This is a genomic window from Gracilibacillus sp. Marseille-QA3620, assembly GCF_054950035.1.
On the sequence record NZ_CM143102.1, the window covers coordinates 4,071,856 to 4,187,198 of the forward strand.

General features: G+C 44.9%; 103 protein-coding genes (2 of these 103 only partly in view). 34 read left to right on the forward strand and 69 right to left on the reverse strand.

Going from position 1 to position 115,343, the window contains the following annotated elements; translation table 11 throughout:
* From ACY8DX_RS20390 to ACY8DX_RS20405, 4 genes are all read right to left on the reverse strand, one after another.
* Positions 1–417, reverse strand: the 5' portion of a protein-coding gene (locus tag ACY8DX_RS20390; protein ID WP_439802944.1) for an acyl-CoA dehydrogenase. It extends 720 nt beyond the left edge of the window; 417 of the gene's 1,137 nt are visible here — the first part of the coding sequence; its start codon is at positions 415–417; its stop codon lies off the left edge, out of view.
* 31 nt (positions 418–448) lie between these two features.
* Positions 449–1,300, reverse strand: a complete 852-nt coding sequence (locus ACY8DX_RS20395) for a 3-hydroxybutyryl-CoA dehydrogenase (RefSeq protein ID WP_049669286.1) — start codon at positions 1,298–1,300, stop codon at positions 449–451.
* A gap of 15 nt (positions 1,301–1,315) precedes the next feature.
* Entirely contained in the window at positions 1,316–2,503 is a 1,188-nt protein-coding gene (locus ACY8DX_RS20400; RefSeq protein ID WP_462405963.1) for an acetyl-CoA C-acetyltransferase, read from the reverse strand.
* 197 nt (positions 2,504–2,700) lie between these two features.
* Positions 2,701–4,818: a (Fe-S)-binding protein gene (locus ACY8DX_RS20405; protein WP_049669284.1), complete on the reverse strand. Its 2,118-nt coding sequence runs from the start codon at positions 4,816–4,818 to the stop codon at positions 2,701–2,703.
* Positions 4,819–5,124: 306 nt separating this feature from the next.
* On the opposite strand from ACY8DX_RS20405, the gene uvsE reads away from it, so the two are divergent.
* Positions 5,125–6,084: a UV DNA damage repair endonuclease UvsE gene (gene uvsE, locus ACY8DX_RS20410; protein WP_462405964.1), complete on the forward strand. Its 960-nt coding sequence runs from the start codon at positions 5,125–5,127 to the stop codon at positions 6,082–6,084.
* A gap of 45 nt (positions 6,085–6,129) precedes the next feature.
* Here the strand turns inward: uvsE and argS are convergent, their stop codons facing one another.
* Positions 6,130–7,800, reverse strand: a complete 1,671-nt coding sequence (gene argS, locus ACY8DX_RS20415; protein ID WP_049669282.1) for an arginine--tRNA ligase — start codon at positions 7,798–7,800, stop codon at positions 6,130–6,132.
* Entirely contained in the window at positions 7,800–8,249 is a 450-nt protein-coding gene (locus ACY8DX_RS20420) for a YwiB family protein (RefSeq protein WP_049669281.1), read from the reverse strand. Before ACY8DX_RS20420 ends, argS begins: the two co-directional genes overlap by 1 nt.
* Positions 8,250–8,556: 307 nt before the next feature.
* Between ACY8DX_RS20420 and ACY8DX_RS20425 the strand changes: the two genes are divergently transcribed.
* The gene (locus ACY8DX_RS20425; protein WP_462405965.1) at positions 8,557–10,632 is read left to right on the forward strand and encodes a transglycosylase domain-containing protein; all 2,076 of its coding nucleotides are present in this window, start codon (positions 8,557–8,559) and stop codon (positions 10,630–10,632) included.
* 353 nt (positions 10,633–10,985) lie between these two features.
* Here the strand turns inward: ACY8DX_RS20425 and ACY8DX_RS20430 are convergent, their stop codons facing one another.
* From ACY8DX_RS20430 to ACY8DX_RS20440, 3 genes are all read right to left on the reverse strand, one after another.
* Positions 10,986–11,408, reverse strand: a complete 423-nt coding sequence (locus ACY8DX_RS20430; RefSeq protein ID WP_462405966.1) for a GNAT family N-acetyltransferase — start codon at positions 11,406–11,408, stop codon at positions 10,986–10,988.
* A gap of 172 nt (positions 11,409–11,580) precedes the next feature.
* Positions 11,581–12,096, reverse strand: coding sequence for a YwhD family protein (locus ACY8DX_RS20435; protein ID WP_049669278.1), 516 nt, complete (start codon positions 12,094–12,096; stop codon positions 11,581–11,583).
* Positions 12,097–12,117: 21 nt separating this feature from the next.
* Positions 12,118–12,762, reverse strand: coding sequence for a site-2 protease family protein (locus tag ACY8DX_RS20440; RefSeq protein ID WP_462405967.1), 645 nt, complete (start codon positions 12,760–12,762; stop codon positions 12,118–12,120).
* Between the two features lie 104 nt (positions 12,763–12,866).
* Between ACY8DX_RS20440 and ACY8DX_RS20445 the strand changes: the two genes are divergently transcribed.
* On the forward strand, positions 12,867–13,052 hold the full coding sequence (locus tag ACY8DX_RS20445; RefSeq protein WP_049669276.1) for a 2-hydroxymuconate tautomerase: 186 nt from the start codon (positions 12,867–12,869) through the stop codon (positions 13,050–13,052).
* A gap of 47 nt (positions 13,053–13,099) precedes the next feature.
* Here the strand turns inward: ACY8DX_RS20445 and ACY8DX_RS20450 are convergent, their stop codons facing one another.
* The 4 genes from ACY8DX_RS20450 to ACY8DX_RS20465 all read right to left on the reverse strand — a co-directional run bounded on the left by ACY8DX_RS20450 (position 13,100) and on the right by ACY8DX_RS20465 (position 18,838).
* Positions 13,100–13,624, reverse strand: a complete 525-nt coding sequence (locus tag ACY8DX_RS20450; RefSeq protein WP_049672702.1) for a YwgA family protein — start codon at positions 13,622–13,624, stop codon at positions 13,100–13,102.
* Positions 13,625–13,648: 24 nt separating this feature from the next.
* Entirely contained in the window at positions 13,649–14,953 is a 1,305-nt protein-coding gene (locus ACY8DX_RS20455) for an HD domain-containing protein (RefSeq protein ID WP_049669275.1), read from the reverse strand.
* Positions 14,954–15,089: 136 nt separating this feature from the next.
* On the reverse strand, positions 15,090–18,518 hold the full coding sequence (locus tag ACY8DX_RS20460; protein WP_462405968.1) for a lamin tail domain-containing protein: 3,429 nt from the start codon (positions 18,516–18,518) through the stop codon (positions 15,090–15,092).
* Between the two features lie 98 nt (positions 18,519–18,616).
* Positions 18,617–18,838: a YuzB family protein gene (locus tag ACY8DX_RS20465; protein WP_049669273.1), complete on the reverse strand. Its 222-nt coding sequence runs from the start codon at positions 18,836–18,838 to the stop codon at positions 18,617–18,619.
* A gap of 214 nt (positions 18,839–19,052) precedes the next feature.
* Here ACY8DX_RS20465 and ACY8DX_RS20470 point away from each other — a divergent pair, with 214 nt between their 5' ends.
* Positions 19,053–19,796 carry an RsfA family transcriptional regulator gene (locus ACY8DX_RS20470; RefSeq protein ID WP_462405969.1) on the forward strand — a complete coding sequence of 248 codons (744 nt, stop codon included), beginning with the start codon at positions 19,053–19,055 and terminating at the stop codon, positions 19,794–19,796.
* Between the two features lie 84 nt (positions 19,797–19,880).
* Here ACY8DX_RS20470 and ACY8DX_RS20475 read toward each other — a convergent pair whose 3' ends face one another.
* A complete protein-coding gene (locus ACY8DX_RS20475) occupies positions 19,881–20,705 on the reverse strand; it encodes an octanoyl-[GcvH]:protein N-octanoyltransferase (RefSeq protein ID WP_439802940.1) in 825 nt (274 codons plus the stop codon).
* Positions 20,706–20,784: 79 nt separating this feature from the next.
* Positions 20,785–21,762, reverse strand: a complete 978-nt coding sequence (gene pta, locus ACY8DX_RS20480) for a phosphate acetyltransferase (RefSeq protein WP_049669270.1) — start codon at positions 21,760–21,762, stop codon at positions 20,785–20,787.
* A 209-nt stretch (positions 21,763–21,971) separates the two neighbouring features.
* On the opposite strand from pta, the gene hemQ reads away from it, so the two are divergent.
* From hemQ to gerQ, 3 genes are all read left to right on the forward strand, one after another.
* A complete protein-coding gene (gene hemQ / locus ACY8DX_RS20485) occupies positions 21,972–22,721 on the forward strand; it encodes a hydrogen peroxide-dependent heme synthase (RefSeq protein ID WP_049669269.1) in 750 nt (249 codons plus the stop codon).
* 1,596 nt (positions 22,722–24,317) lie between these two features.
* Positions 24,318–24,743, forward strand: a complete 426-nt coding sequence (locus ACY8DX_RS20490) for a cell wall hydrolase (protein ID WP_049669265.1) — start codon at positions 24,318–24,320, stop codon at positions 24,741–24,743.
* 27 nt (positions 24,744–24,770) lie between these two features.
* Complete coding sequence (gene gerQ, locus ACY8DX_RS20495; protein ID WP_439802232.1) at positions 24,771–25,265, forward strand: spore coat protein GerQ; 495 nt, start codon at positions 24,771–24,773, stop codon at positions 25,263–25,265.
* A gap of 66 nt (positions 25,266–25,331) precedes the next feature.
* Here gerQ and ACY8DX_RS20500 read toward each other — a convergent pair whose 3' ends face one another.
* Genes ACY8DX_RS20500 through ACY8DX_RS20510 form a run of 3 tightly spaced genes read right to left on the reverse strand, consistent with a single transcriptional unit; the run spans position 25,332 to position 26,731 of the window.
* Positions 25,332–25,703, reverse strand: a complete 372-nt coding sequence (locus tag ACY8DX_RS20500; protein ID WP_049669264.1) for a DUF423 domain-containing protein — start codon at positions 25,701–25,703, stop codon at positions 25,332–25,334.
* Positions 25,704–25,729: 26 nt separating this feature from the next.
* Entirely contained in the window at positions 25,730–26,005 is a 276-nt protein-coding gene (locus ACY8DX_RS20505) for a DUF5327 family protein (RefSeq protein ID WP_439802230.1), read from the reverse strand.
* Positions 26,006–26,029: 24 nt separating this feature from the next.
* Entirely contained in the window at positions 26,030–26,731 is a 702-nt protein-coding gene (locus ACY8DX_RS20510) for a uracil-DNA glycosylase (protein WP_439802229.1), read from the reverse strand.
* 138 nt (positions 26,732–26,869) lie between these two features.
* On the opposite strand from ACY8DX_RS20510, the gene ACY8DX_RS20515 reads away from it, so the two are divergent.
* A complete protein-coding gene (locus ACY8DX_RS20515; protein WP_049669261.1) occupies positions 26,870–27,223 on the forward strand; it encodes a YflT domain-containing protein in 354 nt (117 codons plus the stop codon).
* A gap of 68 nt (positions 27,224–27,291) precedes the next feature.
* Here ACY8DX_RS20515 and ACY8DX_RS20520 read toward each other — a convergent pair whose 3' ends face one another.
* The 4 genes from ACY8DX_RS20520 to mobA are packed head-to-tail and all read right to left on the reverse strand — an operon-like array spanning position 27,292 to position 29,573.
* A complete protein-coding gene (locus tag ACY8DX_RS20520; protein ID WP_462405970.1) occupies positions 27,292–28,308 on the reverse strand; it encodes a ThiF family adenylyltransferase in 1,017 nt (338 codons plus the stop codon).
* A 5-nt stretch (positions 28,309–28,313) separates the two neighbouring features.
* Positions 28,314–28,544 carry a molybdopterin converting factor subunit 1 gene (moaD, locus tag ACY8DX_RS20525; protein WP_049669259.1) on the reverse strand — a complete coding sequence of 77 codons (231 nt, stop codon included), beginning with the start codon at positions 28,542–28,544 and terminating at the stop codon, positions 28,314–28,316.
* Positions 28,541–29,002: a molybdenum cofactor biosynthesis protein MoaE gene (locus ACY8DX_RS20530; RefSeq protein WP_049669258.1), complete on the reverse strand. Its 462-nt coding sequence runs from the start codon at positions 29,000–29,002 to the stop codon at positions 28,541–28,543. Before ACY8DX_RS20530 ends, moaD begins: the two co-directional genes overlap by 4 nt.
* A complete protein-coding gene (gene mobA / locus ACY8DX_RS20535; protein ID WP_439802227.1) occupies positions 28,983–29,573 on the reverse strand; it encodes a molybdenum cofactor guanylyltransferase in 591 nt (196 codons plus the stop codon). The genes ACY8DX_RS20530 and mobA overlap by 20 nt, the downstream gene beginning before the upstream one ends.
* Before the next feature lie 258 nt (positions 29,574–29,831).
* On the opposite strand from mobA, the gene pdxK reads away from it, so the two are divergent.
* The 3 genes from pdxK to bshB2 all read left to right on the forward strand — a co-directional run bounded on the left by pdxK (position 29,832) and on the right by bshB2 (position 31,830).
* Positions 29,832–30,641 carry a pyridoxine/pyridoxal/pyridoxamine kinase gene (gene pdxK / locus ACY8DX_RS20540; RefSeq protein ID WP_049669257.1) on the forward strand — a complete coding sequence of 270 codons (810 nt, stop codon included), beginning with the start codon at positions 29,832–29,834 and terminating at the stop codon, positions 30,639–30,641.
* Between the two features lie 144 nt (positions 30,642–30,785).
* A complete protein-coding gene (locus ACY8DX_RS20545; RefSeq protein WP_049669256.1) occupies positions 30,786–31,136 on the forward strand; it encodes a YojF family protein in 351 nt (116 codons plus the stop codon).
* Positions 31,137–31,149: 13 nt separating this feature from the next.
* Positions 31,150–31,830: a bacillithiol biosynthesis deacetylase BshB2 gene (gene bshB2 / locus ACY8DX_RS20550; protein ID WP_439802226.1), complete on the forward strand. Its 681-nt coding sequence runs from the start codon at positions 31,150–31,152 to the stop codon at positions 31,828–31,830.
* Positions 31,831–31,903: 73 nt separating this feature from the next.
* On the opposite strand, the gene ACY8DX_RS20555 is transcribed toward bshB2, so the two are convergent.
* From ACY8DX_RS20555 to ACY8DX_RS20570, 4 genes are all read right to left on the reverse strand, one after another.
* Positions 31,904–32,407 (reverse strand): PadR family transcriptional regulator, encoded by a 504-nt coding sequence (locus tag ACY8DX_RS20555; RefSeq protein WP_049669254.1) that lies wholly within the window; start codon positions 32,405–32,407, stop codon positions 31,904–31,906.
* 6 nt (positions 32,408–32,413) lie between these two features.
* Positions 32,414–34,876, reverse strand: coding sequence for an ABC transporter permease (locus ACY8DX_RS20560; protein ID WP_462405971.1), 2,463 nt, complete (start codon positions 34,874–34,876; stop codon positions 32,414–32,416).
* Complete coding sequence (locus ACY8DX_RS20565; RefSeq protein WP_462405972.1) at positions 34,845–35,564, reverse strand: ABC transporter ATP-binding protein; 720 nt, start codon at positions 35,562–35,564, stop codon at positions 34,845–34,847. Before ACY8DX_RS20565 ends, ACY8DX_RS20560 begins: the two co-directional genes overlap by 32 nt.
* A gap of 325 nt (positions 35,565–35,889) precedes the next feature.
* Entirely contained in the window at positions 35,890–36,753 is an 864-nt protein-coding gene (locus tag ACY8DX_RS20570; RefSeq protein ID WP_049669251.1) for a Cof-type HAD-IIB family hydrolase, read from the reverse strand.
* A gap of 240 nt (positions 36,754–36,993) precedes the next feature.
* Between ACY8DX_RS20570 and ACY8DX_RS20575 the strand changes: the two genes are divergently transcribed.
* Together ACY8DX_RS20575 and ACY8DX_RS20580 are read left to right on the forward strand one after the other, a co-directional pair.
* Positions 36,994–37,989 carry a YeiH family protein gene (locus tag ACY8DX_RS20575; protein WP_049669250.1) on the forward strand — a complete coding sequence of 332 codons (996 nt, stop codon included), beginning with the start codon at positions 36,994–36,996 and terminating at the stop codon, positions 37,987–37,989.
* A 309-nt stretch (positions 37,990–38,298) separates the two neighbouring features.
* Positions 38,299–38,922, forward strand: a complete 624-nt coding sequence (locus ACY8DX_RS20580; protein ID WP_439802223.1) for a LysE family transporter — start codon at positions 38,299–38,301, stop codon at positions 38,920–38,922.
* On the opposite strand, the gene ACY8DX_RS20585 is transcribed toward ACY8DX_RS20580, so the two are convergent.
* Positions 38,919–40,256, reverse strand: a complete 1,338-nt coding sequence (locus ACY8DX_RS20585) for an amino acid permease (protein ID WP_462405973.1) — start codon at positions 40,254–40,256, stop codon at positions 38,919–38,921. The genes ACY8DX_RS20580 and ACY8DX_RS20585 overlap by 4 nt on opposite strands.
* A 149-nt stretch (positions 40,257–40,405) precedes the next feature.
* The gene (cspD, locus tag ACY8DX_RS20590) at positions 40,406–40,603 is read right to left on the reverse strand and encodes a cold-shock protein CspD (RefSeq protein WP_049669247.1); all 198 of its coding nucleotides are present in this window, start codon (positions 40,601–40,603) and stop codon (positions 40,406–40,408) included.
* A 473-nt stretch (positions 40,604–41,076) separates the two neighbouring features.
* Here cspD and ACY8DX_RS20595 point away from each other — a divergent pair, with 473 nt between their 5' ends.
* A complete protein-coding gene (locus ACY8DX_RS20595) occupies positions 41,077–43,272 on the forward strand; it encodes a DNA topoisomerase III (protein WP_462405974.1) in 2,196 nt (731 codons plus the stop codon).
* 311 nt (positions 43,273–43,583) lie between these two features.
* Here the strand turns inward: ACY8DX_RS20595 and nspC are convergent, their stop codons facing one another.
* From nspC to ACY8DX_RS20640, 9 genes are all read right to left on the reverse strand, one after another.
* Positions 43,584–44,711, reverse strand: a complete 1,128-nt coding sequence (gene nspC, locus ACY8DX_RS20600) for a carboxynorspermidine decarboxylase (RefSeq protein ID WP_462406997.1) — start codon at positions 44,709–44,711, stop codon at positions 43,584–43,586.
* A 1-nt stretch (position 44,712) separates the two neighbouring features.
* On the reverse strand, positions 44,713–45,912 hold the full coding sequence (locus ACY8DX_RS20605) for a saccharopine dehydrogenase family protein (protein WP_462405975.1): 1,200 nt from the start codon (positions 45,910–45,912) through the stop codon (positions 44,713–44,715).
* A gap of 24 nt (positions 45,913–45,936) precedes the next feature.
* Positions 45,937–46,794 carry an agmatinase gene (gene speB, locus ACY8DX_RS20610; RefSeq protein ID WP_049669243.1) on the reverse strand — a complete coding sequence of 286 codons (858 nt, stop codon included), beginning with the start codon at positions 46,792–46,794 and terminating at the stop codon, positions 45,937–45,939.
* Positions 46,784–47,635 (reverse strand): polyamine aminopropyltransferase, encoded by an 852-nt coding sequence (speE, locus tag ACY8DX_RS20615; RefSeq protein ID WP_439802415.1) that lies wholly within the window; start codon positions 47,633–47,635, stop codon positions 46,784–46,786. Before speE ends, speB begins: the two co-directional genes overlap by 11 nt.
* Positions 47,636–47,640: 5 nt before the next feature.
* Positions 47,641–49,116 (reverse strand): aminotransferase class I/II-fold pyridoxal phosphate-dependent enzyme, encoded by a 1,476-nt coding sequence (locus tag ACY8DX_RS20620; protein WP_439802414.1) that lies wholly within the window; start codon positions 49,114–49,116, stop codon positions 47,641–47,643.
* A gap of 714 nt (positions 49,117–49,830) precedes the next feature.
* Positions 49,831–50,496: a beta-phosphoglucomutase gene (gene pgmB, locus ACY8DX_RS20625; protein WP_462405976.1), complete on the reverse strand. Its 666-nt coding sequence runs from the start codon at positions 50,494–50,496 to the stop codon at positions 49,831–49,833.
* A complete protein-coding gene (locus ACY8DX_RS20630; protein WP_462405977.1) occupies positions 50,493–52,802 on the reverse strand; it encodes a glycoside hydrolase family 65 protein in 2,310 nt (769 codons plus the stop codon). The genes pgmB and ACY8DX_RS20630 overlap by 4 nt, the downstream gene beginning before the upstream one ends.
* A 187-nt stretch (positions 52,803–52,989) precedes the next feature.
* A complete protein-coding gene (locus ACY8DX_RS20635) occupies positions 52,990–53,349 on the reverse strand; it encodes a YckD family protein (protein ID WP_049669238.1) in 360 nt (119 codons plus the stop codon).
* 86 nt (positions 53,350–53,435) lie between these two features.
* Complete coding sequence (locus ACY8DX_RS20640) at positions 53,436–54,620, reverse strand: DEAD/DEAH box helicase (protein ID WP_049669237.1); 1,185 nt, start codon at positions 54,618–54,620, stop codon at positions 53,436–53,438.
* A 268-nt stretch (positions 54,621–54,888) separates the two neighbouring features.
* On the opposite strand from ACY8DX_RS20640, the gene ACY8DX_RS20645 reads away from it, so the two are divergent.
* Complete coding sequence (locus ACY8DX_RS20645; RefSeq protein ID WP_049669236.1) at positions 54,889–56,538, forward strand: glutamine--tRNA ligase/YqeY domain fusion protein; 1,650 nt, start codon at positions 54,889–54,891, stop codon at positions 56,536–56,538.
* 49 nt (positions 56,539–56,587) lie between these two features.
* On the opposite strand, the gene ACY8DX_RS20650 is transcribed toward ACY8DX_RS20645, so the two are convergent.
* Both ACY8DX_RS20650 and ACY8DX_RS20655 read right to left on the reverse strand, forming a co-directional pair.
* Complete coding sequence (locus tag ACY8DX_RS20650) at positions 56,588–56,839, reverse strand: YkuS family protein (protein ID WP_049669235.1); 252 nt, start codon at positions 56,837–56,839, stop codon at positions 56,588–56,590.
* 82 nt (positions 56,840–56,921) lie between these two features.
* Entirely contained in the window at positions 56,922–57,791 is an 870-nt protein-coding gene (locus tag ACY8DX_RS20655; RefSeq protein WP_049669234.1) for an AraC family transcriptional regulator, read from the reverse strand.
* Positions 57,792–57,934: 143 nt separating this feature from the next.
* On the opposite strand from ACY8DX_RS20655, the gene ACY8DX_RS20660 reads away from it, so the two are divergent.
* Positions 57,935–59,197, forward strand: coding sequence for a dicarboxylate/amino acid:cation symporter (locus ACY8DX_RS20660; protein WP_462405978.1), 1,263 nt, complete (start codon positions 57,935–57,937; stop codon positions 59,195–59,197).
* A gap of 357 nt (positions 59,198–59,554) precedes the next feature.
* Here ACY8DX_RS20660 and ACY8DX_RS20665 read toward each other — a convergent pair whose 3' ends face one another.
* Positions 59,555–60,259, reverse strand: coding sequence for a class I SAM-dependent methyltransferase (locus ACY8DX_RS20665; RefSeq protein ID WP_049669232.1), 705 nt, complete (start codon positions 60,257–60,259; stop codon positions 59,555–59,557).
* Between the two features lie 155 nt (positions 60,260–60,414).
* Between ACY8DX_RS20665 and ACY8DX_RS20670 the strand changes: the two genes are divergently transcribed.
* Positions 60,415–60,660: a hypothetical protein gene (locus ACY8DX_RS20670; RefSeq protein ID WP_049669231.1), complete on the forward strand. Its 246-nt coding sequence runs from the start codon at positions 60,415–60,417 to the stop codon at positions 60,658–60,660.
* A 45-nt stretch (positions 60,661–60,705) separates the two neighbouring features.
* Here the strand turns inward: ACY8DX_RS20670 and ACY8DX_RS20675 are convergent, their stop codons facing one another.
* From ACY8DX_RS20675 to purU, 6 genes are all read right to left on the reverse strand, one after another.
* Positions 60,706–61,902, reverse strand: coding sequence for a class I SAM-dependent rRNA methyltransferase (locus tag ACY8DX_RS20675; protein WP_462405979.1), 1,197 nt, complete (start codon positions 61,900–61,902; stop codon positions 60,706–60,708).
* 110 nt (positions 61,903–62,012) lie between these two features.
* Positions 62,013–63,197 (reverse strand): NupC/NupG family nucleoside CNT transporter, encoded by a 1,185-nt coding sequence (locus ACY8DX_RS20680; RefSeq protein WP_462405980.1) that lies wholly within the window; start codon positions 63,195–63,197, stop codon positions 62,013–62,015.
* Positions 63,198–63,338: 141 nt separating this feature from the next.
* Positions 63,339–64,013, reverse strand: a complete 675-nt coding sequence (gene deoC, locus ACY8DX_RS20685) for a deoxyribose-phosphate aldolase (RefSeq protein WP_049669228.1) — start codon at positions 64,011–64,013, stop codon at positions 63,339–63,341.
* A gap of 31 nt (positions 64,014–64,044) precedes the next feature.
* Positions 64,045–65,346, reverse strand: coding sequence for a pyrimidine-nucleoside phosphorylase (locus ACY8DX_RS20690; RefSeq protein WP_462405981.1), 1,302 nt, complete (start codon positions 65,344–65,346; stop codon positions 64,045–64,047).
* A gap of 2,145 nt (positions 65,347–67,491) precedes the next feature.
* A complete protein-coding gene (locus ACY8DX_RS20695; protein WP_462405982.1) occupies positions 67,492–68,424 on the reverse strand; it encodes a DNA-binding transcriptional repressor DeoR in 933 nt (310 codons plus the stop codon).
* 39 nt (positions 68,425–68,463) lie between these two features.
* A complete protein-coding gene (gene purU, locus ACY8DX_RS20700) occupies positions 68,464–69,363 on the reverse strand; it encodes a formyltetrahydrofolate deformylase (RefSeq protein WP_439802372.1) in 900 nt (299 codons plus the stop codon).
* Positions 69,364–69,713: 350 nt separating this feature from the next.
* Between purU and ACY8DX_RS20705 the strand changes: the two genes are divergently transcribed.
* Entirely contained in the window at positions 69,714–71,168 is a 1,455-nt protein-coding gene (locus tag ACY8DX_RS20705) for an alpha-amylase (RefSeq protein WP_439802371.1), read from the forward strand.
* A gap of 18 nt (positions 71,169–71,186) precedes the next feature.
* On the opposite strand, the gene ACY8DX_RS20710 is transcribed toward ACY8DX_RS20705, so the two are convergent.
* Genes ACY8DX_RS20710 through ACY8DX_RS20720 form a run of 3 tightly spaced genes read right to left on the reverse strand, consistent with a single transcriptional unit; the run spans position 71,187 to position 74,024 of the window.
* A complete protein-coding gene (locus tag ACY8DX_RS20710; protein ID WP_049669223.1) occupies positions 71,187–71,969 on the reverse strand; it encodes an ABC transporter ATP-binding protein in 783 nt (260 codons plus the stop codon).
* A gap of 25 nt (positions 71,970–71,994) precedes the next feature.
* A complete protein-coding gene (locus tag ACY8DX_RS20715) occupies positions 71,995–72,999 on the reverse strand; it encodes a FecCD family ABC transporter permease (RefSeq protein ID WP_462405983.1) in 1,005 nt (334 codons plus the stop codon).
* The gene (locus ACY8DX_RS20720; RefSeq protein WP_462405984.1) at positions 72,996–74,024 is read right to left on the reverse strand and encodes a FecCD family ABC transporter permease; all 1,029 of its coding nucleotides are present in this window, start codon (positions 74,022–74,024) and stop codon (positions 72,996–72,998) included. Before ACY8DX_RS20720 ends, ACY8DX_RS20715 begins: the two co-directional genes overlap by 4 nt.
* A 132-nt stretch (positions 74,025–74,156) precedes the next feature.
* On the opposite strand from ACY8DX_RS20720, the gene ACY8DX_RS20725 reads away from it, so the two are divergent.
* Positions 74,157–75,092 carry an ABC transporter substrate-binding protein gene (locus ACY8DX_RS20725; RefSeq protein ID WP_462405985.1) on the forward strand — a complete coding sequence of 312 codons (936 nt, stop codon included), beginning with the start codon at positions 74,157–74,159 and terminating at the stop codon, positions 75,090–75,092.
* Positions 75,093–75,163: 71 nt separating this feature from the next.
* On the opposite strand, the gene ACY8DX_RS20730 is transcribed toward ACY8DX_RS20725, so the two are convergent.
* Both ACY8DX_RS20730 and galE read right to left on the reverse strand, forming a co-directional pair.
* Positions 75,164–75,943 (reverse strand): carbon-nitrogen family hydrolase, encoded by a 780-nt coding sequence (locus ACY8DX_RS20730; RefSeq protein ID WP_439802367.1) that lies wholly within the window; start codon positions 75,941–75,943, stop codon positions 75,164–75,166.
* 111 nt (positions 75,944–76,054) lie between these two features.
* Positions 76,055–77,086, reverse strand: a complete 1,032-nt coding sequence (gene galE, locus ACY8DX_RS20735) for a UDP-glucose 4-epimerase GalE (RefSeq protein WP_049669218.1) — start codon at positions 77,084–77,086, stop codon at positions 76,055–76,057.
* A 210-nt stretch (positions 77,087–77,296) separates the two neighbouring features.
* Here galE and ACY8DX_RS20740 point away from each other — a divergent pair, with 210 nt between their 5' ends.
* The 8 genes from ACY8DX_RS20740 to ACY8DX_RS20775 all read left to right on the forward strand — a co-directional run bounded on the left by ACY8DX_RS20740 (position 77,297) and on the right by ACY8DX_RS20775 (position 89,090).
* The gene (locus ACY8DX_RS20740) at positions 77,297–78,979 is read left to right on the forward strand and encodes a hypothetical protein (RefSeq protein WP_439802366.1); all 1,683 of its coding nucleotides are present in this window, start codon (positions 77,297–77,299) and stop codon (positions 78,977–78,979) included.
* A gap of 397 nt (positions 78,980–79,376) precedes the next feature.
* Positions 79,377–80,819, forward strand: a complete 1,443-nt coding sequence (locus ACY8DX_RS20745) for an amino acid ABC transporter substrate-binding protein/permease (protein WP_197089881.1) — start codon at positions 79,377–79,379, stop codon at positions 80,817–80,819.
* The gene (locus ACY8DX_RS20750) at positions 80,806–81,534 is read left to right on the forward strand and encodes an amino acid ABC transporter ATP-binding protein (RefSeq protein WP_049669216.1); all 729 of its coding nucleotides are present in this window, start codon (positions 80,806–80,808) and stop codon (positions 81,532–81,534) included. Before ACY8DX_RS20745 ends, ACY8DX_RS20750 begins: the two co-directional genes overlap by 14 nt.
* A 115-nt stretch (positions 81,535–81,649) precedes the next feature.
* Positions 81,650–82,498, forward strand: coding sequence for an undecaprenyl-diphosphate phosphatase (locus ACY8DX_RS20755; RefSeq protein WP_462405986.1), 849 nt, complete (start codon positions 81,650–81,652; stop codon positions 82,496–82,498).
* Between the two features lie 179 nt (positions 82,499–82,677).
* Positions 82,678–83,103 (forward strand): MarR family winged helix-turn-helix transcriptional regulator, encoded by a 426-nt coding sequence (locus ACY8DX_RS20760; protein ID WP_049669214.1) that lies wholly within the window; start codon positions 82,678–82,680, stop codon positions 83,101–83,103.
* Positions 83,104–83,105: 2 nt separating this feature from the next.
* Positions 83,106–84,314, forward strand: a complete 1,209-nt coding sequence (locus ACY8DX_RS20765; protein ID WP_462405987.1) for an MFS transporter — start codon at positions 83,106–83,108, stop codon at positions 84,312–84,314.
* Positions 84,315–84,404: 90 nt separating this feature from the next.
* Complete coding sequence (gene rpiB, locus ACY8DX_RS20770; protein ID WP_439802363.1) at positions 84,405–84,881, forward strand: ribose 5-phosphate isomerase B; 477 nt, start codon at positions 84,405–84,407, stop codon at positions 84,879–84,881.
* Between the two features lie 696 nt (positions 84,882–85,577).
* Positions 85,578–89,090: a bifunctional 2',3'-cyclic-nucleotide 2'-phosphodiesterase/3'-nucleotidase gene (locus ACY8DX_RS20775; protein ID WP_462405988.1), complete on the forward strand. Its 3,513-nt coding sequence runs from the start codon at positions 85,578–85,580 to the stop codon at positions 89,088–89,090.
* A gap of 520 nt (positions 89,091–89,610) precedes the next feature.
* On the opposite strand, the gene msrA is transcribed toward ACY8DX_RS20775, so the two are convergent.
* The 3 genes from msrA to ACY8DX_RS20790 all read right to left on the reverse strand — a co-directional run bounded on the left by msrA (position 89,611) and on the right by ACY8DX_RS20790 (position 93,100).
* Positions 89,611–90,567: a peptide-methionine (S)-S-oxide reductase MsrA gene (gene msrA / locus ACY8DX_RS20780; protein ID WP_049669211.1), complete on the reverse strand. Its 957-nt coding sequence runs from the start codon at positions 90,565–90,567 to the stop codon at positions 89,611–89,613.
* A 102-nt stretch (positions 90,568–90,669) separates the two neighbouring features.
* The gene (locus tag ACY8DX_RS20785; protein WP_049669210.1) at positions 90,670–91,410 is read right to left on the reverse strand and encodes a DUF2238 domain-containing protein; all 741 of its coding nucleotides are present in this window, start codon (positions 91,408–91,410) and stop codon (positions 90,670–90,672) included.
* Positions 91,411–91,597: 187 nt separating this feature from the next.
* The gene (locus tag ACY8DX_RS20790; RefSeq protein WP_049669209.1) at positions 91,598–93,100 is read right to left on the reverse strand and encodes a malate:quinone oxidoreductase; all 1,503 of its coding nucleotides are present in this window, start codon (positions 93,098–93,100) and stop codon (positions 91,598–91,600) included.
* A gap of 309 nt (positions 93,101–93,409) precedes the next feature.
* Here ACY8DX_RS20790 and ACY8DX_RS20795 point away from each other — a divergent pair, with 309 nt between their 5' ends.
* The 3 genes from ACY8DX_RS20795 (at position 93,410) to ACY8DX_RS20805 (ending at position 95,253) form a co-directional block, all read left to right on the forward strand.
* Positions 93,410–93,871 carry a DUF2243 domain-containing protein gene (locus tag ACY8DX_RS20795; RefSeq protein ID WP_231589462.1) on the forward strand — a complete coding sequence of 154 codons (462 nt, stop codon included), beginning with the start codon at positions 93,410–93,412 and terminating at the stop codon, positions 93,869–93,871.
* A gap of 1 nt (position 93,872) precedes the next feature.
* Positions 93,873–94,646: a cytochrome c oxidase assembly protein gene (locus ACY8DX_RS20800; protein ID WP_049669208.1), complete on the forward strand. Its 774-nt coding sequence runs from the start codon at positions 93,873–93,875 to the stop codon at positions 94,644–94,646.
* Positions 94,647–94,875: 229 nt separating this feature from the next.
* Entirely contained in the window at positions 94,876–95,253 is a 378-nt protein-coding gene (locus tag ACY8DX_RS20805) for a VOC family protein (RefSeq protein ID WP_049669207.1), read from the forward strand.
* A 54-nt stretch (positions 95,254–95,307) separates the two neighbouring features.
* Here the strand turns inward: ACY8DX_RS20805 and ACY8DX_RS20810 are convergent, their stop codons facing one another.
* From ACY8DX_RS20810 to ACY8DX_RS20820, 3 genes are all read right to left on the reverse strand, one after another.
* Positions 95,308–96,759: a sucrose-6-phosphate hydrolase gene (locus ACY8DX_RS20810; RefSeq protein WP_462405989.1), complete on the reverse strand. Its 1,452-nt coding sequence runs from the start codon at positions 96,757–96,759 to the stop codon at positions 95,308–95,310.
* Between the two features lie 67 nt (positions 96,760–96,826).
* Entirely contained in the window at positions 96,827–98,230 is a 1,404-nt protein-coding gene (locus tag ACY8DX_RS20815; RefSeq protein ID WP_049669205.1) for a sucrose-specific PTS transporter subunit IIBC, read from the reverse strand.
* Between the two features lie 132 nt (positions 98,231–98,362).
* Entirely contained in the window at positions 98,363–99,352 is a 990-nt protein-coding gene (locus ACY8DX_RS20820) for a LacI family DNA-binding transcriptional regulator (protein WP_049669204.1), read from the reverse strand.
* Positions 99,353–99,532: 180 nt separating this feature from the next.
* On the opposite strand from ACY8DX_RS20820, the gene ACY8DX_RS20825 reads away from it, so the two are divergent.
* Positions 99,533–100,003 carry a PTS sugar transporter subunit IIA gene (locus ACY8DX_RS20825; RefSeq protein ID WP_439802489.1) on the forward strand — a complete coding sequence of 157 codons (471 nt, stop codon included), beginning with the start codon at positions 99,533–99,535 and terminating at the stop codon, positions 100,001–100,003.
* A 217-nt stretch (positions 100,004–100,220) separates the two neighbouring features.
* The gene (locus ACY8DX_RS20830; RefSeq protein WP_462405990.1) at positions 100,221–102,662 is read left to right on the forward strand and encodes a fibronectin type III domain-containing protein; all 2,442 of its coding nucleotides are present in this window, start codon (positions 100,221–100,223) and stop codon (positions 102,660–102,662) included.
* A 61-nt stretch (positions 102,663–102,723) separates the two neighbouring features.
* Here the strand turns inward: ACY8DX_RS20830 and ACY8DX_RS20835 are convergent, their stop codons facing one another.
* The 3 genes from ACY8DX_RS20835 to istA all read right to left on the reverse strand — a co-directional run bounded on the left by ACY8DX_RS20835 (position 102,724) and on the right by istA (position 106,043).
* Positions 102,724–103,710: a Gfo/Idh/MocA family protein gene (locus tag ACY8DX_RS20835; protein ID WP_462405991.1), complete on the reverse strand. Its 987-nt coding sequence runs from the start codon at positions 103,708–103,710 to the stop codon at positions 102,724–102,726.
* Between the two features lie 162 nt (positions 103,711–103,872).
* Positions 103,873–104,595 carry an IS21-like element helper ATPase IstB gene (istB, locus tag ACY8DX_RS20840; RefSeq protein WP_462405992.1) on the reverse strand — a complete coding sequence of 241 codons (723 nt, stop codon included), beginning with the start codon at positions 104,593–104,595 and terminating at the stop codon, positions 103,873–103,875.
* 17 nt (positions 104,596–104,612) lie between these two features.
* Positions 104,613–106,043 carry an IS21 family transposase gene (istA, locus tag ACY8DX_RS20845; protein WP_462405993.1) on the reverse strand — a complete coding sequence of 477 codons (1,431 nt, stop codon included), beginning with the start codon at positions 106,041–106,043 and terminating at the stop codon, positions 104,613–104,615.
* Between the two features lie 32 nt (positions 106,044–106,075).
* Here istA and ACY8DX_RS20850 point away from each other — a divergent pair, with 32 nt between their 5' ends.
* Both ACY8DX_RS20850 and ACY8DX_RS20855 read left to right on the forward strand, forming a co-directional pair.
* Positions 106,076–106,552: a transposase family protein gene (locus ACY8DX_RS20850; protein WP_462405994.1), complete on the forward strand. Its 477-nt coding sequence runs from the start codon at positions 106,076–106,078 to the stop codon at positions 106,550–106,552.
* Entirely contained in the window at positions 106,521–107,633 is a 1,113-nt protein-coding gene (locus ACY8DX_RS20855; RefSeq protein ID WP_462405995.1) for an ISL3 family transposase, read from the forward strand. Before ACY8DX_RS20850 ends, ACY8DX_RS20855 begins: the two co-directional genes overlap by 32 nt.
* A gap of 87 nt (positions 107,634–107,720) precedes the next feature.
* Here ACY8DX_RS20855 and ACY8DX_RS20860 read toward each other — a convergent pair whose 3' ends face one another.
* The 9 genes from ACY8DX_RS20860 to ltrA form a co-directional block, all read right to left on the reverse strand.
* On the reverse strand, positions 107,721–107,882 hold the full coding sequence (locus tag ACY8DX_RS20860; protein WP_462405996.1) for a hypothetical protein: 162 nt from the start codon (positions 107,880–107,882) through the stop codon (positions 107,721–107,723).
* Positions 107,883–108,312: 430 nt separating this feature from the next.
* On the reverse strand, positions 108,313–109,038 hold the full coding sequence (locus ACY8DX_RS20865) for a 3-ketoacyl-ACP reductase (protein WP_049669200.1): 726 nt from the start codon (positions 109,036–109,038) through the stop codon (positions 108,313–108,315).
* A gap of 287 nt (positions 109,039–109,325) precedes the next feature.
* Positions 109,326–110,768 (reverse strand): M1 family metallopeptidase, encoded by a 1,443-nt coding sequence (locus tag ACY8DX_RS20870; protein ID WP_462405997.1) that lies wholly within the window; start codon positions 110,766–110,768, stop codon positions 109,326–109,328.
* Between the two features lie 185 nt (positions 110,769–110,953).
* Positions 110,954–111,328: a DUF4181 domain-containing protein gene (locus ACY8DX_RS20875; RefSeq protein ID WP_462405998.1), complete on the reverse strand. Its 375-nt coding sequence runs from the start codon at positions 111,326–111,328 to the stop codon at positions 110,954–110,956.
* A gap of 96 nt (positions 111,329–111,424) precedes the next feature.
* Complete coding sequence (locus ACY8DX_RS20880) at positions 111,425–111,859, reverse strand: hypothetical protein (protein ID WP_462405999.1); 435 nt, start codon at positions 111,857–111,859, stop codon at positions 111,425–111,427.
* 503 nt (positions 111,860–112,362) lie between these two features.
* Positions 112,363–112,617: a hypothetical protein gene (locus ACY8DX_RS20885; protein ID WP_462406000.1), complete on the reverse strand. Its 255-nt coding sequence runs from the start codon at positions 112,615–112,617 to the stop codon at positions 112,363–112,365.
* Between the two features lie 165 nt (positions 112,618–112,782).
* On the reverse strand, positions 112,783–113,034 hold the full coding sequence (locus tag ACY8DX_RS20890) for a hypothetical protein (RefSeq protein WP_462406001.1): 252 nt from the start codon (positions 113,032–113,034) through the stop codon (positions 112,783–112,785).
* A gap of 134 nt (positions 113,035–113,168) precedes the next feature.
* Positions 113,169–113,705, reverse strand: coding sequence for a restriction endonuclease (locus ACY8DX_RS20895; RefSeq protein WP_462406002.1), 537 nt, complete (start codon positions 113,703–113,705; stop codon positions 113,169–113,171).
* A gap of 999 nt (positions 113,706–114,704) precedes the next feature.
* Positions 114,705–115,343, reverse strand: the 3' portion of a protein-coding gene (gene ltrA / locus ACY8DX_RS20900; RefSeq protein ID WP_462406003.1) for a group II intron reverse transcriptase/maturase. It continues 690 nt past the right edge of the window; only the last 639 of its 1,329 coding nucleotides appear in the window; the start codon falls outside the window, past its right edge — the gene reads right to left on this strand; it ends in the stop codon at positions 114,705–114,707.

Consider the following 115,343-nt stretch of genomic DNA (forward strand, 5'->3'; position numbering starts at 1 on the left):
CTTCGATTTAAGCGACCCGGCATCTGAGCCTGCGCTCGGCTCCGTCAGGCAGAAGGCTCCCAGATATTCACCGCTGGCAAGCTTCGGAATATAGGCCTTCTTCTGCTCCTCTGTCCCATAAAAGAGGATGGGATTCGTACCGACAGAGGTATGAACACTCAGAATAACGCCGACTGTCGGACTTACCTTTGAGATCTCATGGATGGCGATAATATAGGATGTGAAGTCCATACCGGCACCGCCGTATTCTGCTGGAATGGGAATTCCCATTAGACCAAGCCCGCCCATTTTCTCAAGCACAGCGCTTGGAAATGCCCCTTTTTCCATCTCCGGTATAAATGGCGCAATCACTTCTTCTGCGAATTCCCGCACCATCTTTCTCATCATCTGCTGTTCTTCTGTAAATCTTAAGTCCATTCAAGCTGCCTCCCCATAGGCGTGATGCTTATTAGCTGTATTCATAAAACCCTCGGCCCGTCTTCTTCCCAAGCCAGCCGGCCTTCACATATTTGCGCAGAAGCGGACATGGACGGTATTTATCCTCACCAAGCCCTTCCTGAAGTGTTTCCATAATATAAAGACATGTATCAAGCCCGATGAAATCAGCGAGCTGAAGAGGTCCCATCGGATGATTCATCCCAAGCTTCATGACCTCATCAATCGCTTCCTTGGAGGCAACACCTTCATAAAGTGTGAAGATCGCCTCATTAATCATTGGCATGAGCACACGATTAGAGATGAATCCTGGAAAGTCATTCACCTCAACAGGTACCTTTCCAAGGTCCTTTGCCATTGTTTCAATGGCGGTATATACCTCATCCTTCGTCGCTAGACCGCGGATGATTTCAACGAGCTTCATGACCGGAACCGGGTTCATGAAATGCATCCCGATGACCTGCTCCGGTCTGTTTGTTGCCGCTGCAATCTCTGTGATTGGCAAGGAAGAGGTATTCGTCGCCAAAATGGCCTCAGGCGGTGCTAGTTGATCAAGCTCAGCAAACAATTGCTTCTTGATCTCCATATTTTCCACAGCAGCTTCAATAACGACATTCACTTCCTTGGCATTTTGCAAATCAGTGGAAGGCTTGATTCGCTCAAGGATTGCAGCCTTCTCTTCATCTGAGAGACGTCCCTTATCAACAAGGCGCTGCACATTTTTCTCAATGCCTGAGCGGCCTCTGTTCACGAATTCCTCCTTCAAATCATGCAGAAATACATCATATCCAGCCGCCGCACATACCTGTGCGATTCCAGAGCCCATTTGGCCAGCCCCTATGACCATGACTTGTTTGATCTCCATTCTGAAAGCTCCCCCTTATTCCCCTTTTGGTACCTCAATCATGATTGCATCGCCTTGGCCGCCGCCGCTGCAGATGGAGGCAATGCCGATTCCGCCTCCGCGTCGCTTCAACTCATACATCAGCGTAAGGATAATTCTTGTACCGCTTGCCCCAATTGGGTGACCTAACGCAACGGCTCCTCCATTGACATTGACCTTCTCTGCGTCTAAACCAGCAATCTTGCCGCTTGCAAGGGCAACCGCCGCAAACGCCTCATTCACTTCGAATAAATTAACCTCATCCAATGACCTGCCCGTTTTCTCCAGCAGGGTATTAATAACAAGTCCTGGTGTTTTCGGGAAATCCTTTGCCTCAACGGCTACCTCCGCATGACCGAGAATGACAGCCCCAATCTGGCGTCCTTCCTCACGGGCACGTTCTTCACTCATTAGGACGAGTGCCCCTGCCCCGTCATTAATGCCAGGTGCGTTACCGGCAGTGATGGTCCCGTCTGCACCAAAGGCAGGCTTCAGGCTGGCCAATCTTTCCGGAGTTGTATCCTTCCTTGGTGCCTCGTCAACAGCAATGACCCGTTCCCCCTTGCGTTCCTTAACCGTTACAGGCACAATCTCCTCTTCCAAGCGTCCAGCCTCCATCGCAGCAATGGCACGCTGATGACTTTGGTAAGCCCATTTATCCTGCTCTTCTCTCGTAAGCTCTAAATCTGTCGCTGTGCTATTGCCGTATGTGCCCATATGCACACCCGTGAAGCTGCAGGTCAGACCATCATGAACCATCATATCTACCACACGGCCATCTCCCATCCTCGCTCCCCAGCGTTCCTTCGGGAGAATGTATGGCGCATTGCTCATTGACTCCATTCCGCCGGCAACGATGACTTCCTCATCACCAAGGCGAATAATCTGGTCAGCCAGCGTTACACTTCTTAGTCCTGATGCACATACCTTATTAATCGTTTCCGTTTTCACTTCCCATGGCAGACCAGCTTCACGTGCTGCCTGGCGAGAAACAATTTGTCCTTGGCCCCCTTGAAGTACACACCCCATGATTACTTCATCAATTTCCTCTGCCTTGATGCCAGATCGTCCGATTGCTTCCATAATGGCCATACCGCCTAGCTGCGAGGCCGTCAAACTGCTTAGTGACCCTCCGAATTTGCCAAAAGGTGTTCTTGCGCCGTCTAAAATAACCGTTTTTCTCATCTTTTCCCCTCCGATTATTGAATTTCTCCCATCCATGACTGAACGCTCGTTCGCTATGTAAGCGCTTTATTCTATCATACTATTATTTTACATAAAAAGGAAAGAAACGGAAATCCATACACACTATTTTCCCCTAAATATAGGTGCAAGATCTCCGTCTCTCCACAGTTCTTATATAGACCCCTTTGATGAACCGATTATGATGCTAATTCCTTTTCCTCACCGAACACAGACTTCTCTAGAAGCTCTGCTACATCATATGTCTTCACTTCTTCTTCAACTTCCTTCGCCTTCGTACCATCACTGAGCATCGTTAAGCAGTACGGACATCCAGAGCTGATGACAGTTGGATTCACCGTTAATGCCTGCTCCGTTCTTGCTACGTTGATGCGGTGGCCTGTTTCTTCCTCCATCCACATCAACCCGCCTCCTGCTCCACAGCACATTCCGTTCTCACGGTTCCGCCCTTCAATTTCGACGAAAGAGGCACCTGGAATAGCCTTTAAGATATCACGCGGTGCATCATAAACATCATTGTAACGGCCAAGATAGCATGAATCATGGAAGGTAATCTTCTCATTGACGGCATGTGTCGGTTTCAATCTTCCATCCCGTACGAGTTCAGCCAGCACTTGTGTATGATGGTACACTTCAGCCTCGAGACCAAAGTCCGGATATTCGTTTTTGAAAATATTAAAGGCATGCGGGTCAATCGTAACGATTCTTTTAATGTCATTCTTCGCAAATTCCTCAATATTCTTCGTCGCAAGCTCCTGGAACAAGAATTCGTTGCCAAGGCGGCGTGGTGTATCCCCTGAGTTCTTCTCCTTATTGCCAAGGATGGCAAATTTGACGCCGGCTTCATTCAGCAAGCGCGCAAAGGAAAGGGCAATCTTTTGGGAACGGTTATCGTATGAGCCCATGGCACCGACCCAGAATAAGTATTCAAATTCTTCTCCTGCTTTGGACATTTCCTTCACGGTTGGAACATGTACATCCTCGCGTGCTTCACGCCAAGCCTCACGTTCCTTCCGGTTCAATCCCCAAGGGTTCCCTTGACGCTCGATGTTCTGCATCGCACGCTGGGCATCTGCCGGTACCTTTCCTTCTGTGAGTACCAAGTAACGGCGCATATCAAGGATCTTGCCGACATGCTGGTTCATGACGGGACATTGGTCTTCACAGTTACGGCAAGTGGTACAAGCCCAAAGTTCTTCCTCTGTAATCACTTCACCGACAAGCGCTGGGTTGTACATGTCAATCGCTGCCGCCGATTCGACAGCTCCCTGACCCTTTGCCGCCATCGCGATTTGATTGCCCTTTGTGTTAGCAAAGACAAAGGATGGCACCCAAGGCTCTTTGCGTGTTACAGCAGCACCTGTGAAGGTTAGATGATCGCGCATCTTAAGCAGCAGGTCCATCGGGGAAAGCATCTTCCCTGTGACGGATGCCGGACACATATTTGTACAGCGGCCGCACTCTACACAAGCATAGAGGTCAAGCAGCTGAAGGTCCGTGAAATCTTCAATCTTTCCAGCGCCGAACGTTTCCTGTGACTCATCTTCAAAGTCAATCGGCTTTAATTTCGGCGGTGTCAGCCTGTGGAAATACACATTGGCTGGTCCCGCGATCAAGTGAGCATGCTTGGATTGCGGGATATAAACTAAGAATGTCAGAATAAACAGCAGGTGAATCCACCAAGCTACATAGAACACTACAGCAGCCGCTGTCTCGCTCATCCAGCCAAGCAGGAAAGCAATGGATGAGGCAACAGGCTCAGACCAGTGCAGCTCCCCGCCATGGAGCCAAATTAAAGAGGCACCATTAGCTACCAAAGTCGCAAGCATTAGTCCGCCAATGAAGATCAGTACAAGTCCTGATTTAAACCCCCGTTTCAATCGGACAAGCTTCTCAATATAACGGCGGTAAAACGCCCATATAACAGCGACCATAACCATTAAAACAACAATTTCCTGGAAGAATGTGAAAAACGGGTAGAGAGGTCCAAGCAGCAGGTGTGAGCCTGGCTTGATCCCTTTCCAGATTAGATCGATGGCTCCAAATTGGACCAATATAAATCCATAAAAGAAGAGCACATGCATCGTACCGCTTTTCTTATCCTTCATCAGCTTCTTCTGTCCAAACACATACACCCATATCTTCTCGAGCCGCTTCTTAACATCATTATCAAACTCTTCCTTCTTGCCGAGCTTGATAAATTCGATCCGAGACTTAACCAAGTACGCAAACAGATAGATTGCGTAAGCGGTTACAAGTATGGCTGCAATTAAATTGATCCAAAGCAGACCATTCATCTCCATCCCTCTTTCGCCCCTTATTTGCTGCTACTCTCGCTTGCATGCTTCAAATAGCGGCATTCCTAAATATACCATTCAGTTTCTATGTCCATTTTATATAATGAATGAGCGTTCAGTCAATCCATATCTTCCTATAATTTCAAATTATTCTAAACTCAGGAGGAAATACATGCATCTTTGGCTGTGTGAAGGGGGTATTTCACGCAAAACTTGCCATACTAACTTCATGGCTGGATATGTATCATTTACCCCTACCCTATTTCCATATTTTTGAAACTATTTCCATTAGAAAGGATGCCCATAATGGATATTCAATTTGGATATGTCTCAACCGCCTTAGACCTCTGGGAATCCTCTCCCTCAAGGACGATTACATATACACGCTGGAGCAGGCTTTCTCCGAGGGAGCAGAAAGAAAAGCTCCTCGAAATAACGAAGCAGAATATTGAATCGACTAAACGAATTCTTCATTACAATATTGCAAAAGAAATCAAGATTTACCGTTTCTCAAGCTCGATTGTACCGCTAGCCACCCATCCTGACGTCAAATGGGATTATCTCACCCCCTTCAAAAAGGAGTGGGCTGAGCTTGGCAGGCTCGTCAAGGACCATCATCTCCGCGTAAGCTTCCATCCGAATGCCTTCACCCTCTTCACCTCTCCCAATCAGGATGTGACGGAGAAGGCTGTCTGGGATATGCACTATCATTATCGCTTGCTCGAAGAAATGGGTATGCCGGAGGGTGCCTTAATCAATATTCACGTTGGCGGCTCCTATGGTGATAAAAAAGCTGCTGTCAGCCGCTTTTATCAAAACATCAAGAAGCTTCCTGCCGAGATCAAGGAACGGATGACGCTTGAGAATGATGACAAAACCTATACGGCCGAGGAAACCCTGCAGGTATGCGAGCATGAGGAAATCCCTCTTCTATTTGACTACCATCATCATATCGCTAACCCTTCCTCTAAAGAGCTAAAATCGCTCCTTCCTCGTATTTTAAGAACATGGGAAGGACGTGGCTGGAAGCCGAAGATTCATATCTCCTCTCCCCGTTCCGATAAAGAGATACGGGCTCATGCAGCGGATGTGGATAAGGATTTCATTCTCCCGTTCATCCAGCTGGTGAAGGAGACCGGGATTCAAGAAATTGATTTTATCATTGAGGCAAAGAACAAGAATATTGCGATGCAGAAATTAATTGAGGACCTTGCAGCCATCAGGGGAGTAAAGCGCATCAATGGCGGCAAAATTCGATTCAAATAAAAAGACCATCCCATGGCATTCGCTAAGAGGATGGTCTTTTGTCTATTACATTCTTTCCGGAGCGGATACACCGATCAGCTTCATGGCATTTGCCAAAGTAATCTTCGCTGCCTGCACAAGGGCAAGACGCGCTTTGCTTCGCTCTGGATGCTCTGGGTCAAGCACCTTGTCCGCATTGTAGAAGCTATGGAACGTAGATGCCAGGTCAAAGATATAGTTTGTCACACGGTGAGGCATGCGTTTTTCAGCCGCTTCCGCAACTGCCTGCGGGAACTCACCAAGTTTTTTCAATAAGTCGATTTCTTTCTCAGAACCGATTTGGCTGTAGTCAACATCCCCATCAAGAGTGATGCCCATCTCTTCCCCTTGGCGTAAAATACTGCAAATACGTGCATGTGCGTATTGAGCATAATAAACCGGGTTATCATTGGACTGGGACACAGCCAAGTCAAGGTCAAAGTCCATATGAGAATCTGCACTTCTCATGGCGAAGAAGTAACGAACCGCATCAAGGCCGACCTCTTCCATCAAGTCTCTCATCGTAACAGCTTTACCTGTACGTTTGGACATCTTCATTTTCTCGCCATTTTTGAACAAATGAACAAGCTGGATGATTTCCACTTCAAGCGTATCTTTCGAATAGCCCATCGCTTGGATAGCTGCTTTCATACGCGGGATATAACCATGGTGGTCTGCACCCCAGATGTTGATTAATTTATCAAAGCCGCGCTCAAGCTTGTTCTTATGGTATGCGATATCCGGCAATAGGTATGTGTAAGAGCCATCATTCTTGATTAATACACGATCCTTGTCATCGCCGTATTCAGTAGAGCGGAACCAAGTTGCTCCGTCCTTCTCATAAATATGGCCCTTCTCACGGAGAAGCTCCAATGCAGGCATGATTTTGCCATCCTCATAAAGGGATGTTTCAGAGAACCATACATCAAATGGTACGCGGAAGCTTTCAAGGTCCTTCTTCAGTTTCTCCATTTCATATTTCAAGCCGTACTCACGGAAAAACTTGAAGCGCTCTTCATCACCCTTGCTAAGGATTTGATCGCCAAATTCCTCTGCCAGGCGTTTTCCGATATTGATGATATCTTCACCATGGTAGCCGTCCTCAGGCATCTCTGCATCAAGACCAAGCGCTTGCTTGTAGCGTGCTTCAACAGAGTAGGCGAGATTATTGATTTGGTTTCCAGCATCATTGATATAGTATTCGCGGGATACGTCCCAGCCTGCTTTATCAAGGATATTGGAGAGTGAATCCCCTACAGCCGCTCCGCGGGCATGTCCTAAGTGAAGGTCTCCTGTTGGGTTCGCAGATACGAACTCAACTTGAATTTTTTCGCCCTTACCGACATTTGATTCCCCGTAAGCTTCTTTTGCTTCAAGGATGGTAGGTATCAAATCAGTTAGATAGCTATTATCTAAGTAAAAGTTAATAAAGCCCGGTCCTGCAATCTCAATCTTTGAGATAGAAGCCTTGCTTGTGTCGAAATTCTCAATAATCGCTTCCGCAATCGCTCTTGGCGCTTTCTTGGCAACACGCGCAAGCTGCATCGCCATATTCGTTGAATAATCACCATGTGCTTTATCCTTAGGCAATTCAAGGATGACGCTTGGAATTTCTTCTTCTTTCGCCAAGCCGGCTTTAAGGACAGCCTGTTTGATTTCTTCTTTAATTTGATCCTGAATTTCCGTTACGATATTCATTACTTCTTTTCCTCCTTGACCGTTAATGTAAGGTGATAGTGCCCCACATTTTCATCCTGCAAAAATAGATGATAGGAGACCTTGAATTCTTCCTCATTCGTCTCTTTATTGACGGTATGACTTAGGGCATTTGTATGTGTCGATAAATCAAGTGTACCATGAATGCTGTCATATGACCCTTCTGTTACGGAGCCAATTTTGAACAGTTGCTTCATCTTCACTGCACCGCTGCGGATGATGATCATTTCGTTTCCATCATATTTCACCGTCGTATTGATCTTCCCGTTATTCTCTACATGTTCGATGTAACGGACATATGTGGCATTGGGCATATGGTGCAATGTCCCAAAAGTGACCAGTTCGATATTCTCGACATCGTCCTCATGTTCGATTTTCGTCTTCAATCTCACCATGACCTCTTTAGCTGCGTTACTTTTTTCCTCGGTCATTTAATGAATTCCCCCTGGGATTTGTATTAGTACTCAATTCTACAAGTATAAGATATTGAAAAACAGTCTGGCAACTTGTCGGACCATATTTCCTAAAAAACCATGGTCTGTCATGCCTCTTTAGTAGTATGGACGTGCCGCAGGCATTCTTAGCCGTCTTTTTCTTCCAAACTTAAAAGAGTATAGTCCAATCCTATATAAAAGTAAAGATTTTCCCCGAAAGCCAAATTTCTGTTTAAAACAGCCCCGTTTTTTTCATACTACTGGTAATGAATGAATTGACACCAGAGACTAAGGGGGAAGGAATATGTCCAGAACCGAACGCAAAAGAAGAAAACGATTCATCTACCGTGCCGTTACATTTGGCACCATACTTGTCACGACCGTCTCCCTCGTCTGCTTGGCCGCCATTTGGACCGGCATCAAAATAGCAGGCGCACCTGAGGTGACCGTTCCGCAAACAACCGTATATTTGGCAGATGACCTCCAGCCTTTTGGCGAAAGCCATGGCGCACAGAAGCGTTACTGGGTATCTCTTGATCAGATATCCCCTTATTTAATTGATGCGACGATTGCCGTGGAGGACCGTCAATTTTTCTCCCATCACGGGTTTGATTTAAAGCGAATTGCCGGAGCGGTCATTAAAGATGTGGCTGCGCGCGCGAAGGTTCAAGGTGCGAGCACGATTACACAGCAATACGCCCGGAACCTCTTCCTTGGGTCGGAGAAGACATGGACACGAAAGGCAAAGGAAGCATTCTATACACTAAGGCTGGAGGAACATTATTCGAAAAATGAGATTCTAGAAGGATATTTGAATACGATTTATTATGGGCACGGCATGTATGGCATTGAAGCCGCGAGCCATTATTATTTTCACAAAAACGCAAGTGACCTGACCTTAACAGAGGCCAGCATCCTTGCTGGCATCCCAAAGGGGCCGAGCCTCTACTCGCCAATTCATTCACCTGAGAATGCAAAAAGGCGCCAGGAAATTGTACTCCGCTCCATGGAGGCAACCGGTGCTATTACGAAGGCCCAAGGTGAAAAAGCACAGCAGGCATTCCAGCATACCGCCTTATATGGCTCTCTTGATACGGAGGATTTAGCGAAGGCCCCCTACTTCCTTGATGCAGTGAACCAGGAGCTTCGTACAGTCCTGCAGGGGCGGGAGGATCTCATCCGCGCCGGCGGCTTGACCGTTTATACAACGTTGAACATTGCCCAGCAGGCAAAGGCAGAGGACATCGTGACCGCTCATATCCCAGATAAGAGCGAGCTGCAGGTAGCCCTCGTTGCCATGAATCCTAAAAGCGGCGGAGTAAAGGCCTTGATTGGCGGAACTAATTATGAAAAGAGCGCCTATAACCGTGCAACCCAATCGCTGCGCCAGCCGGGGTCAACCATTAAGCCGCTCCTCTATTACACAGCCCTTGAAAAAGGCTTCACCCCTTCCACAACGATGAGGAGCGAGGAAACAACCTTCTCCTATGATGAAGGGAAAAGCAGCTATACGCCGCATAACTTCCGCAATCACTATGCCAATGAAGCCATCACGATGGCCCAGGCGATTGCTGTATCGGACAATATTTATGCGGTCAAAACCCATCTCTTCCTCGGTCAGGAGGAGCTCGTCAAGGCCGGAAAGCGATTCGGCCTCACCTCCAAAATGACGAAGGTGCCATCGCTCGCCCTTGGTACATCTGGTGTTAAGCCGATTGAGATGGCCAATGCCTATAATTACTTTGCGAACGGCGGCAAGAAGGTCAAGCCCTTCTTCATCACAAAGGTCCTTGATCGTGATGGCAGCACTCTATATGAACGCAAGCCGAAGAAGAAAAAAGCACTGGATCAAGCCAATGCCTATGTCATGACGCAAATGCTCACCGGCGTCTTTGATGAAAAATTAAATGGATACGCCTCTGTCACCGGCTCCTCCATCATCCCGAAGCTATCCCGGCCCTATGCCGGCAAATCCGGTTCAACGGAATACGACAGCTGGATGATTGGATTCACGCCGCAGCTGACAACCGGCATCTGGGCCGGCTATGACCAATCACGCAAGCTTGAAACCAAATACGATAAAACAACCGCTAAGCAAATCTGGGCCGAATTCATGGAATCCTCCCATGAGGACAAGCCTGTCACCGACTTCAAACAGCCAAAAGGCGTAATCGGCGTAGAAATTGACCCCGTCACAGGCATGCTTGCCGATGAAAACTGTCCGGTGAAGAGGATGACCTATTTCAAGAAAGGCAGCGAACCGAAGGAAATTTGCCCGCTCCACGGACATACTGAAGATAGTACTGATCAGAATTCTGGCACAGATAAAGAGAAACAGCCTTGGTATAAACGCTTTTGGCCGTTTAAGCATGGAGTTTAGGATGAGGAACCGCTGATCCCGAGTTTGGGATTGGCGGTTTTATTTTTGAGTTTTCGTTTTAATCTAGCATTTTCGCTCTTAACCTAGGATTTCCGCCCTTACGGTTAGATTGTCGCCCTTACTCTTATATTTTCTCCCTAACGACCAGGTTTCCGCCCTTAAAACTTGCCGTTCGCTCTTAAATCACCTTTTTGAGAAAATCCCTTTTGAAAATCACCGCCCTGCGGCGCTGAGAAATTAAAAATGGACAAGCTGGAGGTGGTTTTTGAAAGGAATGTTGATTTTTTATGAGAAACTTCATGAAAAAACAGATTTAATTACGCTGTTTTGATTATAGCGGCCTGTGCCTGCTCTTATTCCTCTAAATATTGATTCGCCAATGCTGGGTTCAAATACCGCCCCATCCCTGTTTTTAGCTTTCTCATGCCAAATTGGCGGTAGAAGTCTTCATTGCCGGTTGTTGATAGCAGATGAACACAGGAGACATCCTTCAGCTGTTCAAGCAGGTTCTTCATGACTGCTCTGGCGACACCCATCCCTTGATTGTCACGATGAACGACTATATCATAAATAGCTGCGTTAAACACTCCGTCGGACATAGCGCGGCCAAAGCCTATGATGCGCCCGTCTGCTTTCGCGATTGCCATCACATTGCTTGCCTCAAATACATGCTTGATGCGTTCATTTGTATGCTTTGTCCAGCCTACGGAGGCGTAGATCTCTCTCATCTCATTCCAATCAGCATACTCCGTATTTTCATATAGGACGATATCCATCTTAATTCCCTCCGCTCTAATAAAACAAAAATCCCCAAACCGGTATTCGGTTCGGGGATTTTCGTGTCCTAGTTCTACGTGAATGTACAATTTCACGTGATTTTAGTTTACTTTTTTTGGTTGCAGGCGACAAGTGATATGCCAATTAGCCGCCTAATTCCTTCCACCAAGTTCACATTTCTGACACATTTAGTTGCTGCTTCAATTCGTCTGAGGAATTGTTCCATAGGTCTTCATTATGGCTCTTAAGGAAGTCGGCGAGGACTTTCTTTGAGCTGTCGTCCATATGGTCAACGATGATGTGCCGTTTAAGGGATTTATCCATACGGTTTACATGCTCCGGCAAGGATTTATACCCGCGGCGGATTTCTTGGTCAACGGTCATTTCACAGGCTGTTACACCGGCATAGTAAGCACCAGTCGGCGCCTGTTCAATCGTTACCCAGACGAGCCAGTATGGCTTTCCGTTTGGCACCTCTTCTTTGTTCGGCAGGAATTTGATTCGTCTTTCGATTTCACTGCGCGCATGCATGGCACCGATATCGACGAATGCTCTCTTTTCTTCTACATCAACGAAGACAGGCGAGACATTTTCAAGGCTGAGTGCGCCGATACCGTATCCTTTATGGCCGTCTGTCGGATTGTTTTTAATAATATTGAAGGTTGGTTTTTTCTTTTCTTGGCTCATGGTCCAATCAGAAGCCTCCTTTTAATATAAAATCGAATATAATGCATCCCGGATGCTCGGTACAAGATTATAGAGAATAGGGTCAATCGTGTAGTTGCCAAGCGGCGTAATGACAAGAATAAGGAAGATCAGTACCCCATATTGCTCGTACTGCGTCATTTTTGCCCGTAATTCCGGGTTGACAAGGTCCTCTATTATACGATACCCATCTAATGGAGGAAAAGGCAATAAATTGAACACGAACAGCAACACATTGATATTAATGAATATGCTAATGAATTTGAAGATAAAATATGGGATCATCATTCCGAGATTGAACTGCTGGATGAAAAGAACAATCAAAACCGCCACAAACGCAAGTACGAGATTGCTTAAAGGCCCTACGATAGAGACGATAATTCCGTTCAAACGCGGGTTTTTGAAGAAGAATCGGTTCACAGGTACCGGCTTAGCCCATCCAAATCCAAATAGGATTAGAAAGATGGCCCCAATCGGGTCTATATGTACGAGCGGGTTCAAGGTCAGCCGCCCTTGATTCTTTGCTGTTTGATCACCAAATTTATAGGCCGCATAGGCGTGGGCATATTCATGTACCGTAAAGGCAATTGCCAGCGTGACAAGCATATACGGTAAGTTGGTGATGATATTTTGAAAATCCACAAACATCTCCCTTTCGGCTTGCCTCCATTAGATTTAAGAGGCCAGCTTGCTTTCTCTTTCTATTTATGAAAAACTAATCCCATATCCATGATAACCAAGGAGGAATATCCATGCCATTTGTGACTGTAAAGATGCTTGAAGGACGCACTGAGGAGCAAAAGAAAGCCCTTTGTGAAAAAGTAACGGAGGCGGTTTCTGAAACTACGGGTGCTCCGCGTGAAAATATTACGGTCTTCATTGAAGAAATGTCCAAAAACCATTATGCCCCTGGCGGTAAGCGCTTAAGCGACCAATAAAGCCTGATGGCAAAGAATGGAGCAGAGACTGCTCCATTCTTTTTACTTTATGAATTCATGGATAATGGCTTATTGTTCTCCATCAGTTGGCTGACATAGATAAAGGCCTCTTCCATTTCCTCAGCCGTATAGTTCTGCTTTGCCTTCAGCTCTTGAATCTTCTGAATGACCTCCGGCTTCGTTAAATGGTCAAAGAAAAGGATCGTTGAAACAAGCTCAAGGAAGCGGGCGGGCTGTCCGTTAAGCTCCTTCAGACAGAGGGCAAGACGCTCATCAAGGCCGTCCTTATACAAGGTCAGGAACTCGTGTCCGGCATCGGTCAATGAGTAATCATATTGAAGGTATCCGTTCTCCTTATCCTTCAGCTCCTCAATTAACCCAAGATTGCGCAATTCCTCAATCTTTAGTGTCAATTCCTCTGAGTATGGCCCGTAAAAATGAAATTCAAATTTCTCATGAAATGGATATTGTAGTTTCTTTGATATAAAGATCATCTTTTGAAGCTTTTTTCTTCCAGCAATATGCCCTGCTGCATTTATGGCTGAAAGGATGCGTGCATGATCCTTTAACACCATTCTTCACCTCTTTTGTGTATATTACTCCCACTCGAGTATTCGCTTAATTTCTTCTTTCTCCTGCCTGTGTGTTGACATGTCCCCAAGCATATCGGCAGGGAAATAGAGCTTATGATCTGTTCGCCTTTTACCGGAGATGGCATCCACGATATCCGATTCACGGGACAGCTCCTTCAGCTCTTTCTTCTTCGATAACAGATAGATTGGTACCCGTTCCTCTTCTTCACCTGGACGGTAGAAGTCATATGGAAGGTCAGATGACGAGTCGAGCACTAAATAATAGTCTGGGTCGAGCTCTGCCTTCGCAAATAACTGCGTTAATTCAAGAAGCTTCTTCATCTCTTTATTGGATGGCGTGAACTCAACATATTGGAATAAATCGCGGTTATTGAACCGGCGGCATAGATCACTTAAGATAGGATCCTCTTCTTCTTCCCATTGCTGGAAGTAATATAGCATAACAGCATCGTCCAATTTCAGGTAGTCTTGAAGAGTAACCGTATGGGTAAATAAGGAATTAAAATGATATGGTTCGTGTTTAAAGTGGTAATTTTCTTTATAAAGCTCTTTGGCACGATGGAGGATCTTCGTCAGAATGACTTCTGCGCTCCTCGTAACCGGGTGGAAATAGACCTGCCAGTACATTTGATAGCGGCTCATGATATAGTCTTCTACCGCATGCATACCGCTTTGCTTGAAGACGACCTGCTCCTCTGTCGGACGCATCACGCGCAGAATACGTTCCATATCAAATTGGCCATAGCTGACCCCTGTGAAATAGGCGTCGCGCAGCAAATAATCCATCCGGTCGGCGTCAAGCTGACTTGAGATTAAGCTGACAACAAGCTTGTTCGCATGCGTCTTCGCAATGACCTCCGCTACTTCCTTCGGGAAATCCTCGTTCACTCTTCTGAGCACTTCATTGACTTCTGTATCGCCGAGGATAATCTTACGCGTGAACATTTCATGGTCCATTTCAAATACCTTCTCAAACGAATGTGAGAACGGTCCATGGCCTAAATCATGCAAGAGAGCCGCACATAAGGATAATAGGCGGTCCTTTGGATTCCATTGCTCCCGCCCGTCAAACACACCGTCCACAATCCGTCTCACAATCTCGTATACTCCGAGAGAGTGGTTGAACCGGCTGTGCTCGGCCCCGTGGAAGGTCAAATAGGTCGTGCCAAGCTGCTTAATGCGGCGCAGGCGCTGGAACTCTTTCGTGTCGACCAGGTCCCAAATGACGCGGTCATTGACGTGCACATAGCGGTGCACCGGGTCTTTAAATACTTTTTCTTCGTTCATTTTCTGCAGAGAATACTCCATCTGATTCCCTCTTCCTTCTCAATCATGTTTTTATTATAGCTTGTTTGATTTAAAAAACATATTCTCGCCTCCTTTTAAAAAATGGTTTTTTTGCCATGCAAAAACCTCCATGCAGCTTCCTGCATGGAGGCAATCCTTACTCTTTCGTTCTGAAATTCCATAACGGAGATCTCGTCCAGCCGCCGTAGCTGTCACTGAGCTCCACATACCAAAAGTACTCAGTATCCTTAGTTAAATCGCGGAGCTTAGCCTTCACCTTTCGATTCTTTTTCCCCGCATAATCACGTCCGATTGCTTTGTTCGTGTAGACATTAACGCCAATATAATCAGTGGCAACCTGCTTATGGATTGGGTTCAATTCAAGCCCTTCAATGGTGAATTCATCCTTCTCCGGCTCAAAGAAATTATGGTCATCTAGATAAGGTGAATACGTCTTTACGCTCAGCCGCTTATGAGCAGGGTCAAAGTGCAGCATCCTCATATAGCCTTGACCGCCTTCAGGACCGCTTTGATAGTCAGCAAGCATCTCATACACCTTGCGCACATGTCCAGGCCTGTCCTTCACCGGGATCTCGGCGGTATGCCGGCTGGCGCCTGGGATATGGCCCGCAAGCACAAGCTTGATATTGTCATACCTTCGAACGATTTTATTGAAGACCTGCTTGCCATTATAGGTTCGGCTCCCCTCATCATCCAAATAATTATGGACAGCGAGCACGACATTCCGCTCCGAATAATGGCGCAGCACACGGTCGACCCATTTAAGTGTCTCCCGGCTGGTTTCATGGCCCCAGCCTAAATAGAGGAATAAGAAATCATGACCGCCAAATGACATCAGGTCATAATGGTTTCGATTCTGCTTCGTCCCATTGTAGAACGGGCTTTCATGAAAGCGCCGCTTGCCGAAATAGCGGGCATAATTACGATAATCATGAACAAGATTTCCGACATCATGATTGCCGGATAAGACTCCATATGGAATACGATTCTCATCAAGAATGCTCATCGAACGGTCGGCCACATCCCATTGTCCCTTATCCCAGCGGACATTGACGAGGTCACCTGTATGGATGACATATTCGGCATTCCCTAGCTGATTCTGAATACGGATCCAATTTGTCATGACCGGAAACACATGGGCAAAGGTCTCAGAATAATATTGGGTATCCGACATCCAGACTAGATTAAACGGCCGATTCACTTCATCAACAATCTTATCCTGGATAAGCACATCGACCAGCCCATCCTTCATATAAGTCTCCGGCTCAATGCTTGACCGCAGGGTAAAATCGTCCTCCCCATAGCCGTAAACGAGGGCATCCCATCTTGACTGAAGCCTGTTCCAAGCATACATAGTCACCCTTCTGCCCTGGAGGGAATGTCCAACCCACTCAAGCTCCACCTCTTTGAGGGCAGATCCAGGTTCAGCTACTTTTACCTGATAGCGCTGATACGGGAAGCCAGAATCCGCTTCAGTGGTCCAATACTTCCCATCTACCTTGGAGATTCGTCTCAGTTGCCGTCTCTTCACAGGTTCCTCTCGTTCTGTCGTCAATCCCTTCGGCGGCTCCTCAGCTGCAATGTTTGTGTAAGCCTTCATTTGCCCGCCTGCCGCATCATACCGATGGCCGGCATAAAATTTCGCCAGCAGCTTATCATCGGTTGGGTCCTCCACCTTCACACTTAAAGAAGGATGAAGGGAGACGTCCTTCTCCCCCTTTTTCGGGCTGATCTGCCCAGAGATGATTGGTGTCTCCTCAACAATTCGAAACGGGATTGTTTTCTTTGCCCGATTACCTGCCGCATCTGTCGCTACAAATCGAACGGTATGCTTGCCTTTCTTCAGCTTGCCGGAGGAGGTGGTGTACGGCAGCTCGATTTCTTTTCCGTCTAAATACCCCTTCACTGATGCGATGGAAGTGATCTTATCCTCCGGGTTGGCAGTAATCGTAAAGGTGCCTTTATAGGTTTTCCCCTTCTCAGGGGTGACTGGATTGAGCTTCGGCGGCGAATTATCGAAGACGGTTTGTGCCTCATACTCCGCTTCCCCTTCCGCCTTAATGAGATGGATTCCATCCTCATAAGCCGATGTATCAATCTCTGCTTGCAACGTCTTAAATTTATCGGCAGAGATATGGAACTCAAATACTTGAATGAGTACGCCCTTCTTCCCAAGTGCCCAAGGATGTTCATCCCGGTAAGCCTTCTTCAACTCATCCCCTTCTGCATTGATACTTTTGACCATCTTTGGCCGAATAATTGTTCCATCATCAAGCAGCAGTTTACTATTTTTGACCGTAAAGCGGTCTGCCTCCTTCACATCTGCGACCTTTCCTGAGCGGTACACCTCCCTTTTCGTTCCGGTATGGATGGCAATCCGGTTCTTCCCAGGCTTCAGCGTCTCAAGCGGAATCGATATTTCATATGGCTGGTACTCGCCCTCTGTCGGTGCAAGCGAGGCAATCAATTGTTTTCCGACAAAGATGGCGCTCTTCTTCCGCTCATCAATGCCAAGCCCCTCAAATACGAAGGCAGCTGGCTTTCCTAATGTTTTTTGCGTGGGAAGCGGCATGCTATCCAATGTTAAATTCAGCTGTTCATCCGCCCAACGCTTATGTACCTGAATCTTCTTTACACCACGCAAAATGGTATTATCCTGAACAGACAGCCCCGGCTTAACAGACTTGTACATCGCTGGATTTCCGACCTTAATGGTCTTAAACCCCTTAGCCGGATAGCGAGTTGTCGTTCCTAAACCATCTGACAACTCGAAAAAGTACTGCACATTTGGCTGGGCACCGTAGATGTCATAACGTGAGATGTTTCCTTGGAAGGTCTCCAATGTTTTCATGGTGAAATTGACGCGGGAATACGTTTTATCCTGCGCCCGTTTATAAAACATTTCCACCCTCTTCGCCTGCTCTCGTCCCTTTACCTCCACCTCAAGCTCAAGGTCTGTCCGTTCAGGGATTTCAGCTGGAAGACTAATTGGTGCAAGGGTCAATTGCGCTCCTGCCTGCTTTTCATTCCACTTGTCCGGTACTTGCTCATGAGTGACCCTGCCAGGCGACGGAGCCATTTCATCGAGCTGCTTTAGCTTCTTTTTCTTCCCTGAGTGGCGGAAATGTGTATTTCCAGTTTCATATGAAACATAGGAGACGACAGCCCCAGCATCAGTGGCAAGGACGAGCGTATTCTTGCCCTTATTCTTCAAGGACCCTTTTATGGTCGCCAAAAGCTCGACATCCATCTTGTAATGCTTCTTAAATTCAGCCGACGGGCGATCCTTCGTAAGCCATAAAACAGCGGCCTTGCCTGGCGGTACCATCGTCCGCTCCTTCAGATCCCAAGTGCGCATCGTTTCATCCATTGCCAAATAGCGAAGCGCATAATCACCAAGATTCACCGGATCGCTCGTATTATTGTAGATCTCGATATATTCATACTGCTTCCCGCTCGGGGAAACCTCTGTAATCAGCAGATCCGGTATCTCTTCCCTGTCATGAAACGGAGAAAATCCCGCTCCGAAGATAAAGGCTGCAGCAATTATCAGTAAAAACCTCATTCGATCCCCTTCCCCATCTAAGATTCCTCTTAGTATGGTTCACAGCGACGATTTTATGAAAAGAAGCCGCACCCCAAATTCGGAGTACGGCTTCTGTATTATTTAATCTTCTTTTGCACCTTTTCAATCAATTCATCTTCTGTCAGGGCAGCCACCGGACGGTTGTTCACGAAGGCAAAGGATTTCTTGCGCCCCGGTCCGCAGTAGGACTGGCACCCAATTTCGATTTTTGCATCAGGATCAACCTTTTTTAATTTTGGCAGCAATGTTTTTAAGTTTGTGGCTTGACAGTCGTCACATACCCTAAATTCATTCGACATGACCGTCTATCCTTTCTTACCAAAAAATTAGCCCCTAAAAATGCAGGACTATTGGACCTAAAGCGTATTGTATCACTCACACATTCGTGTTTGCAAGAAGGATGTACAGTCTATAAGGCAACGAAAAAATCTAGTAACCTGTATAAAAACTCTCTTATATGCCCATGCTAGAACCATAATTTGCAAATTTATTTTTTATAAGGGAGTTGTAGACATGAAAGTTAGACAAGATGCGTGGACAGAAGAAAACGACTTGCTGCTGGCTGAGACCGTATTAAGGCATGTTCGGGAAGGCAGCACGCAATTAAATGCATTTGATGAGGTCGGCGACAAGCTGAACCGGACGGCAGCAGCCTGCGGATTCCGCTGGAACGCGGTAGTTCGCCATAATTACGAGAAAGCCCTGCAATTGGCCCGCAAGCAGCGAAAACAACGCCAGCGTCTGCTAGGAAAGGACCAAGGCGGCAAGAAGAAAATTCTCTATCAACCACCTGTGCCATCCCTAAGAGATTTCGAGACGGTCACGACAGCCATGGAAGATGAATTAATGGATGTCGAACCAGCGGTCCATGAAGAACCTATTACAGCTCAAGAGCCAATCATTGAGCAGCCAAGCTTCTTCCCGATGATGAATGACTATCAGCAGCAAGAGATCACCATGGCAGACGTTATTTCCTTCCTGCAAACATACGACGGAGACAGCCTGAAGATTCAAGCCTTGCAATCTGAAAATGATCGTTTAAAGCTTGAAATGCGTGATTTAAAGGAGAGAAACCGGGAGCTCCAGCATAAGCTTGATAATGTACAAGAGAACACACATACGATCCAGGAAGACTATGAAACACTCATGAACATCATGAATCGTGCCCGTAAGCTTGCCCTTCTTGAAGAAGAAGAGCGCCAAGCAACGAAATTCAAGATGGACCGCAACGGAAATCTTGAGAAAATTGCCGAATAAACCCCTTCAAACCAGTTCCGATTCTGTGAACTGGTTTTTATTTTGGGGGCAAAAAAAAGATAAGGACAGTGACTGCCCTTATCCTCAAATGCCAAGCTTCTCATTTCGCTCTTGTATTCTCTCTAAATACGACTCATAAACAGGACGTTCTTCCCCGCTTAATCCCCCGCTCACAAGTTCATCAGAGAAACTCTTGATTGATTGGAGGAAGCGTCCGACTACATCCTCTACTGTGAGATTGACCTCCAAAAGCTCGGAAAGGGAGGCCATCACAGCAGGATTAACCTCTGGATAGACAAATTTCGTCTCCTCTCCTCCGCGCGCCCGTGCATAAAATTCCTTGATGAGTGCAGCACGGTCTGCCGCATTTCCGCACACATCCAAATAAATTTGCACAGCAACTCCCCCGCGGATTCTTCGCTGGGAAATGCCAGCAAACTTCTTGCCATGAATGCTTAGATCATAGCTTCCCGGACAATACGAGCCGACAATCTCACCCGCCTCAATCTCTTGATCAAAATCACGGAACATGTGGCAAATGAGCTCCCACATCGCATCATACCCTTTGTTGATGCCAATCTTCCCATTCTCCTCCGGGAAAACGAGCGTCAGGTTGAGGACCCCCTCATCAAGCACGACAGCAAGGCCGCCAGAGTTGCGGACTATGCAGTCATAGTCTTGACTATGCACATAATCAATCCCCTTTTGCAAATACGGAAGCCGCCCATCCTGGATGCCCATGACGACTGTTTTCTTATGAACCCATGCTCTTGCTACAGCCGGAGACAGCCCGCCGCCTACAGCTGCACATAATGTATCATCTGTCGCGAACGAATCAAGCGCCCGCACATAGAGTCCTGATGTGCTATGGTCAATGATTCTCCATGTACCTTGTCTTAACAAGCTCATCCTTCTCTTCCCTTCAAAAAAACGGCGTCTGCTGGAAATTGAGACGCCGTTCTTGTTCGTTCTTCTATTCTAGATTATCTTATCGAGCCAAGCTTTGAGAAGCCGTAATCAACGCAAGATTGTAGACATCCTCTGCATTACATCCGCGGGAAAGGTCGTTAACCGGTGCATTCAACCCTTGAAGGATTGGACCAACCGCCTCGAATCCGCCTAAACGTTGTGCAATCTTGTAGCCGATGTTACCTGCTTCAAGACTTGGGAATACGAATACATTCGCTGTTCCTTGTAATGGAGAGTTAGGTGCTTTCGCAGCCGCAACAGATGGAACAATCGCTGCATCAAATTGCATTTCTCCATCCACGATCATTTGCGGATCCATTTCATTCACAAGCTTCACGGCATCTGCCACTTTTGTTGTTTCTTCAGATACAGCAGAACCAACTGTAGAGAAGCTTAGCATAGCCACACGCGGGTCAAGGTCGAACATGCGTGCAGTACGTGCACTCTCAACAGCGATTTCCGCAAGGTCTTGGCTGTCAGGAGCAATATTGATTGCGCAATCCGCGAATACATATTTCTCATCGCCCTTAACCATGATGAAGACACCAGAGGTTTTCTTCACGCCTGGTTTTGTCTTGATGATTTGAAGCGCTGGACGAACCGTATCAGCTGTTGAGTGAGCCGCACCGCTGACAAGACCGTCTGCTTTATTTAAGTACACAAGCATTGTACCGAAGTAGTTCTCATCTAATAGAATTTGGCGCGCTTGCTCTTCTGTCACTTTCCCTTTACGACGCTCAACAAAAGCCGCTACCAATTCATCCATCATTATATAATTAGCCGGATCGTAGATTTCCATGTTCTCAACAGAAACCCCCATATCACTAGCCTTTGCAGTAATTTGTTCAATATTCCCGATTAAAACAGGCACAACTGTCTTATCAGCAGCCAATCTGCCAGCTGCTTCTAAAATACGTTCGTCCAACCCTTCTGGGAATACGATACGCAAGTTATGGCCGGAAACCTTTTCTTGTAAAGTTGTAAATAAATTACTCATCTTCCTTATGTCCTCCTCTAAATGTAACTCTACTTAGGATACTACTATCGTACCTGATTTGTCATTTAGGTTTCTCTACTTTTTTACTGGAAACGCATACAAATCCAACTTCACTAATTTGACACAAACGTGAAAAGAGAAAATATTGGAATCATTATGATATATTAAGGAAAGAAATCAACGAAATACTAGTAGGAGATGATTGAACAATGAGTGAAGCAGCAAAAACTTTGGACGGCTGGTACTGCCTGCACGACTTCCGCACAATCGACTGGGCAACATGGAAAATGGTACCCGCCGACGAGCGTACTGCCGCCGTCAAAGAATTCCTCGACCTTGTCGAAAAATGGAACAAAACGCAAGCTGACCAACAAGGCAGTCATGCTCTCTATACAATCGTCGGACAAAAGGCCGACTTCATGTTGATGCTCTTGCGCCCAACCATGGAAGAACTGAACGAAATCGAAACAGAATTCAACAAAACCAAACTCGCCGACTTCACAATTCCAGCACACTCATACGTATCCGTTGTGGAACTAAGCAACTACATGGCGAAAGACTCTGACGAAGACCCTTACCAAAATCCACATGTCCGTGCTCGTCTATACCCAATTTTGCCGAAAGCTAAGCACATCTGCTTCTACCCAATGGACAAACGCCGCCAAGGCAACGACAACTGGTACATGCTCTCTATGGAAGAACGCCGGAAGCTTATGTACTCCCACGGCATGATCGGCCGCCAATATGCAGGCAAAGTTAAACAAATCATCAGCGGCTCCGTCGGCTTCGATGACTACGAATGGGGCGTAACTCTCTTCGCAGACGATGTGCTCCAATTCAAAAAACTCGTCTACGAAATGCGCTTCGACGAAGTCAGCGCCCGCTACGGCGAATTCGGCTCCTTCTTTGTCGGCAATCTGCTAGATGAAGAAAAAGTCGGCAGCTTTTTGAATGTTTGATAGGAATGAATTTGAGGCACCCGCTTTTTGAGCGGGTGTTTTTTTGTTGGGATGGAGAAGGAGGGGCAAGTTTTGGCCACCCTTTGTCCATCCTTCATACCCTTTGCATGGGCATTGGGTGGATCTTCTCTGACGATGGTCACCTTTGACCCACCCTTTGTCCACCCTTTATACCCTTTGCATGGGCATAGGGTGGACCTTCTCTGACGATGACCACCTTTGACCCACCCTTTGTCCATCCTTCATACCCTTTGCATGGGCAAAAGGTGGACATTCCCTGGGCATTGCCACGCTCTTCCCATCCCTTGACCACACTTTACGCCTCTTGCATGGGAAAAGAGTGGGCTTCCCCTGGGCATTGCCACGCTCTTCCCATCCTTTGACCACACTTTATACCCTTTGCATGGGCATAGGGTGGACCTTCTCTGACGATGGCCACCTTTGACCCACCCTTTGTCCATCCTTCATACCCTTTGCATGGGCATTGGGTGGGCTTTCTTTGACGATGGCCACCTTTGGACCACCCTTTGTCCATCCTTCATACCCTTTGCATGAGCATAGGGTGGGCCTTCTCTGACGATGGCCACCTTTGGACCACCCTTTGTCCACCCTTCATACCCTTTGCATGGGCATAGGGTGGGCCTTCTCTGACGATGGCCACCTTTGGACCACCCTTTGTCCACCCTTTATACCCTTTGCATGGGCATTGGGTGGGCTTTCTCTGACGATGGCCACCTTTGACCCACCTTTCGCCCACCCTTTATACCCTTTGCATGGGCAAAAGGTGGACCTTCTCTGACGATGACCACCTTTGACCCGCCCTTTGTCCACCCTTCACACCCTTTGCATGGGCATTGGGTGGACCTTCTCTGACGATGGCCACCTTTGGCCCACCCTTTGTCCACCCTTCACACCCTTTGCATAGGCATTGGGTGGGCCTTCTCTGACGATGGCCACCTTTGACCCACCCTTTGTCCACCCTTCATACCCTTTGCATGGGCAAAAGGTGGACATTCCCTGGGCATTGCCACGCTCTTCCCATCCTTTGACCACACTTTACACCTCTTGTATGGGAAAAGAGTGGGCTTCCCCTGGGCATTGCCACGCTCTTCCCATCCTTTGACCACACTTTACACCTCTTGCATGGGAAAAGAGTGGGCTTCCCCTGGGCATTGCCACGCTCTTCCCATCCTTTGACCACACTTTATACCCTTTGCATGGGCAAAAGGTGGACATTCCCTGGGCATTGCCACGCTCTTCCCATCCTTTGACCACACTTTACACCTCTTGTATGGGAAAAGAGTGGGCTTCCCCTGGGCATTGCCACGCTCTTCCCATCCTTTGACCACACTTTACACCTCTTGCATGGGCAAAAGATGGACATTCCCTGGGCATTGCCACGCTTCTCCCATTTCTTCCCCACCCTTCACTCCTCTTGCAAGAAGCACAGAAAAGAGTGCCTATACACCCCCCTCCGCACTTTTTTATCATAAGCCGGTCTCCTCTTGCATAATTTTCATTAGTGAGCATGCCTTTTTTTCTTTAAGAAATTGACTTCATCATACTTAGATCATCAGAAAAGAGGTGCTTCGAGACTTGGCTGTTATCCAGTACACTGAGGAAGATGTTAAGTTGCTCGCCCGGTTGATGAGGGCTGAGGCAGAGGGTGAGGGTGAACTTGGGATGCTGATGGTGGGGAATGTGGGAGTGAACAGGGTCCGGGGTGAATGCTTGGATTTTGTGAATATCCGATCGATTCCGCAGATGGTTTTTCAGAATCCTGGGGGGTTTGAGGCGACACAGAAGGGTTATTTTTACCAACGGGCCCGAGAGAGTGATATTCGTTTGGCGAGAAGGGTGATTAATGGGGAGCGGTTTCATCCGGCTACGTATTCGCTTTGGTTTTTCAGGCCGGAGGGCAGTTGTCCTTCCCAGTGGTATGGTCAGTATAATTCTGGTCGTTATAAGAACCATTGCTTTTTTGCTCCTGTCGAGTCCGAGTGCCCGACTGTTTTTGATTAATAATTGTGATAAAAGGAGGATTCATTTATGCAACAACCCGGTTCACCATCTTATGGGGGAGGCGGTCCTTTTAACGGAGGATACCAAGTTCCTTACAATCCTTATATGGCCCAGCAGAACGGGGCACCGAGGCAACAGCAGCAGCCTCCTAGCGGGTATCCGCAGCAGGGGCAGATGCCGCAGATGTCTCAGATGCCTCCGTCTGGTTCTCCGTTCCAGACATCGCCGGCGCCAAATGCCGGCGGGTCTGCCAGCCCGCCTACTGAGCAGCAGTCATATATTGAGAATATTTTGCGCTTGAATAAGGGAAAATTGGCTTCGGTGTTTATGACGTTTGAGGGTGCGAAGGAGAATAATACGAAGCTGTTTAAGGGGATTATTGAGGCAGCCGGCCGCGATCATTTGATTTTGAGTGATCCGCAGACGGGAATGCGTTATTTGCTTCCGCTGATTTACTTGGATTATGTGTCCTTTGATGAGGAGATTGAGTATGCACCAGAGTTCGGAGGCCTTCCGAGGTAGCATTCGGAGGGGTCTGAAGATATAGACAAGGGCACCTTCCTCACAGAGGAGGGTGCCCTTTCCTTCTTAGCTGTATTTGTAAACAGCGACAATCATTAATACCCAGGATGCGATGAAGGCGATGCCTCCGAGCGGCGTGATCATTCCGAGCTTCGAGATACCGCTCACACTTAGGATGTATAGGCTTCCGGAGAAGAGAATGATACCCGCGAGCATGACCCATCCGGACCAGCTTAGTAATTGATGTGAGGATAGATGATTCCATAGTAGGCCGATGGCGAGCAGGCCTCCTGCATGAAACATTTGATACTGGACACCTGTTTGCCAGGTTTCTAGATATTTGTCTGCTATTTTCCCCTCAAGGCCATGGGCGCCAAATGCTCCTAGTGCCACGGCCAATGCTGCGTTGATTGCAGCGATGATGATAAATGTCTTCACCTGCTTTTCTCCCCTTTGTCAATAGTCTAGAAGTCAAATAATGAATCACCATTTGCGTCTTCCATGCGAACTGGCTGTTCGTTTGGAAGTGAGATGGTTTTTGGCTGTGTGATTGGCTGCTGGACGATTGGACGATAGCTCTCTTGTACAGGAGCTGACCGACGCTGTTCTGGTGCGAGCATGAGCTCCATGAGGCTTTTTGCCGCGATTATGTAGCCCTTTTGCTCTTCTCCGCTTGTTTGTTTGGCCTTCCGAATGAGCTCTTCTGCTTTCGAAAGGACGGCTTCTGATGTGATTTCCATGCACTCACCCCCGCTTCGCTTTCATCATACCATAGGAGGGTTCTGAGGCGCATTTGGAAGGGACCAGTCTATTTCGCCGCGGCCGTCTGCTTTAAGGAGCTCATTGGTTTTGGAGAAAGGCTTGCTTCCGAAGAAGCCGCGATGAGCGGAGAACGGGCTAGGATGGGCAGCTGTCAGGACATGATGCTTCTTCGTATCAATCAGCGGTAACTTGGATTGAGCAGGCTTTCCCCATAACAGGAATACGACGGGCTCCTCTTTTTCATTAAGTGACTGTATGACGGTATCTGTGAAGGTTTCCCAGCCTCGGCCTTTGTGGGAATTGGCTTCTCCCTTCCGAACGGTGAGTACGGTGTTCAAGAGAAGCACGCCTTCATCGGCCCAACTCTTCAAATAGCCATCAGCTGGTATTGGCAGTCCGAGGTCACTGTGCAGCTCCTTGAACATATTGCGCAGCGACGGCGGCACCTTGACCCCCGGCTGGACAGAGAAGCTTAGGCCATGTGCTTGATTTGGCCCATGGTAGGGGTCCTGTCCAAGCAGAACGACCTTCACTTGTTCATAACTCGTGTAATGTAGCGCATTGAAGATATCCTCTTTTTTTGGATAAATGCTCTTATTCTCATATTCTTCTTTTAGAAATTGGCGAAGTTCAAGGTAATAGGGCTTCTCAAATTCTTTCTCGAGTACACTCTGCCAATCATTTTGGAAAATTGGTTTTTTCATTTTCATCATCTCCCCTGCTATCTTACTAAATACGTTACGCCCGATTCTACCCTTGATGTTTACCCCATTGTTCTCCGGGATATATACATAGTGTGGAAACAATGTTAACAGATACCAAAACACAAGGAGGACGATTTGATGTATTCCGTACATGTTGTAGAAAATTCGGTACAAGCAAAAGCTAAAATAGAGCAATTAGTGGCAGAAGGCTACTCTAAAGATCATGTTTATGTATTTGCGCACGATAAAGATTTTTCGAAGGACTTAACAGATGCAACTGATTCTGGCTCTGTCGGGTTGAAGGAAACCGGCCTTTTCGAAACAGTCGGCAACCTATTCAAATCCCGCGGTGATGAGTTGCGCAGCAAATTCATGTCACTCGGACTTTCTGAAATGGAAGCAGGCCAATACGAGGAAGAATTGGATAACCATAAAGTTGTCGTTGTAGCCTCCAACCAAACCGATGACACGAACAACACAAAAGTTATGTAATGTGCGCAGAGGATGAACATTTTCTATATAAAAGAGCTCCAGGCTATTGGTCTGGAGCTCTTTCTATGTCAGCCGAGAATACGCTGATAAAGCGATTTCGCCTCCTGAATATCCTTTGTCTCATGGATAAGGGCCCGGCCATCTTCAAAGAGGACCATCCTCTTTCCCTCCCCTTGAATGTTAAGCAAAAAGGCATTTCCATCAACCTGATAGCCGCCTTGGATCAGCTGGCGGGCAAGGATGGAAAAGTTCAGCTTCATCCTTTGCGGCGGACGGACTTGGACGGTATCCCGCCCACATAAAACGGCTGTCTTGGTCACATTATCCCGCTTAAGGAAAGGGTATTCGGGATTGCTCCCACAAGATAGACAGCTATCCTTCTTCATTTTCCTCGTCTTAAATTGCCGGTAATCATTCTTCCATAGGTCAAAAAAGATGAGGCCTTCGCGAACCGCCCCATAATCCTCTACAAGAATCTTCAGTGCCTCCGCCATTTGATGGGCAGCTGCCATTTGGACAGCCGGGCTGATGATGCCGCCCGTGTCACAGGTCAGCCCTTGTACGGGCACGGCTTTGAGGAGGCAATTGAGGCAAGGGGTCTTCCCTGGAAGAATGGCGAGACACATTCCTGTACTGCCGACACATGCTCCGTATACCCAAGGGGTGTGATGCTTTTGAGACAGGTCGTTGATGATCATTCTAGTCTCAAAATTATCCGTCGCATCGAGAATTAAGTCTGCCTCCTTAACCAATGGTTCCATCACATCAGGTGTGGCATCCGTTACGATCGACTCAATCCTGACAGATTGGTTCACCCTTTCCAAGCGCCTCCTTGCCGCCTCTGCCTTAGGCAGGCTCTCCTCGGCATCCTGTTCTGTATAAAGCTGCTGACGCTGCAGATTGCTGTACTCTACATAATCTCGGTCTACAATGGTCAGCGACTGAATACCTGCACGGACCAGCATTTCCGAGAGGGCTGAACCAAGCGCCCCAGCCCCAATGATGAGCACATGCTTCTTGCCAAGCTTCTCTTGGCCTGTCTGCCCGACTTGCGGGAACAGCAGCTGCCTTGAATAGCGTTCCATCCTGCTCATCCTCCGCTTACCGGCGGGATGAAGGCGACTGTATCCAAGTCATGCAGGATGGTTTCATCCTCTGTAAATTCCTCATTCACAGCGGTCATCGCCCCATCGAGCGTTATGGAATGACGCTCCATGAGCAAGGCCTTCAATTCAGCGATGGTCTTGCCGGCTGCATCGACCTGTTCTGATTCACGCTTTGCGGCTTCTTTTAAACTGGCAAAGTATAAGATTTTAATCATTTACTCTCCCCCTCCTCCGGCCTTCCGGCTGGGTAACTCACCGTCTCAAGCTGATTGCCTACCCATTCCTCGCCGTTTTCCCAATGCTCTTTTTTCCAGATTGGCACAATTTCCTTAATTCGTTCAATGGCATAACGATTCGCCTCATAGGCATCATGGCGGTGAGGTGTAGAGACAGCAATAACGACAGCAATATCACTAATATCTAGTTTGCCGGTCCGGTGTGTGATTGCGACATCTGCTCCCATCCATTTTTGTTGAATCTCGTGTCCAATCTGGGCAAGCTTCTTGACTGCCATTGCTTCATAAGCTTCATAGATTAAGTATAGGGTCTTCTTTCCGTTCGTCAGCTCCCTGACCGTCCCGACGAAAAGAGTGACAGCCCCGGCTTCCCGCTTAATGACCTTATTCATGACCTCATTCACATTAATTGGTTCATCAGTCAGCTGAAATTTCATGACCTTCCCCCTTATGTATCCTTTTCATCCATTCATAGTCCTGCATCGTATTCATATTGAAGAAACAGCGTGGATTCTCTTCTTCTACGATTTTTGCCCTTGCTGCATCAAGCAGGGAATCCATGCGCCTTTGCCCGGCATCGAGTGCATACTGCACATGAGGAAGGAGGGATTTATGATAGGCTGCGCATAAAGGATGAAGCCGACCTTCCGTCCGCGGAACAGCAAGCTCATATTGATCTAGATAGCGCAGCAGCCGCTCCCCTGTCCCAGCCTTGAAAAAGGGCAAGTCACAGGCAATCAGAAGATTATGCTCTGTAGCTGAAGCGGTCAATCCGGCCTCCAGTCCAGCAAGGGGTCCCATTCCCGCACGCAAGTCTCTGACATGTGGCAGATGGAGGAATTCATACACTTCAGGCTCATTTGTGACAAGCAGCAGCTCGCCGCCTATCCGGCCTGCCTCCTTCGCGATGCGTGAAATAACGGTCTCCCCTTCTATTGGAAGAAGCGCCTTATTCGTTCCCATCCGACTTGATTGGCCCCCGGCCAAAAGGATGATTGTTCGGTTCATTTGCCACTCCCCCTTTTACCACCTGTTATTTACCCCATCTCCTCTTCCTTAAATCTGACATGAGTGGCTCTTATTGACAAATTATATCATTCTCATCCCCGCTCCCGCGGAAATATAATCATGCAAGCAGACAATTCGTTTCCATTGAATGGAAGGTATATAATATTAGACAAGATTGAGGTGCATCGTCTTTTATTTTGATATATATTTAAATGTATACGTAAAAGCTTGATGTACTTGAGGGAGGAAAGAAAACTCATGAGTTTAAAAAAGGCGTTAACGATTGCCGGGTCTGATAGCAGCGGCGGTGCTGGGCTTCAGGCTGACTTGAAAACATTTCAGGAATTAGGCGTATATGGGATGACCGCTGTCACTTCCATCGTTGCCATGGATCCGAAAAACAACTGGTCCCATAATGTATTTCCAATAGAAACATCCGTTGTTGAAGCACAGCTTGATACGATTCTTTCGACTGGCATCGATGCCATGAAAACAGGCATGCTCGGCTCTGTAGAGATCATTGAGCTCGCAGCTAAAAAAATCAAGGAATACGGCCTTGATAAAGTCGTTATCGACCCTGTTATGGTCTGCAAAGGAACGGATGAGGTCTTGATGCCGGAAAATACGGTTGCGATGCGTGAATTGCTTCTTCCGCTGGCAACTGTGGTGACACCGAACTTATTTGAGGCTTGGCAGCTATCCGGCCTCGGACCGATCACGACTGTTGAAGAAATGCAGCGTGCAGCTGAAATCATCCATGACCAAGGAGCGAAATACGTCTTGATCAAAGGCGGCACAAAACTTGAGGGTCAGGATAAAGCCATTGACTTAGTCTACGATGGCCAAAACTTCACCATCCTAGAATCTGAGAAGATCCAAACAACTTATACACACGGAGCAGGCTGCACAACAGCAGCAGCCATTACAGCTGAATTAGCAAAAGGCAAATCCGTTGAAGAGGCGCTTGAAACTGCGAAGAACTTCATCTCCGCCGCGATAGAGCACGGCTGGAAGCTGAATGAATTCGTTGGACCTGTTATGCATGGGGCCTATCGGACATTTAAATAATGGCCTGACTTGAAAAGCTGCCGGCGCGATTGTCTCCGGCAGCTTCTTTATTCCTTCGTTTCTTCTTTCGCAATTTTATACACTATTTAGTATGATGGAGTAAAACACTAGGATTACTTTAGATATAAACCAGGAGGTAGTATCATGAAGCCAATAGATCTTCTCGATGCTCAAGCATCCCTGCAAACATTTGCCGGTCATCCTATATACCTGCATTTAGAAACAACGAACGGGGCCTATGCATCCCATAATGACGAATCCTTTTTCTCAGCGGGCGCTTTCATCCGCAATGTCGCCATCACGTTTGAGGAAGGAAAAATTATCGGCGACGGCCCGTACCGCGCAGGACTGCGGATGGAAAACGGCTGGGTTTATGCTGAGGGCATCACCCATTATGAAATCGATGAGTTCGGCCGCTTGCTCATGGCAGGCCTTGATCATCAAGGGCGTTTAGCCGTTGCCTTTGAACTGAGCAATACCCCATTTGACAAGTAAGGAGTTGTGAATAATGGAAACTGAGAGACATGTACTGGTAATCTTCCCTCATCCAGATGATGAAGCCTTTGGAGTGTCTGGGACCATTGCCTCCTATACAAAAAACAACACACCTGTCACCTATATTTGCCTGACACTCGGTGAAATGGGACGTAATCTAGGAAACCCTCCATTTGCCACAAGGGAATCACTCCCGAATATTCGGAGACAGGAATTGATGGATGCTGCTAATGTGATGGGCATTCAGGACCTGCGCATGTGGGGGCTCCGTGACAAAACGGTCGAGTTCGAGAATGAAGAAGCGCTGGCTAACCGCATTCGTGCAGCCATTGAGGAAGTGAACCCATCCTTGATCATTACGTTCTATCCAGGATTCAGCGTTCATCCGGACCATGAGGCAACAGGCCGGGCTGTCGTTCGTGCAGTCGGCTCAATGGATAAAGCCAACCGGCCGAAGCTTTATTGTGTGGCGTTCTCCAATAATCATCAAGAGGTGCTCGGCAAGCCTGATGTTGTTCACTTTATCCAGGATGTCATTGAAACAAAGCTTGCGGCCATTGCGGCACACCGCTCTCAAACGGAAGCAATGATGGCCTCATGGCCTGCTCTATTGGAGCAGAAGAATGAGGAGCTTGAAAGCCGCTTATTCTATGAGCGATTTTACGAATATAAGTGGGCTGAGGACATACGCTAGTATATTCTTAGTCATTTCATTAAAAGAGGATAGATGAGCCCAATCAAAAAATCGGCTCTATCTATCCTCTCCTTCATTGCATTCGATTTTCCACCAGGTTCATCCAATTCAAATCTGCCTCTAAATGCAATAATGTACCCGTGATCAATAAATATCTATTTTCATCCCCTTGGATAAGCCATTCCGTTTTTAATTTGGTTAATTCCATTACTTCCTTGATAATCATCGCCTTTTGCTGTTCAATCATTTTCTTCTCCTGCTCAAAGTGAATTCTTCGAGCGCAGCTCCATTTAAAGAAGAAATCCTCTTTCGTCGTATGATAAGGAACAGGTTCTAGCAGCCATTTTTCTAACTCGACTTTGCCCTTTGACGTTAACTCGAACATTTTTCTTTCTTGATTATCCATTCCTGGTGATGTGACAAGCTCATCACGGATGAGGCGGTCAAGCGTCGTATAAATTTGGCCCGGGTTTATTTTCCCTTTAATCCCAAGAAGGGTATCCAATTCAATCTTCAATTCGTAGCCATGATGTTTTTCCTGAAATAACAATGTCAAAATTCCGTATTTCACCGACATTTTTTATCAACCTTCTTTGAGTGATGATGGGATATCCATATTACTTGCACTTCTGCTAGAAGTCCATGCTGCACAAAGGCTTAGCAATACTCCTGAAATCATTGCTAGTATAACGTTACTTACGGGTAATTGGAAAGTTAAAAAGCCCTCCATAAATTCTGATTTACTCGTTACATAAATCAGAATCGTCCCTGCGGCAATTCCGCCAATCACACCAGATAACCCAATAAGCATGCCTTCAGCTACGATCATCTTTATGACCTGCGGCTTCGTAAAGCCAAGCGCCCTCATCGTTCCAATCTCGTAGATTCGTTCTAATGTATTCATCAAAAGCGTATTCGCTGTCCCAATACTCGCTAACCCAATCACAAAAACCAGCATCACTAATAGCAGTTCATTCATACCTGTAACAGCTGACACAGTCGATTCAATTTCATCATCTACCGTTTGTACTTTGCCAAGATGGGCACCAAAATCATTCCACAGCTGGTCTCTTAATGAATCATTCGCTGCATTGTTTACGGAAAGCAGCAGATCAAAAGGATGGGTCCACCCAAATTCATTACGAAGGTATTTCTCATCCATAAAGGCAGCATACCCTGTATAATGAGCTGTTTTGACAGCACCAATCACCTCAAACTCTTGTTCACCAGAGGGCGTATTCATCTGTATCCTTTGCCCTATACGGCCGCCCCACTCATCGAAAGCACGATTTCCGAGCAGGACAGCTCGTTTCTGCCCCAGTTCCTTATATAAATCCTTCTCCTCCGGATGTTCAAATAAGGATGGGCCATCTTCGCTTACAGCAAAAACAGAGAATTGCCTGCTCCCTCCATTTATGGTTTCCCATGTAATTGGAGTAGCTTCCATTAACGGTTCAACAGCTGTGACAGATTCATAGGCAGCAAGCTTTGCTTGATCTTCAGCAGACCATGGTGCTTCAGATGTTACTTTTACATCTCCTCCATATGTGTTTCTGATCTCTTTCCCTAATGCTTCAGGTGCTGACTCCACAGCTGCACCGAGCAATAACATGACGGAAATGCCCACAGCAAGAATAGCAGCCGTATTAGCATTTCGATTGAGCTGGCCCAGCAGGTTCTTAACGGCCATTAATCCAGCATACTGAAAGAGAAACTGTAAAATCGGCCTCAATACGTACGTGACAGCGATTAGTAGAAAAGGAAATAATATAATGATGCTCGCTGTAATCGCCAGATAGGAAATCGGATGGTCCACAAATACAAAGCCTAGAAGACTAAGACCAATAATCGCCCTAATAATGGACTGTCTTGATGATGGTTGGGGTTGGTTCGCTGTTTTTAATGTCAGGAGAATGGAAGTCTTCCCTGCGTAATAAATAGGAAAAAGGGAAAAAACAATCGGAAACAAGCATCCAATAATAGCAGCTATGATGGCGGGTTCTATCCAATTTAAGCTGTAAACCATATCAAACTTAAATACACTTAGAAGGGCTTGCATGAATATATCTCCGAGCCATATGCCAAGCGGGACACCAATGACTGTTCCGATCAATGCCAGAAGGGAAATTTCCATAAGAATGAGCTTAGACACCGTACTCTGGACATATCCCAGGCTTTTCATGATGGCAAATTCCTTCTTCCTTTCCATCACACTTGTATAAATCATATTAAATACGATAAAGCCGCTAATAAACATGGCTAGAACACCAATCAAATAAAAGAATGTGTAAAGTCCTTCTATATCGTTGCTTTGGAGCGTATCCGCAACGACTGGCTGCACATATGCGCTATTGTCATGGAGTTCCTCCTGAAGAGATTGAAAAAGGATGTCTCCATCGCCATTCGTTTGATAGCGTACATATGAAACGGCATCATCCTTTCCTGTCCAATCCCTTAATTGTTCCAGCGGTGCCATTACACGAAAACTAGTTGATTCAGCACCTTCCCAATCGCTAGGACTTGCAAGCAGCTGTGTGTATTCAACGATAGCCGATACCTTCGCTTCACCCATATCAGCAAAACGAACCGTATCACCTACCCCCTTCCCCAATAGTTCAGCAACAGGAGCAGGCAAGATAATCCCTTCATTATCCAGGCTTCCTTCAATGACCGGCAGCTCCAGCAATGAACTGTTCTGGTCGCTCACACCTGTAATACGGACAGACCGTTCATTCAAGGAATGATCATCATCCAGTTCAAAGAAAGCTTGCTTATCAAGCGCGAGTAATACATCTTTAACAGAGGGATGATCCTGAATGGACGAAACCAGCTCTTCTGAGTAGGTATGCTCGTCACTTAAAATCCAATAATCTGCATTGGCCACATACATCTGCTCATAATAATCGAACACATCATTTGTTGTTTTATCCGCTATTAACATGGAGGTGACAAAAGAGGTTCCTAGAATAATCGCCAGCAAAGTAAGGAAAAAACGTTTTTTGTTATGTGTACTATTACGCCATGAAATTCGCCAAATACTTAGCATAGTCATCATCCTTTCTAGAAATGACCTGATCTACCGCCCCATCTCTGAAAAGGATGATTCGATCGGCAAAGCCTGCTGCGAAAAGATCATGGGTAACCATCATAATGGTCTGCTTTTTTTCGCGGTGAAAAGTGGATAATAACCGCAATATGTCCTCTGCCCTTCCTCTGTCTAAGTTCCCAGTCGGTTCATCAGCTAATAACACGGCCGGATTATTGACAAGTGCTCTAGCTATGGCTACCCGCTGTTGCTGCCCCCCGCTAAGGAGATTGGCCTGTTTACGATTCAACCCTGCCAAACCTACAGATTGAATCAAGTCCTGAATCATTCCCATCTTATCCTTCGTTAATTTCCCGTCAGCATGGAGAGGGAAAGCAATATTTTCTTCCACCGTCAGTGTCGGCAGTAATTGATAATTTTGAAAAACAAATCCTACATATTTGCGGCGAAAGATTGTCCTTTCCTTTTCATTCATCTTATTTAAGGGGTTCTGTTTAATCTCTATATCCCCGCTTGTTGGCACATCAAGCCCCCCCAACAATTGAAGCAAGGTACTTTTCCCAGAACCGCTTGGCCCCATAATGGCAACAAATTCCCCTTCTTCTATATGTAAATCAACCCCTCTTAGTACGCGTGTGCTCTCTTGTCCCTGCAAAAACTCCTTTGTTACTTGCTGCACCCGAATCATTCTATCATCCCCTCATTGTTTTGTTTATTTTTACCATTATATACTTAGTATATAGTTATTTGTAGAGGACTATTTAATCAATTACAGATATATTAAGGTTTTACTCAAATGAAAATAAAATAACACCCTTAATATATACATACTTTGTATATATAAAAGAGTGTTAATCCAAACTTCTGTCTTTTCAACTCATATCGCTCTCTTAAAACAAAAAAATCCGCCAGGCTTAGATGAGCCTAGCGGTCCAAAAAGGGGGGGATACTTTGGAAAACTTCATTGCCTTTATAATTTAACCAATTTTCCCCAGTGTTATACCTATATCTGATTATTTTTTTGAAACCATATAGCGGTAGATGGCATGGGCCACGCCGTCTTCTTTGTTTGATAAGGTTGTATCCTTGCAGATCCCCTTAATATCGTCGGACGCATTCCCCATCGCAATCGAGAGACCCGCTTTTTCAAACATAGAGACATCATTCAAGTTATCCCCGATTGCAATGGTTTCTTCAAGTGGTATGCTTAGTTTATTCAATAATGCCTCAAGGGCCGTTCCCTTCGAGGTTCCGCGGTGGTTGATTTCAATATTCCCTTTAGCTGAGGATGTAATGGTTAGCCCATCGAATTTTGCGAGGGCTTCAGCTGCTGTACTGAGTTGATCTTTCTGTAGGGAAAATACTAAAATCTTAAAGACTTGCATATCCGGTTCCTTGATTAAGGCATGGTAATCTTTTGTTTCAAACAAGAACCCATATTCGATTCTTGCCAGCGCTCTCCTTCGTACATCCTCTCGGTCATGCTCGGGATTAGCGCTTAAAACGATATCCACGAGAGAATCAATGGCACGCTCTGGGTTCTTCGAGAATACACCGTGATTGGTATAAAGCTCGAAATATAATCCAGCCTCCTCTAAGAAGGTAATGGTACTTTCCAGCTCCTCAAATGAGATAGGATGAGAGACCAGAAGCTCTCCCTTTTGGTCATAAACCGCAGCACCATTCATACTAATAATTGGGCAGTTGAAGTTTATTTCATCCAAGGCCAGTCTTGCCTCCTTATAGGAACGGCCGGTTGCGATAATGACTTGTCCGCCCATCTCTCTTACTGCTTCAAGCGCTTTACGATTCTCATCACTGATTCGCTGATTTTCATTCAGCAATGTACCATCCATATCAGTTGCAATACATTTCATATCGTTTGGCTCCTCCTTCATTCAACATCCATGATTCTACTATGTCTTCTTTAAGTATATACCCTGTTATACCCTGTGAAAAATGGGTACGACCTATCTGTCCTGTATAAAAAATGTTTTACTGGCGAAACATACTAACGATTATCGCTAAATAAAGCTTTTCTAAAATAATTCAAACCAGTACACTGAACTATGTCCAATTGTTCCAAATATTTATTGAAAGGCAACAGGTGAAACAATATGACTTCTCAAACCAATTCACGGATTTCCTTTTGGGGCGGCATTGGCTTCACAGCTTTACTTGCCCTATTAGGATTTATTCTAGCAGAATTACCGGTATTCGATTATATCGGACCATTGGCATGCAGCATCCTGCTCGCCATCGTTTATCGAAATGTCCGCAGCTACCCTGAGAATCTGCGTTCCGGAGTTCACTTCTCTGCCCGCATTCTTTTGCGTGCCGCTATTATACTTTACGGATTAAAACTAGACATGCAAATCATTTTCAGTGAAGGACTTGGACTGCTTGGAAAAGCATTTGTAGTCATTGTCTTCTCCATCACCGTGATGATGCTTCTTGGGCGCTGGTTAAAGGTTGACCCACATATCTCCTTCCTATTAGGTGCTGGGACAGGTATATGCGGGGCGGCTGCCATTGCAGCCATTTCCCCAATCCTGCAATCTGAGGAAGAGGATACAGCAATGAGCGTCGGAATGATTGCTCTCATTGGTACCGTATTCGCTGTCGGCTATACCGTCCTCCTGCCAATGGTCGGACTCACACCGGTAGGCTATGGTATCTGGTCAGGACTCAGTCTCCATGAGCTCGCTCATGTCGCCCTGGCTGCTGAACCGGCTGGAGAGGAAGCAGTCGCTATGGCCCTTCTCGCTAAGCTATGCCGCGTATTCCTTCTGATTCCGTTCAGCTTCTTACTTGTCTTCTGGATGAAGAGCAGACAAAAGCATGGCGATAAAAATACGAAGATTGCCTTCCCATGGTTCTTGCTCGGCTTTGTAGCGCTCAGCATCTTCCGTACCTATATCGCAGGCGATTGGTTCCCAATATCCTTATATGATTCCATCGCAATGCTGACAACCTTCCTATTGTCCATGGCCATGGCAGGTCTCGGTCTCACCATTGACCTTCGGGAATTAAAGGAGAAAGCAGGTATGCCGCTGCTTGCCCTCGTTGTTACGTCCATCCTGCTATCTCTCATTACATATATTTGGGCGTAAAACAAGAAAACAGGTGAATGGCCATTTGGCTTTTCACCTGTTTTTTTATGTTTAGATTGAGCAGCCTTTCAGTAACTGCATTCAGAGATCTTACGACTCCTTTGAATAGGTTCTTCTTGTTTTAAAAGCGAACGGATCCTTTTTATGGGCATACACAGAATTTAAAGACGATAACCCGAACAAAGCTAGCCCATGTTCTCCCATCCGCAGATTAAGCACGAGAAGAGTCCGCCGCTTCCTCTTTTAGTTTTATAGACCCGCTCTGCTGCATACACTTGTACAAGCAAATGAAACGGAGGGCTTGCTTGCATGTATGGATTATTAAGCTATGTTTATTTAGGTATTTCCTTATCGGCACCAATCGGACCCATTAATGCGGCACAGATGGAGACCGGACTCCGCAAAGGCTTCAGCTATGCCTGGCTGTTTGGTCTTGGGGCGATTCTAGCTGATATTGTGTATATGATTCTCGTTTATTTCGGGTTAGCCACCTATATGAATATTCCGATCATCCAGACCTTCCTTTGGCTATTCGGAGCATTTGTCCTTATTTATTCAGGCATTGAAAGTCTCGTCTCTTCGGTGACGGCAAATGAAAAAAGCCCTCAAAGGAATGCGACGAGATTTCATTCCTTCCGTACAGGCTTCTTCATGTCCTTGATGAACCCGCTGAGCATCCTTTTTTGGATTGGCATCTATGGTTCTGTTTTGGCAGAGACAGCCGATGATTTTTCCTCACGTCAAATTTTCATTAATAGCTGCGCCATCATTTGCGGGATTTTCCTGTGGGATTATACGATTGCCTTATTATCCAGCTTCTTCAGGCGCTTTTTAACAGACCGCTTCCTTCGGGTCGTTTCCTTATTATCCGGAACTTCCTTAATTGCATTTGGCTTATATTTCGGCTCAAAAGGGATTCAGGCCCTTTTCTAATCATTGCGCATCCGCCTTGCTGTCAATGGCCGTTTCCGAATTCGTTTTACGCTGACAATAAAGGTAATCAGGCCGATGAAGGCAACAAAGCAAAGGCTGACAAGAAGTCCGCCCCTTGTCCCCTTTTGAAAAAGGGTTCCTGTAATCCCAAGCAGGATAAACAAAAAGGCAATATTCCGTTTCCATTTATCCATTATGGAGAGCTCAAGCGTCTTCGAGTATGTCATCAAAATCAAAATCCAATTATACAAAATAAGCAGGCTGGCTCCGGTTGTAAAATATTCATACACACTGTTCGGCATAAGGAGTGACAGAACAATGGAGATAACGAGCCCGAGCACCGTGAATATAAAAGCCGGAACCGGAATGGCCAGCCTCCCCCTTTTGCCCACAAAGCGCGGTGCATCGCGGTCCTCAGCCAATGCCACGAGCATGGTCGTCACAGCATATAGGGAGGCTGACATAGTCGAGAACCCAGCAATCATTAGGGCTGCATTAAATATATGGGCTACAATTGGAACCTGATAGAAGGAAAGAACGGTTAAAAACGGACTTTCATTTGCTTTAATATCATGATGCGGAAGCGTGAAGACAACCAGACTGAGAGAGACTAAATAGATAACGAGCAATATGAGAAGCATAATCTTCCCGGCCTTTGGTGCCTCCTCTTTCTTCTCAAGCCGCATGGACATAATGCCAATGACCTCAATCCCGCCAAAGGCAAAAAAGGCGAAGATCAGCGAAGCCCAGATTTCCTTCCATCCAGTTGGAAACAGGCCTGCAACAGTATTCGGCCAATCAAAGCCCTTTTCCCCATCAATCACACCGGTTGAACCTAAAATAGCAATAATGACAAACATCAGAATGGCCGCTACCTTTACAATAGCACTGACATTTTCCATTCGCTCAAACAGCTTCGTTCCGATTAAGATAACAATCAGGCCAAGTACGCCAAATATACAGGCGAATACCCAGAGCTGAATATCCGGGAACCAAAAGCGTGAAAATAATGAAATGGCCGTCAGCTGGCTCCCCACGATAAACATTTCAGAAAACCAATAAATCCAGCCGTTCATGAATCCAACCGGCCTGCCGAACGCCTTTCGGGAGTATGTGCGAAACGACCCCTTTTGTGGATCCTTTTGGGTCATGGAAGCAAGTGCATCATACACAAAATAAGTCGCCGTTCCAGCAATCAGAAAGGAAATCAAGACGGCAGGACCAGCGAGCTTAATTCCAAGGCCAGACCCGAGGAAGAAGCCGGTACCGATTGTACACCCAACTCCAATCATCGATAATTGCCACCATTTAAGCTTCTTCTCCTGATTCTTCATCTATTATCCCTGCCTCCGCTCGTTAAGAATACATACCTTCTTAATTTGCACCACAGGGAAGGTCTTATGCACATAGAAAAAAGAAGGGAGAAGACAATAATTGCCTTCTCCCTTCTTAATGAGTTCACGTATAAGTTCAAAAAGGTTTATTAGATGCGAACAACGTTAGCTGCTTGTGGTCCGCGGTTACCTTCAACGATTTCAAATTCAACTTCTTGACCTTCTTCAAGAGTTTTGAAACCATTTCCTTGGATTGCAGAGAAGTGTACGAATACATCGTCACCATCTTCGCGCTCGATAAAACCAAAACCTTTTTCTGCATTAAACCATTTTACTTTTCCGACCATTTTTTGGCCTCCTAACTTTAGTAGAAAATATTCAAAAGTAGAAAACCAGAAAAACCTTTCATGTCTAAAGCATGTACTTAAAGACTGTAAAAATTTTTTTGATCTTCAAACCTTTAGCGTTTTTATCGTACCATAAATGCCCCTATATGACAAACGATTTCAATAAGTTCGATAATTCAAAATGTACGAAAAATCCCTATAAAACAGGATTTTCTTCCTAGAAACCTCCTTGTATTACCACAAATTGTATAGAATTTTGTCGAAAATGGAGATTCGATATTTTTACAAAAATGGATTTTTAGACCCTAAGAAGCAGGACCATTCCGACTGTTTCCGGCTGTGTTCCATGATTCCTCAATCGTTCTCCCAGAAAGTTTTGATTGAGCTTATTCCTTAGTCTAAGTGTCTATCCTTTTTCAGCTCCAAAACTATGGTATATTTAACGGTACAGAATACGTAAAGGAGTTCAGATAATGGCTAAAAGCGTAGTAATCGCCGAAAAACCATCTGTTGCCCGCGATATCGCCAATGTGCTGAATTGCAGAAAGAAGGGCAATGGATTTCTAGAAGGAGATCAATACATCGTCACTTGGGCTCTCGGTCATCTTGTTACACTGGCTGACCCAGAGACCTATGACCAAAAATATAAAACATGGAATCTTGAGGACCTGCCAATGCTGCCGAAGCAGTTAAAGCTTGTTGTCATGAAGCAAACAGGTAAACAATTCAATGCGGTGAAATCCCAGCTGACCCGCGGCGATGTGAAAGACATCATTATCGCGACAGACGCAGGACGCGAGGGAGAACTTGTTGCACGCTGGATCATCGAGAAGGCTCATGTGAAGAAGCCAATCAAGCGTTTATGGATTTCATCTGTTACCGATAAAGCCATCAAGGATGGCTTCAATCGCCTGAAGCCCGGCAAGGATTATGAGAATCTGTATGCCTCTGCGGTTGCCCGTTCGGAAGCCGATTGGTATATCGGTCTTAATGCGACAAGAGCATTGACTACGAAGTATAATGCACAGCTGAATTGCGGACGTGTGCAGACCCCGACTGTAGCCATGGTTGCTGCTCGCGAGGAGGAGATCAAGAACTTCAAGCCGAAAACCTATTACGGGATTGAGGCAAAGTCAGATGCACTTACCCTCACATGGCAGGACAAGGACGGGAACAGCCGCAGCTTTAATAAAGAGAAAATGGATACAATCGTCAAAGCTCTTGGGAAACAGGATGCCGTGGTGGCTTCCATCGAGCGTAAGGCGAAGAAAACCTATTCCCCTGCCCTTTATGACTTGACTGAGCTGCAGCGTGATGCCAATAAGCTATTTGGCTACTCTGCTAAAGAAACATTGAATATCATGCAAAAGCTGTATGAGCAGCATAAGGTACTCACCTACCCTCGGACGGATTCCCGCTATCTATCCTCTGACATTGTCAGCACGATTCCGGAGCGTCTGAAAGCAATCGGCGGGGCTGAATACAGCAAGCTAGCCAATAAAATTGCCAATAAGCCGATCAAGGCAACGAAGGCATTTGTCGATGACAGCAAGGTTAGTGATCACCATGCCATCATCCCGACAGAGGGCTATGTCCATTACAGTGCCTTCAATGATAAGGAGCGAAAAATCTATGACCTCGTTGTGAAAAGATTCTTGGCGGTCTTATACCCTGCTCATGAATTTGAGCAATTGACTGTCCATGCGAAGATTGGCTCTGAATCCTTCATCGCCCGAGGCAAGACGGTCACTAAGGCGGGATGGAAAGAGGTTTACAACAACCGCTTTGAGGAAGAGGAATCCAGTGATGATGTGAAGGAGCAGCTATTGCCGCACATCAACAAAGGCGACACCCTCAAGGTTTCCCTTATCAACCAAACATCCGGTCAAACGAAGCCTCCGGCACGCTTCAATGAAGCGACATTGCTGTCTGCGATGGAAAACCCAACGAAATATATGGAGACAAAGGACAAAAAGCTTGCTGCGACACTCAAATCAACAGGCGGACTTGGTACAGTTGCCACAAGGGCTGATATCATCGATAAATTGTTCAATTCCTTCCTGATTGAGAAACGCGGCGGCAAGGATATTTACATCACGTCCAAAGGCCGTCAGCTGCTTGACCTTGTGCCAGATGAGCTTAAATCTCCTGCTACGACTGCTGAATGGGAGCAAAAGCTCGAGATGATTGCTAAAGGCAAGCTCAATAAGAATGCTTTTATCAATGAAATGAAGCAGCACACGAAGGAAATCGTTTCTGAGATCAAGGCCAGCGATAAGAAATTCAAGCATGATAATATCTCAACGAAATCCTGTCCGGAATGCGGCAAACCGATGCTTGAGGTCAACGGCAAGAAGGGCAAAATGCTTGTCTGCCAAGACCGTGAGTGCGGCTATCGCAAGAATGTCGCCCGGTTAACCAATGCTCGCTGCCCGCAATGCAAAAAGAAAATGGAGCTGCGCGGAGAAGGCAAAGGACAAATCTTCACCTGCAAATGCGGCTACCGTGAAAAGCTGTCCTCCTTTGAAGAAAGACGCAAAAAGGAATCCGGCGGCAAAGCTGACAAGCGTACCGTTCAGAAATACCTGAAACAGCAGCAGAAAGAAGAACCACCAATCAATAATCCATTCGCTGATTTGCTAAAAGGCATTAAGCTGGATGATAAATAAGAAACGGAACTGCCTCCCTATCTTTTTAGGGGAGGCAGTTTTTTATTTTGGCAGATTGATGCGGGCAGGTTTTCTCCCTTAACTCCGGAATCCACCCTTAAATAATAAAATCAAGGAAATCCCAGACAAAAAAACAGCCCCCTCCTTATTCAAAAGTTGAAAATGATAGGCTGAGACGCCTTGCCAGTGAAATGAAGATTTTTAGCTGAAATCCTAAGAGAAAAACACGCTATGAAAGGTTTAATCGAGCTGCCTCCGCTACGCTCACAAATAAAAACAGGCGAAGTCCCAAAAACTCCGCCTGTTCTTTCTTATGAAAGTCGATATTTGAAATCCTGATAGCCGAACTGTTGGACAATCCGGCAGTCGCCATCCTTGTCGCGCAGACAAATCGCTGGGAGCGCCATTCCGTTAAAGGTGTTATTTTTCACCATGGAGTAGATGGCCATGTCCCCGAATACGAGACGGTCGCCTGCTTTCAGTGGTTCATCAAAGGAATAGTCTCCGATGACATCGCCGGCGAGACAGGTTGGGCCGCCTAAACGGTATGTGTGAGCTTTCTCTCCTGGAAGCCCAGAGCCTAAAAGCGGCGGACGGTATGGCATCTCGAGCACATCCGGCATATGGCAGGATGCTGAGGTGTCAAGAATGGCGAGCTCCACATCATTCACAAGGGTATCGAGAACACTTGTTATGAGGAAGCCTGCATTGAGCGCAATCGCCTCGCCCGGCTCCAAGTATACGTTGAGACCATATTGATCTTGCATTCTCTTAATACAGCTTTCGAGCAAATCAAAATTATAGCCTTCTCTTGTGATATGATGGCCGCCACCGAAATTGATCCATTCCATCTGCGGCAGCCACTCGCCGAATTTCTCCTCAATGACATCGAGTGTGGTTGCCAAGGCATCGGCATCCTGCTCACACAGTGTGTGGAAGTGGAGACCAGACACACCATCCAATTTTCCTGGCTCGAACTGACTGATGGTAACCCCGAATCGGGAGCCGCGGGCACAAGGGTCATAGATTTCATGACCCTCCTGGGTGGAGCATTCCGGATTGATGCGCAGACCAACTTTCTTACCAGCCTTGCGCGCCCTTTCCCCATACTTCTCCAGCTGGGAGAAGGAATTAAAGATGATATGGTCACATAAGTCGATAATCTCATCCATTTCATCCTCACGATAAGCCGGGGAGAAGACATGATTCTCCTTCCCCATTTCCTCATATCCGAGCCTTGCCTCAAACAAGCCGCTCGCCGCAGTCCCGCTCAAATACTTCCCAATCAGCGGATAGGTCGCATACATCGAAAACGCCTTTTGCGCGAGGATGATTTTGCAGCCGGTCCGCTCCATTACTCCGCTCAGCATTTCCAGGTTTCTCTCAAGTAATGCCTCATCAACCACATAGCTTGGTGTTGGCAGTTCTTCAAAGCGCATCTTAATCAACTAGCTCCGGATCAAAGCTTTCTTTCCAAGGAAGGCCCCATTTATTGAGTGCTTCCATAAATGGATCTGGATTGAATTCTTCAATATTGTAAACGCCCGGTCTGTTCCATTCGCCTGTCATCACCATCATGGCACCAATCATCGCTGGCACGCCGGTTGTGTAAGAAACGGCTTGGGAGCCGACTTCACGGTAGCATTCTTCATGGTCGCATACATTGTATACATAATAGGTTTTCGGCTTTCCGTCTTTTGTCCCGCGGAAAATACAGCCGATATTCGTTTTTCCTTTTGTGCGCGGTCCCAATGATGCCGGGTCAGGGAGGACCGCCTTCAGGAATTGAAGCGGAATGATTTCCTTTCCTTCGAACATGATTGGCTCAATGGAAGTCATGCCGACGTTTTCAAGGCATTTGAGGTGAGTCAGATAGCTCTCGCCAAATGTCATGAAGAAACGGATTTGTTTCAAGCCAGGGATATTTTGGGATAGGGATTCAAGCTCCTCATGATAGAGGAGATACATATCCTTTTCACCGACTTCAGGGAAGTTATACACACGCTTGATCTCCATCGGCTTTGTCTCAATCCACTCGCCATCTTTCCAGTAGCGGCCATTAGCGGATACTTCACGGATATTGATCTCCGGGTTGAAATTCGTCGCAAATGGGTAGCCATGGTCACCGGCATTGCAGTCTAGAATGTCGATGTATTCAATCTCATCGAAGTGATGCTTAAATGCATAGGCAGAGAATACGCCTGTCACGCCTGGGTCAAATCCGCTTCCAAGCAAGGCTGTAATGCCGGCTTCCTCAAAACGCTGGCGGTATTCCCATTGCCATTTGTATTCAAATTTCGCTGTATCCTCCGGCTCATAGTTCGCTGTATCCATATAATGTGTTTTTGTCGCCAGGCAGGCATCCATGATGGTCAAATCCTGATACGGAAGAGCCAGGTTCATGACGATATCCGGTTTTACTTCTTTGATAAGGGCGATTAGTTCGTCCACATTGTCCGCATCGACTTGCGCCGTGGTGATTTTTGTTTTGCCGCCGTCAAGCTTTGCTTTCAGCTCATCACATTTCGATTTTGTCCGGCTCGCGATGCAGATTTCCTCGAATACCTCACTGTTTTGTACACATTTATGAACGGCAACAGAGGCTACTCCTCCAGCTCCGATGATTAACGCTTTACCCATTTTCTTCTCTCCAATCCTGATTCTTTATTTTTTAATCGCTACTAATAGTTCCCTGACAAGCTTGCAGGCTGTGGCTGTTGAAATGCCGCTCGGATCATAGGTCGGTGATAATTCATTTATATCGAGGCCGACAACGGTTGTTTTCTCACAAACGGCAAGCAAGGCTTCTAATAGCTGCACATAGGTGACTCCTCCTGCCTCCGGTGTCCCTGTTCCAGGGAAGACAGATGGGTCAAGAACATCTAAATCAAGCGTGAGATAAACCGGTTTGTCCCCGATCTGCTCTAGCACTGCTTCAAGTCCATCGAAATTAAACTTATTCGTGAACACATGGCCTTTCTTCGCCCATTCAAATTCACTGCGGTCCCCTGAACGAATGCCGAACTGGAAGATGCGACCGTCTCCAAGGATATCGTGACAGCGGCGGATGACAGATGCATGGGAGAGCATTTCTCCAAGATAATCCTCTCGCAGGTCTGTATGGGCATCAAAGTGGATGATATGGAGCTCTGGATATTGCTCCGCCACGGCGCGCACGCTTCCAAGCGTAACGAGATGCTCACCGCCAATCATGAACGGAATCTTTCCATCCTCAATGATCTTACTTGCACGCTCTTCAATATCAAAAAGCACGCGTTCAACATTGCCGAAGCAGAGCTCCAGGTCTCCGCTGTCAAATACAGCCATGTCCGTTAAATCCTTATCCTGATAAGGGCTATAGGTTTCAAGCCCATATGATTCCTGACGAATCGCCTGCGGACCGAAACGGGTTCCGGGACGATAGGAGGTCGTCCCGTCAAAGGGGGCGCCGAAGAGAACAATGTCTGCCTCGTTATACTCCGCCACGCAGCCGATAAAGGTTTGGATATTTTTATTCAACATCTCGCAACAGCTCCTCTACGTAAGTTGGGAGCGAGAAGGCGCCGACATGGAGTTTCGGGTTATAATAGCGCGCATGAAGATGTGCGTCTTTAAAAGCCTCTCGCTTCAAGTCTTTCACTGGATGATATTTCTTCGATGCAAACCCAAACAACCAATGACCCGATGGATAGGTCGGAATATGTGCCTGATACACATAGCTGATTGGGAAGCTTTCCACGATTCGCTTATGAGCACGCTGCATGGCTGCGACATCCTCTTTATAAAAGGGACTCTCATGCTGATTGACCATAATTCCGTCTTCATGCAATGCCTTATAACAGCTTCCATAAAATTCGCGGGTGAACAAGCCCTCGCCCGGACCGAATGGGTCGGTCGAATCAACGATAATCAAGTCATATTGATCCTCGCAGGAGCGTATGTACTTCAGCCCGTCCTCATAATGAATCTGAAGGCGCGGATCATCGAGCGCACAAGCCGTTTGCGGAAGATATTTCTTGCACACATCCACGACCATTTCATCAATCTCCACCAAATCAATCTGCTTCACGCTCTCATACTTAACGAGCTCACGCACCGCTCCCCCGTCTCCCGCTCCGATAATGAGCACCTTCTCTGGATTCGGGTGAACCATCATCGGTACATGGGTAATCATCTCGTGGTAAATGAATTCATCCTTCTCGGTCAGCATCATGAAGCCATCAAGGGTTAGAAAGCGGCCGAATTCCTTCGATTCAAAAATATCGATGCGCTGATACTCACTTTGTCCGCTGTACAACAGCTTTTCCACCTTGATCGATAGCTTAACGTTCGGGGTATGCCGTTCACTAAACCAAAGTTCCATTTTCGTCACACTCCTTGCAGTACGTTCAGTCGTTCTATCATTAAATCCTCTGGTCCGGTCATGGAGCATCCCTTTTCCTTGGCATAATCAATATAATCAATGATCTCCTGTGTCACCCGTTCACCTGGTGCCAGGATAGGAATTCCCGGCGGGTAACACATCACGAATTCACTACACACCCTGCCGACTGTCTCATGAAGGGGCAGGGATTCCTTCTCTGCATAAAAGGCTTGTTGAGGAGTCGTCACGACCTCCGGATCAATATATTCCTGCGTAAACATGCCAGCCTTATCGCGTTTGTAGCGTCTCCGGATTTCTGATAAGGCACTGATTAACCGTTCCACATCTCGATTGCGATCACCAACAGACACATAGGCAAGGATATTGCCAATATCGCCAAATTCAATCTGGATATCATATTCGTCTCGAAGAATGTCATATACCTCAATGCCGGCGAGCCCGATATCTCTCGTGTAAACAGACAGCTTCGTCACATCAAAATCATAGACGCTGTCCCCGTTGATCAATTCCTTGGAGAAGGCATAGAAATCTCCAATCTGGTTGATTTCCTGACGTACATATTCAGCCAGTTCAACGACATGAGCAAATATCTCCTCCCCATTGAGAGCGAGATTTCTTCTGGAGATATCCAGGCTCGATAGCAGCAGATACGACCCGCTCGTGGTCTGGGTCAGATTAATAATCTGCCGGGCATAGCCGGCATTCACGGAAGGACCAAGCAGCATGAAGGAGCTTTGAGTCAAGCTTCCCCCTGATTTATGCATGCTCACCGCCGCCATATCAGCTCCCGCCCCCATGGCAGAGACCGGCAAATCCTTGCCAAAATACAAATGTGTTCCATGCGCTTCATCTGCGAGCACGAGCAATCCATGCTTGTGAGCAAGCTCAACAATTCCGCGAAGGTCCGAACAGATGCCATAATAGGTTGGATTATTGACCAGTACAGCCTTCGCCTCAGGATTTTCTATTATGGCCTTCTCGACCTGGCTGACTGACATGCCAAGCGCAATGCCGAGGCGGTGGTCCACATCAGGATTCACATAGACCGGCTCTGCGCCGCATAGAACGAGTGCATTGATGACGCTGCGGTGGACATTGCGCGGAACAATAATCTTGTCGCCCTTCTTGCAGGCGGTCAAAATCATCCCTTGCACAGCTGATGTTGTCCCATTGACCATGAAGAAGGCATGGGCTGCACCGAAGGCCTCTGCCGCTAACCTTTCTGCTTCACGGATGACAGAGACCGGATGGCAGAGATTATCAAGCGGCTTCATGGAATTCACGTCCACGCTCAAGGCCTCCTCACCTAAGAAGGCAGTCAAATCAGGGTTCCCCCTGCCGCGCTTATGGCCTGGTACATCAAAAGGCACAATTCGTTTTTTCTTAAATTCCTCGAGTGCCTCATGGATAGGGGCCCTATCCTGCAGCACTCGGCCGTCACTCTTCTTCTTATCACTCAATTCGGCTTTCCCCCTATGGTTTATCGTCGATCGGTCTCTAGCAGCGGGGCTTTCCAGAATGGCCGCTGTCTTGCGGCAACGATTCTCTCAATATTCCGAAGATTGAATCTACAGATCGACAGACCATCCTCTTTATCTACTTACCCTCTAACCTTGAAATCACGCAAAAAAACGCAAGTAATAGCGGCGAGCCGCACATCACTTGCGTTTGTGTATGGACATTAAAAATATGATTCAAAAAGCAAAAACCACTAAAATCTTCCAGTCTCTATGCAGACAGAGGCATGCAAGAACAAAAGGAACGAAGCTCTTTAAAAAATATTCAAATATACCATCAAGGTTTAGAGTCTATATAGCAAATAATTACTTTTACCACTCTTATTGACCGTTTCACAAGTTGATGTGCGATTTATTCGCACTGGTTGTAAAGTAACCAACTTATAAAATTTGAGCTTTTAACTCAATCAATAAGGCAACTAAGTTGCCAATCGGCATTTGACCCGGCTGTCCGTATGGCCTTAACGTTCCATGGTTAGAAACCATGAAATGTGGTCAAAAATCATCTGCTTGGAAAGACTCCTTCAATTTGAATACCATTGCTTCCCAAATGTTATGGCTATCTTATCAACTACTTTTCCAAATTACAACTAAAAAGGAAAAAGTTTTAATTTACAAAATATTTACACATAATGTCAAAAGCCTGCCAATTCTACATTATCTGCCAAATTTCTTTTTTAATTCTTCTAAAGAAAGCTCCTTGGTGGAGGCATAAATGACATCTGCCTGTCCCAGTTGATCAACAGAACCAATGCCAACGGCAAACATGCCTGCCCGTTTGATGGCTTGCACTCCTGCCTTTGCGTCCTCTATGCCGATGCAATGCGCCGGCTTTACCTGCAAATTTTCCGCCGCATTTAGAAAAATCTCTGGGTCTGGTTTCCCATGCGTAATCAGATTCGCATCGGCCATATAATCAAATTCATCCAAAAGGCCTAATCCTTCCAAAACGGCTGGCGCATTCTTGCTGGCGGAGGCGAGGCCGATTTTAAAACCGGCCTCTTTAATATCGGCTAATAGTTCCCTTATGCCAGGCAGTATATCGGCAGGAGTGATTTGCTTGATCAGCTCAGCATAATGAGCATTCTTTTTCGCTGCAAGATGTGCCTTCTCCTCATCCGTGAAGGCTCCTTGCTTGCCGCCAATCTCTAGAATGATTTCAAGTGAGACCATGCGTGAAACACCCTTTAGCCGTTCATTATCCTCCCTCGTGAAAGGAATGCCAAGCTCCTCAGCCAGCTTCCTCCAGGCAAGAAAATGGTATTCCGCTGTATCCGTAATCACTCCGTCCAAGTCAAAAATAAAGGCTTCAAGCTTACTCATTGTTGTCTCTCCTCCTTCGCCATCGGAATGCTCAACATGCCATTCTCTTCAAGCTCATGCTTCACTCCATCCATTTCAAAGGTCAGCGCAGGGCCCTCCTGGGTAATTTGAACTGCTTTTTGATCAACCTTCACAGTAAGATGATGATTGCGGTAATTAATATTAAAGGTATAACGATCCCATGCGGCTGGGATAAATGGTGCAAACGATAGCACTCCCTCAAAGGTTTTCATGCCGGCAAAGCCTTGAACAATCGCTAGCCAGGAACCAGTCATACTTGTAATATGAAGCCCATCTTCTGTGTCATTATTATAGTTATCTAGATCAAGCCTTGCTGTCCGGTTATACATCTCATAGGCCTTCTCCTCCATGCCGAGCTCTGCAGCGAGTACTGCATGAACGGATGGAGACAAAGAGGATTCATGAACGGTCATCGGCTCATAGAATTCAAAGTTGCGCCGCTTCTCATCCAGTGTGAATTCATTATTGAGGAAGTAGATGCCCTGCAGAACATCGGCCTGCTTGATGAAGCAGCTGCGAAGAATTCGGTCCCATGACCACTTCTGATTCAACGGTCTGTCATGCGGGGACAATTCACTCACCTTCTTCAGATCCTTATCAAGGAAGGTGTCATGCTGCACAAATACTTGAAGCTCCTCGTCATATGGCAAATACATTTTCTCCGTGATTTCAGCCCAGCGATCGAGCTCTTCCTGATAAATATATAAATCTGCCAGTCTGGATTCATGGCCGTTCTCCTTCAGCTCATGAATGACCTCCATCGTATAGCGCAGTGTCCAAGCTGCCATCTTGTTCGTATACCAGTTATTGTTCACATTATTCTCATACTCGTTCGGACCGGTTACCCCGTGGATCATGTATTGATCTTTTCGCTTTTGGTAATGAACCCGATCTGCCCAGAAACGGGAAATGCCTGTCAGCACATCGATTCCATACTCGAGCAAGTATTCCTTATCCCCGGTGTACTGGACATAATTATAGATGGCATAGGCAATAGCTGCATTTCGGTGAATCTCCTCAAAGGTGATTTCCCACTCATTATGACATTCCACCCCTGTAAAGGTCACCATCGGATAGAGAGCTCCCTCAAGGCCCTGCCTTTTCGCATTCACGTAAGCGCCCTCGAGCTGGTTATAACGGTAGATTAATAGATTACGAGCTACTTCGGGCTTTGCGGTCGCCAAATAGAAAGGCAAAGCATATGCTTCCGTATCCCAATATGTTGCACCGCCATACTTTTCCCCTGTAAAGCCTTTTGGACCGATGTTCAGACGGGCATCCTCCCCATAATAGGTAGAGAAGAGCTGGAAGAGGTTGAAACGAATGCCCTGCTGAGCCTCATCATCTCCGTCAATTTGGATATCGGCCATCTTCCACCGCTCTGCCCACTGTTCCTTATGAGCTGTTAAGCAGGCATCAAATCCAGCCTGCATCGCCTGGTTCAGTATCTCTTCCCCTTTTTCAACAAGGTGCTCACCATCATAGTCTCGGTTCGTTGTGACCGTGACATACTTCGTGAGGGAGACCGTCTTTTTAGCGATCGTATTCATGACGATTGTATTATCGACATACTCGACATTTATATAAGGCTTAATCTCAGCCACATCCCCTTCAGCCACTAATCCCATATTAGCTGAAATACGGAAGATTTCCGTTTCGAAAGGGTTTTCATTTGTCTCCATAACAAGATGAGCCTTATTCGGCTCTGCATGCCTTGTGATTGCTTTCCAAAAGTCCTCGTCATAATTGGAGTCCTCATTGCGTACATCCCCATCCAAATAAGGAATGAAGGTAATCTTGCTGTCATGATTTAGCGGGGTAACCTGATAATGAATCACGGCAAGCTGCTTCTCCGCAATCGAGAGATACCGCATAACCTCTACCTTTGTTTCCTTGCCTTCATGGACAATCGTGAACGTCCGTGTCAGGACACCTGTTTTCATATCAAGCTCACGACGGTAATCCTTCACTTCAGCCAAATACAGATCAATCTCATCCTCATCAATCAGCACGCGAATACCAATAAAATCAATGGCATTGATTACTTTTCCGAAATAATCCGGATAGCCATTTTTCCACCAGCCGACCCTTGTTTTATCCGGGTACCAAACTCCTGCAATATATGTACCTTTATGTGAATCACCACTATAGGTTTCCTCGAAATTCCCTCTTAAGCCCATATGGCCGTTTCCAAGACTCGTCATGCTCTCAGCTAGGCGAAAATCATCCTTATGAAGCTCTTCCTCAATAATTTTCCATGGGTCTACTGCAAATAATCTCTTCATTGATTTCACTCTCCCATAAATGGTCATCGATTAGTGCAAGCGGTTGCACAATTAACCCATCCTTATTATAACGTATTGCTGAACAAAAGAAAGTATGAATGGGTGAAAATTCTAACTTTCTTCAAAGATAGGTATTTAGAACCGCAAAAAACTCCAAAGCCTGTTTAGGCCTTGGAGTTCTCTATGCTTAATTCTCTGCTTTTGGTGCTGGCTTTGGATGAGGCATTTTGCCGAAATGGCGGGGCGGGACATAGCCATGTTCCTTGATTTTCTCAAAGCGCTTATCCATATGGTCAAGAATCATATCGCCCGTTTCCTTTGTCATTACACCGTATTCAACGTATTTATGAATAATATCCTTCTCACGCTGAAGGACATCCTGATGCATCGATTCAAGCTCTGCTTTCTGAGCGTCTGTCAGTGATTTCTCAGCTGGCGCAGGTGCCGGTGCTTTATCTTCTGCCGCATAGGCAGATGAGAGCATGCCCGTAAATGAGGCTGTCGACAGCATAATGCCCGCCAAAATGTTCAACGTCCATCTCTTCATTCCATTCACTCCCTACTCTTTTATCCACCCTAGTTTTTGCCATTTATCAGATTTTATGCATGGGCTTTTCGGAGTGATCGAATCACTTATTTTCGCTTTTTAGGCTTTACGTCAGGTCTTTTCTTCGGATAGACGGGACGTTCATCAACGATTTGTCCCTTGAATAATTCCTTCCTTTTCACCTCAAGCTTGAGCTCACGGGCATATTTGCGCAGCTCGCGCTCTTCACGCGGCGTCACGATGGAGATGACGGTTCCGCTTGCACCTTGGCGGCCTGTCCGGCCTGAGCGATGAACATATTGGGCAATCGATTCCGGGAAGTCCACATGGATGACATATGGAAGTCCCTCGATATCCAATCCCCTTGCAGCTACGTCCGTAGCAAGCAAGAGCGGCAGCTTTCCTTGACGGAAGGAACGGATTGCCTTCTCACGGTCCATCTTCTTCGAATCCCCATGTATGACAGCGAGGTCAACCTTTTTATAGGAAAGCTTTGAAGCCATCACATCAAGGTTGCCAATATCCCTTCCAAAGACAAGCGCTCTCATCCCTGACATTTTCGCCAGCTTCTCAAGAATAAGAATCTTGTCGCGCTGTTCAGCAACAAAATAAATATGGTCGACCTTCGATTGCACGGTCTCTTCCTTAGCAATCCGGATACAAGCAGGCTCATTCATCCATTGGGATGCTTCTTCTTCAAGCTGCTTTGGCAGAGTCGCTGAGAAGAGCAGCACTTGACGGTCACGCATCGCTGAATGGAGGATTGCTCCTACGGTAGCCATATGTTCTGGAATCAGGAGCTGGTCTCCCTCATCAAGTACAATTGTCTTCACTCCATGCATCTTCAGCTTCTTCTGCTTAATCAATTCCTCCAGTCTTCCCGGTGTTCCAATGACAACATGCGGATGCTTCTTCAATTTCTCTAGCTGACGCTTCGGATTAGCGCCGCCAATGAAGGATGCTGCCGTGATGCCGCAATCTTTTGCCCATGATTGCACAACCTCGAAGATCTGCATCACTAATTCACGGGACGGTGCCACGAATACAGCCTGCACCTTTTGCTCAACAGGGTCAACCTTGTTTAAGACCGGAAGTACATAGGCAAGGGTCTTCCCTGTCCCTGTCGGGGATTCAGCAATTACATCTGCCCCTTCCATAATCGGTGCAAATACCTTCGTCTGTACGGCTGTCGGCTCCTTGAACCCTGATTTCTCCCATCCCTTTTTCAAGCCTTCTTTTAATTCCTCTATCATTACAGCTTTCGCGCTCATTTAATTCTCCTAACTAAAGTCGTGGTTTTCTTGTCTTATTATACATAGCCGGGCAGAGGATTATCAATAAAGCGCCTCACCGCAGGCAATTTTCCGTGCATTTCAATGTATAGGTTCGCGGAATGCAGATATACTAGATATATTGACTAATTTTACTATATTAAAAGAACCCCTCTCGTGAGAAAAATGTATTTATTTGTAGGCTTCTTGCGACTCAGGGACATTTCCATTAGAATGAAACTACTAGTTTATGCGAAAGAGGTTGAAGATGGTGGAACACAATACGTCGAATTTTATACGCAACATCGTCATTGATGATGTGAAATCAGGTAAAACAAAAGAAGTCATCACCCGTTTCCCGCCGGAACCAAATGGCTATTTGCATATCGGCCACGCTAAATCCATCGTGCTGAATTTTGATATTGCCGATGAGTTTGGCGGCAAGACAAACTTGCGCTTCGATGATACCAATCCTGTAAAAGAGGATGTGGAATTTGTCGAATCAATCAAGGAAGATGTGAAATGGCTCGGCTACGACTGGGACGGACTGTTTTTTGCCTCTGATTATTTTGAAGAAATGTACAGCCGTGCAACGCTATTAATTGAAAAGGGATTGGCTTATGTTGATGACCTATCAGCTGATCAAATCCGTGAGTACCGCGGCACATTGACTGAACCAGGTAAGGAGAGCCCATTCCGCAGCCGTTCTGTGGAAGAGAATCTCGACTTGTTCAAACGGATGAGGGACGGAGAGTTCGGAGACGGAGAGAAAGTCCTTCGCGCCAAAATTGATATGAGTTCACCAAACATCAATCTTCGTGATCCTGTTATCTACCGAATCGCTCATGTACCGCACCACAATACCGGCACAAAATGGTGCATATATCCGATGTATGCATTTGCTCATCCAATTGAGGATGCGATTGAAGGGGTAACCCATTCCATCTGTACACTCGAGTTTGAAGACCAGCGCCCATTCTATGACTGGGTTATTAAGGAATGCGAAATGCCTGCAGTGCCAAGACAATATGAATTCGGCCGTTTGAATCTGACAAATACCGTCATGAGCAAACGTAAATTGAAGCAGCTTGTGGAAGAAGGGTTTGTTGACGGCTGGGATGACCCGCGCATGCCGACTATATCCGGCCTAAGAAGACGCGGTTATACACCAGAAGCTATCCGCAACTTCTGCCGTGAAATTGGCGTAGCCAAAACAAGCGGAATCGTCGATGAGAAGATGCTTGAGCATTTTGTTCGTGAAGACTTGAAATTGAAAGCACCGCGTACAATGGGAATCTTGAAGCCGCTGAAGGTCGTTATTACGAACTATCCAGAAGGCGAAATTGAGATGCTTGATGCCGAGATCAATCCGGAAAACCCTGAAATGGGTATGCGTAAAATCCCATTCGGCCGTGAAATCTACATTGAGCAAGAGGATTTCATGGAGAATCCTCCGAAGAAATACTTCCGTCTCTTCCCTGGCAATGAGGTTCGCTTGAAACATGCGTACTTCATCAAATGTGAAGAAGTGATTAAAGATGCTGACGGCAATGTCGTTGAGCTGCACTGCACATATGACCCAGAAACAAAGAGCGGTACCGGCTTCACTGGCCGTAAAGTAAAAGGAACGATTCACTGGGTGGAGGCAACACATGCCATCCCTGCTGAGTTCCGCTTGTACGAGCCTCTCATCCTTGATGAGGACGCTGAAGAACAAGGCGGCTCCTTCCTTGACCATGTGAATCCAAACTCCTTGATCATTGAACAAGGATTCGTAGAACCAAACATGAAGGATGTCAAAGGTAATGATAAGTTCCAATTCTTCCGCCATGGCTACTTCAATGTGGATCCGAAGAATAACACAGATAAATTAATCTTTAACTTGATTGTCTCCTTAAAGAGCTCATTCAAGCTTTAAAACCAGCAAAAGGCACTCATCCACATTGGATGAGTGCCTTTTTTCCTGCTTATTGATCAAGCCGGCTTCTAATTTCATTGACGACTTCATTTGCCGTCCTACCATTTGCATCAATGATGGATGCATCAGTTCTAGCATCCTGGATGCCCATAACATTTGTATCGAGCCCCGTAACGACACAAAAATCAAATGCTACTCCGTCCGCATCCTCCGCGTGGCGCAAATCAGCCACTTCATAACCAAGCTCTGACAAAGCCTCGCGAATATCGGTCAATGATTGTTCAACACCTATTCTTGTCATTTATCGCACCTCCTCATTGTTAAGGTTTCCTTTCCGACTGTTTATTATGTTGAAATAGCAGCAAAAAAAGACCGTCCAGCTTCTAGACGGTCTTTCTAATCCTCAAATATTCACGCGGAGCCATTCCGAACTCTTTCTTGAAGGCACGTACAAAGCCGGAATAATCATTGAAGCCCGATGTTTGGCAAACATCGGTCAGCTTCATGCCCTCTGCCATTAAGGTTTTTGCATACATAAGCCGCTTTTGGACAATGTATTGATGCAGGGTATAACCTGTATAGGCCTTAAATTTTCTCATAAGATGATATTTGCTCATAAAGACAAGAGAGGCAAGATGATTCACTGACAGCTCGCCATTTAGGTTTTGGTTGATATAGGTGACAATGTCATTAATATTTTGATCAAATAGGACATCCATTGATTGATTCCGTTGGTTATTGTCAAGCAGATCTCGATTCAGGAGGATGATCAGCTGAATCAACAAGGCTTTGTTCATCTCTACATACCCAAAGCTGGGATTTATCTTTTCCTCCATTAAATCATGGACAATGCTCTTTACCTTTCGAAGCCGTTCTTCATATAAGCGGAGGCGATTATTTTCCCTTCTGGCTGCCATATCAAAGCATGTAAGTAAGTTGGCATCTGTTTGATGATGCTTGGCCATCATTTCTGGATTGAACCATATGATGATTCGCTCATAATCCTCAGAGGGGTCAATAATCGGCTTATGAATCTGACTATGACTGATAATTAAGACATCCCATGGCCTAAGCTTAAAGGCCTTCCCCTCTATCATATAGGTAACGTTTCCTTTCAGGAAAATAATGATTTTATGAAAGTCATGATAATGATAGTCGAAATCCTTTGTAATACGGTCCTTTAAGTGGAAGATGCGTAGCTCTTCCTTAAGAAAACCCCGTTTCTCAAGCGGCCATTGTCCATGCTCAATCATGGTAATTAGTCTCCCTTTTATCAATATTACCCCTATTTTAGAGCATTTTTATCCATCTTTCTAGCAATATTTACATAGTAGTCGGCATTACATTTGCGTATGATAATATATAACAGTAGTTTTATCAGAAAGGTTTTGAGAATATGAAACGATTTTTAGCAAGCTATAAGTCTTCCTTAATCCTGCTTGGCGCGATTATCATCGGCGGGATTGCCGGGTACATAATCGGTCCGGACGTAGCGGTTGTTAGACCATTCGGGGACTTATTCCTGAACTTATTATTCATGATTATCGTTCCGCTCGTCTTCTTTAGTATCACTACGGCGATTGCGAATATGAGCGAGATGAAGCGTCTTGGAAAGATTATGGTCAGCATCATCATCGTCTTTTTCAGTACAGCGCTGATCTCAGCCATTATCGGCCTTGCCGGAACGTCCATCATGAATCCAATTGGCGATTCTGATGTCTCCGCCATTAAGGAATTGATGACTAATACAGAAGTACCTGAAACAGAAGATGTCACTTTCCTTTCCCAGCTCGTCAATACCTTCACGGTGAGCGATTTCTCTGAATTGCTTTCTAGACAGCATATCCTGCAGCTCATCGTCTTCTCCGTCCTGATTGGTCTTGCGACAGCCATGGCCGGTGAAAAGGGCAGACCTGTTGCTCAGCTGCTCACATCGGCAACTGAGGTTCTCATGAAGGTTGTCAAAATCATTATGTATTACGCTCCAATCGGGCTCGGCTGTTATTTCGCAGCCATTATCGGTGAGCTTGGACCGCAAATCCTTGAAGGCTATGCGCGCTCCTTCGTTCTTTATATGGTCTTATCGATCATCTATTTCTTTGGATTCTTTACGCTGTATGCATTTATTGCAGCTGGAAAGGACGGCATCCGTGCCTACTGGACGAATGTTCTTCCTCCATCCGTCACAGCGATTGCGACTTGCTCAAGTGCAGCCTGCATTCCAATTAACCTTGATGCAACGAAGAAAATCGGCGTCCCGGTCGATATCGCTGAAACCGTTATTCCACTTGGCGCCAACACACATAAGGATGGTTCCGTTATTGGCGGAGTGCTTAAGATTGTCTTCCTGTTCAGTCTCTTTGGCCGGGATTTGACAAGTGTATCAAGCATCCTCAGTATCCTAGCTGTTGCCTTCCTAGTCGGTGCCGTAATGGGCGCTATTCCAGGAGGCGGAATGATTGGCGAAATGCTGATCCTTACCGTATTCGGCTTCTCGCCTGAGGTACTTCCGCTGATCGCCGTTATCAGCACCATCATCGATATTCCAGCTACCTTGCTGAACTCAACTGGCAATACTGTATGTGCCATGCTCGTCGCACGTCTTGTCGAGGGCAAGAATTGGCTCAAGAATGCCATGAAAAAAACAGCAGATGCATAAATGAAACAAAACGAAAGCCGGTTCAGAATAGTGAACCGGCTTTTTTGACTCTATGGGAAGCTCTTAAAATCAAAACAGCGTAATCGAGGCTCGTTTTTAGATGTAATCCTACTAAAAACATGAAATCCCGTCTAAAAATATCTCAAACATGTCTAGTTTTGATAACTACACTTTGTGGGACTCTCCTATTCGAAAGGATTTCGCTCGATTTCTCCATTTAAGGGCGATTCCTCTCTGTTTATGGGCGAAATGAACAGCCGTAAATCAGCTCCCCTTTGTAGGGGCTATCAGCTAACAAGGAGCAGGAAAAGAAAGAAGCGGTTTCTAATCCCGCATCCATCAAAAACTACCTCCCCTTCACTTTTGAGCCCGTATAATCCGGTAATTCATCAAATGCCGGTATTGCTTGAGCATTTGCTCATGGGCAGAGAGCACCTGGAAGATTTGCTCCGGTATGTTCTCAGATGGGAGGAAATCAGTCAGCGGCTCCTCATCATCATAAAAGGATGGAAGCTCTTGAATTTGTACATCACGGAACCCCGCATGATGGAATGCTGCCTTCCATTCCCCTTCTGTCCACATTTGCTTGAATCCATAAAAGGACCCTATCGCATGCCTTTCCCCTTGTCCTGCTGGTCCGTCTATAGTCAATTCAATCGCATAGAGGACGCCGTTACTTTTCAAAACCCGGTGAATTTCGTTCACGGATGGAGAAAAGTCCGCGAAGGAAAGGACAGATTCGGATAAACAATAATCCACTGAGCCTGATGCAAGAGGCATGTTCTCAAGCGAGGATTCGATGACCTGAACCGGCAGGCTTAGCGTGCTGAAACGCTGTCTCGCCTTTTCTGCCATTATGGGATGGTTATCAAGCGCCACAACTTGGGCTCCATAGCGCGATGAAAGATAGGCACTCGTCTGCCCCGTTCCGCATCCTGCATCAAGAATGACTGTCTGCTGATTAATGGGTTCCCCTCCTAGCATGATATCAGTCGCCTTGATTCCGCCTGGATGGGCCCCGCCGATTCCAAGGATTGATAATAGATCCATATACGTATACATATTGCACCCTTCCCCCCTTTTTAGCCATTGTATGAATGCCCCCCTTTTGTGTTCCGCATCAATAAAAAACGATTCTTATAGGTATATAAACAGGCAAGTTGTCCAAACAAAAATACAATACAGAGAAACCGATTCAGGAAGGAGGTTCTTTCCTCATGAATTATTATGAGCTTTGTAATAGAAATATCGGACGTAATGTGTGCATTACCGATATTCACGGCCGGAAACATACTGGCGTTATCACCCGTGTTACGAATAAGCATGTTTGGATTAGACCAAACGGCGGCAGACAAGGCGGAGGCTATAGCTGGGGTTGGGGCTGGGGCTGGGGCTGGGGCTGGGGTTACCCGCTGGCTCTTGGCTTAATTGGCGGATTTGCCCTCGGTGCTTTATTCTTTTAAAAAGTTAAGAGGAAGCTGCTCTCATAAAGCGGCTTCCTCTTATTTTTATCCAATCAATTCAATGAAGACGACCTTTAGATAGTCCCCTTCCTTATACTCAGGTATCGTTTTGAAATCAGTCGGGAGTGAGAATTCCTCACGTATGCGGTAACGGCATTTCATATCCTTGCAGGCTTTATCAATGAATCCTTTGAACTTATCCATATTAAACGCACTGCAGTTTGTTGAGGCGACAATCATGCCGTTTCTTTCTGTAATCGCAATGGTTTCTTTCAAGAGGTTCGTATAATCCTTCGCTGCACTGAAGGTGAATTTTTTCGATTTTGCAAAGCTTGGCGGGTCAAGAATCACCATATCAAATTTCAATTCTTTCCTTGCTGCATACTTAAAGTATTTAAATACATCCTCCACAATGATGTCCTGGCTCTCATAATCAATGCCATTGATGCTGAACTGCTCAATCGTCTTTGCATAGCTTCGGTTGGCAAGGTCCACACTCGTTGTCTTCTTGGCTCCCCCAAGAGCTGCAAACACAGAGAACGCCCCTGTATAGGAGAACATATTTAACACCGTTTTGCCTTTTGCATAGCGGTCACGAATTGTACGGCGCACATCACGCTGGTCAAGGAATACGCCAACCATGGCGCCATCATTTAAATCAACGGCAAAGTTCGCCCCGTTTTCCTTTACGATCAGCGGGAATTCTCCACGCACACCTGCAACGAAGTCATCATCCTCAATATATTTTCCCTTCGTATCAAAGCGTTTTTTCTCATAGATGCCCTTATATCCGCCTTCCCATTTCTGTAACGAGGCAATCACCATCTCTTTGAAGGTGTAAATTCCCTGGCTATACCAATGGATAACGAAGAAGCCATCATAATAATCGATGATCAGCCCGCCAATGCCGTCACCTTCCCCATTAAATACGCGAAAGGCTGTTGTTTTTTCACTCGTAAAGTAGGCTGAACGTGCACGCAGGGCCTTTGTTATTTTCGCATCAAAAAATGACTGGTCAATGGCTTCGCTGCGCTTACGTGTCAAAACCCAGCCAATTCCCTTATTTTGATTGCCATAATAACCTTTTCCAATGAACTGACCCTTCTCATCCACTAGATTCAGAATGCTTCCTTCGTCCCGAAGCTGTTCTGGGTTGGCCACTGCATTTTTATAAATTAACGGGAAACCGCCTTTCATTTTCTTACTGTCCCGCACTTTAATCTCGCATGTTAATTCTTGCATATCTATCACAACTCTCTACATTCGTCTTTATTAACTACCCTATAGTATAACGAAAAACGGCAAAAGTTAAATCATAGACAAGAAAAAAGCAGATCCCAGGAGGAATCTGCTTAAATGATGAGCCCGACAATCAGTCCAGAAAGGATGCTGACAAGTGTTGCTCCGTATAGAAGTTTCAATCCAAAGCGGGCGACCGTATTTCCTTGACGTTCATTCAGCCCTTTAACCGCTCCGGCAATAATCCCAATAGATGAGAAGTTCGCAAATGAGACGAGGAAGACAGATAGAATACCTAGCGTCCGTTCACTGAACGTATCGGCAATATCCGTCAAGCTGACCATGGCGACAAACTCATTGGTCACAAGCTTCGTTGCCATGATTCCCCCGGCAGAAACCGCCTCGCTCCAAGGAATCCCCATGATAAAAGCAACAGGGGCAAAGATATAGCCAAGTAACTGCTGGAAGGTAACCCCGAAGATTTGATCGAATGTGCCATTAATAAAGGCAATCAAGGCGACAAATCCGATGAGCATCGCAGCAACGACGATGGCAACCTTAAAGCCATCCATCACATATTCCCCGATCATCTCGAAGAAGGTTTGTTTCTTGCCGACTTCCTCCACCGGAAGAATATCCTCAGCAGGGTCAACCTTGTATGGGTTGATAATGGAGGCAATGATAAATCCGCCAAAAAGGTTCAGCACAAGGGCTGTTACGACGTAATCAGGTTTGATCATCGTCATATATGAACCAACAATTGACATCGAAACAGTCGACATCGCTGAGGCACATAAAGTGTACAAACGATTTGGAGGCAGCTGGTCCAATTGCCTTTTTACCGTAATGAAAACCTCTGATTGACCAACCATGGCTGATGCAACCGCATTATACGACTCCAGCTGCCCCATTCCATTGACCTTGCTGAGCAGAAAACCAATTCCCCGCATGATGAATGGAAGAATCCTGAAATGCTGCAAAATACCAATCAAGACAGAAATGAAGACGATTGGTAAGAGCACTGTCAAGAAGAATGGCGCCTGTCCTTCATTGGCAATTCCTCCAAAAACAAAGACAATGCCTTCTTCTGCATATCGAAGAAGCTGTTCAAATACAATCGCAATGCCGCGAATAATGAAATAGCCAACCTTCGTATTGAGCAGCAATAGTGTCAACAGAACCTGCAGCACTATCATGATACCGATATATTTAAACTTAATGTCTTTTCGGTTATTACTAACGATATAAGCTAATCCTAGTACAATTAAAATCCCGATGATTGAGATGAGATATTTCATGTTTCCCTCCGCTAAGATGTTCTCCCAAAATTTTCCATCCTGTGGCCGTAAATAAGCCCCGTTTCCTTAGAAGAGACGGGGCCAAAAAATGAGGACCTGTCCATTTCTAGCTTCTGCCAAAATGAACCCATTTATTCCCCATTAATAATCAGAACTTGCTGTTTCCCCTTTAGCAATGGATACACCGGAGCTTGCCCCGATTCGCGTTGCTCCTGCTTTCACCATTGCTTGTGCATCTTCAAGACTGCGAACGCCCCCAGATGCTTTCACGCCGATTTCCGGTCCAACTGTTTTTCTCATAAGAGCGATATCTTCAACTGTCGCTCCTCCTGTTGAGAACCCAGTGGATGTCTTCACGAAATCTGTACCAGCTGATACAGCCAATTGGCATGCTTTCTCGATTTCTTCTTTTGTTAATAGGCATGTCTCGATAATGACCTTCACGAGTGCTTTACCCTTCGCTGCTTCAACGACTGCCTTAATGTCCGCCTCAACCTCGTTGTAACGGCCATCCTTCATAGCACCGATATTGATGACCATATCAACCTCATCCGCGCCATTTTCAATCGCATTCTTCGTTTCAAATGCCTTCACTTCGGGTGTGTTTGCCCCAAGAGGGAAGCCAATAACCGTACAAACTTTCACTTCTGGTGTGTCAGCCAATAATTCTGCACATTTCTTCACCCATGTTGGATTAACGCAAACAGAGGCAAACTTGTACTCCTTTGCTTCCTCAACAATCTTCAACACTTGTTCTTCTCTCGCATCAGCCTTTAAAAGGGTGTGGTCGATTAAACTTGTTAACTTTTCAGCCATATCTTCCTGAACCTACTTTCCTAAAAATGAATTAGTGAATTTCTGTATAAATCAATGTCGGAGCTTCTGTTTTCTCTCCGCTGATTTCATAAGCTTCATAAATCATGTTCATGACGTTCTCAACATTCTCCCGGTTCGCATGAATGGTCACGAGGGACTCACCCTTGGCTACCTCATCTCCAACCTTCTTATTGAGGACAACTCCAACGGCCAAATCAATTTCTGATTCCTTCGTTGCTCTGCCCGCTCCAAGAAGCATAGCTGCTACGCCGATTTCCTCAGCAGCAATTTTGGCCACAAACCCTGCTTCCTTCGCCGGCACCTCAATTAGGTATTTCGCTTGAGGCAATTTGGATGGCTCGTCTACGATACTCGCATCCCCGCCTTGTGAAGCAAGGAATGTCTTAAATACTTCAAGCGCACGGCCATTCTTCATGACTTCCTCCAGCTTTTGACGAGCTTCTTCAAGCGTGTCCGCCTTTCCTGCAAGGACAACCATATGGCTTCCAAGCGTTAAGCAAAGCTCATTCAAATCAGCCGGTCCATTACCAGAAAGGGTATCAATCGCTTCCTTGATCTCGAGTGCATTCCCGACAGCAAATCCAAGCGGCTGGCTCATATCTGAAATAATCGCCTTCGTATTACGGCCAACACCATTACCGATATCAACCATTGCTTTAGCCAATTCCTTCGCATCATCCAAGTTCTTCATGAATGCCCCATCCCCTGTTTTCACATCAAGGACAATCGCATCTGCCCCAGCGGCAATCTTCTTACTCATAATCGAGCTCGCAATCAACGGAATGGAATCCACTGTAGCTGTCACATCACGCAGCGCATACAGCTTCTTATCTGCTGGTGTTAAATTACCACTTTGGCCAATCACGGCAATTTTATTCTTATTCACCAAATCAATGAACTCTTGATTCGAAATCTCCACGTGGAAACCTGGAACAGCCTCAAGCTTATCAATCGTACCGCCTGTATGACCAAGCCCGCGGCCGGACATCTTCGCAACCGGTACATCAAGCGCCGCCACAAGCGGAGCAAGAACAAGTGTCGTCGTATCGCCAACACCGCCAGTACTATGCTTGTCCACCTTAACTCCTTCAATCGCGGACAAATCAATCTGATCGCCTGACTCAACCATCAATTGCGTCAAAATCACGCGCTCCTCCTGTGTCATCCCTTGAAAATAAACAGCCATCGCAAAGGCTGACATTTGATAATCCGGAATACTTCCATCCGTAAATCCTTCAATCACAAATTGAAGCTCTTTCTGATCCAATTCATGCCCATTACGCTTCTTCTCAATAACATCAACCATTCTCATGATTTTTACACCCCATTTTATGAAGTTGCTGAAAAACATATAGTAATTGGTAGCACTTACAAAATTACTATACCACAAACAATGAACAATTGTAATAAATAGATGTGAACAAATGTAAAACTTAATAAATCTTCCATTTAAATTATTACTATTCCCAAAATAAGGGGAAGAAAACATGGGATTTGGTCGGGCTTTGTCACGCTTTTCCCATCTTTCTCCCACCTTTCATCCCCTTTGCATGGGCAAAGGGGGGGCTTTCTTCGGGACTTGGGTGGGTTTCGTCACGCTTCTCCCACTCTTTTCCCACCTTTCACCCCCTTTATATGAGCAAAGGGTGGGTGTCCTATGGGCTTTGGGTGGGCTTCGTCACGCTTTCCCCACCCTTTTCCCACCTTTCACCCCCTTTGTATGAGCAAAGGGTGGGCTTTCTTTGGGACTTGGGTGGGCTTCGTCACGCTTCTCCCACCCTTTTCCCACCTTTCACCCCCTTTGCATGGGTAAAGGGTGGGCTTTCTTTGGGACTTGGGTGGGCTTCGTCATGCTTTCCCCATCTTTCTCCCACCTTTCACCCCCTTTGCATGGGTTGAGGGTGGGCTTTCTTTGGGACTTGGGTGGGTTTCGTCATGCTTTCCTCACCCTTTTCCCACCTTTCACCCCCTTTGTATGAGCAAAGGGTGGGTGTCCTATGGGCTTTGGGTGGGTTTCGTCACGCTTTCCCCACCCTTTTCCCACCTTTCACCCCCTTTGCATGGGCAAAGGGTGGGTCTCCTATGGGCTTTGGGTGGGTTTCGTCACGCTTCTCCCACCCTTTTCCCACCTTTCACCCCCTTTGCATGGGTAAAGGGTGGGCTTTCTTTGGGACTTGGGTGGGCTTCGTCACGCTTCTCCCACCCTTTTCCCACCTTTCACCCCCTTTGCATGGGTTAAGGGTGGGCTTTCTTTGGGACTTGGGTGCGCTTCGTCACGCTTTCCCCACCCTTTTCCCACCTTTCACCCCCTTTGCATGGGTTAAGGGTGGGCTTTCTTTGGGACTTGGGTGCGCTTCGTCACGCTTCTCCCACCCTTTTCCCACCTTTCACCCCCTTTGCATGGGTAAAGGGTGGGCTTTCTTTGGGACTTGGGTGCGCTTCGTCACGCTTCTCCCACTCTTTTCCCACCTTTCACCCCCTTTGTATGGGCAAAGGGTGGGTGTCCTATGGGCATTGGGTGGGCTTCGTCACGCTTTCCCCGCCCTTTTCCCACCTTTCACCCCCTTTGCATGGGTTAAGGGTGGGCTTTCTTTGGGACTTGGGTGGGCTTCGTCACGCTTCTCCCACCCTTTTCCCACCTTTCACCCCCTTTGCATGGGCAAAGGGTGGGTGTCCTATGGGCTTTGGGTGGGCTTCGTCACGCTTTCCCCGCCCTTTTCCCACCTTTCACCCCCTTTGCATGGGTTGAGGGTGGGCTTTCTTTGGGACTTGGGTGGGTTTCGTCATGCTTTCCTCACCCTTTTCCCACCTTTCACCCCCTTTGTATGGGCAAAGGGTGGGTGTCCTATGGGCATTGGGTGGGCTTCGTCACGCTTTCCCCACCCTTTTCCCACCTTTCAACCCCTTTATATGGGTAAAGGGTGGGCTTTCTTTGGGACTTGGGTGGGTTTCGTCACGCTTCTCCCACCCTTTTCCCACCTTTCACCCCCTTTGTATGGGCAAAGGGTGGGTGTCCTATGGGCATTGGGTGGGCTTCGTCATGCTTTCCCCACTCTTTTCCCACCTTTCACCCCCTTTGTATGGGCAAAGGGTGGGTATCCTATGGGCATTGGGTGGGTTTCGTCACGCTTCTACCACTCTTTTCCCACCTTTCACCCCCTTTATATGAGCAAAGGGTGGGTGTCCTATGGGTCTTGGGTGGGCTTCGTCACGCTTCTCCCACCCTTTTCCCACCTTTCACCCCCTTTGCATGGGTAAAGGGTGGGCTTTCTTTGGGTCTTGGGTGGGTTTCGTCATGCTTTCCCCACCCTTTTCCCACCTTTCACCCCCTTTGTATGGGCAAAGGGTGGGTGTCCTATGGGCATTGGGTGGGCTTCGTCACGCTTTCCCCACACTTCCCCCTATTTTCCCCTGCCAACCAAAAAAGAAGCAGAGCCGCCGCCCCACTTCCTTTCATTCATTTATCTAATAGAAATCTAGCTGTGTATTGATCGGTGACAAGCACGTTTGCATATCCGCCTTTGAGGGCTGCGTGGATAGAGTCGATTTTGCGGGAGCCGCCGGCGACCAAGATTGAGTAGTCTTTTTCCTTCAGTTCATCGAGCCCAATTCCGAGTGTGCGTTCGTTGAGGCTTTTGCTGCAAATATGCCCATCTTTATCGTAGAAGCGGGAGGAGATGTCTCCTACAGCGCTTGAGTAGAGCATGTTGGCATCCTCATCGGAGAAGTATCCGAGGTTGAAGAGCAGGGATTCGGGTTTGATTTGTCCACATGTGAATAAGGCGATATTTGCCTTTTTGCCCATATCGATGACCCGCTTGATGTGGCGGTCGGCCATGATGGCTTCTTTGACGACGACGTTGTCAACAATGGCCGGCAGCGGTAGGTAATGCGGGGAGGCGTTGAAGGCTTTGCCGAATAGGTACAGGATTTCTGAGACATAGGTGTTAGTTTCAGATAGGCTGATGCCCCCCTTCAGCTGGACGATTTGAACATTATTCACTTGTTTTTTCTTCAGCTCGACTGCGACATGGTAGATGGTCGTTCCCCATGTGACTCCGATGATGTCATCGTCCTGAACGATGGAATTAAGATATTCGGCTGCTTTTAAGCCAATTGTCGTTTTGATGATATGGTCTTCATATTGTCCGATGGAGGCGACGACAGCTTTTTTCAGGCCGTATTTTTGTTCGAGCTCTGCTTCGAGGTCTGTGACACGATCGGCTTTTTCGCAGATTTTTATTTGCACGATGCCTTCTCTTTTGGCTGTTTGAAGCATGCGTGAGACGGTCGGCCTTGAGACTCCTAGTTTTTTGGCGATTTCATTTTGTGTGCAGTCGAGCAGGTAATATAATTTTGCTGCTTCAATGACTTTATCGTTTTTATCCATTGGTCTATTTATCCCCTAGTTTCTTCAATTTCTTGGTGGTCAAAAGACGATTGTTTTATTGCCATGGACGATGATTCGGTCTTCAAGATGCCATTTCACTGCTCGTGCAAGCACGCTTCGTTCGATGGATGCTCCGATTTTTTTTAGCATGCGGACATCGTCCTGATGGTTCACCCGCATGATATCCTGCTCGATGATTGGCCCTTCATCCAGGTCATCCGTGACATAGTGAGAGGTAGCGCCAATGAGTTTGACTCCTCGGTCGAAGGCACGTTCATATGGCTTTGCCCCGACGAAGGCAGGCAGGAAGGAATGATGAATATTAATGATTTTGTTTTTCTGCCTTGCGACAAATTCCGGAGAGAGGATTTGCATATAGCGGGCAAGGACGATTGTATCTATGCTGTATTCAGTCAGAAGACGCAGCTGCTCCTCTTCTGCCTCCTTCTTCGTTTCCTTTGTAACAGGGATATGATAAAAGGGGATTTGCAGTGATTCAACGACCTCACGCGCATCCTCATGATTGCTGATGACAAGCGGAATCTCTGCCATCAGATCGCCTGACTGCCATTCCCATAATAATTCCCGCAGACAGTGGAGTTCCTTTGAAACGAAGATAGCTGCTCGTTTTAGCTTGTAGGCAAAAATAACATCCCACTTCATTCCAAATTGTTCGGCTACATTTGTGAATCCTGTTTTGAACAAGGCTTCCTTTTTATCCAGCTCTGGAGCCTCAAATTCTACCCTCATGAAGAATGTCCCGTTATGCCGGTCAGTCGAATATTGATTGGAGGCTAATATATTGGCCCCTTGCTTATAGAGAAAATCCGATACAGCTGCGACGATCCCAGGCTGGTCCGGACAGCTGATTAAAAGCCTGGCTTTATCCTTTTGGCTTTCTTGATACAGCCGTACTTGCCGTTCTTTTATAGACTCCATTCAATCCTCCGCCTCTCATCCCTCTTTTTGTATTAATAGTGTATCACTTAAACAGGGGTTTAATGAAGGCTTGAGTTCCACGGAAGACATGCTGACAAAGGGTTTGACCAGGCTGAATGCCTTGGTGTTATCCTTTTTGTAATACTTATTTTTCTACATATGTTTGTAACTGGATGGCATATGGGTATTTATTTTGTTAAGAATAATCGTTTATATCGGATTAGTCATGAGGGGCGTTGGTTTTTAACTAGACAAAGTTGATTCGGACTAAGTGCAGCTTGAGGTTTTCAGCGAAAAATCACTATTTCTGTTATCAACAGCCGCTTAGAAAGAGATAAGGGGTGGATGCAATGAGTCAAAATCATACGATGATGCAATTTTTCGAGTGGCATATTCTACCCGATGGAACCCATTGGAAACGACTGAAGGAGCTTGCGTCTGAGCTTAAGGACAAAGGCATCGATTCCGTTTGGATTCCACCGCCAACAAAGGCACAAACACCTGAAGATACGGGTTACGGCATTTATGATTTATATGATTTAGGTGAATTTGACCAAAACGGCTCCATCCGGACGAAATATGGAACAAAGGATGAGCTGATTGAAGCTATTGAGGCATGCAAGGAGAATGATATTTGTGTATATGCAGATGTGGTGATGAATCATAAGGCCGGTGCTGATGAAACAGAGAGATTCAAGGTTATTGAAGTCGATCAGAATAATCGAATGAAGGAAATATCCGGTCCTTTTGACATTGACGGCTGGACGAAATTTACCTTCCCCGGCAGAGGAGATACATATTCTTCCTTCAAATGGAATGTCGAGCATTTCAATGGAACCGATTATGATGAAGGTACCGTCCGGACAGGGATTTTCAAAATTCTGGGCGACCATAAAGGATGGAATGATAATGTCGATCTCGAATTCGGCAATTATGATTACCTTATGTTTGCCAATATTGATTATAACCATCCTGTCGTGAGGGAGGAAATGATTAAATGGGGCAAATGGCTGACTGAGACCTTGCAATGTGACGGATACCGATTGGATGCTGTTAAGCATATTGATTACACGTTTATTCGAGACTTTGCCCTTGAGATGCATCAAACTCATGGCGATCATTTCTATATGTTTGGCGAGTATTGGAATCCCGATTTGAGGGCTTGCCAGGAATATTTACAAAAGGTTGAATTTACCGTCGATTTAATTGATGTCCCTCTCCACTTCAAGCTTCATCATGCCTCACAGGCCGGTCGTGATTTTGACTTACGAACCATCTTTGATGATACCCTCGTCCAAGCGAACCCGCTAAATGCCGTCACCTTTGTTGATAATCATGATTCCCAGCCTGGTGAATCGCTCGAGTCCTGGATTCAGGATTGGTTCAAGCAATCCGCTTATGCATTGATTCTCTTGCGTCATGATGGCTATCCATGTGTCTTCTATGGCGATTATTACGGAGTCGGTGGTGAAGAACCGGTCGGACGCAAAAGCAAATTGATCGACCCTCTTCTTTATGCTAGGGTTCATAAAGCCTACGGAGAGCAGGTTGATTACTTTGATCATCCAAATACCATCGGATGGGTACGGATGGGCACAAGCGAGCACGAGCGTTCAGGCTGTGCCATTGTTATCTCCAATGGTGATAATGGCGAAAAGCGCATGTTCGTCGGTGAGGAGCGCGCCGGCGAAATGTGGGTGGATTGTACAGAGAACCGAGGCGATACCGTTGAAATAGGCGATGACGGATGGGCTGTCTTCCCTGTTAACGGGGGAAGCGTATCAGTCTGGATTCTTCCTGACTAGGAAGGGATAAGCGCGAATTTACCGCACTAAATTATAGGATAGAATAGCCGGCTTGGATGTTTGCGGGTCAGTTACGATATTTGTTTCTATATCGAATACTTCTCGCAGCACTTCTCGGCTGATTACTTTCTCTGCAGTTCCCTGGCAGATGAGCTGTCCCTTCTTCACAGCAATCAATTCATCCGCAAAACGGCTTGCATGATTCAAGTCATGAATGACCATGACAATCGTGCGGCCGTCTTTTTGGTTCAGTTTTCCGAGAAGCTCTAGTACCTCTAATTGGTGAGCCATATCAAGATAGGTTGTCGGTTCATCTAGCAGGAGGATATCCGTCTCTTGGGCAATGGCCATGGCAATCCATGCTCTTTGGCGCTGCCCTCCTGACAGGGAATCGACTGGGGTATCCTTAAATGCGGACAGTCCTGTTTCTTCTATCGCCCATTCCACCATTTCAAGATCATGAGCCGTAAAGCGGGAGAAGCCGGACTGATAAGGAGTCCTTCCATAAGAAACAAGATCCTGAACGGTTAAATCCTCCGGTGCATGCGGGGATTGCGGGAGGATAGCCAATTGCCGGGCAAGCCCTTTCGTGGACATACGGTGAATATCCTGCCCGTCTAAATAAACTCCCCCGCCGCTTGCCTTATGAAGGCGTGCCATCGTTTTGAGAATGGTCGACTTCCCACAGCCATTCGGTCCGATGATGGCCGTGATTTCTCCCTTTTTTATTTCCATATTTAGTTTAGGAACGATGATTTTCCCTTCATATCCGATTGTCAGATCACGTGCAAACAGGCTCATTTCCCCGTCACCCTTCTTTCCTTCTTTATTTCGTTTTAAGCAATAAATAGATAAAATAAGGAGCGCTCAAGATTGACACGATTATTCCAGCCGGTATATCAACCACTAGCAGATTCTTGCCAAGCATATCTGCCAGTATCAAGATGAGCGAACCAATCATCGCTGCAGTCGGCAAAAGATATTGATGCTTCGGTCCAACTAGCTTGCGCGCAATATGGGGTGAAATTAAGCCTAAAAAGGCAATGCCCCCGCCTGCTGCTACTCCCAGCCCCGCGAGCGCTACGGCAAGCACAATCAATGTCAGCCTCTCTCTTTCCGTGCGGATGCCAAGACCTGTTGAGACAAGCGGCCCCAGGTTCAGAACATTTAATACATGTGATTTATAGAGAATGACTGGGATGAACAAAAGAAACCACGGTGCAAGCGCCCATACGTATTTCCATTGAGTCGCCCACAGATCCCCTGACAGCCATGTTAAAGCCTTCATGAAATCATGCGGGTTCAGCCTTAGCTGCAAGGCCGTCAAGATAGCTGTTATGCCTGCATTGATGCCGATGCCTGTAAGGAGAAGGCGAATCGTATGCAGGCCTTGCTTCCATGAAAGAAAAAGTATCAAGACTGCCGTCAGCATAGCGCCTAAAAAAGCAAAGAACGGCATTGCAAATGTACTTAAAAGACTCATATTGCTGAGGGAGCCTTGAAATAGCGTAATATAAAGCACAACCATTAATCCTGCTCCGGCATTGATGCCGAGAATCCCCGGCTCAGCCAATTCATTGCGTGTCACTGTCTGCAGCACCGCTCCTGATAAGGCCATGCCTGTTCCAACCATCAGGGCAAGAATGATAGCCGGAAGTCTGATTTCAAGCAGAATCAATTCCTGCTTTGGTGTCCCTTGTCCAATAATCGTTTGCCAAACCTCAATTGGCGAGATTGAAACTGTGCCGACATTAAAGCTGATGAGACAAGCAGCGATAATCAGGAAACTAAGCAAGGTCCATATGAGCCGGACTTTTCTTTGCTGACTCATGAAAACAGCCTCCTTCCATTCTGCCGGACCATATATAGAAAGAACGGTACGCCGATGACAGCCGTCAAGACGCCGATAGGTGTTTCATATGGTGCGTTAATCGTACGCGATATCGCATCTGCACCAACCAATAGGATGCTTCCTAAGAGAGCAGCCACAGGCAGTAATTTGCCGTACTTGCCCCCTATCGCCATTCGCGTAATATGCGGGATAACCAAGCCGACAAAACCAACCGTACCTGAGACAGCAACTGCACTGCCAGTGAGCATCAAAACGGCTATCACGCCCATTGTCCGCACGAGACCAATATGGACGCCAAGGCTCTTTGTGATTTCCTCCCCGAGTGATAATAGGGTCAAAGCCCTGGAAATAGAGAAGGCAATGAACAATCCCACAGTCCCCATGATGAGCAATAGCTTCACATCGTTCCAGCTGCTTGCCGAAAGATCACCTGCATACCAGAAGCTAATATTTTTGGAGACATCAAAATAAAGCGCAATGCTTGTCGTTAAGGAGCTTAGGAACATTCCTGTCGCCATACCGGCAAGCGCCAGCTTTACCGGGGTAATGCCGCCCTTAGCCAGAATAGACAGGGAGAAGACAAACAATACAGCAAGTCCTGCACCAGCCATTGAAGCAAACATCGTCTCCAGCTTCGATAATCCTGGGAAAATGGTCAATACTAACACTAAAGCGAAGGCAGCCCCATTGGAAACGCCTAATAGGGAAGGCTCTGCCAGTACATTTCGTGTCAAAGCCTGCATCACTGCACCGGATACGGCTAAAAAAGCGCCGACAAGGGCTGCAACAATTGCTCTTGGCAGGCGGATATCCCAGATGATGTCATGCGTTATATTATTATGTGCGCGATGGAAAAGAGCCTCCCAGATAGTTGAGAGCCCATATAGTTTCGTGCCTATCATGAGTGAGACCATTAAAACAACAGCCAACAGAATGACGGCCAGCACCGTAACCAAGCTCATTCTCTTGATGCCCCTGCCTTTTTCTTTATTGTAACCCTGCATCGGCAACCAAATCCTTTACCTGAATTAAACGATTTTATCTATTTGGAAGTTAAATTCCATTGACTTTGTAAATGAGAATAATTATCATTCAGTATAACCAGTATATTTTACAATTTAAAGGAGGATTAATCAATGGTAATAAGTAAGAAATCATGGTTTACAATGATATGCCTTGCGTGCCTGATGCTTGTTCTTGGGGCATGCAGTTCAAATAACAGCTCGGAGGAGAGCAGCTCTGAGAAAAAGGTGACAGATGCTGTCGGAGAAATGACATTTCCAGCAAATCCAAAGAAAATTCTTGCTCCTAATATGGAGGATTATCTTGTGACACTTGGCCTTACTCCTGCAGCTCAATGGTCAATCGGTACCTCTGTTCATACATACCTGCAAGATAAGCTTGCTGATGTTCCATTGATTTCATGGGATATGCCAATTGAGGATGTTATTGAAGCGGAACCGGACCTAATCATGTTCGAGTCCGAAGCTGCCATCCAAGAAGGCATGTATGAGGAATATACTAAGGTTGCCCCAACCTATGTATTTAAATCTGAGAATACAGAGGACTGGAGAACACAATTAACGGTTATGGGTGAGCTTTTCGGCAAGAAAGATACAGCTGAGAAGGCAATTGAGGATTATGAGCAAAAAGCAGAGGACGCAAAAGCTCAAGTAAAAGAGGCCATTGGGGATGAATCAGCGGCAATCATTTGGGTGACAGGCGGGCAATTCTTCGTGTTTGAAGGAGATCGTTATGCCTCTAATGTACTCTATAAGGACCTTGGCATTAAAATGCCTACCTATATTAGTGATTTAGGCGAAAGTCAGGATGTTTGGCAAGCCATTTCTCTTGAGGCATTGGCTGATTTAGATGCTGACCATTTATTTATTGCAGCAGCAGCTAATGAAGAAGGAATTGAAACATTGGAGAAAAGTTCTGTATATAAATCCATTCCTGCTGTAGAGAAGGATCAAGTGTATTTCTTCGAGGATTCCAGCAACTGGACGACAAATGCAAAAATCGCAAATGATGTGACGATCGATTTAGTGTTAGAGTCTATTAAGAAATAATCATAAAAATTTAGGCTGTCCCGTTGGGGGCAGCCCTTTTTAAATTTACCAAGTTCACTGCTTGAGCTGGTTCATTCGTATAAGGATTCGCGGCGGTCCTTGTAGACTGGGATGAGCTCCCTCACTCTTCTGACTTCGTCAAGGTCGACCTCCGCATAGCCTATTCCTTCTTCCTCGCCTCCGTTTAAGATGACCTCTCCCCAAGGGGCAATAACCATGGAATGACCGTTGAAGATATTCTTCGGGTCTGCTCCGACACGATTGACAGCAACGACATACATTTGATTTTCAATCGCACGGGCTTTAAGTAGAATCTCCCAATGGTCGATACGGGGCTTCGGCCATTCAGCTGGGACAAAGAGGATATTGGCCCCGCCGAGCGCATGCTTGCGAATCCATTCCGGGAAGCGGATGTCATAGCAGATCACACCGCCGCATAGCATACCATCGATTGGAAAGAAATTTGATCTCTGTCCAGCCTCCAAATAGTGATGCTCATCCATCAGAGTGAATAGATGGGCTTTATCATACTCTCCCACTTGATTTCCTTGGCGGTCAAAAATGAACATGGAATTATAGTAGCCTTCTTTCCTTTTTACCGAGACCGAGCCGCCGATGATGTTTACCTGATATTTTGCAGCAAGCGCTGATAGAAGCTCCTTTGTATTCTGTCCGTCCTGGTCAGCAATCTGTGCCAGCTCATCAAGCTGATAGCCGGTATTCCACATTTCTGGAAGGACAATGACATCAGCTCCATTCTCAGCAGCTTCCTCCATCATCCTTTTCGCCTTCTCTCGGTTGGCGTCCGGTTCTCCATACTTAATATCCATTTGCAAACAAGCGATTTTCATCAGCCGCCCCACCCCCTGATCTTTGTTATATCAAGGGTATCGGACTTTGATGCGCGCCGCAAGCAATTAAAAAAAGGAGCAGGCGATCCATTCGCTTGCTCCCATTCCTGCTTATTTCACAGCAGGCTCATCTTCTTTATATCCGTTCGGGTTTTTCTTTTGCCAGTTCCAAGAATCACGGCACATATCTTCAAGATTTAAATCTGCTGTCCAGCCAAGCAATTGGGCTGCCTTGTCAGCATTGGCGTAGCATACCGCAATATCCCCCGGTCTTCTATCCACTATTTCATAGGGAATTTGCTGTCCGCTCGCTTTCTCAAAGGCATGGACAATATCGAGCACACTGTAGCCTGTTCCTGTCCCAAGGTTGAACGCTTCAACACCTGTTTTATCATTAATATACTCAAGTGCCTTCAAATGGCCCTTTACAAGGTCTACAACGTGGATGTAATCACGTACGCCTGTACCATCATGGGTATCATAATCATTTCCGAAGACTGAAAGCTTTTCGCGCTTCCCGATGGCTACCTGCGTGATATATGGCATCAAGTTATTCGGAATGCCATTCGGATTCTCACCGATTCGACCTGTTTCATGAGCACCGATTGGGTTGAAATAACGAAGTAAGGCAATGCTCCATTCAGCATCAGAAACATACACATCGCGTAGAATCTCTTCAATCATCAGCTTTGTTCGTCCATATGGATTTGTCGCTGACAATGGGAATGACTCATCAATCGGCACACGGTCCGGCATACCATATACAGTTGCGGAAGAGCTGAAGACTAGCTTCTTCACACCGTGGCTAGCCATGATACGGCATAGATTCAATGTACCTGTAATGTTATTCTCATAATATTTCAGCGGAATGGCTACAGACTCCCCAACAGCCTTAAGCCCTGCAAAATGGATAACCGAATCAATTGGATATTGTTCGAACAATTCGTTCACTGCTTCATAATCGAGAAGGTCGACCTGATGGAATGGGAAGTCCTTTCCGGTTAATTCCTTTACTCGATCAATCGCTTCTCTTTGACTGTTTGAAAGATTGTCCAAGACAACAATCTCGTAGCCTGCATTCAAAAATTCAACTGCTGCATGGCTGCCGATGTATCCGGCTCCGCCTGTAATCAAAATAGTCATTCCGTTCCCTCTTTTCCTATCAAACTATATACTCAATAATATCTGAAACTTCGTGTTATGGAAAGATAAGAACAATGGGGTTGAAAGCGCTCTTGATCTATTTCTTTGCCAAATGTAAGACTTAAACGGAAATAATGTGAGCAAAAAGTGAATCATCTGTCTTCCCTTATACGTATGATTAGAGTAAGTAAATTAACAAAGGAGTGTATTATGGGGTATTTAATCCTTTATTCATTGATTATCGGAATTATTTCAGCTTTTGTCCTGCTGCCAGTTACCAGTAATGAGAGGCTTCACATTCGCCTAACAGGCAGATTGCGAGTACAGGCTTTTGGCGGACTCGCCATCCTCTGTTTGATCGGATTTTTTCTATATTACTACATAACGAATCAAGACTTAAATGTGACATCTCTCTGGCTCCCAGCCCTGATTTTCACAGCTGTTGGTGTTTTGCTGTCAAGCGGGCTTGAGCAAAAAATCAAGGGCATTCTATTTCTCATCAGTTTATTAGCGAGTGCCTATCTCCTATCCGCCTTTATGTTCAATGCAAATGAGAAATATGACATTTCCAAGATGGAGACGAAAACGGAGATCAAGACATTTGACGAGAAGGAGACACCTGCGAGCGTCCCGCCTGATTTCGCCCGCAACAAAATGAAGAAGGCCTTTGGCCAGGTACCGAACACAAGCTATTACGAGCTTGGTAACCTGCAAATCCAAAAGGTGAATGGAGAGTATGTGTATATCGCTCCGGTTGAATTCTCAGGCTTCTTTAAATGGTTCAAAGGCAAGGAAACACCGGGTTACTTTATGCTGAGCGCAACGGACTCCACCGCTAACCCGACCTTCGTTAAGTCGGAAATGGCCTACACCCCTTCTTCTTATTTCAACAAGGAAACAGAGCGCTGGTTTAGGCTTCAATATCCGACCTACATCTTCTACGGGGATGTTCAGCTTGAAATAGATGATAATGGCAATCCATTCTATGTTCAGTCCTATGGTGACTTTATTTCTGCCCGTAATGGCTTCTCCGTTAAAGGTGTCGCTGTGATGGATGCTAAAACAGGCAAAACAAAAGCCTATTCGCTAGAGAAGGCCCCTGAATTCATTGATGGTGCTGTAGCACCGGAGGCCGTCAGTCTTCAGAACAGCTACTTCGGTAATTATGTACACGGCTTCTGGAATAGCTATTTTGGGAAATCTGACGTTAAGCTCCCTTCCGATGAAGGAACAGAGGCAAATGTCAGTCCGATTTTCGATGAGAATGGCGTGATGTACTATTTCACCGATTTCACGAGTCCGAAAGAAGGAGTCGACTCCATGCTCGGATATGCATTGACAAACGCTCGGACTGGTGAGGCAACGTATTATACCGGCAGTCTAGAGGAATCCTATATGGATTCAGAGGGAGCACTCCAAATCATCGAAAAGGCCTTCATCGAGAAGAAATGGAAGGGCCAAATGCCAATCCTCTATAATTTCTACGGCGAGGCCAGCTGGCTGACAGCTGTACTCGATTCAAATGGATATCTGCAGAATTACCATATTGTATCTGCTGCCAATCCTGAGATTACTGCCTATGCTTCATCACCAGCAGAAGCCTTGAAATTATATAAGACCGCTCTCCAAAAAGGCGGCGGAACCGTATCAGGTTCCTCTTCCTCAGAGGAAAAACAGGTGAGTGGAAAGGTTTTGCGGGTTTACAAAGAGAAATCAGGGGAAAATACTATTGTATCCTTCTTGCTTGATAACCGCCAAAGCTATACGATGTCATCTGAAAAGGAACCGCTCATTATTTACCTGCTGGAGGGAGATGAGGTATCCATCACCTATATGGATACAGGAGAAACGTTTTTACCGGTAAATACCATTGAAATTGATAACCTGAAATAATATAAATGAATGTAAGAGATCAGGCCATCATTTTCCTGGTCTCTTCTTGTTAACTTATTAGAGACATTCTTTTCTATTTAAATTATTTCAGAATTTTTTAAAAACAGTTACATATTCACTCTTTCCACCTATCATAAAATCCCTTTCACTTGTGCAATCTAAGCATGGCAAATGTACTTTTATCAGCTTCTTACAGCAGTTTGATACCAAAGAATATATCCAGATCCCTATATTTCTATAATTTGGCATGGAAAGAAATTCATTGCAAAAGAATAGAAATTTTTTATATACTCATAAAGACATGCATTTTTTGCTCTTTTCCTCAATCACTTTTTCTATTCGAGAATGTGTCTATATAGAGAGGGTTTCTTAACGAATTTTTAAAGGAGGCTCCAACATGAAGAAATTTTCCAAGTTAATGTTATCGTTAGCGATAGCGGTTATCTCGGTTGCTTCATTTGTATTCCCAAACCTCACAAGTGCGGAGGGAAAAACATATACAATCGCAACAGATATCACGTTTGCTCCTTTTGAATTCCAAGATACAAATGGCGAATTCGTCGGTATAGATATCGATTTGCTGAATGCAATCGCGGAAGATCAAGGATTTAATGTGGAAATTAAGCCGCTCGGTTTCAATGCAGCGGTACAAGCTCTTGAATCAAAACAAGTGGACGGCGTAATTGCCGGCATGAGCATCACTGATGAACGTAAACGTAAATTTGATTTCTCTGATCCCTATTTCGAATCTGGCGTCGTTATGGCTGTCGCTGAAGGAAATGAGGACATAACTTCTTATGAAGATCTAAACGGCAAGAAAGTAGCAGTTAAGACTGGTACAGAAGGTGCAAGCTTTGCTCAAAGCATCCAGGATGAGTACGGCTTCAAAATTGTCACATTCGATGATTCTGCCAATATGTATGATGATGTTAAAACTGGCAACTCTCAAGCCGTCTTTGATGATTATCCGGTCCTTGCTTACGGGGTAGCTCAAGGCAATGGTCTTCAGATTGTCACTGAAAAAGAGGTTGGCGGCTCTTATGGATTTGCTGTCGCTAAAGGTGAGAACACTGAGCTTCTTGAAAAGTTCAATGATGGTCTCGCTAACCTTGAAGAATCTGGTGAATACCAAGATATTCTTGATAAATATTTAGAAGCGAAGAAAAGCTCTGATACAGAAAATGGCTTCTTCGGCTTGTTGAAGGAAAGCTTCCCAAGTCTCATGAAGGGCTTAAAAATGACGTTGATCTTAACGGTCGTTTCGCTTATTATCGCCTCTATTTTGGGTGTATTATTCGGTCTATGCCGTGTGGCGCACAACTCTGTGCTTCGCGCAATCGGGACCATTTACGTAGATATATTCCGCGGTACGCCGTTGATTGTCCAAGCATTCTTCATCTACTTTGGATTGCCGGCTGCACTTGACTTCCGTATTTCGGCTGTAACAGCAGGTATTATCACCTTAAGCTTAAATGCTGGTGCCTATATGGCTGAGATTGTCCGCGGAGGGATTGAATCTGTTGATAAAGGACAGATGGAAGCGGCTCGAAGCCTTGGACTTCCATACAAAACGGCTATGGCGAAGGTTATCCTTCCACAGGCCATCCGTTTAATGATTCCATCGATCATTAACCAATTCATTATTACCCTAAAGGATACATCCATCCTTTCAATTATCGGCATCAATGAGCTGACGCAAAGCGGTAAGATTATCATCGCCCGTAACCTGGAATCCTTCCAAATGTGGCTCATCGTCGGTGTTATGTACTTTATCATCATCATGATTTTGACAAAAGTATCGAACCGTATGGAAAGGAAGATCCAAAATGGGAAAGCTTAAAGTAAGAGGATTAAAGAAATCATACGGACAGCTTGAGGTACTAAAGGATATCAGCCTTGAAGTCAAAGAAGGCGAAGTCATCTGCTTAATTGGTCCATCTGGTTCTGGTAAAAGTACCCTGCTCCGCTGCTTAAACTTACTTGAAGATGTCAACCAAGGTGAGGTTGAAGTCGATGATGTGATCATCACAGATAAAAAAACGGACATCAACAAAGTCCGCGAAAATATCGGGATGGTCTTCCAGCATTTCAATCTCTTCCCTCATATGACGGTGCTTGAGAATATTACGCTGGCACCGGTTCAATTGAAAAAGGCAACAAAAGAGGAAGCTGAGAAGCAAGCCCATAAACTGCTTGCTCAAGTTGGACTTGAAGATAAAGCAAATGCCAAGCCGGCACAATTATCCGGCGGTCAAAAGCAGCGTGTTGCGATTGCACGCGCTCTAGCAATGAACCCAGATATCATGCTCTTTGATGAACCGACAAGTGCCCTTGACCCAGAGATGGTCGGCGAGGTATTGAATGTTATCAAACAATTGGCTAACGAGGGTATGACAATGGTCATCGTAACCCATGAAATGGGCTTTGCGCGTGAGGTTGCCGATCAAGTCATCTTCATGGACGGCGGCTATGTTGTTGAGAAGGGAACACCAACAGAGATCTTCTCCAACCCGCAGCATGAACGTACGCAGGATTTCTTGAACAAAGTATTATAAGAATAAAGACCAAAGCTGCCACAAAAGTGGCAGCTTTTTCCATTCCCCTCCATTGGTAAATAATAACTCCATAGACCTTTATAGGACGATGTTCAGATTATGATATGATAGTGTCATGTCATTTTTGTACGAGGAGTGTGTATTAGTAGTGGAATTTATCGAAATTATCAAGTATGTCCTCCTAGGACTGCTTCAAGGGATTACCGAACCAATCCCTGTATCCTCCAGCGGACATTTGGTTATCTTCCAGCACTTTTTCAACATGGAGATACCAGGGCTCAGCTTCGAGCTATTCGTGAACTTCGCATCCTTAATCGCTGTCGTGATTATTTATCGACATGATTTAGCCAGAATGATTAAGAACGGATTCGAATTCCTCTTCTCATCTGAAAAGACAGATGAAATGATGAAGGATTTCTATTTCATTCTTTACCTCATTATCGGCACCATTCCAGCGGCCGTCATTGGGATGCTGTTTGAGGACCAAATCGCCTCTATCTTTAAAGGCGTACGTGTTATCGGGTTCACTCTTATCATTACTGGTATTGCCTTATGGCTCATTCGAAATCTTAAAGGCCGGAAAACAGAAGGTGAGCTCAGCTTTAAGGATGCCATCATTGTCGGCTGCGCGCAGGCTGTTGCCTTGATTCCTGGAATCAGCCGCTCCGGTGCAACCGTTGTTGCCTCTATGGCAATGGGAATGAATCGTGAGACTGCCTTAAAGTTCTCCTTCTTCCTTTACATTCCCATCAGTCTAGGCGGAATGATCCTATCCGTTTCCGACTTAGTAACGGATCCAACCATTAATCAACTGATGGTACCGTACCTATTTGCGTTCGTTACTTCCTTAGTTGCCTCTTACTTCTCTTTGAAATGGTTTATGAACATCATGCAAAAAGGGAAGCTTGGCTATTTCTCCATATACTGCTTTATCGTCGGTACATTAGTCATTATTTTCGCTTAAGGCATCGCTGTAAAACGTATCACAATCCCTCTGTAAGATCTTTGATAGATCCTGAAGAGGGATTTTTTATGTTTATATGGCTGCGCTTCCCCTGACCTCAATCCCTTTACACTCCCCTGTCCCATTTGCTAAAGTATAATAGTTACCAAAGGTAACCAAATGGCGTGGAGGTACATACAATGAAGGGATTTCAGGAATTCTTCTATCAATTTATGCTTGTTTATCGACCGTTTGAAAATCAGCTGAACGCTATCCTCAGCAAACATCAGATACAGCGTGCCCAGTGGACGGTTCTCTTTTATCTGGCGAAGTATGAATCCGTTACGCTCGTGGAGCTGTCTCATTACCTTGGTGTTGAGAAACCAACGACGACCCGCACGGTCCACCGCCTGCAGGAGCAGGGCTATGTCGAGCAGATTGCCAGCACGGATAAACGAGAGAAGCGAATGCAGCTCACCAGGAGCGGCAAGAGCGTTTATCAGGATATTCGCATTGTTGTCGATCAATTTGAACAAGAGATTTTACAGGGGATTAAAGAGGAGAAACTCACGGACGCGATTCATGTTCTTAAGCAGATTCGCACCAATTTATTAAAGGGGGAATAAACATGGCCGAGCTAAAGGACAGATTATGGACAAAAAACTTTGTTCTTATTTCGTTCATTAACTTCCTGCTCACACTTGTCTTTTACTTACTTGTTGTTACTATTGCCATGTATGCCGCCGATACGTATCATGCAACCGCAAGCCAAGCCGGGCTTGTTACCGGAACATTTATCATCGGAACATTGATCAGTCGTCTGTTTATGGGCCGGCTCATCAGCCAGTTTGGCCGCAAACGAACCTTATGGGTGGGAGCGCTGTTATTTACGCTGACCACTCTTCTTTACTTTTTCGAGTTCGGCATCGCTTTCCTGCTGTTCACTCGTTTCGTGCACGGACTTGCACTTGGAATGGCCAGCACCGCATCCGGTACGATTATTGCCCAAATCATTCCGGCCTCCAGAAAAGGAGAAGGAATCGGTTATTATAGCATGAGCGCAACACTTGCCACCGCCTGCGGACCGTTCATCGGTCTGTTGATGAGCCAGCACACAACATTCGCCAATATCTTTCTTTTCTGCCTGGTACTCGGCGCCATCTCGCTGACGCTCTCTCTCTTTGCGCATATTCCGCCGCTTGAGACTGAAGCATTGACACCACAGACAAAAGAGATCAAGCTTTCAGACTATCTGGAGCCAAAGGCGCTCCCGATTGCCTTCATCACGCTCGGCATTGCCTTTAGCTATTCAAGTGTCCTTTCTTTCCTGAATTCCTATGCAGCTGAGAGAAACCTAACGGAGGCCGCCAGCTTTTTCTTTGTCATCTATGCTGTCTCCATTCTATTGTCACGTCCATTCACCGGACGGTTGATGGACATAAAGGGACCAAACGTGATTATGTATCCAGGCTTCATCCTGCTTGCAATAGGGATGCTGCTGCTCGGTACGGCGTCCAATGCCCTTACGCTGCTATTATCTGGTGTGTTAATTGGTCTTGGCTTTGGAAATATGCAATCCTGCACACAGGCGATTGCCATCAAGCTGACACCGCCTCATCGTATGGGACTCGCTACTTCAACCTTCTATATCTTTTTAGACGGCGGTCTTGGCTTTGGACCATCACTGCTTGGACTCATTGTACCTTTCACCGGATTCAGTCATTTATTTATTTACTTAGGGGTTTGCTCCTTATTCCTCATCTTCCTATACAATCGGCTGCACGGCAGGAAGGAACGAGAAATCCGGTCGCAAGAGCAATCCACTATTTCAATTTGAGATTAATTCGGCCCGCCGGCTTCAAGAGCATAAATGCCCTCTATCATGCACAATCTATCATTAACACTTTTATTAGAGGAGGAATTCATCATGAAAATAGCTATGGCGAGTGATCATGCTGGATATGAACTGAAACAAGAGATTAAAGAAATTCTAGAAGGACAGGGACATGAGATCGTCGATTTTGGCGCACACAGCACAGAAGCAGCTGACCTGCCAGACTCCATCTACCCTGCTTCTATTGCCATTGCACGCGGGGAAGCAGAGCGCGGCATTTTCATCGATGGCGTCGGCTATGGCAGTGCGATGATTGCGAATAAAATCTACGGCCTGAACGCCGTTGTCTGCCAGGATCCATTCTGTGCCAGACTGGCTCGCGAGCACACAAACAGCAATGTGCTCTGTTTAGGGGGTAAAATCATCGGCTCAGCGATTGCCCACGAGATTGTCGATGTATGGATGAAGACTGACTTTATGGGAGATGTGGAAAAGTACGTCCGCCGTGTTAAGAAGGTCGATGAGATATCAGAGAAGCATCTGAGAAAGCTTTCTGAAATCGAATCATAACCCTTTTACATAAGGGGCTGGTACAAAACGAAATAAATGATTGTCATTTATTCTTCCTATTCAATAGCAGGAAGAAATACACGTTTGTTCCATTCCGCGAAATGCACTCGCTTTCTGTGGGGAGGAAGGCTTGAGCCTCCTCGGCGCTTACGCTTGTAGGGTCTCAGACCTTTCCTCTCTTCCCGCAGGAGTGGAATGCATTTCGTTCCATTCCACCCCTCACTAATAATAGAAAGCCACAATCATCAACTAATGCATGTACAACAACAAATAAAGACCCGAATAATTAAACTGTAGATTCATTCATTTATCGTATCATTCGGTTGCCTTTTGTTAGCCCCCTCTCAACCCTACACAAAAGCCAAGCCTCCCTTCAAAGGGAGATTCAGACCCCTCCGAGGGAGATTTCGGAGCCCTCCGAGGAGGATACGGCTCAATCATGCCTGGCAGCCCTCTCCATAAGCCCTCTTAAATCATTTTCTTAGGTCTTCTGCTAATACGCATTATTCCTAATTATCAGGTCTAATGACATCATTTTGCCATCACTTTCATGGTTAAAAAGCATTATATAGTGTAAATTTTTACTGGGCATTTATAGCTATTATTGCCATAAAAACTATTAAATTCCTGCAAATCTGCTATATTGATTGATGGGAGTATGAACACTCCCTAATCAATAGCCTTAATTTAGGAGGAATGAATAGTTTGCGAAGATTATCATTAGCACAACTTGTTACTGTCTTCATGTTTGCCATTCTTTTATTCACCACCCCTTTCCAAACGTTACATGCAGGAGCCTCAAAAAAGGATAAAGGCAAGGGTCAATCCGAGGTTACCCTTCGTATTATGGAAACAACCGATATCCATATGAATCTGCTAAGCTATGATTATTACAAAAATAGCGAATCCCCTAATGTTGGACTCGCCAAAACAGCTACACTCATCAAGCAAGCACGTAAAGAAGTGAAAAACAGTGTCCTTGTGGACAATGGCGACCTTATTCAAGGGAACCCATTTGCTACATACAAAGCGAAAATCGATCCTCTTGGCAAAAAAGACGTTCATCCAGCCATCAAAGCGATGAATCTGCTAGATTACGATATTGCCACACTTGGGAATCATGAATTCAATTATGGACTCGAATTCCTTGATGAAGTATACAATGATGCCAAATTCGATTTCATCAATGCCAATGTCTATATCGATGATAAAGACGGCAACCCAACTAACGACAAAAACAAGTACACACCTTATAAAATTGTCTCTAAAAAGGTAAAGGACCAATCCGGCAAGACTCAAACCGTGAAAATCGGCTATATTGGCTTTGTTCCTCCTCAAATCAATGAATGGGATAAGGCCCATCTTGACGGCAAGGTCATCACGAAGGACATTGTCCAAACAGCTGAGAAATTCATCCCGGCAATGAAGAAAAAAGGAGCTGATGTCATTGTCGCAATGGCACATTCCGGCTTCAGCAGCAACGAAAAGAATACCGAGGATACGATTTATGCTTTAAGCAAGGTAAAAGGCATCGATGCCCTAACCTTCTCTCATACGCATAAAGTCTTCCCGGCAGCTGATGTCAGTAAGCTCGACGCCCTTTTCAAGGATGAGAACGGCAATGTCCTCCCTGGCGTGGACAATGAAAAAGGAACCATTAACGGTGTTCCTGCCGTACAAGCCGGTTTTGGCGGCGGCTCACTTGGGATTATCGACTTAACATTAGAAAAGAAAAAAGGAAAATGGATTGTCGCTGATTCACAATCCTCGACAAGAGCTGTTACAAAGGATGTCGCAGCTGACCAGAAAATCGTTAAAGCTGTCAAGAAAGATCATGAGGCAACCATTGAGTATGTCAACACACCAATCGGCACGACAACAGATGATATTTACAGCTACTTCGCCCTTGTGAAGGACGACCCATCCATTCAAGTTGTCACCAATGCTCAAACATGGTATGCCGAGAATTACATTAAGCTCAATAAACCAGAGCTCGCTGATATTCCCATTCTCTCTGCAGGCGCACCTTTTAAAGCGGGACGCAACGGCCCAGAGGAATTCACAGAAATCAAAAAAGGCGACCTGACTATTCGCAGCGCCGCTGACCTTTATCTATATGACAACACGTTAAAGGCCATAAAATTGACTGGTGCAGACGTCAAAGAATGGCTTGAGATGTCTGCTGGTAAATTCAATACGATTGATCCAGCCAACACTGCATCACAGGAGCTTCTCAATCCGTCATTTGCGGTATATAACTACGATGTGATTGATGGCGTGACCTACCAAATTGATGTAACGAAGAAACCGAAATACACACCAACCGGCGCTGTCGCTAATCCAGATTCAAGCCGAATCATGAACCTGGAATATAACGGGGAGCCTGTACAGCCCGATCAGGAATTCATTGTTGTCACAAATAACTACCGTGCCAATGGCGGCGGGAATTTCCCTGGCGTGACAAATGGAGAACTTGTCATTGATTCAGCTGAGGAGAACCGTCAAGTCTTGATGGACTACATCTCAGAGGTAAAGGAAATCACTCCGACAGCGGATGATAACTGGTCTCTTGCACCAATCGCTGGTGAAGTGAACCTAGCATTCACCACATCACCGAAGGCTCAGGAATATATCACAGAAGACAGCCCGTTCACGTATACAGGAAAAACCGATGAAAAGGGCTTTGGAATCTTCACTTATGACCTAAACCGCGGCATCAGCATTCAGCTATTAAGCATGAATGATCTGCATGGCCAGCTGGACACTGTGACAACTGTAGGCGGAAAAGCAGCGGGACAAATTGAATACACAGCTGCTGCCTTAAAGGAGCGCGAGGCGGAGAATCCCAATACATTCATTGTTCACTCCGGTGATATGATTGGGGGCAGCCCGCTCATCTCGGCCAGCTTCCAGGATGAACCGACTGTTGAAGTCATGGAAGCAATGGGCTTTGATGCCGGGACACTTGGAAACCATGAATTTGATGAAGGTATCGATGAATTGAAAAGGATGATCTCCGGCGGGGATCACAAAAATGGCACAGAAGGATATGACGGCATGGACTTCCCTGTCGTTGCTGCCAATGCCTATGACACACGTGATGATAAGCTCATTACCGAGCCTTACACAATTCTTGAAGCAGAAGGCCAAAGGATTGGCGTAATCGGGGTCGTCACACAGGAAACACCTGAAATGATTGTTCGAAAAGGAAATGAAACATTAAAAATTACGGATGAAGTCGAAGCCATTAATACCTATACGGATGAATTAAAGAAGGAAGGCATTGAAGCCATCATTGTTCTTGCCCATAATCCTGCCATCCAGGAAGGCTATACAGACCGTTACGACGCTAGCAAAATCGCTGAACAAGTCGATGATGAAGTCGATATTATCTTTGCAGCTCATAACCACGTTGGCATGAACCGCGTGGTCGATAACAAATTGATTGTTCAAGCTTACTCCTATGGCTCTGCCATTGCAGATGTTGATATTGAAATCGACCCAATCACCGGCGATATCTTCCACAAGGAAGCAGAAATCGTTACCGTGTTCCAAAGTGATTACACACCAGACCCCGAGGTCAGTGCGATCATGGACAAATACACTGCACTTGTTGAACCCATTAAGGCTCAGGTTGTCGGCCAATCTGCCGAAACCTTGGTCAAAGGGTACCCGACTATTGCACAAACCAATGGTGACCTTGCCCTTGGCAATTTGATTGCTGATGGAATGAGAGTCGCGATGGATGCAGATATTGCCATGATGAATGGCGGCGGCGTCCGCTCTCCTCTTGAGGCTGGAGAAGTCACCTTTGGCGATTTATTCGCCATTCAGCCGTTCGGCAACGTCTTAAACAAAGCAACACTCAGCGGAGCTGATATTGCCGTTGTACTCAATGAGCAAATCACAGCTAGAGGTCTTGATTATCATGTCTCAGGCCTGAAATACACATACACCTATGACGATGCGACCAAAACAGGCAAAGTCGTCGATATCTTCCTTCCAGATGGAAGCAAAATCGACCCTGAAAAGGAATACACAGTTGTGGTGAACAATTATATGTACTCGAACATCAGCACAAGCTTTGATGAGCTTGCAAGCTCCATGGAGGTTGGCCCAGTTGATATAGACGCAACTGTTGATTACGTAAAAACCTTGCCGAAGCCGTTTACCTATGCGGTTGAAGGACGAATCCAGCGGGTTCAATAATAAGGATGACCTGTTAGGATGCCATCGCATCCTGGCAGGTCTTTTTTATACGGATTATGCTTCCTCAACGAACTGGCTACCCGAGTAATCATGGTACCATCATGAAAGGTCCTTTTGAATGGATTCTGCCTAAAATCACCAAAATTTGGTTCAAAAACTCCCCAGCTTGTCCATTTTGACCTTATCAGTGCTGAGGGGTGCATGTGCCGATAGATTATCTCTTGCATTTGATGATTTATGGGCGAAATTATCTTGTTTAAGAGCGAAAACCTTTGCTTTATGGGCGAACTCCCATGGTTTAAGGGCGAACGGCAGTATTTATGGGCGGTAGTTTTCGAGTATGGGCGAAATGGAGATGTTATGGGCGGAAATAATGGCGTATGAGCGATAATCCAAGCCTAAGGGCGATACCCGCACCTTCCCTCCAACTCTGCTCATAGGAATACCCTCACCCATCATGCCGGCATACCCCATACAAAAAGCCGCCCCTCCATACACAAGGGACGGTCATTGCCACTACCTATTCAAATAATTTCTCGTATTGCGCATACCCTTCCTCTGCCAATTGCTCCTTCGGGATGAAACGCAGAGCAGCAGAATTTATACAGTAACGTGCACCATCCGGCCCTGGCCCGTCATCAAATACATGACCAAGATGAGAATCTGAGGCTTTAGCCCTGACCTCAATTCGCCTCATTCCATAGGAGGTATCAAGCTTCTCCTCGAGCTCCATGCGCTGCAGCGGCTTTGTAAAGCTTGGCCATCCGCATCCGGCATTATACTGGTCCAGTGAGCTGAAAAGAGGCTCTCCCGTAATAATATCCACATAGATCCCTTCCTCTTTATTATCCCAATACTCATTATCAAAAGGCGGCTCTGTCGCATTATTCCTCGTTACTTCATATTGAAGCTCAGTCAATTCATTTCTGAGCTGCTCATCTGTTTTAACCTTTTTCCAGTTCTCCCGGATAAACCGGGCACGCCCGGATCCTTCCCTATAAAGATTATAGTGGAATGGATTTTTCTTGTGGTATTCCTGATGCTTCTCCTCGGCCTGATAAAAGGGGGCAGCAGGGCGGATTTCCGTCACGATGTCCTTCTGAAAACGCCCGCTCTCAGCAAGCGCCTGCTTGGACTTCTCTGCCAGTCTCCGCTGATCCTCATTATGATAAAAAATGGCCGTCCGGTAGGAATGCCCTCGATCATTAAATTGGCCTCCTGGGTCAGTCGGATCAATTTGCTGCCAATATTGCTCAAGTAATGTCTGATACGGCATCACATCAGGGTCATACGTGATTTGTACAGCCTCATAATGCCCCGTCGTATCTGAGCATACCTCTTCATAGGTTGGGTTTTCCGTATGGCCGCCAGTGTAGCCAGAGACAATTCCCAAGATTCCCGGCTGCTCCTCAAAGGGCGATACCATGCACCAAAAACAGCCACCCGCAAATGTCGCAAGCTCCTTCTTTTCTCCCATTGAATGATTCCTCCTTTTTTCAGCTCGTAACGTATATAATAACCTTTCCTCTCTCTTTCAAACGCAAAAGAGAAGTGTCCATACGGCACTTCTCCTCTGTCATCAAGCCCCTGGTTGGGCCTTATGTTCTTTTTTCAATTCTCCTAATCGTTTCTTCACTTGATCTCGTTTACTAAGGTGCCGATAGCCAATGAATGTAACGATGAACGCTCCTGCAGCATCAACAATGAAATCCTCCATCGTATCCCGGAGCGCATCATGTCCCGTAAGAATTGTCCCATCTGCCGTCATGAATTTCTGCATATTCGTCCCTAGAATGCCGTCGGCAAGGAATTCATAGATCTCCCACACGGTTCCGCATGTCAGGGCAAAGCAAAAGGCGAACAGGGATACAAAGAATGGACTTAAGGTAATATGCAATCTCTCCATATCATTAAAGAAACTGACAATGACAAATCCTAAGGCTCCAAGCATCCCTGCGCTGAAGCAGTGAAGAATCAAGTCCCAATAAGGGATCTTAAAGTAAAAGTTCTGAACCTCGCCAAGATAAATCGCACAAAATAGAAAAATAAAATACATGATTTCCATAATATCTGGTATCTCAACTCGGAAACGCTGCTCCACCTTGGATGGAAGGAAGATAACAATACATCCAACCACACACTGCAGAATCATTAAAATATAATCGCTGCGCATACGCTCATATTCATGATGAGCAAGACCCGAAGGTGTAATAATGGCCATGTAGACAGCATAAACGGTTGAGATTATGAGCAAAATCAAGACGATGCGAAAAATAACCGTTTTGTATTTCTCGTAATAGTAATTCTTTTTATCTGCCAAAATCTTATCCCCTTTTTATATCTTTTCAGTCATGTTTTATTATAGTAGGTATTTTGATACAAAAGCTAATATTTTACTATAATTTCTTTACTATATGATAGGTTTCAAAAAGGGTATAAGCTCTTGACTGACATACGCGGAAACAAAAGCCCCCCTAGAATTTGATCTTAGGGGGGGGCAATTATCTTTATCCGTGATGAGCAAGCTCTGGAACATCTAATCTAAGCGCCCCAGATGTGGCGGCATGGATTTGAGCAAACAGCTCTGGATTCTCTGCAAGTGAAATGCCGTAGGAAGGCACCATTTCCTTGATCTTGCTTTCCCACCCGCTCATTTCCTGCGGGAAGCATTTTGCCAGGACCTTCAGCATGACATGCACGGCAGTAGAAGCACCAGGAGATGCACCAAGCAAGGCTGCTACAGACCCGTCAGAGGCACTGACAACCTCTGTTCCGAATTGAAGCGTTCCTTTGCCGGCATCCGTGTCCTTAATGACCTGCACGCGCTGGCCTGCAACAACGATTTCCCATTCATCACTTTTCGCATTCGGGATGAATTCACGAAGAACCTCCATGCGCTTCTCATGGGATAGCAGCAGCTGCTCAATTAAGTATTTCGTTAACGGAATCTCCTTTACGCCAGCCGCCAGCATCGTCAATACATTATTCGGCTTCACGGAGTTAATCAAGTCCATATTTGAGCCGGTTTTCAGGAACTTAGGCGTGAACCCGGCAAATGGCCCAAATAGAAGTGCCTTCTTATTATCAATGAAACGAGTATCCAAATGAGGCACGGACATTGGCGGTGCTCCGAGCTTCGCCTTACCGTAAACTTTGGCATGATGGCGCTCCACCACCTCCTGATTCTTGCAGACCATGAATAATCCGCTTACAGGGAATCCGCCGATATGCTTTGACTCAGGAATGCCGGTTTTTTGCAGCAATGGCAGGCTTCCGCCCCCGCCGCCGATAAAGACGAATCTTGCTGTATGATATTCAATTCTTTCCCCGTCAAGGTCCTGAACCTTTACTTCCCAAAGGCCGTCACTTGTACGTTTTATATCCTTGACGACGTGCCGGTAATGGACTTCCGTATTTGTTTTCGTTAGATGGTTAAACAGCATCCGGGTTAAAGCGCCGAAATTCACATCGGTTCCGTCATCGATTTTCGTAGCGGCAATCGGCTCAGATGATGTTCTTCCTTCCATCACAAGCGGCAGCCATTCCTTCAGCACGTTCGGGTCCTCAGAATACTCCATCCCCTGAAACAGTGGATTATCTGCAAGCGCTTTAAATCTCTTCTTCAAAAAGGAGATATTGTCTTGCCCCTCCACTAGGCTCATATGCGGGATTGCCCGGATGAAATCCTGCGGGTTCTGGATTAGTCCCTTTTGCGTAAGATAAGACCAAAATTGCTTGGACAGCTGAAATTGTTCATTGATGTTAATGGCTTTCTTGATATCAATTGACCCATCCGGCTTCTCAGGCGTATAGTTCAGCTCACACAGGGCTGAATGTCCTGTTCCAGCATTGTTCCACTCATTTGAGCTTTCCTCTCCCGGACTCTTCAATTTCTCAAACACCTTGATCTGCCAGCTTGGCTCAAGCTCCTTCAGCAAGGATCCCAAAGTCGCACTCATGATTCCGGCACCGATTAAAATGACGTCTGTTTCTTTCCGTATGCTGTTCATATTACCCTTCCTTATCCCCTTTTATTTGCAAAAAACCAGGTACTTTACACAGATGTTACACAACCAAAAGAAGTTACAGTTGGACCTACGTTTATCTAGATTTCAATGACCATATTTAATGTTAAACCATTCACTATATTTTAACAATTATAAACTATTTTAAGATTAAAAAACGGTTTCATGCTCATAAAGCCGGGCTATCTAATCATTTTCTCCTATGACAGCCGTGCATTTAGCCTTCCTGCGTTTCAGGGCAAACAAACAAAGGAATAGTATAGAAAAATGAAAGGGATGGAGATGACAGAAACAATGAATACGAAAAAAGAACATTCCTACTCAAGCAGGAATATACTTTCCGGCATATTGTTTGGCATCGGCTTTGCGGCCTTCGTTGATGAAGTGGTCTTTCATCAGCTGTTACGCTGGCATCATTTCTATGATCGTTCAACAACGGAGATTGGCTTGATCTCTGATGGACTTTTCCATGCCTTCAGCTGGTTTGCGACAATTGGAGGATTATTCCTTCTGGCCGACTTACGGAGGCGCCATGCATTCATTAAGAAGATATGGTGGGGAAGCATCCTCCTTGGTGCCGGAGGCTTTCAGCTCTATGACGGTACAATCCAGCATAAATGGATGAAGATACACCAAATCCGCTATGTCGATAATGTCTTTGTCTATGACCTGGTTTGGAACATCGCTGCCATAATGATGATGATTGCCGGCCTGGCCTTTATTCTATCCTCTAAACGGAGAAAGGCGGCCTCCTAATATGCATCATCATGCACCATTAGCCATCCTGCCTCAGATCTTGTTAAGCATCCCATTTATCCTTATCTTCATTGTATATATCTTGGCTGTCTTTAAAACCAATCGAACATATAGGCCATGGCCTCCCTATCGTACTGTTATGCTATGTCTGGGGACTGGCCTTGCCATTCTATCTGTTGCAGGGCCGTTAGCTGAGCGCGCTCACTACGATTTTCACGCCCATATGGCCGGCCATCTCTTCTTCGGCATGCTCGCTCCATTATTGATTGCCCTGGCCGCTCCGATAATGCTCATACTTCGCGCCCTGCCTACAAGGCTAGCAAGGCTGTTATCCAAAGGGCTTAAAAGCCGTCCAATCGGCTGGGTCACCCATCCGATTACAGCCGCATTTCTCAATATCGGCGGTTTATGGTTTCTTTATACGACAAGCCTATACTCCCTTATGCATGAGCATATGTGGTTGCACGTGTTCATTCATGCCCATATCTTTCTAGCGGGATACGTATTTACCATTTCACTCATCTATGTGGATCCCATTTATCATCGTGTTTCCTATCTTACTAGAGCGATCATACTCGTCCTTTCACTAGCCTTGCATAGTATCCTTGCTAAATATTTATATGCCAATCCCCCAGAAGGGGTTTCAGCAACCGAGGCTCAATCAGGTACCATGCTTATGTATTATGGTGGGGACCTCGTGGATGCAGCGATTATTTTTATCCTTTGCTGGCATTGGTATAAGGCGGCAAGGCCGCGGGCTGCCTTTGATGGTTAAAAAGATTAGGGGGAAGGCGCATAGACCTTCCCCCTGTTCATTAAAGACTACTCTCCCTCTTTCATCTCAAAGAGGTCATACTTAATAGAATCGTAATGGCCATGATAAATAACAGAAAATGGATTGATTACTCATAAAGCTGCACTTGATACACAAATCTATGTCATGGGATAATAGAATTAACAAATTTTTACACAAAAACCTATAATCCAGAAGGGAAAGATGACCCATGACCAACCATTCTCTCCAGAAAATCAGTCAAATTGGTATTCCTGTCAAAGATCTTAACCGTGCTGCCGCCTTTTATAAAGATATACTCAGCCTTCCCCTCTTATTCCAAACCGACCGTATGGCCTTTTTCGACCTCAATGGTCTGCGTATCATGCTTTCCTTGCCGGAGAAGGAGGAATTCGCCTGCTCCAGCTCTGTTCTTTATTTTCAAGTAGAAGAAATACTTGGAGCTTATGAGGAGCTCCTATCAAAGGAGGTTATCTTTACAGGTGAACCTCATATCATCACCAAAATGAACGGGGTAGAGACGTGGATGGCCTTTTTCCGTGATTCGGAGGGGAATACGATGGCGCTGGTAAGTGAGGTAGAGGTATGAAGAAGGAGGCCACATTGGTCTCCTTCTTCATGTATGATGATTATTGCTGTCCCATCAATCAACCACAAACCCTTGCAAATCCCACTTCTCCACCCGAACAACTGCCTCTCCAGAAAAGGCAATACTTTCATCGTCTGGTTTGGGAAAATAACGGGCGGTAAAAACCTTCTCGCCCCCGTTCAAGAAAATCTCCAAGGAGGAGTGATCAAGAAAGACGTGAATTCTTGAAAGAGAGGAGATGACACAGGTTCTTGATTCAAGTGCTCCTGTTTTGACGTTCCTTCTCTTCAAGATGACTTCATTCTTATTCGCATCATAAATGAGTTCAGCGCTGTTTCGGAGGGTGATGGTAAACTTGCCGCCCTGCAGTTCAAGGAGCTCAATCATGAGCTCGATTGATTTGCCGCCAATCGGAGGGGGAAATTGCCCTGCTCCATCAAGGACTAGCTCAGCTTGGACCTTATTCTCTCGAAGTCCCTTCATTTCATTCAAAGGGCTTTGATACAAGCATCCATTCTCGAAATGAAGCTCTCTTGGCATTGTCAAGGCGTGCACCCAGCGGTGGGAGATTGTCGGCTGGTGCTGTTCTGCTTCATCTGTCATCCCCATCCACCCATAGAGAATGGTCCGTCCAGTATCGTCCATGAAGGTTTGCGGAGCATAAAAGTCAAACCCACGGTCAAGCTCAGTGAAGGGCCCGTGCTCATAGGCAAACTCCCTTTCATCAAATTCCCCGGCAAAATAACCGGATTGAAAGAGATTTTGATAGTCACGCCCACTAGCCTCCAAGCCTTGCGGAGATACAAGAAGAATGTCCTTTCCATCTAAGTGAATGAGGTCCGGACATTCCCACATATAGCCGAAATCATCTAATCCATTCAGTCCGCTGCCAGCTATCGTCCCGGCCTCCTCCCATTCATATAAATCCTTTGAGTGGAAGAGGGCGACAGCTCCTTGCTCCTTAACGGTTTGTGCACCTAGAACCATGAACCATTGGTCACCCTGCCTCCATACCTTCGGATCACGAAAATGAGCGGTATAGCCTTTCGGAAGCTGCAAAACAGGCCCAACCTTCTCAAAGTGAATGCCATCCTCTGAAACAGCTAGACATTGATAGGTTTCCCGCGCCCCGTCTGCTTGCTTCACATTCCCGGTATAGAAGAGATACATTTTCCCCTCCCATTCAATCGCACTCCCGGAATAGCAGCCATTTTTGTCATACCATTCACTTGGGGCGAGTGCGATTGGCTCCTCCTGCCAATGCAGCAGGTCCCTTGATGTGTAATGCCCCCAGAACTTTGCGCCATGGGCTGTTTCAAATGGATTCCATTGATAAAAGACATGGTATACACCCTTAAACTGAATCAATCCATTCGGGTCATTCAACAGTCCAACTGGCGGCATGAGATGGTAGTGCAGCCGATAAGGGTCTTGCTGTACTGTTATATGATATTTATCCGTCACTTCCCGCGCCCATAGCCGCAGCAGCTGATCATTCTCTGACATGGTATAACCATCCTCACTGTTTTTTTATGAATAAAAGGCAGAACGACAATCGCCTGCCTTTCGTTTATTATTGTTCGATTTCCTTCTTCATCTTATCTGAATAGCCAAACATCCAGGTGAGTGCGAACGCTACTGCAATTGAAACAAGGTTCACCAAAATATACGCAAGAAGCTGTCCGTTCAAATAAAGCAATGTCCCTGGGATTACTGTTACCGCCATTCCCGTTGCCTCCAATTGGAATAGAGAGGCCAGAAAGCCGCCGACAGCCCCGCCGATTAGACCCATAATAAATGGTTTCCCGTAGCGTAAATTAACCCCAAACAAGGCTGGCTCTGTAATTCCTAAGAATGCTGATAAGGCGGATGGGAAACCTAACGCCTTCAGTTTCGTTGATTTTGTCTTCATGGCAACCGCTAATGTCGCACCACCCTGGGCAGCGACTGCACAGGTGACGATGGCATTATAAGGATTACTCTGGAATTCAGCAAGCAGCTGGATCTCGAGCATATTAAAGACATGGTGGACACCTGTAATCACGATGATCTGGTTCAAGCCGCCAATAATCAGCCCGCTGATGCCAAATGGCCATGAAAGGACAGCTTTTGCGGCAGTCAAAATACCATTCTCAACCGTATGGAAGATTGGCCCGATAACAAGCAGGGATAAAACAATCATCACAAGCAGTGTCAAAAATGGGGTCAAAATTAAATCCAATGATTCCGGTACACGCCTTCTAATGGCCCTCTCTAATTTAGCCCCAATGATTCCGGCAATAAATGCCGGCAGAACAGAGGCTTGATAGCCGACAACCGGAATAAAGCCGAAGAATTCAAGCGGTGTCACATCCCCGCCCGCAACCGCCCATGCATTCGGCAAGGACGGTGACACGAGCATTAAGCCAAGTACCAGCCCAATGATTGGGCTTCCTCCAAATACCCGAAATGTTGACCAGGCGACAAGGGCCGGCAAAAAGATAAAGGCCGTGTCTGTTAATACTTCCGTAAAGAGAAGGAAGTTGCCGGATACGTCATCAGGTGTCAATCCAACCAACCCGAGTATTTGCTCCTGCATCAGGAGACCGCGAAGTCCCATGAATAATCCCGTTGCAACAAGCACCGGAATAATTGGAACAAAGACATCCCCAAATGTCCGAATGGCCCGCTGGAAGCGGGTTCCGCTCTTAACAGCCTCCTTCTTCTGGTCAGAAGGATTCATAGTGGAAAGGCCGAGTCCCTCCACCTCTTCATATACCTTATTAACGGTACCGGTTCCGAATATAATCTGGTATTGACCTGAATTGAAGAACGCTCCCTTAACCTTCTGGATGCCCTCTACCTTCTCCTGATCAATTAATTCCTTGTCATTCACCATGATGCGGAGTCTTGTTGCGCAATGAGCCACAGAGGAAATATTCTCCCTTCCTCCAACGGCTTCAATCACTTCCTCTGCAATTCTGCGATTCTCTGACATTGCCATTCACCCCTTCTCATTCTATTCCATCCCATTTTTCAAAAAAGATACGTACATTAGTTCAATGTGGAATCGATTCCACAAACAATAAAATAAAAGTGCAACCGATTTATGAAATCGATTACACAACCATTATATACTGTCCCTTTGTAAAAATCTATGTTTTATGTTCCTCTTTATAACTTGTTTTCCATTATTATCAATCAACTCCAGCATTAGAGCTGCTGCTTCGCGCCCTGCTTCCTCGACCATAAAATCAATGGTCGATAAGGATGGCGTAATAAACTTCGATAGTTCAGATGCTCCCATCCCGGCAATGGCGATTTCATCCGGAATAACCAGCCCGGACTCCTTCACATACTGCATCGCACCAATCGCGAGCCTATCAGTCACAGCAAGAACAGCCGTTGGCCTCAACGATGAAGTCTCCATTATTTCCCTCATGCAGGCACGTCCAGATTCCAAATCAAAAATCCCTGTTTGAACCCAGCTACCTTCTATCGGCAGACCGCTCGCTGCCATGGCATCCAAATATCCTTTCTTCCGCAGTATCCCGACGGCTGGATCTGACTCACTGACTCCAATGAACGCAATTCGCTTATGCCCTTTATCAATAAGAGCTTGCACGGCATCCTTGGCTGCCTGATAATCATCAAATACGACATTGGGGTGGCCTGGCATATCCTGTCCAACCGCAACAAAAGGAATGGCCAGCTGGTTGATTTCCGCCATAAGCTCCGGCTCCGTATTCGTTGCTGACAGAATAATTCCGTCTACATGCCTGCTTCTTAACAGCCGTAAATTCTCTATCTCCTTTTCCGGAATCAAATTGGTATTGGCAAGCAGGATTTGATAGCCCGATTCACCCAAAACCTCATCAATTCCCTTTACAAGGCGGCTCGAGGTCTCCGTGCTGATCTTCGGAAGGATGACCCCAATGACCTTTGTCTTCTTCGTCCGCAAGGATTTAGCATGCTGGCTTGGAACATACCCGGTCTCTTCAATAACCTTCAGAACCGCACTTCTCGCCTTTTCGCTTACATAGCCAGAATTATTCAAGACGCGAGAAACCGTCGTTCTCGAAACATTTGCTCTCTGCGCAATTTCCTTTATCGTTAGCATCGAACCGTTCCTCCCTTTAAATCTATTATCATTTTACACAAATCAGCTAAAAAGACATAGAAACAAACGGGCACACGTAATCCCTATTATTTGGTAAATAGTTTGAATTGATTTACAATACAACCAAAGAAACTCGTTGGATTCAATTCCGTCAAAATTCATGCAAAGGTGGTAATCTAGATGTTCAAAAGCCTATTTAAGAAAAAACAGCCGAACAATCAAGACCCGATGCTCGTACCCTTAAAAGGAAAGGTTGTTGATCTCGAGACTGTGCCAGATCCCGTATTCGCCCAGAAAATGATGGGAGATGGATTTGCCATTGACCCTGCCGACGGCACAATCCTCTCACCTGTTGATGGAGAGGTCATCACCATCTTCCCTACTAAACATGCCATCAGCCTGAAAAGCAATAAAGGCAGAGAAATCCTCATCCATGTAGGACTTGAAACCGTTCAGTTGAACGGGGATGGATTCACACCTCTCGTCATGGACGGCCAAAAGATCAAGAAAGGCCAGGAGTTGATGAAGGTTGACTTTGAATCCATTAAACCAAGAGTCCCATCTATCCTGACACCCGTCATTTTCACAAATCTGGATGAGAATGAAAAGGTTGTTGTGGAGGGAGAGAATATGTTTATAAAAAACTTATAACTATATTACAATAATTGAATATGCTAACATTCTCATGAAATTGACCCTCTCCTGATGCTTAGGTGAGGTCTTTTTTGTGATAAAAGAACCCTCAAAAGGCAGATTTCTGTTTTACATTTTATAGGAAAAAATAACTTATGAACCTTCTAATATATGGTAGTTTTTGCTTACCAAATATCCTATAATTAGATGATGACTAATCGAAATGGGGGATATTATGAGAAAAGGATTTATATTATTAATCATTGCTGTATTTCTTATTTTTAACGTAGGTTCCTATGTATCTTTTGCTGAAGGTCCGACTGAATCAAATGAAGAGGAAAAGAGCTTAATAGTCAACTCAGATGAGGGGGAAATGGAGGAGAATCCCTTTGAAGGTTCAATGGTGCAAGACTTGCGAGCAGTCGCAACATCCCCTGCCACCATTGATCTTAGCTGGTCAGCTATAGAGGGAGCCACAAATTACGAAATCTATCAAGCAAGTGGTCCAAATGCTGAATACACGTTGATTGATACCGTTTCATCTATCTCCTACACCTTGCAAAACGTCACTCCTGGCCCTGTAAAGTATTACAAGATTAGAGGCGTCCAAGAAACAAATGAAATGTACCTTTATAGTCAATATTCCCAAATAGTCAGTGCCGCCACTTCCCTGACAGCTCCGCTAAATCTTGAAACAGCAAAAACAACCTATAATTCCGTTACTCTATCATGGAGTCAAGTAATTGGCGCAAAAGGATATGAGATCTATGCAGCTGAATCTGCCAATGGTACCTTCAAACGAGTTAAAATCACCTCAGATACAACCTTTACCCACACAAATCTAGCGACTAACAAAAGTTACTTTTATAAAATCAAGGCTTATTCTCAGGATATAACTACCTATTATGGTCCGTTCTCTAACACCATCAGCGCTAAATTATCGTTCACTGCTCCTGTTAATCTCAAGGTTACCAACAAGACCTATAACTCAGTAAGTCTATCCTGGAGCAAAGTACAAGATGCAAAAGGGTATGAAATTTGGATGGCATCTGCCAAAGACGGCAAATATACAAAAGTAATTTCTACAACATCCACATCCTATACTCATAAAAATTTGGCAACAAACAAAACCTATTATCACAAGATTAGGGCATATACAGGAAACCCAACCGTATACACTTCCTATTCAGGAGCTGTCAGTTCCAAACTTTCCCTTGCCTCACCTCAAAACTTCAAGGTAGCCAAGAAAACGTACAACTCTGTCTCACTCTCTTGGAGCAAGGTTCAGGATGCCAAAGGGTATGAAATTTGGATGGCGTCCTCAAAAGATGGCAAATATACAAAAGTAACATCTACAACATCCACATCTTATACTCATAAGAATCTCGCAACAAATAAAACTTATTATTACAAGATTAGGGCATATACAGCAGGAAGCCCAACTGTATACTCCTCCTATTCAGGAGCTGTCAGCGCCAAACTTTCCCTTGCCTCACCTCAAAACTTCAAGATAGCCAAGAAAACGTACAACTCTGTCTCACTCTCTTGGAGCACGGTTCAGGATGCCAAAGGATATGAAATTTGGATGGCGACCTCCAAGGATGGCAAATATACAAAAGTAACATCTACGACATCCACATCTTATATTCATAAGAATCTCACAACAAATAAAACCTACTACTATAAAATTCGATCATATGCTGGAAGTAAGCCTGTTTACAGCTCCTACTCCAGCATTGTTAGCGCAAAGCTATTTGTCCCTGCCCCTTCCTCACTAAAGGTATCAACCAAGACCTATGATTCTCTGACTTTATTATGGGGTAAGGCAAATGAAGCCAAGGGTTATGAAGTATATATGTCGACAACAAAAAACGGCAAATACACGAAGGTTAAATCAACTGAATCAACATCTTTTAAGCACACTAAATTAACCACAAATAAGACCTATTACTATAAAGTCAGGTCGTATGTAAAATCCGGCAAGAAAACGTACTACAGTTCCTTTACTAGTAAAGTAAAAGGAAAACCAACACTTAATGCGGTACCCTCAGTCAAAACAAGCGGTCATGTTGATGCTATTAAAATTAGCTGGGGATCAGTAAGTGGAGCTAATGAATACAGGATTTACCGGTCATCCTCCAAAAACGGCGATTATAAAGTAGTTAAATCAACAACTGATAAGAGTTATACAGATAAATCTGTCAAAAAGAGAGTCACATACTACTACAAAATCGCAGCCATCCGGAAGGTAGGAAAGAATACTTATGCAGGGCCTGCCAGTACTATTACCAGCGGCATTACGCGGACAGTTGAAAAACCAAATTTCTCTGTTTGGACATCTAGTGAAACTGATTCCTCTACGTATGCTGTGTTACTCCATATTGAAAATTATGGCTCCAAGCCGTTGCGGATTTTAAGTGATGGTGCTTTGATTGATAATGAGTATGAGGATTTTGATCGCCCTTTGCAGCAAATTGATGTCGACACGATTGAAGATCTCGAATGGCTAGAAATTGGAGCGAAAAGCGATTCGTTTATCGGTTATCGGGTGATTGGCGGCCCGACCTGGTATGATAGAAAATCAACCATCATCTATGAATTCAAATACGATGGAATTGAGTATTATGGGTATGCGAGCAGCTATTATGGCTCCTATTATTCGGAAAAGAAAAAATAGACCTAACAAGAAACCCTCATTCGGCTAACAACCGAACGAGGGTTTTTCATTCCCAATAATATTATTGCTTCCCTTCTTCCTCCGGATAAACAAGTCCCCACTCCCTGCGAATCTCCGTCATGATATCCATAACATCCTTCGTCAGGTTCAAATGAGTTACCTCTTTATTGCCCTTAACGGCTGCCTCCATGTCCTGCATTTCATAATAGAGCGCATCCTCGGTGTTTCCGGTCTCGATTACTTCCTGCTCACCGGTTTCCGTATAGGTAATGACCGCTTTTTGGCCTCTTGGGTATTCCATCAGTTCAATATAGCCTTTGTCACAGGAAATCATTCCGCGCTTCGGCTGTTTGGAGTGCAAGGTTAAGGCGATGGTCACCATTTCTTGCTTTTCGTTCATCATGAGGATGCCCGCCTGCTCATCAACACCTGTTGGTGCGTATTTCACTTGGCTCACGACTTGGTTTGGTTTTTCAGACATGAACCAGCGAGCGAATGAGATTGCGTAAACGCCAATATCCAAAAGAGCGCCTCCAGCCAGCTTTTTGTTAAAGAAACGGTTCTCCATATCATATTCTTTATAGCTTCCGAAATTCATCTGGATCATCCGAAGCTCGCCCATTGCACCAGAATCGATTCGTTTTTTCAGTTCTTTGTAGATTGGCATATGGAAGATAGTCATTGCCTCTGCCAATACGACTTGATTCTCCTCAGCGAGTTTGATGCACTCATCCAGTTCTTCACTGTTAAGGGTGATTGATTTCTCTACCAATAAATGCTTGCCGTTTGAAAGTGCCTCTTTCATGAATGGAAAATGAGTGTTATGCGGTGTTGTGATATAAATAATATCGACATTCTCATCATGGAACATCTCGTGGAAATCATTATATACTTTGCCGATTCCATGCTTTTCTGCAAAATCTATCGCCTTGCTATGCGTACGGTTGCCGACAGCATAAAAGGTCTTGCCCGCCTTTTTCAAGGAAGCTGCCATTTCATTTGCGACAATCCCTGTTCCTAATACAGCCCAGTTTAAGTTTTCTCTCATTCGGATAATCTCTCCTTTGTATATCAGTTTTATACCAAACTACCGCTCATCATTATTATGGAATTGCAAATGCTCTACTTTTTTACTATAACAAAATAACTTATGTAATCGTCAACCCAAAAGTTGACCATGTCGCTCATGCAAAAGTTGACCACCCTCTTGTTACTTCGAATAAGTCTCTTTGAGACGATAGCTTTCTCCATTCATGGGGATGATGTGTGCCTTATGGGTTACTCGATCCAACAAGGCGGCGGTCATCTGTTCATCGTGAAAGACCTCTACCCATCGACTAAATTCCCGATTACTCGTGATAACCATACTGCCTCTTTCATAACGTGCCGAGAAAAATTGAAAGAGTAATTCTGCTGCTTTCTGGTGGTAGGGGATATAGCCCAGTTCATCGACAATTGTGACATCTGCGGCCAACCATTGCTTTTCTAACTGAAGCAGTCTTTTTTCGTCCTGAGCTTCCATCAGTTCATTGGATAGGCGGGCGGCCGTATAGTATCGTACAGTATAGCCCTGTTCAATCGCTTCTTCTCCTAGCGCGATGGATAAATGTGTTTTCCCTGTTCCCGAGTTCCCGATGAATATGACATTCCTTTTCTGTTGAATATATTCCCCTTGAAAGATGTCCAACATGCGCCTTTTAGGTACGTGAGGGGCCTCTTCAAATTGAAAAGCGAGAAGGTCTTTATGTACCGGAAACTGCGCTTTTTTTCTGGCTGTCGCTTTCTTTTTGATTTCTCGCTCAGCTACTTCAATCGCTAATAAATGAAAAAGAAAGTCTTCATAGGTGATTTGTTGCTCATTTGCTTCACGCAAATAAGCGTCCACTTGCTCACGTATGGCTGGTAATCGTAATCTTTTTAGATATTCATCCATTTGATATCGATGTGTGCTCAGTGTAGATACCTTCCTTTCTGTAATAATTGATCATATGGATCGAAAGTAGGCGCCTTGACTGCGACAGATTGGTCCATTTTATAGTTTATGGGGGATGGCTTCATGATTTCTGGCTTCGTCATTAGATACAGATAATGCTTGACGCTATCAGCTGTATATAGCTGCTCTTTTACACTACTTTCAACCGCCTGTTTGACCGTTTCGATCGAGAACTCCCGATGGAGTTTTAGTAGTTTAATGAATTCTTTTCCATGCCCATATTTAGAAAGAGTACGACGATAAAATTCTTGATAACTGGCAGGAAGGTTCGCTCTGCGGACAGGGCGTGCATGCGGAATGGCCCTTGGTTTTCTCTCTAGTTCATCCAAATAATGATCCACTTCAAATACTTCATGAAATCTTTCATAGGAACGTTCATGCTTCGCTACACATTGCCCGCCTAGCCAGATCTCAATATGATTGACATAGGCATATAGGTGAGCGTCTTTTTGTCCTGCATATCTTGTTGGGACGGAGTAGGCATTGGTTTCAAAGTTTACCAGGGACAGGCTATTAACACTGGCTTTCACCTTCCTGGCACAAGGATGTTTACTGATGATCGGCAATAGTTGCACACGCTCTTCCTGAAATCGTTCACCCACCTTTTCGTTTGTTTTGGGTACGAAGGTTTCTTCATAGGCATTACATTGTTCCATTAAATAGTGATTCAGCTCCAGAATTTCACTAACCTGAGGAACCGGCACAAGGAATTGAGCTCTGGCTGTTTGTACCAGCTTCTCCACTTGTCCCTTTTCATTTCCTTTGGCGGGTGCACAAAATTGGGCATCAAAGAGATAGTGGGAGCGAAACTGGACAAAAGCTTCCTGTTCTTCTCGCTTCGTTCCTTCTAACACCTTCTTTACAGCTGTTTTCATATTGTCATAGACTATCGTTTTCGGAACACCACCAAAGTAATCAAAGGCGTCTGCGTGGCCTTGGAATAATGCCTCTTGACGTTGATGCTGAAACACTTTTACAAATATTTTGCGGCTATACAAAAGTCTCATACAAAAAAGCATGACTTTCCTTTCAATCCCATTCAAACACACAATGACTTCTCCCCAATCAAATTGGGCATGTTCGCCAGGATCGAATTCCAACGGTATAGAGGAATTTGGGGTTTCTTTGAGCTGCTTGTATTGGCGTACAAAACGGCGTACGGTGGATTCTCCGCCTTTAAAGCCGTATTCTTTTACCAAGCGTCTGTGGATTTGAGCAGCACTATGATGCTGTTTTACTGGGGCTGTTTCATCCTCCGTTAGCCATCGGATAATGGTAGATTTAACGGAGTCGATGACCGGATTGGCAACCGGTGTAAACGATAAACTAGACTGGTTCTTACGCCATGTTGGTGATGGCTTATGTACATTCTTTTTTGGGTATAACATAATGGAAGTGAATGGAAACGGGGTGTCGAGCTATGGTTGAAACTGTTCAATTGCTTTTCCCTGGTGATGACACAATTGAAATTCTATATGAACATCTAGATGAGAAGAATCTATTTTATATTATTGAAGTACATTCCTCTTCTGCTAAATGCCCCTCATGCGATACTCTTTCAACCAGGTCACACAGTCGATATAGTCGAGAGATAAAGGATATGCCCCAAGGGGGACGTCATGTCACCATGAAAGTTTTTATGCACAAATGGTTTTGTGATGCTCCCGACTGTCCTAGGAAGATTTTCACCGAACGTCTTTCTTGGCTTAAACCTTACAGACGAAGAACAGATCGCATGGAGAAGGTCTTAACCGAAATAGCGCTCTCCACGAGCTGCCTGAATGCAGAGAAGCTCTGCCGATCCCTTTCTTATCCCGTCAGCCATGATACCCTGCTCCGTCTAATCAGAAAGATGGAACCCACAGATGAAAGGTGCTCTCCCTTTCGTGGGGATTGATGACTTTGCCTTTAAGAAAAGATTTACTTATGGCACAATCATCATCGATTTATTGACCCATCAACCATTGGATATCCTCCCCACAAGGGAGTCATCGGATGTCACAGCCTGGCTTAAGAGATATCCTGACATCAAGGTGGTGAGCCGTGATGGATCGAAATCATATGCAAAAGCCATAAAAGATGCATCTCCAGATATAAAGCAGGTTGGGGATCGCTGGCATATCCTTAAACAATTATTTGAAACCGTCAAACAGACAATCAGAACCTTTCTCCCTAAAAAATGGGTACCTCCTCAAAAGGATGAATTAAATGCGGAGCCGATAAAAATCTCCCCGCGGAAATCGGATCATACCAGGATTCAAAACGAGGAGAAACATTGGAACCGTATCAAACTTGTCCATCAATTAAAATCCGAAGGATTCTCAATAGCAGCTATCTCAAGAAAAGTGGGCATTACTCGCCAAACGGTCTATAAGGACCTAAAGACAACCCAAAAACCCTCTCATGTACGAGAATCCAAGTATCAAGCGTATCAAGCTCTTATACTGAATTTAGTCAAAGATGGACTGTCTTTCAAGAAAATAGAAGCGTCTTGTCGAGAAAAGGGGTATAAAGGATCCGTTTCTACCTTGAATACCCTGATTGCACAGGCACGCAGAAATCAAAAGAGAGAACGACCGATATTTCTCCATCGAAGAATCTTAAAGATCGTATGGGATTTTCAAAAGAAAGACCATAAAAGCCAATTTGAACAGATTCATCCTGATTTCCTCAACGTCTTTCCGGATATTCTATCGCTAGATCAGATGGTCTCTTCCTTCCGAATAATTTTTAAAAACAAGGAATCCTCTCAACTCTTGGAGTGGATGGAAAAATATCAAACAAACAAGTTTCCTTTCTTTCAGTCTTTTATTGCAGGGTTGAAGGAGGATTTGGCTGCTGTGCTGAACGGTGTACAAGAGCCATGGAGTAATGGGGTGACGGAGGGACAAGTAAACAGGTTAAAGAACATAAAACGATTGATGTATGGTCGCGCAAACTTTGATTTACTTAAAAAGAGGTTTCTATATAAAAACTAGATATACTAAAAAAGTAAACGGCATGATTGAGAAGGGGTACTTAGTGTATTTCACCAAAAAGGCGTAAGAACCAATTCTACTTGACGGTTACACCGGCTTTGATCGTTGATAGGTTGGAATTTCATTCTGTTGTATGGCTTTTCGTATCGTTTGCCTGGAGAGATTGAGATCTTTTGATAATTGCCGAATAGATCGACCTTCTTTAAAGTGCAATTTTCTGATAAGCTCTATATTAGCCATCTTTAACATCCTTTTTTCCTCCCAAATCATAAAGTTCTCGACAAACTCAATGATAAGGGATTGGGTGTTAAGGGTGGTCAACTTTTTGATTAGCGAATTGTACTAAAGTGGTCAACTTTTATTTTAGCGTTTACAAACTTAATTAGCGAAAAAAGGTTGATGATTTTGAGGACTATACGAGCGGTATGGATAGTTGCCTCATAAAAATCTTACGAATCTGTTCCTGAAAATGCAAAGCGCTAAGTCAAAGTAAGTTATGACTGCCGATACTATGGCCGTTAAAAAATCTACTGCAGCCCTTACAACCTCCCTTTCGGACAAACCGACTATGATATTTCCATCTTCTCTTAAGAGATTCCTATAATAGAGTATATGCCGATGTTAGATGAACCTAAAAAAGAGCCAGTTATCATGGATAACTGACTCTTTGTTTAAATGATTAAAATGGGTTGGTTGCGATAAAGCTTGCTGTTTTCACATACATGCGCGGATTAATTTTCAGCTGATCCACGATAAATTCAGCGATATCCTCCGGCTGGATATATTTCGCATCATTGTTTTCCTTCATAAGATCCAAATCGAGTGCAAGATCTGTCGCAACAGTGCTCGGTGTCAAGGCTGACACGCGAATATTATTGCGGCGCACCTCCTGGGCAAGGGATTCTGTGAACCCGATGACCGCGAATTTTGATGCGCTGTAGGCACTTGATGTCGCCGCTCCATTCAATCCGTTGGTTGAAGAGATATTAATGATATCCCCACCGTTTTTCTCAACTAGCTGAGGAAGTACGGCTCTTGTCACATAATAGGTGCCAAGCAGATTCGTATCAATGATTTTCTTCCACTCTTCCGGATCCATTTCAACCACCTTGCCGAATGAGGCAATACCCGCATTGTTAATGAGAATATCAGCCGTACCTAATTGGCTGGTCAATGTTTCAATAGCTGCCTCAACCTGCTCTTTGGATGAAACGTCCGCAGATGCATAAGCAACCTTCACTCCAAGACTCTCAATCTCAGCTGCTGCTTCCTTCAATGTAGCCTCTTTACGTGCAAGCAGTCCAATATGAACTCCCTCTTTGGCTAAGGCAATAGCCGTTGCCTTGCCAATTCCTCTTGCTCCGCCTGTGATAAAGGCAATTTTATTTGTTAATGCTTGTGCCACTTCTTTCAGCTCCCTTCAAAACTACATTCTATCTTCCACTATACTATTTCCCCTCCCATATGACTAAAAGGTTGCTTCCTTTCAACAAAAAAACACCGCTGTCTATCAGTGACGGGTTCTCTTTTCTTATTAAACTAACGCCCCCTGTTAGCTTAAGTACATTTTCTCACAATCTTACCCCTGACTTTTCGGATGCTCCCCCTTTTACTATTATAAGAAACCCCCTAAAGGGGCATTAACCAATCTTAAGTATATGCCCCTTTTATGTAAATAATATTTGCTTATAATCACTTCAGTAATAACCATCCTTTAAATAATGAATCATCTTTTAAGTTGAAATAATACTTCGTAAATCTTACAAATTCTTCATCGTCTATTTCTTTATACTTATAATTATCATAATAAGTCTTTAAAAATTTTTCAGCTTCCTCTATGCCACCGTTTTGTTTGAATAAATTCCACAACATAGTGCTAGTTTTCCCATAAACATATGAACTCATATTATCTTCATATTCATCTAATGGCAAATTAACTGGAAGTGACTTAAGTGATTCTAACCCCTCGTTCATTGATTTGTACGGAATTTTCTCTCCACTTGTAGAATAATGATAAAGACTAGTTGAGAAATTTGCCAATCCTTCATCTAACCAAGCATTATGATATGGATCATTGCTGATAATACCATAAAACCATTGATGAGCTATTTCGTGGATAACCATTCTTTTAAGTGCATCAGGATTTACAGTATTACTATGATAAATTGAATTAGCTGTAACAATACCCGGGTACTCCATTCCAAGGCCATCTAACACAATATCTAATTGTGTAAACGGATAAGGACCAATATTCTCTTGAAAATAGGTTATCGTATCCACAGCGACTTCACTAATCTCCTTGTAAAAGTCCTTTTTATCTTCAAATCCAAATACTCTTATGTTTATATTGTTTTCCTGTTTCTCAATAACCATTGGATTTTTTAGGATGGCTATAAAAATATCTTTAACATTCTCTACTTTAAAAGTTCCAATAGATTCACCTGGGTATCCATCAGTCTCACTAGTGGAAACAAAGGTATACTCTTTAGGAATATCATATGAGACTTTAAAGTCACTAAAGCCCGTATGGTATGTTTCTCCCCTGAATCTATATTCTTCCTTATTCCAATTATGTTCTCTATAAGTGGCAACCATCGGATAGAAATGAGCTAAATGGTAATTCTCATTATTTTTAGTAAATCTCAACCCTCCTTCAGGCAGAGTGAGTTCATAATCAAAATGAACTTTTACACTATTACCTGGCTCTAATTTTTTAGTAAGAGGGATGTTTAATGTATCTTTTTCTAAGTGATAATCTACTTGTTTTCCATCCAATGTGATCTTAGAAAAATGAACTTTTGATGGAACTTCTAAAGAATTATGTAATTCTACAGATGTCTCCTCCGTAAAAATGTTGGGGATAAAATAAAATACTAAGTCGTTCCACGAATCTTGAGAGACATTATTTATATTTATTGTGGCAGTTATATTGAATTTCCCATCTTTATTCATTGTTAAATCAATATTGTATTGACTATCACTACCTGCCGGCATTGTTTTAGGTGAGAAATTATTTATGATATTTTTTTCATTCCTAATTGATTCTTGGCTGTTACTTAAAGAAATTAGTTTCAGAGTAGCTACTAAAGTTATTAATAAAATAATCAAAGAAAACCATATTAGCTTTTTACTCATTACATCACTCCAGCTTTTTAGTTTATTTCTTCTAAAACTAATATTCTGTGCGTGTTTTGAGTATTCCTCTGTACTTAATTGTGTTTTTAAAGACAATTAACTACAATCTTCTTCCGCTAACCTGCCCCTTTAGCTGCAAAACCAAAAAGGCTGATCACACCCTCGATATTAGATGGATGACCCTGTTAGTTATATAAGAGAGTAAGGGCCAAACATATGCAAATAAATAGCATCGTTCTGATAAGTGTTGGAATATATTGCTTAGATCCCTTTAGATACTTCCACTCCAATATAACTTGAAATCCCATTAAAGTGACTATCAATACAAAACAATGGTTCTCTAGAAGGACATCAGACTCCTGTATAGTGGCAGAAAAATAGGAGAATATAAAAATAACGACTATTATCGTTCTTCCCCATCGCTGAACGATTTTACCAGGAGTTTCGGAGATTTCTCTTCTCTTTACACCCAGAAATTTTTCTACCTGGTTTTCTATACTAATTACTACTATTGCTAAAACAATAAGAACCGCCCATATCCACACAATTAACCTCTTCATCTATCTTTATTAGTCACAGCTTCCTTACTATAACCATATAATTCGCTTCTTCTAGGTTAAACGCCCCTATTAGTACAAGTATAATTAATCACATTCTTATTGTAGTTCTTTTAAATCTGCTTCTTCTATCGAATCACCAGTAATTTCAAAGAATATTTCCTTATTACTTTCTAATTCAATTGGAATTTTACTTCCTATTGGCATTCTATCCCCATTATTCTCAAAATTATTATCTCTTAGTATAAAAACTTGCATTTCTACTTCACCATCTAACGCCATATCTGTTTTTGAGATTTCAAACCCTAATACTTCTCCTTTTTCAATTTCAGAACCGTCAGCATACTCAAGTCCTTCAGCATACTCAAGTCCTGCTGAGTATTTCGCTATTTTCGCTTCAATTCCATAAAAGTCAAAATTAGCATTGTTTTTTATGTTGATTGTCATACTATTTTTATTTACAGGATCAACTGTACTAACTGACAATAAAGTAAATAACAAAATTGTCATTGGCAATAGTAATATTTTCTTCATTACTTCACCTTCTTTTTTTAGAATTTTCTACCCTTGAAAAATTCTTTTTAGGTTATATTCATAAGAATTTTTATTTTTTTATCCTCATATCTAAGCCTCTATCCATATACTTTTACTCACTATTCACTTTCACAGATAGAGAAAAAAGCACCTGTAATTACAAATTTCATAATATGTATAAATTTTACCACACATACAATATAATCCATTTTTTATATTGATATCAATAAGAAAATAATTATTTTGTCCTGCCATAGACCTTCCAATTAACAACATAAGAAAAGACCGTCATAATGACAGTCTTGAAATTATGCTATTTGCCCAAACTAAAAGAAGGGGTTCTAGGATTATATATGAAATCCTTATTCCGTTAACCTGCCCTTTACTTCTATAAGAGGTTCAACATAAAAAGGCATTAATCCTTCCTCTTGAATCAATGCCCATTGTTTAAAAACCTCTTTGTTAAACAAAACAAAAGAGAGCAATGCTGCTTCAACATCATTTCATTTAACAATGTTATTTCTATTGGCTTTTTTACAAATAAATTCCGACATAAAGTAGGCTATTGTTGCAATTGATAAAGCTGATAGAAACGGAACTATAGAATTCTGCCCAACAAGTAATGCTTCTTGACTTGAAGTATTGTTGATCAAAGAAAAGTCAGGAGTATAAAGTGCTGTTAAAATCCAGCCAGTAAAAATTTCGAATGTCAGATACAACAGGACAAAGCTAATTAAAAACACAACATATTTTTTCAAATTTTCCCACCCCTTTGTTATTCATATACGAAAGACTACGAATAGAAGTTTCACTTTAATAAGTATCCTTCTTCCGCTAAACTGCCCTTTACTTAAATAAGGAGTTCAACATAAAGGGGCATCAATCCTTTCTGGATCAATGCCCTATTAGCACAATAAGAAAAATCATTTTGCTTCATTTAGGATTTTTTCAATTCGATCAAGTTGGTTTTTAATCTCCTGTATATCTGTCTCTTCCCTTTTAAATTTCTGTTCGGCTATTTTTCCATTAACTAGATAACGATTAACGATCTTTACGACATATACAATGGCGACAATGAGTACAACTACTGCCGCTAAAAGAACAAATGGTAGAACAGCTGTAAAAACCTCTACAAACCCTGATGTCTCCACCTCTGGCTCGATGGTTTTCTCCACTTAGTTATCACCTCCTTTAAATATATTCTTTATTTATATAGTATAGTTCTGCATTGTTATTGAGCTAACCTGCCCGTTTCTACAAAAGGAATTCAACATAAAAAGGCATTAATGGTGCTGCACCATCAATGCCCCTATTTGTTCAACAGTAACTTTTTCATAATTGAATAGAAGTTTTCCGGCTTTTTGTTTTCTCGCCTTTTCATTCTTGGACCTTTAGTCTCTTCCATTAACCACTCCAGTAAATCATCTCTATCGATTAATGTGACATTATTAGCCTCCGCTAGATTTTTTGCAGGGTTAGTAAAATAGTTGTTTGTTACCACCCAACATTCATCCGCATTATAAAAATTTTTAGCAGAAGATATTTCTTGTACTGCTTTTATGCCAACTTTACTTGAATAGCGTTTAGCTTGTACGATAATCTTTTTTTCATTCGAGTATAGGATGAGATCAACACCATAGTCGCCTGTTGTAGATGTTGTGCTGACTTTATAGCCTCTCTGCTTTAATAGGCTCATCAAAAAGTCCTCAAAAACTCGACCTTCCATCAGATCCACTTCTAAAATCCCTGAATTCCTTAAGTTCTCCTCATATTGCTCTACTTCAGCCCGAATATTTATTCCGGAAATGATAAGATAAATCAATGAGACCACTAATACGACTGACAATAGTAAGAATACTATTAATATAAAAGCCATTCTATAACTTTTCCCCTTCATTTACTGGATATAAAAACCAACACTTCCTTACGTGTATATTCACTTCAAACGAATATTTTTGCAAGGCAAAGGGTCTTGCCAAGACTTTATCACTACCTTTTTTTGATGAACAAATAGAATCAGTATATTGCTATTGGACAATTAGATAAGTTGGCTTTATTGAAAGCACTCACTTTTAAGATCAAAAAATACCAATATTATTGAGAATTATATAGGAAAAAAATAACATATGCGGTAAACTGAACTTTGTACGATAGGTAAATGTAAAGGGGTTAAATTTTTTTGGCAATATACACAGAACATCAATGTCCACTCTGTAGGAAAGGCATTATTGGAATCAAAAAAGAAAGAACCGGCCAAGTCGGTATTGAGGAACACAATTATTCCATATACAGAAATACGTGTCGTTGCGTTAAGAATGTTTCGAGAATAGCATCAATGGATTTTAAGAGTTATCAGAACGGGAAGCTGTTTGGCCAAATTCCTTGCGAAGATTGCGGCCTAAATGGGGCAGCCCTCCTCTATCCAACTAAGCAGCGACAAGGTAAATATAAAGCTATTTGTGCTAGTTGTTTTGAGGCAAAAATCCACAAAATTAAAATATCCCTTCCTAAGTAATTCTAGTATCCATCACCCTAGGGATGTGGACGTATATTCGAAGATTATTAGTTATTTAAAGCAATCGAGATGTAAAGGTTGCTTTTTTATTTTAATACGACTTTTCATAAGGAATGATGAACATACAAAAGCTCAAGTTCATTGAAACAATCATAGGCTTTAAAAAAGCTAACAAAAAAGAGAATCCAATCAAATTACACATCCTTCATTTTCCCTAATTCAACTAGTCGAGTAGAAGAGAGCCTTTTTACCTTTCGGTAAATTGTGCTCCTCCCCCCTCTCAGAACCGTGCTTGCGCTATTAACGCACACGGCTCCTCCTAGTTATCATTTACAAAATATAGCTAATTTCTATTCTTAATTCATAGATATTTACTCTGATTCTTGGTTTAGGAAGTGGGAACATTTGAAGGAAAAGCCTAAATTTATCCCATGTAAAGGACTTTCTTTGGCTCCTTCTATTCAGCCATTTAAATAGTAAAATTTCGATTTTCTCTTTGAAGTCATTAACAGTTTGAGAATTATCTGTGATGCAGTAATAGTTGTAGTATCCTACTAGTGAACGTCTAAATCTTTCCATGATTAAATGGATATTTTTATTTCTATTAGACTTCAACCATTCCTTAGATTCTTTAAGCTTGCCTTGGACTTTCTTTCTGCTCGATTTCCGTTTTACACGAAATTTCCCTTGTTTACTTTTTCCACAATAATGAGTGAATCCAAGGAAATCGAAGGTTGCAGGCTTACCATTCCCTGTTCGTTTTGCATTATTTTCTGCAAATCTCCCGAAGGGAATAACCTTGGTTTTATCCTCAGCTATTTCCAAGTTAAATTTCTTTAATCTCAGCTTTAATGACTCGTAGAATTGTAGTGCTTCCCTTTTGTGTTGAAAACAACAAACAAAATCATCCGCATATCTTACTATGTATGCTTGTCCTTCACATTGTTTCCTAACCACTTTCTCAAACCA

Bases quoted from the DNA above. Each gene is read 5' to 3' on its own strand.
- ACY8DX_RS20860 (WP_462405996.1), bottom strand. From the start codon at position 107,882: ATGTTAAAGATGGCTAATATAGAGCTTATCAGAAAATTGCACTTTAAA.
- ACY8DX_RS20830 (WP_462405990.1), top strand. From the start codon at position 100,221: ATGAGAAAAGGATTTATATTATTAATCATTGCTGTATTTCTTATTTTT.
- ACY8DX_RS20430 (WP_462405966.1), bottom strand. From the start codon at position 11,408: ATGGATATCGTCCTATATGAAAATACGGAGTATGCTGATTGGAATGAG.
- purU (WP_439802372.1), bottom strand. From the start codon at position 69,363: ATGGAGTCTATAAAAGAACGGCAAGTACGGCTGTATCAAGAAAGCCAA.
- ACY8DX_RS20545 (WP_049669256.1), top strand. From the start codon at position 30,786: ATGAAGCCAATAGATCTTCTCGATGCTCAAGCATCCCTGCAAACATTT.
- ACY8DX_RS20465 (WP_049669273.1), bottom strand. From the start codon at position 18,838: ATGTCGAATGAATTTAGGGTATGTGACGACTGTCAAGCCACAAACTTA.
- ACY8DX_RS20605 (WP_462405975.1), bottom strand. From the start codon at position 45,912: ATGGGTAAAGCGTTAATCATCGGAGCTGGAGGAGTAGCCTCTGTTGCC.
- istB (WP_462405992.1), bottom strand. From the start codon at position 104,595: ATGGATGAATATCTAAAAAGATTACGATTACCAGCCATACGTGAGCAA.
- ACY8DX_RS20475 (WP_439802940.1), bottom strand. From the start codon at position 20,705: ATGAGCTTGTTAAGACAAGGTACATGGAGAATCATTGACCATAGCACA.
- ACY8DX_RS20745 (WP_197089881.1), top strand. From the start codon at position 79,377: ATGAAGAAATTTTCCAAGTTAATGTTATCGTTAGCGATAGCGGTTATC.
- ACY8DX_RS20705 (WP_439802371.1), top strand. From the start codon at position 69,714: ATGAGTCAAAATCATACGATGATGCAATTTTTCGAGTGGCATATTCTA.
- ACY8DX_RS20395 (WP_049669286.1), bottom strand. From the start codon at position 1,300: ATGGAGATCAAACAAGTCATGGTCATAGGGGCTGGCCAAATGGGCTCT.
- speB (WP_049669243.1), bottom strand. From the start codon at position 46,794: ATGTTGAATAAAAATATCCAAACCTTTATCGGCTGCGTGGCGGAGTAT.
- deoC (WP_049669228.1), bottom strand. From the start codon at position 64,013: ATGGCTGAAAAGTTAACAAGTTTAATCGACCACACCCTTTTAAAGGCT.
- ACY8DX_RS20470 (WP_462405969.1), top strand. From the start codon at position 19,053: ATGAAAGTTAGACAAGATGCGTGGACAGAAGAAAACGACTTGCTGCTG.
- ACY8DX_RS20505 (WP_439802230.1), bottom strand. From the start codon at position 26,005: ATGGAAATCACATCAGAAGCCGTCCTTTCGAAAGCAGAAGAGCTCATT.
- ACY8DX_RS20645 (WP_049669236.1), top strand. From the start codon at position 54,889: ATGGTGGAACACAATACGTCGAATTTTATACGCAACATCGTCATTGAT.
- moaD (WP_049669259.1), bottom strand. From the start codon at position 28,544: ATGATTAAAATCTTATACTTTGCCAGTTTAAAAGAAGCCGCAAAGCGT.
- ACY8DX_RS20720 (WP_462405984.1), bottom strand. From the start codon at position 74,024: ATGCAGGGTTACAATAAAGAAAAAGGCAGGGGCATCAAGAGAATGAGC.
- gerQ (WP_439802232.1), top strand. From the start codon at position 24,771: ATGCAACAACCCGGTTCACCATCTTATGGGGGAGGCGGTCCTTTTAAC.
- argS (WP_049669282.1), bottom strand. From the start codon at position 7,800: ATGAATATCGTAACGGAAATTCAGGATCAAATTAAAGAAGAAATCAAA.
- ACY8DX_RS20510 (WP_439802229.1), bottom strand. From the start codon at position 26,731: ATGAAAAAACCAATTTTCCAAAATGATTGGCAGAGTGTACTCGAGAAA.
- ACY8DX_RS20765 (WP_462405987.1), top strand. From the start codon at position 83,106: ATGGCCGAGCTAAAGGACAGATTATGGACAAAAAACTTTGTTCTTATT.
- ACY8DX_RS20570 (WP_049669251.1), bottom strand. From the start codon at position 36,753: ATGAAATGTATTGCAACTGATATGGATGGTACATTGCTGAATGAAAAT.
- ACY8DX_RS20760 (WP_049669214.1), top strand. From the start codon at position 82,678: ATGAAGGGATTTCAGGAATTCTTCTATCAATTTATGCTTGTTTATCGA.
- ACY8DX_RS20555 (WP_049669254.1), bottom strand. From the start codon at position 32,407: ATGTCGGTGAAATACGGAATTTTGACATTGTTATTTCAGGAAAAACAT.
- ACY8DX_RS20435 (WP_049669278.1), bottom strand. From the start codon at position 12,096: ATGAGCCAAGAAAAGAAAAAACCAACCTTCAATATTATTAAAAACAAT.
- ACY8DX_RS20400 (WP_462405963.1), bottom strand. From the start codon at position 2,503: ATGAGAAAAACGGTTATTTTAGACGGCGCAAGAACACCTTTTGGCAAA.
- nspC (WP_462406997.1), bottom strand. From the start codon at position 44,711: ATGCGCTTTGAAGAACTGCCAACACCAAGCTATGTGGTTGATGAGGCA.
- ACY8DX_RS20715 (WP_462405983.1), bottom strand. From the start codon at position 72,999: ATGAGTCAGCAAAGAAAAGTCCGGCTCATATGGACCTTGCTTAGTTTC.
- ACY8DX_RS20815 (WP_049669205.1), bottom strand. From the start codon at position 98,230: ATGTCAGAGAATCGCAGAATTGCAGAGGAAGTGATTGAAGCCGTTGGA.
- ACY8DX_RS20595 (WP_462405974.1), top strand. From the start codon at position 41,077: ATGGCTAAAAGCGTAGTAATCGCCGAAAAACCATCTGTTGCCCGCGAT.
- ACY8DX_RS20520 (WP_462405970.1), bottom strand. From the start codon at position 28,308: ATGGAACGCTATTCAAGGCAGCTGCTGTTCCCGCAAGTCGGGCAGACA.
- istA (WP_462405993.1), bottom strand. From the start codon at position 106,043: ATGTTATACCCAAAAAAGAATGTACATAAGCCATCACCAACATGGCGT.
- ACY8DX_RS20790 (WP_049669209.1), bottom strand. From the start codon at position 93,100: ATGAACAGCATACGGAAAGAAACAGACGTCATTTTAATCGGTGCCGGA.
- ACY8DX_RS20580 (WP_439802223.1), top strand. From the start codon at position 38,299: ATGTATGGATTATTAAGCTATGTTTATTTAGGTATTTCCTTATCGGCA.
- ACY8DX_RS20405 (WP_049669284.1), bottom strand. From the start codon at position 4,818: ATGAATGGTCTGCTTTGGATCAATTTAATTGCAGCCATACTTGTAACC.
- ACY8DX_RS20425 (WP_462405965.1), top strand. From the start codon at position 8,557: ATGTCCAGAACCGAACGCAAAAGAAGAAAACGATTCATCTACCGTGCC.
- ACY8DX_RS20680 (WP_462405980.1), bottom strand. From the start codon at position 63,197: ATGAAATATCTCATCTCAATCATCGGGATTTTAATTGTACTAGGATTA.
- ACY8DX_RS20710 (WP_049669223.1), bottom strand. From the start codon at position 71,969: ATGAGCCTGTTTGCACGTGATCTGACAATCGGATATGAAGGGAAAATC.
- mobA (WP_439802227.1), bottom strand. From the start codon at position 29,573: ATGAACCGAACAATCATCCTTTTGGCCGGGGGCCAATCAAGTCGGATG.
- msrA (WP_049669211.1), bottom strand. From the start codon at position 90,567: ATGGGAGAAAAGAAGGAGCTTGCGACATTTGCGGGTGGCTGTTTTTGG.
- ACY8DX_RS20690 (WP_462405981.1), bottom strand. From the start codon at position 65,346: ATGAGAATGGTTGATGTTATTGAGAAGAAGCGTAATGGGCATGAATTG.
- cspD (WP_049669247.1), bottom strand. From the start codon at position 40,603: ATGGTCGGAAAAGTAAAATGGTTTAATGCAGAAAAAGGTTTTGGTTTT.
- hemQ (WP_049669269.1), top strand. From the start codon at position 21,972: ATGAGTGAAGCAGCAAAAACTTTGGACGGCTGGTACTGCCTGCACGAC.
- ACY8DX_RS20445 (WP_049669276.1), top strand. From the start codon at position 12,867: ATGCCATTTGTGACTGTAAAGATGCTTGAAGGACGCACTGAGGAGCAA.
- ACY8DX_RS20775 (WP_462405988.1), top strand. From the start codon at position 85,578: ATGAATAGTTTGCGAAGATTATCATTAGCACAACTTGTTACTGTCTTC.
- ACY8DX_RS20655 (WP_049669234.1), bottom strand. From the start codon at position 57,791: ATGATTGAGCATGGACAATGGCCGCTTGAGAAACGGGGTTTTCTTAAG.
- uvsE (WP_462405964.1), top strand. From the start codon at position 5,125: ATGGATATTCAATTTGGATATGTCTCAACCGCCTTAGACCTCTGGGAA.
- ACY8DX_RS20650 (WP_049669235.1), bottom strand. From the start codon at position 56,839: ATGACAAGAATAGGTGTTGAACAATCATTGACCGATATTCGCGAGGCT.
- ACY8DX_RS20575 (WP_049669250.1), top strand. From the start codon at position 36,994: ATGACTTCTCAAACCAATTCACGGATTTCCTTTTGGGGCGGCATTGGC.
- ACY8DX_RS20530 (WP_049669258.1), bottom strand. From the start codon at position 29,002: ATGAAATTTCAGCTGACTGATGAACCAATTAATGTGAATGAGGTCATG.
- ACY8DX_RS20670 (WP_049669231.1), top strand. From the start codon at position 60,415: ATGAATTATTATGAGCTTTGTAATAGAAATATCGGACGTAATGTGTGC.
- ACY8DX_RS20850 (WP_462405994.1), top strand. From the start codon at position 106,076: ATGGTTGAAACTGTTCAATTGCTTTTCCCTGGTGATGACACAATTGAA.
- ACY8DX_RS20835 (WP_462405991.1), bottom strand. From the start codon at position 103,710: ATGAGAGAAAACTTAAACTGGGCTGTATTAGGAACAGGGATTGTCGCA.
- ACY8DX_RS20585 (WP_462405973.1), bottom strand. From the start codon at position 40,256: ATGAAGAATCAGGAGAAGAAGCTTAAATGGTGGCAATTATCGATGATT.
- ACY8DX_RS20440 (WP_462405967.1), bottom strand. From the start codon at position 12,762: ATGTTTGTGGATTTTCAAAATATCATCACCAACTTACCGTATATGCTT.
- ACY8DX_RS20640 (WP_049669237.1), bottom strand. From the start codon at position 54,620: ATGAGCGCGAAAGCTGTAATGATAGAGGAATTAAAAGAAGGCTTGAAA.
- ACY8DX_RS20805 (WP_049669207.1), top strand. From the start codon at position 94,876: ATGACCAACCATTCTCTCCAGAAAATCAGTCAAATTGGTATTCCTGTC.
- ACY8DX_RS20635 (WP_049669238.1), bottom strand. From the start codon at position 53,349: ATGAAGAGATGGACGTTGAACATTTTGGCGGGCATTATGCTGTCGACA.
- ACY8DX_RS20825 (WP_439802489.1), top strand. From the start codon at position 99,533: ATGTTCAAAAGCCTATTTAAGAAAAAACAGCCGAACAATCAAGACCCG.
- ACY8DX_RS20420 (WP_049669281.1), bottom strand. From the start codon at position 8,249: ATGACCGAGGAAAAAAGTAACGCAGCTAAAGAGGTCATGGTGAGATTG.
- ACY8DX_RS20695 (WP_462405982.1), bottom strand. From the start codon at position 68,424: ATGGATAAAAACGATAAAGTCATTGAAGCAGCAAAATTATATTACCTG.
- ACY8DX_RS20460 (WP_462405968.1), bottom strand. From the start codon at position 18,518: ATGAGGTTTTTACTGATAATTGCTGCAGCCTTTATCTTCGGAGCGGGA.
- ACY8DX_RS20750 (WP_049669216.1), top strand. From the start codon at position 80,806: ATGGGAAAGCTTAAAGTAAGAGGATTAAAGAAATCATACGGACAGCTT.
- rpiB (WP_439802363.1), top strand. From the start codon at position 84,405: ATGAAAATAGCTATGGCGAGTGATCATGCTGGATATGAACTGAAACAA.
- ACY8DX_RS20560 (WP_462405971.1), bottom strand. From the start codon at position 34,876: ATGCTAAGTATTTGGCGAATTTCATGGCGTAATAGTACACATAACAAA.
- speE (WP_439802415.1), bottom strand. From the start codon at position 47,635: ATGGAACTTTGGTTTAGTGAACGGCATACCCCGAACGTTAAGCTATCG.
- ACY8DX_RS20810 (WP_462405989.1), bottom strand. From the start codon at position 96,759: ATGTCAGAGAATGATCAGCTGCTGCGGCTATGGGCGCGGGAAGTGACG.
- ACY8DX_RS20870 (WP_462405997.1), bottom strand. From the start codon at position 110,768: ATGAGTAAAAAGCTAATATGGTTTTCTTTGATTATTTTATTAATAACT.
- ACY8DX_RS20795 (WP_231589462.1), top strand. From the start codon at position 93,410: ATGAATACGAAAAAAGAACATTCCTACTCAAGCAGGAATATACTTTCC.
- pta (WP_049669270.1), bottom strand. From the start codon at position 21,762: ATGAGTAATTTATTTACAACTTTACAAGAAAAGGTTTCCGGCCATAAC.
- ACY8DX_RS20800 (WP_049669208.1), top strand. From the start codon at position 93,873: ATGCATCATCATGCACCATTAGCCATCCTGCCTCAGATCTTGTTAAGC.
- ACY8DX_RS20725 (WP_462405985.1), top strand. From the start codon at position 74,157: ATGGTAATAAGTAAGAAATCATGGTTTACAATGATATGCCTTGCGTGC.
- ACY8DX_RS20455 (WP_049669275.1), bottom strand. From the start codon at position 14,953: ATGGAGTATTCTCTGCAGAAAATGAACGAAGAAAAAGTATTTAAAGAC.
- bshB2 (WP_439802226.1), top strand. From the start codon at position 31,150: ATGGAAACTGAGAGACATGTACTGGTAATCTTCCCTCATCCAGATGAT.
- pdxK (WP_049669257.1), top strand. From the start codon at position 29,832: ATGAGTTTAAAAAAGGCGTTAACGATTGCCGGGTCTGATAGCAGCGGC.
- ACY8DX_RS20665 (WP_049669232.1), bottom strand. From the start codon at position 60,259: ATGTATACGTATATGGATCTATTATCAATCCTTGGAATCGGCGGGGCC.
- ACY8DX_RS20820 (WP_049669204.1), bottom strand. From the start codon at position 99,352: ATGCTAACGATAAAGGAAATTGCGCAGAGAGCAAATGTTTCGAGAACG.
- ACY8DX_RS20875 (WP_462405998.1), bottom strand. From the start codon at position 111,328: ATGAAGAGGTTAATTGTGTGGATATGGGCGGTTCTTATTGTTTTAGCA.
- ACY8DX_RS20730 (WP_439802367.1), bottom strand. From the start codon at position 75,943: ATGAAAATCGCTTGTTTGCAAATGGATATTAAGTATGGAGAACCGGAC.
- ACY8DX_RS20565 (WP_462405972.1), bottom strand. From the start codon at position 35,564: ATGATTCGGGTGCAGCAAGTAACAAAGGAGTTTTTGCAGGGACAAGAG.
- ACY8DX_RS20630 (WP_462405977.1), bottom strand. From the start codon at position 52,802: ATGAAGAGATTATTTGCAGTAGACCCATGGAAAATTATTGAGGAAGAG.
- galE (WP_049669218.1), bottom strand. From the start codon at position 77,086: ATGACTATTTTGATTACAGGCGGAGCCGGATACATCGGCAGCCATGCA.
- ACY8DX_RS20740 (WP_439802366.1), top strand. From the start codon at position 77,297: ATGGGGTATTTAATCCTTTATTCATTGATTATCGGAATTATTTCAGCT.
- ACY8DX_RS20660 (WP_462405978.1), top strand. From the start codon at position 57,935: ATGAAACGATTTTTAGCAAGCTATAAGTCTTCCTTAATCCTGCTTGGC.
- ACY8DX_RS20675 (WP_462405979.1), bottom strand. From the start codon at position 61,902: ATGCAAGAATTAACATGCGAGATTAAAGTGCGGGACAGTAAGAAAATG.
- ACY8DX_RS20515 (WP_049669261.1), top strand. From the start codon at position 26,870: ATGTATTCCGTACATGTTGTAGAAAATTCGGTACAAGCAAAAGCTAAA.
- ACY8DX_RS20880 (WP_462405999.1), bottom strand. From the start codon at position 111,859: ATGAAGAAAATATTACTATTGCCAATGACAATTTTGTTATTTACTTTA.
- pgmB (WP_462405976.1), bottom strand. From the start codon at position 50,496: ATGAGTAAGCTTGAAGCCTTTATTTTTGACTTGGACGGAGTGATTACG.
- ACY8DX_RS20755 (WP_462405986.1), top strand. From the start codon at position 81,650: ATGTCATTTTTGTACGAGGAGTGTGTATTAGTAGTGGAATTTATCGAA.
- ACY8DX_RS20855 (WP_462405995.1), top strand. From the start codon at position 106,521: ATGAAAGGTGCTCTCCCTTTCGTGGGGATTGATGACTTTGCCTTTAAG.